Raw genomic sequence first — 112,191 nt, 5'->3', positions numbered from 1 at the left:
GCGAGATATCGAGGATCGCGGCGATATCGCCCGCCGACTTGCCCCGCCCCATCCATTCGACGACCTCGCGTTCGCGGTCCGACAAGGCGACCGATGCCCGGCCCTCGTCCATGACCTTGCAGAGCTGCAGATGCGCAGCGAGGATCAGCGAGTGGATTTTCTGCAGGCGCTTTTTGGAGAAGCCGTCGGGGTCCTCGGCAAACCGCATCGTCGCATAACCGTCGCGATTGCGCGGACCGAACAACGCGAAGACCACCCAGTTGTCGGCGCCAAGCTCCTCCAGCTCGTCGAGAAAGCTTGTGACATCCGGTATCGACTTTCCACGTGCGCGCACCTCGGTCCAGGTCAGTACGGGACCGTGCTCAAAAGCGAGTTGGGGGAGCGGGTCGCGTCCACGGAAATCGTCGCTAATGTAACGTTTCTGGTATTCGACGGGAAAATCGCGCGTCCAGATAAATGTGTTTCGCGAGGTGGGCGATTCGAACACCGGCGTGAAGTGATAGGTTAACCAGGTAGCGCCTTGTTCTAGGCACCCCGCGTAAAGGTATTCGAGAATTGCCTCGCAATCCTCCATCTTGACGATATGTTTCGTGGGGTCGGGCATCGCTACTCTAGCTAGTTTTACTGTCCCCCCGTTGAGGGACTGCTTTTACCACCGATAGACACTACTGAACAGTATGACGATTGTTGGCGGACCGAGGGGTTAGTCGCTGGCGCAGTTGGGACGCTGTTGACGATGACCTCTATGGACCGCCGACTTCCGATCGGTAACCGAACTAAGTATGATCCGGGCCAGCGGGTGCAGCGGAGCGATCTCGAGACTTGCGACAAAGTACTGCTCGAAGTTGCTCGCGCCAACCGGCGCGGCAGCAAGATTACGATCTGGGATCTTCCGCAAGTTACCGGCATGCCACTGCACCAGGCATTCGCCGCTGTTCGGTCGTTGGAATTCGGCCGCCTGATCACCGTAGGTGACGATCTGGCCGACCCATTTGGCGCTACACTAGAGCTTCGCGAGGCAGGATCGCATCGCCTGCGCCAGCGCCGTGACGCCTAATTTGCCAATGGGGGCTTTTCATCGCGAGAAAGCCCGCTATATGGGCGCCTCCCGAGTCGGGAACGCCTCTTTCACGAGGCCGCGGTACGCCGCAGTGTGGACGCATAGCTCAGTTGGTAGAGCAGCTGACTCTTAATCAGCGGGTCCTAGGTTCGAGCCCTAGTGCGTCCACCATTTTCCTTCCATCCTTAACTCCTAGCCTGGCGCAGGCGCGCTCGTTTATGCGTGCATCACATCGAATGTGATTAGCGGGATTGGCAATCACATTACACTGTGATACCCGTCCACTATGAACACGATCGAAAAAGTTCGCACGCTCGTTTCGCAGGGTCTCATGACCCGCGCCGGCCTTGCCCGCGCCGCCGGGCTCCATGCCAATACCTTGCGCGAGTGCGGCGAGGATAGCTGGAACCCTACCGCCGATACGCTCGCCAAACTCGAAGCCTTCCTCGAGGCCAATGACGAGACCCCGGTCATCGTCGGCGCCGAGGAAATCATCGACGAAGCGCGCAATGGCCGCATGTACATCCTCGTCGATGACGAGGACCGCGAGAACGAAGGCGACCTGATCATTCCCGCGCAGATGGCGACACCCAGCGCGATCAATTTCATGGCGACGCATGGCCGCGGCCTCATCTGCCTGTCGCTCGACCGCAAGCGCGTCGAAGCGCTCGGCCTCGAACCGATGAGCCGCGACAATCGTGAAAGCATGCAGACCGCCTTCACCACCTCGATCGAGGCCAAGGACGGCGTCACGACGGGAATCAGCGCAGCCGACCGCGCGCGCACCGTTTCGGTCGCGATCGATTCGACCCGCGGGCCCGACGATATCGTGACCCCGGGCCATGTATTCCCGCTGGCGGCGCGCGATGGCGGCGTGCTGGTCCGCGCCGGACATACCGAAGCGGCGGTCGATATCTCGCGCCTTGCAGGCCTCAACCCCTCGGGCGTGATCTGCGAGATCATGAACGAGGACGGCACCATGGCGCGGCTCGACGATTTGATCGGCTTTGCCCGCCGCCACGACATGAAGATCGGCACGATCCGCGACCTGATCGAATACCGGATGCGTCACGACCATCTGGTCGAGCGCGTCGCCGAAGACAGTTTCGATTCCGACTATGGCGGCGACTGGCGTCTGCTGACCTACCGCAACACTGTCGACGGCAGCGAAAGCTACGTCCTGCAGAAGGGCCATGTGGTCGAGGACCAGCCTACCCTTGCCCGTGTCCATCCGATCTCGATCTTCGACGATGTGCTCGGCAAGCCCGGTCCGCGCAAGCGGACGCTGCAACGCGCGATGCAGGCGGTGGGCGAACATGGCGCAGGCGTGATCGTGCTCATCACCGGGCGTCCGGCGTCGAACCGCGGCTACAGCGAGAGCGACGCGCAGCGCAATGTCGGCATAGGGTCGCAAATCCTCGCCGATCTCGGCATCGAGGACATGATCCTGCTCAGCAATTCGCAGCCCAATGTCGTGGCGATCGAGGGCTACGGCCTCAATATCGTCGACCACAAACCCATTCCGGAGTGACCCGCATGGCCCGTTTCCTGATCGTCGAAGCCCGTTTCTACGACCACCTCAATGACATGCTGGTAGCCGGCGCGCGCGCCGCGCTCGAAGCTGCCGGGCATGAAGTGGAAGTGCTCACCGTCCCCGGCGCGCTCGAAGTGCCCGGCGCGATCGCGCTCGCTTCCGAAAGCGGGCGCTATGACGGCTATGTCGGGATCGGCGTGGTGATCCGCGGCGAAACCTATCACTTCGAAATCGTCGCCGGCGAAAGCGCGCGCGGGATCATGGCGCTGACGATGGACGGCATGGCCATCGGCAACGGCATACTGACGGTCGAGAACGAGGCGCAGGCGCTGGTCCGCGCCGACCCGGCCCAGAACGACAAGGGCGGTGAAGCGGCCAAGGCGGCGATGGCGCTGCTCGATCTGCAGGGCCGGTTCGCCGGCTAATCGGCAGCGTCGAGGAACTCCTTGAGCCCGAGCGGCGCGAACGGCCCGATTATCAGCTGCTCGAACACCCCGATGCCTTCGGACCCGTCATTGCCCGACACACGTACGGGTACCTGAACGTGGAGGTTCTCGGGCGCCAGCGGATCGATATCGTCGAGCTCGATATCCTCGCGCACGACCTCGAGCGGGCCATGGTGGAGACCGTGGCCCCAATTCGGATCGGTATAGCCCAGCCCGCGCATCTGGAAGCGTCCGAGCGGCTCGAAGGTCACCTGTTCGGGCGCGCCGCGTAGCGCGAGCGAGAGCGTGCCGCCCGACGGCCAGCGGGTGCCCTGTTCGAGCCGGGTGCGCATGCTGCCATGCCCCTCGGTGATCTCATCGGCAGAGGCCCCCTCGCCCGCCCATGCGGCGCGCGTGTTCCAGGCATTGCCCTGCGCATCGTTATTGACGTGGAAGAACAGGCTGCCGCCGGGGAAGTTGATCGGGGTCCATTGCCAGAAGAAGCCCGGCAGCGGCGCCCCCGGCATCGGCTGCGTGTCGCGTGCGCCAATCGGGCGCACGCCCCAGCTGCGGTCGCGCGTCCCCATGGTCCCGGCGGCCAGGTCCTGCTTGTCGCCATCGACCTCGATCCAGCCCTCGTACCCGCCGTTCTGCGTCAGCCGGGTATAGTCCATGAAGGCGCGCGGTCCGATACGGTGCGTGAAACGCGGCTCCTCGATCGGGAAGGCGCGGCCGGTGAAAGTGATGTCGGCGGCCATGCCTTCGAACGGTTCGAGGCGGATACGCAGGATGTTGAGCGCCTCGATGATCTCGACCGAGATCGGCCCGGCAGCCATCGCCATGCGCTCCATCCCCAGTTCGGCGCTGGCGTGGACGCAGTGTTGCACCCCGTCGCGCACGACGTTGAAATGCGCATCGATGATGTCGAGATGCGGATAGATGCCCAGCGCGACCGCGAAAAAGCCGCTGCCATCGGGCGCGTAGCCGTTGAAGAAATAGCGGTCGTAGAAATTGCGGTCGGTGCCCGCGAAGGCCACCGGTTCCGGCGTCTGGTGGATCGGATAGTCGTCTCCGCGGCTCAGAACCACTAGGTCGCCTCCTTCAATATCTGGATACTATCGCGCTCGAGCGCCAGCGAACAGGCCCCGCGCGCCATCGACAGGAAATTCGCATCGCCGCGCTCGGTGCGTTCGACAAAGGCCGCGCTGAACACGGCGGTGGAGACGCCGTGGAGGATGCCGAGCCGGTAATCGCGCTCGATTTCCTCATGGGTCAGGTCGATCCCGCGGACGCGCATTTCCGCGCGCCACAGATCGAGCAATTCGCGTTCGTGATCCCGCCACAATGCCGCACCGATGCCGCAGCCGATGAAATAGCCGACATCGGTCATCGGCCTGCCCACGGCCACTGTCTGCCAGTCGAGAACGGCGATCGGCTCGCGTCCGTCGCGGACATCGAACAGCATGTTGTCGAGACGAAAATCGCCGTGGACGAGGCATTGCGGGGGATCGTCGCGCTCGAACCACACCGCGCTCGCTTCGCGCAATTGCTCGCAGATCGCCATGAATTCGGGCTCAAGCATTTCGCCGTAGCGCTCACGGAAAACCGCCTGCGCCTGCGGGTACATCACTCCGAGCTGCTGGCGCAGGTCGGCGAGCGGGGCGATCCATTCGGCATCGAGCAGTTCGCGGCGCCCCCAGCTGGGCGCATGGATCGCGGCTGCCTGCCGGATGGCGGCGCGCGCATCCTCGATCCCGCACCCCGCGATCTGATCGCCCTGGCGCGCAGGGCCCATGTCTTCACACAGCAGGATAAAGGCGCTGCCCGTCTCGTCGACATCGGTGAAATAGACCTTCGGCACCCGCACATCGAGCAGCGGCGCGGCGTGGCGGTAGAACTCGACTTCCTTGCGGTAGAGCCCGAACAGCGCGGCGGTGCCGCGGCTGCTGGCATCCTCTGCCGGGAACTTCCCCGCGAGCGTTGGGGGTACGTCCTCACCCGTCAGGAAGAAACGCACACTGTCGCCCACCTGCCCGGTGCCGATCGGCTCCCAGCAGACGGTATCCACACGCGCGTTCAGCTGCGCGCCAAGCCACGCAGCGCTGACCTCGTCCGGATGCGCCGGAAATTTTCCCATAGCCCCCCTCCCACAAAGAGCAATTTTGCGGAACGCTAGCTGCCCTTATGCGTCCTGACAATCATGCAGGACAGACAATCATGAACGGTGCCCTCGAATGGATCACTTCGATCGGCACCGTCCTCGCCGCATCGATGATTGCCTTCGACATGGGACGCCGCGCCACCGCCTGGGGGTTCGTACTGTTTTGCGTGGTTTCCGCGCTGTGGATTTACATCGGACTGACCGAGGACGCGATCCCGCTCGCCGCGATGAACGGCATCCTCCTGCTGATCAACGCCTGGGGCGTGTGGCAGTATTGGTTCCACCCGAAGAACCGGACCTAGATCACTCGCCCGCCCCGGCACCGGTCCCGGCCAACCGAGACCGCCTAGGCCGGGATTACTACGCTACGATACGGCCGAAGCATTCGCGCCCGCCATAGATCGCGCTGTCACCCAGCTCTTCCTCGATCCGGATCAGCTGGTTGTATTTGGCCAACCGGTCCGAACGCGCGAGGCTGCCGGTCTTGATCTGCCCGCAATTGGTGGCGACCGCGAGATCGGCAATCGTCGCATCCTCGGTTTCACCCGACCGATGCGACATGACCGCAGTGTAGCCCGCGCGGTTGGCAATGCTCACCGCATCGAGCGTTTCGGACAATGTTCCGATCTGGTTGACCTTCACCAGCAGCGAATTGGCCAGGCCTTGCTCGATCCCGTCGCGCAGCCGTTCGGGATTGGTGACGAACAGGTCGTCGCCCACCAGCTGGACACTGTTGCCGATACGGTCGGTGAGCGCTTTCCAACCGGCGAAATCGTCTTCGGCCATGCCGTCTTCGATCGAACGGATCGGATAGTCGCGGCACAGCTTGTCGAGATATTCGGCCATCTCGTCACCCGAGAGCGAGAGCTTTTCGCCCGAGATCTCGTATTTCCCGTCCTTGAAGAATTCGGTCGAGGCGCAATCGAGTGCGAGTGCGATGTCCTCGCCCGGCTTGAACCCGGCCTGCTCGACCGAGGCCATGATGAAATCGAGCGCGTCGCGCGTGCTGGCGAGATCGGGGGCGAAGCCGCCTTCGTCGCCGACCGCGGTGGCGAGGCCTTTCTCATGCAGCTTTTTCTTGAGCGTATGGAACACCTCCGCGCCCCACCGGACCGCTTCGGCCAGGCTGTCGGCACCGATCGGCATGACCATGAATTCCTGGATGTCGATCGGGTTGTCGGCATGTTCGCCGCCGTTGATGATGTTCATCATCGGCACCGGCAGGACATGCGCCGAAACGCCGCCGATATAACTATAGAGCGGCAGGCCGCGCGCATTCGCCGCGGCCTTGGCCACCGCCATGCTGGTGCCGAGGATCGCATTCGCGCCGATCCGGCCCTTGTTGGGCGTGCCGTCGAGCGCGATCATCGAGAGGTCGATATCGCGCTGGTCCTCGGCATCGAACGCGCCGACCAGCATGTCGCGGATTTCGGTATTTACCGCGTTCACTGCGTTGATCACGCCCTTGCCGAGATAGCGGGCTTTGTCGCCATCGCGGAGTTCGACGGCTTCATGCGCACCGGTCGAGGCGCCGCTGGGCACCGCGGCGCGGCCAAAGCTGCCATCGTCGAGCAGAACATCGACCTCGACCGTGGGATTACCCCGCGAATCGAGAATTTCGCGGGCGTGGATATCGATGATCGCGGTCATGGTGCTGGCGCTCCGGGAAAAGGTGTTGTAATCGGCTAAAACACCCCCAGATGGGGAGTCAGCAGCGCTCTATTCGCCGGAACATTGGTGTGCAAGTTGCGTTGCAACATTGAAGGCTAAAACGCCGGACGACAACCAAGTGAGGGCAAGGACCAGCATCATGGCAGAAACCACCGCAGGCGGCGCACCCAAGAAGCGCAAAAGTCCTGCCACCCAGAAACCCGCAGCCAAGAAATCCGCCACCGCCGCCAAGCCGCGCAAACCCGCGGCGAAGCAAGGCGCCGCGAAGGAGACAGTTATGACCAATACCGCAACGCCGGGAAATGCCACCGATAATCGCACCGAAGCCAAGTCGCGCTTCAATGCCGCGCTCGAGGAAGCCAAGGCCGGCGCTGCCGCGCTCAAGGCCGAAGGCAAGGACCGCGCCACCGCCTATCGCGAACAGGCCAAGGGCAAGGGTGACGACTGGGTCGCTGAAGCGCGCACCTATGGCGAAGACGCCAAGGTCAAGGGCCGCGAACTGGCGACCGAAGGCAAGGTGAAGGCTGGCGAAGGCCTGCGTTCGCTCAGCAAGCTGGTCGATGAAAACGCCTATCAGGTCGACGAGAAGCTCGGCGCGAAATATGGCGATTATGCCCGCACCGCCTCGAAGTCGCTCGATGGCTATGCCAGCAAGCTCGACGAGAAGAGCGTCGACGACCTCGTCGAAGACGGTCGCGAATTCGTCCGCAAGAGCCCGGGCAAGGCAATCGGCATAGCCGCCATTGTCGGCTTCATGCTTTCGCGCCTATTCCGCGGTTCGCGCTAAGCGACCGATTACGGGGGACTGCATGCGCGACGATGACACCGAACGGGCCGACGAATATCCCGGCCCGTTCGATTTGCCCGACGAACACGAGGCTTCCGAACCGGAGGGCGAGGACGCTCAGCCATTTTCGCTGACCGATGACGTCCTCGCGCTTATCGAGGATGGCAAGAGCTATGCCGAGGCCGAGCTGCGGTTTCAGAAAAGCCGCGCTGGTTATATCGGCAACCGGACCAAGGGTGCCATTGCGTTCGCCCTGGGCGCATTCGGCGTGTTCCACCTTGCCCTGATTGCGGCAACGGTCGGAATAGTGATCGCACTGGCGCCCGTCATCGGCCCATGGGCCGCAACCGCGGTTGTCACGCTGGCGCTGATCATCGCCGGAGTTGTCATGTTGCGCCTTCTCAAGGGACGGCTCGACGATATCCGCGATGCCTTCGATGATGGGGATGGCGAATGAGTGATCGTCGTACACGCATGCTCGAGGATAAATATCTGCGCGAATCCGCCCGTGCCCTCGTCGAGGCGGATATCGAGCATCTCAAATCCGATTTTTCGCACAAGAGCCTGGGCGAGCGAGCGTTCGACCGGGTCCGCGAAGGCGCTGCCGACCTCTATGAAGAGGCTATCGATGTCGCCGATGACAACCGCGGGGCGCTCGCCGCGCTGGTCGCGGCGATCGTCGTCTGGTTCGCACGCAATCCGATCCTCGATGTGCTCGGCTTCGATCGCGAAGCCAATGACGGGCGCGATGAATATCACGGAGATTTGGAACGTTAGGCCCGCTCGATCCGTTGGCTTTACGAACACAAATTCCGGAGATTTACCATGGCCGATGCAGCCGAGAACAACGTCACCCCGATCAGCGCCGACAGCAAGTTGAACGACGAGCAGAAGCGCGAGCAATTGCGCGACCGGATCGAAGCGGGTGAGAAGCGCAACGAAGCGCGTAGCCTGGCCGACCAGGCCAAGGACGCTGCCGACAGCGCAGTCGAATTCACCAAGAAGCACCCCTTCGCCGTTATCGGCGGTGTACTCGTTGCCGGTCTGGCGATCGGCGCGATGACGCGTCCGGGCCGCCGGCTCGGTCGTCGCGGCGGTACCATCGCGGCAATCGCCGCCGATGCCGCGCTCGCCTATGGCGCGCGGATGATCGACAGCATGGCCGACGGCGCGCAGTTCGCCGGCGACCGGCTCGAGGATCTGGGCGACAGCGCTGCCACTACCGCACGCGGGCTTCGCCGCGATGCGGCCTACAAGCTCGACGTGGCCGGTGATGCGCTGCGTAGCTCAAGCCGCAAGGCCGGACGCAAGAGCAGCCGCGCCTATCGCGCGCTGCGGACCGGCATCAAGCACTAGGCACAAGCATCGCAAGGATGCCGTAGCGGCGCGACGGGCTTGCCTGTCGCGCCGCTTTCGCTATGTGCCGCAGCCATTCCTCTCCCCTCCCCTTCGAGAAAGACGATTCCATGGAAGAAACCGAGAGCAAGCAGACGCTCTACCTCGTGATGGGCGGCCGGGTGACCGATCCGCGCAGCGTGACCTTTGCCGATCCCGAAAGCATCCACGTCGCCGGCGTGTTCAGCAGCAACGAAGCTGCGGTAGATGCCTGGCGCTCCAACGCGCAGCGTACTGTCGACGATGCCGAGATGAAGTATGTGATCGTCCACCTTCACAAGTTGCTCGATCCGAGCGCCTAATTTCGCGATGGCCTATGTAATCAGGCCGTATCGCGACGATGATGCCGAGGTGCTGGCCGAAATACTCGCCTTGGCGATCACCGATATCGGGCCGCATGCCTATTCGCCCGCGCAGGTTGCTGCGTGGGCCGCACGCCACCCCGGTGCCCGGCGGTACCGGGAGCGGGTTGCCGCTGGCGATGTGATCTTTGTCGCAGCCGATGTCGATGACCGGCCGGTCGCCTACGTCCTGCTCGAGCAGGACGGGCATATCGACCATCTCTACAACCATCCCGAGCATACGCGGCGCGGCCTGGCCACGCAGCTGCTGGCAACTGCGGCGACCTATGCGCGCAAACACGGGATGGAGCGCCTCTACGCCGAGGCCAGCGATCTTGCCCGCCCCGCTTTCCAGCGGGCCGGCTTCACCGCGACGCACAAGCGCGAATTCACCATTCCGCATGGGGACCGGGACGTCCCGATCCACAATTGGGGAGTGGAGAAACCCCTGTCGTGAGGCCCCGCATACCCGGGGCCCCGCCGATCAGATGAATTCGATCTTGTTGATCAGGTAGAACTTGTCGCCCGAGGGAACGGTCACTTCGACCTCTTCATCCAGCTGCTTGCCAATTAGCGCGCGCCCGATCGGCGAATTGTAGCTGATCCGGCCCTTCGCAGCATCGGCTTCAGTCTGGCCCACGATCTGGTAACGCACAGGCTTGTCGTTCTCGTCGAGCAACGTGACCGTTGCCCCGAAGATCACCTTGTCGCCCGACAGCGTGGTGGGATCGATGATCTGCGCGCGGGTAATCTTGTCCTCAAGGTCGGCGATCTGCGTTTCAACATGGCCCTGGCGTTCCTTGGCCGCGTGATATTCGGCATTCTCCGACAGGTCGCCATGCGCACGTGCTTCCTCGATCGCATCGACGATCAGGGGACGCTCGGCGCGCAGGACCTTGAGTTCCGCCGTGAGCTGTTCGTAGCCCTCGGCCAGCATCGGCACTTTTTCCATAGGGCTCTTGTCCTTCCTGTTCCGGCTGACCCCCCGGGGACAATTCGGACCCGGTCCGCCGGATTGCGGAACACAAGCGGTTCGAATGTCGGGAGGGGGAGCGTGTTTTTCGTCAGCTATAATAGTCTTGCAACGAACGTACTTCAAGCTGGTCCGGCGAAACCTCTGCGATTGCTTGCGCAACGGCCAGCGAAGCGGCGGCCGTGGTGTAGTAGGGCAGCTTCTTTTCCAGCGCCGCTTCGCGGATCGATTTGCTGTCGAGCAGCGACTGCCAGCCCTCGGTGGTGTTGAAGATCAGCTGCACCGCGCCGTCGATAATCGCATCGACGATATGCGGGCGCCCTTCGGCCACCTTGTTGACCGGTTCGACCGCGAGACCCTGCTGGACCAGATACTGCTGCGTGCCGCCGGTGGCGATGACGCGGAAACCCTTGTCGAGCAGCGTCTTTACGGCCGGCAGGATCAGCGGCTTGTCGGTATCCTTGACCGACACGAACAGCGTGCCCGACTGCGGCGGGGTCATGCCCGCGCCCAGCTGTGACTTGAGGAAAGCCGCGGCAAACCCGCGATCGATCCCCATCACCTCGCCGGTCGATTTCATCTCGGGCGATAGCGCCGGGTCGGCACCGGGGAAGCGCGCGAAGGGGAACACCGCTTCCTTCACCGCCATGTGGTTGGGGTTAAGGTCGAAGGGTTCGAATGCGCTCAGCGGCTCGCCCGCCATGACGCGTGCGGCGACCTTGGCGATGGGCCGGCCGATCGCCTTGGCGACGAAGGGCACCGTGCGGCTGGCGCGCGGATTGACCTCGATCAGATAGACCTCGCCCTCCTTGACCGCGAACTGGACATTCATCAGCCCGCGCACTTCCAGCGCCACGGCCAGTTCGGTCGCCTGGCGCTCCATCTCGGCGATGATGGCCTGTGGCAGGCTGTAGGGCGGCAGCGTGCAGGCACTGTCGCCCGAATGGACGCCGGCTTCCTCGATATGCTGCATTACGCCAGCGATCCGCACTTCGGTGCCGTCGGAAACGACATCGACATCGCATTCCACCGCATCGCGCAGATATTGGTCGACCAGCACCGGGCTGTCGCCGCTGACATTAACCGCGGTGGCGATGTAGTCGTCGAGTTGCGCTTCGCTGTCGACGATTTCCATCGCGCGGCCGCCCAGCACGTAGCTCGGGCGCAGCAGCACCGGATAGCCGATCCGCGCCGCCACCGCGGCGGCCTCGTCGCGGCTCTTGGCGATGCCGTTCAGCGGCTGCTTCAGCTTCAGCTTGTTGATCAGCTTGGCAAAACGTTCGCGGTCTTCGGCTAGGTCGATCGCATCGGGACTGGTGCCGAGGATCGGAATGCCTTCGCGTTCGAGCGCGGCGGCCAGCTTGAGCGGAGTCTGCCCGCCGAACTGGACGATGACGCCGACCACTTCGCCCTTCGACATCTCGACGCGCATGATCTCGAGCACGTCTTCCTCGGTCAGCGGCTCGAAATAGAGCCGGTCCGAAGTGTCGTAATCGGTCGAGACGGTTTCCGGATTGCAATTGACCATGATGGTTTCGAACCCGGCCTCGGCCAGTGCGAAACAGGCGTGGACGCAGCAATAATCGAACTCGATGCCCTGCCCGATGCGGTTGGGCCCGCCGCCCAGGATGACGATCTTCCTGCGGTCGGACGGGTCCGCCTCGTCCTCGGGCTCGCCAAAGCTGGGGGCCTCGTAGGTCGAATACATATAGGGCGTGATCGCCTCGAATTCGGCGGCGCAGCTGTCGATCCGCTTGTACACCGGATAGACGCCGAGCTTGCGGCGCAGATTGCGCACTTCCTGCTCGCTCGTCGCACCGGCCATCGCGCGCAGTGCATCGTGCAGCAGGCCCGACCGCTTGGCCTGCGTTTCGCCCAACCCGCCCGCGACGCCGACCGACCGCACCGCCAGCGTGGCAAGCCGCTTGTCCGAAAAGCCCATCGCCTTGAGGCGGCGCATCTCGGTCTCGGTATTGGGCAGGCCGTTATGCGCGATCATGTTCTCTTCGTAGATGATCGCTTCGATCTGGCGCAGGAACCAGGGATCGAATCCGGTGATCGGCTGGATATCCTCGACGCTCAGCCCCTCGCGGAAGGCCTGCGCGATCTTGAGGATGCGTTCGGGGGTTCGCTGGCTGAGCGAGGCGACGATCTTGTCACGCGAAACGCCTTCCAGCTCGGTCACCCGGTTGAACCCGTCGAGATCGGTTTCGAGACCGCGCAGCGCCTTCTGCATCGATTCGGCAAAGCAGCGACCGATCGCCATGACCTCGCCGACCGATTTCATCGCGGTCGACAGTTCGTTCTTGGCGCCCTTGAACTTCTCGAACGCGAAGCGCGGGATCTTGGTCACGACATAGTCGATCGTCGGTTCGAAACTGGCCGGGGTCGCGCCGGTGATCTCGTTCTGGATCTCGTCGAGCGTGTAGCCCACCGCCAGCTTGGCGGCGACGCGCGCGATCGGGAAGCCGGTCGCCTTCGATGCCAGCGCGGAGGACCGCGACACGCGCGGGTTCATCTCGATCACGATCAAGCGGCCGTCTTCGGGATTGACCGCGAACTGGACGTTCGAGCCGCCGGTTTCGACCCCGATCTCGCGCAGCACGTTGATGCTGGCGGTGCGCATGATCTGGTATTCCTTGTCGGTCAGCGTCAGCGCAGGCGCCACGGTGATGCTGTCGCCGGTATGCACGCCCATCGGATCGACATTCTCGATCGAGCAGATGATGATGCAATTGTCCTTGCGGTCGCGCACCACCTCCATCTCGAATTCCTTCCACCCGAGGAGCGATTCCTCGATCAGGACTTCGGTGGTGGGCGAAGCTTCGAGGCCTTCGCGGACGATCCGTTCGAACTCGGGCTTGTTATAGGCGATCCCCCCGCCCGTACCGCCGAGCGTGAAGCTGGGGCGGATGATCGAGGGCAGACCGGTGCGTTCGAGCACCGCAAGCGCCTCGTCCACCGTATTGGCGACGCCGCTGCGCGCGCTTTCGAGCCCGATCTTGTCCATCGCCTCGCGGAAACGCTGGCGGTTCTCGGCCTTGTCGATCGCGTCGGCATCGGCGCCAATCATCTGCACGCCGTATTTCTCGAAGGTGCCGTCGTTGAACAGCGCCAGCGCGCAATTGAGCGCGGTCTGCCCGCCCATCGTGGGGAGCACCGCGTCGGGGCGCTCCTTGGCGATGATCTTGGCAACGATCTCGGGCGTGATCGGCTCGACATAGGTCGCGTCGGCCATTTCCGGATCGGTCATGATCGTGGCGGGGTTGGAGTTGACCAAGATGACCCGGTAGCCCTCCTCCTTCAGCGCCTTGATCGCCTGCGTGCCGGAATAGTCGAACTCGCACGCCTGGCCGATGATGATGGGACCTGCGCCGATGACGAGGATCGAGGAGATGTCAGTGCGTTTGGGCATTAGCTTAGAAATTTCCCCATATCGACCAGCTCTTGGTAGGCCTTCTTAGAAAGCCTCAAGGTTTGAGAAAGCTTTCCGGGATACTCGCGGTCGACGGATCCAAATGTATCGATCTGGATGAACGTCTCGCCGTTGGACTCGACGATGCCAATAGTTGCATCGACTTCCGTATGGCTTCTTGCTCCGGTTTTCGTTTGCGTGTGTTCGAATTTCCGAACTGTAGCCATCTTAGTTCTCCAGCATCCCTACGAATTTCTCGAACAGGTAGAAGCTGTCCTGCGGGCCGGGGCTCGCCTCGGGGTGGTATTGCACCCCGAACGCCCGCTTACCCGTGATCGCGATCCCGCAATTGGTGCCGTCGAACAGCGAGACGTGGGTTTGCTCCACGCCTTCGGGCAGGGTCTCGCCGTCGACCGCGAAGCCGTGGTTCATGCTGGTGATCTCGACCAGGCCGGTGCTCTCGCCCCACCCTTCCCCGACACGCTGGACGGGGTGGTTGGCGCCGCGGTGGCCCTGGAACATCTTGGCGGTCTTCGCGCCTGCTGCGAGGCCGAGCATCTGGTGGCCGAGGCAGATGCCGAACAGCGGGACGTCGCGCTCGAGCAGCCCCTCGATCACCGGCACCGCATATTCGCCCGTCGCCGCCGGATCGCCCGGGCCGTTCGAGAGGAACACACCATCGGGCTGCAGCGCGAGCACTTCGTCGAGCGTGACGCGCGCGGGCACGACCGTGACCTTGGCGCCCGCCTGCACGAGGTTGCGGAAGATGTTGTCCTTCGCGCCGTAGTCGATCGCCACGACATGCGGCTTGGTGGCCTTGGCTTCGCCATAGCCGAAGCCGAGCTGCCAGTGGCCGCCGGTCCAATCTTCATTGGCGTCGCGGGTCACACCGGGGACGAGATCGAGCCCTTCGAGCCCGCTCCATTCGGCGGCCTGCGCCTTCAGTGCCGGAAGGTCGAATTCGCCGCGCGGACTGTGCGCGATCACCGCATTGGGCGCGCCCGCCATGCGGATCCGGCGGGTCAGCGCGCGGGTATCGACGCCCGACAGGCCGATCTTGCCATGATCCTTCATCCATTCGACAAATTCATTCTGCGCGCGGAAGTTCGAATGCGGGGTCACTTCCTGCCGCACCACGCAGCCCACCGCGCCGAGGCCGCGGCTTTCGTGGTCTTCCTCGTTCGCGCCGACATTGCCGATATGCGGGAAAGTGAAGGTGACGATCTGGCTGTCGTAGGACGGATCGGTCATCACTTCCTGATAGCCCGTCATCGCGGTGTTGAAGCACACCTCGCCCACGGCAGTGCCGGTGGCGCCAAAGCCCTTGCCCCAGATGACGGTGCCGTCGCCCAGCACGAGGACTCCCGTCGCGCCTGAGGGTTGCGCGTGCGAAGATGCGGACAGGGCCATGGGCGCTCCGGGTAAAAGTTTTCCAGCGATGTTGCTAAGCCTCAGCGGCTAGAGACGCGCTGGCGTTCCGTCAAGCGCAACGCTTGGCTTTGCGGCAGCTTGTTCTACAGGACGTATGAACCATCCACAGCTTAGTGCAAGGAGGCGTCATGCTCCGCGAGAAAATCCAGTCCGAAACCGTTACCTCGATGAAGGCCAAGGACAAGGACCGCACCGCCGCGCTCCGCCTGATCGGCGCGAAGATCAAGGACCGCGACATTGAAGAGCGTGGTCTTAAGGCGAAGGCCGAAGGTCGCGCCGTCGACTACGATCAGGACCATAATCCCATTCCTGCCAGCGCCTACACACCGCCTGAGTCCGACGATAGCATGATCACAGAAGTTCTGCTCAAGATGGCCAAGCAGCGCCGCGAATCGATCGAGATGTACGAGGATGGCGGCCGCCAGGAGCTTGCCGACAAGGAAAAGGCCGAGCTGGCGGTGATCGAGGAATTCCTGCCGCAGCAGATGAGCGAGGACGAAACCCGCGCCGCGATCGCGCAGATCAAGACCGACCTTGGTGCCGATGGCATGAAAGACATGGGCCGCGTGATGGGGGAACTCAAAGGCCGCCACGGCGCTACTCTGGATATGAGCAAGGCCAGCGGACTGGTGAAGGAAGCCCTATCATGAACAAGATCGTATTCGCCCTCCCCCTTTCGCTGGCGCTCGCCGCCTGCGGGTCCGCCGATGAACCGCCGACCGATCTGGAAAACGCGGAGAGCGATGGCGCGGCCGCGGCGCTCGCGCGCAATATCGAGGCAGGCGAATTCCTCGATCTCGATCTTGGTGCAAAGATCGTCGGACCGCAGGGTCCCGAAGTGACCAGCGCGCTGTCGAACGCCGAAGGCAATTTCGCCGACCTACGCAGCTTCGTCGCATGTCCTGCGGACATGACCGAATGCGATCCCGCGGCCGCGCCCGAAGGCACGATCTATACCTATGTCCATGTCGTCTATCCGGGCGAGGATAATGAGGCAGGGACCGGCAGCGGCGAAGGCAATGATTCGTCCGATGTCGAACGCGCGACCGCGTTTCGCATGACCCGCCCGGCGACCGGGTTCACCGGCGCGGCCGGTTATTCGAAAGACGAGGCGATGGCCGCCATCGGCGCCAAGGCCGATGTCGTCATCACCTGCGACGATGGCGCGCTGGTGTGGACCGTCAGCGCCGGTGATGGCGGCGACCAGTGGGAGCAGGCCGAACCCCTGACCTTCTGGTGGCAATCGACCGTCGCACCTGCGGGTCCGGCTGCCGCCTATGCGATCGACGCCAATTACGCGCAGGCGACGGGCAGCGGCCCCTACCCCGCCGATGCGCCCGGCGCGCCCAACGCCTGCAACGCACCCGCCGTAGCGGGCGCGGAAGGGTAATCGCATGATCCGCGCCACCGCGATCGCGGCCACTATCGGGTGTTTGGCCTTGGCTGGCTGCGGGAATAGCGAGCCGGCGCCCGCGCCTTCCCCCACGCCGACCATCGCCGCCCCGCGCACGCTGGTCGGGGCGGATCTCGATCTGGGAACGCTCGGCGCGAAGATCGTCGGGCCGCAGGGACCCGAGGTCGAAACCGTGCTCAGCGCGGGCAATCGCCAGATCGGCACGCTGGTCAGCTATGTCGCCTGCCCCGCCGGGACGCTAGTGTGCGAACCCGGTGAGATGCCTGCGGGCACTGTCTACACCTACGTCCATTCAATCACGCTGGTGGACGCCGAAGACGTCGCCGAAGGTCCTGTCGCCGATGCTCCCGACCTGCGCGAAACCCCGCCCACGCTGTTCCGCACGCTTCGCGCGGCGACCGGGTTCAACCAGGCGGTCGGCTATTCGACAGCGGAGGCCGAAGCCGCGCTGGGCGATCCCGATGCAATTTCGATCACCAATGACAATGGCAGCCTGATCTGGCGCGTGGTGCGCGGTTCGGGCTGGCAACCGGGCGGCACGGTCACGCTGTGGTGGCAGTCCACCGCTGCGCCTCAGGGTCCGGCGGAAGCCTATCTGTTCGAACTCGACGGCCAGCAGGTTGCTACCACCGGCCCGTTCCCGCCGGAGGATAAGCCTGTGGAGGGTTCCGCCGCGCGCTAGCGGTGGCCGCATACCGGCGATAAGGTCTGCGACCTTATGGCCCTGTCACCCCAATGGTTAGACGAATTGCGCATGCGGACCACGCTGTCCGCGGTGATCGGTCGTACCCTGCGGCTGACCAAGGCGGGCCGCGAGTTCAAGGCCTGTTGCCCGTTCCATAACGAGAAGACGCCGAGTTTCTACGTCAATGACGAGAAGGGCTTCTACCATTGCTTCGGCTGCGAGGCGCATGGCGATGCGATCCGCTGGCTGACCGACCAGCGCGGCCTGCCGTTCATGGATGCGGTGAAGGAACTGGCCGCAGAAGCCGGGATGGAAGTCCCCGCCCCCGATCCGCAGGCCGCCCGCCGCGCCGAGCAACGCGCCAGCCTCCACGATGTGACCGCCGCGGCGCAGGAATGGTTCGAGGGTAATTTGCGCGGCGCAGACGGGGTGCAGGCGCGCAGCTATCTCGGGCGGCGCGGGTTTTCCGATGCGACGGTGCGCGAATTCGGTTTCGGCTATGCGCCTGAGGACCGGCAGGCGCTCAAGCGCGCGCTGGGCCGGTTCGAGGAGCCCATGCTGATCGAGGCGGGCATGCGGATCACGGTCGAGGACAAGGAACCCTACGACCGCTTCCGCAGCCGGTTGATGCTGCCGATCCACGATACGCGTGGGCGGGTGATCGCCTTTGGCGGCCGGATCCTCGACAGCGAAGCCAATCCCAACGCGCCCAAATATCTCAACAGCCCCGATACACCGCTGTTCGACAAGGGCCGCACGCTTTACAATCTCCACCGCGCTGCGCCCACCGCGCGGCAGAGCGGACGGATGATCGTGGTCGAAGGCTATATGGACGCCATCGCGCTGGCCAATGCGGGCATTCGCGAGGCGGTCGCCCCGCTGGGGACCGCGCTGACCGAAAACCAGATCGAGCTGCTCTGGCGCCAGGTCGAACGGCCGATCCTGTGCTTCGATGGCGACAAGGCCGGGCAACGCGCGGCGATGCGCGCCATTTCCCGCGCCCTGCCGATGCTGCGCCCTGCGCATTCGCTGGCAATCGTGCGCCTCCCCACGGGGATGGACCCCGACGATGTCGTCCGCGACCAGGGCGTCGGCGCAATCGAGCAATTGCTTGCCGAACCGGCCAGCCTGCTCGACACACTGTGGGACTTCGAGAAAGCGGCTGCCCCGCTCAATTCGCCCGAGGACAAGGCCGGGCTCAAGGCGCGCCTGCTCGACCATGTCGATAGCATCCAGCACCCCGATATTCGCGCGCTGTACAAGCGCGAGCTGCTGGAGCGGTTCTCCGCCTATGCCTTCCCCCCGCGCCCGCCGCGCGAATTCCGCCCGCGCGGCGAGTGGCAGAAGGGCGGCTTCAAGCCCCCCGCACCCCGCTTGTCGCCCGAGGCCCGCGACAGCCTGACGCGGGCGATGGCGGGCGGTGCGCGCGATTCGCTGACCCGCGCGGTGATCGCGGGACTGGTCAAGTTTCCCGATCAGATCCTGCGCCACGAAGACGCGCTTTCGGACCTCGCGCGGCGTGACCAAAATGTCGGTCCGGCACTCGATTCGCTGCTTGAAGCTGCCGAGACGCTTGATTTGTCCGCGCAATCGACCATATCGCTCGAGCGAGGCCTTCCCGCCCCACCGGCAAAAACCTTATTCGCCTTCCTCGATGAAGGCATCGACCCGGGTGATGCGCGCGAGGATCTGGCCGAGGCCGTGTCGCTCCTGGTCGAAAGACCAGCGCTGGAATCCGCTTTGGCGGAGGCTACAGCGCGCTTTGAACGCGATCCGGAAGGTTCCATCGCCGAACAGGGCCGATTGCGCGAGCGATTGCTGGCCCTGAACGAGCGTTTGAAGCGTTTTGGGCGTAGGAAAGCTGCAGCAGACGGCGAATCGGACACATGATCTTGGCGGGAACGCGGCCCGCTGGAAGTTTTAGACTGGATTAGAAATCTTTATGGCCACCAAGTCGAAGACCACGGACGATGGCGACGCTCCCCTGATCGACCTCAACGAAGCCTCGATCAAGAAGCTGATCGCCAAGGCGAAGCGCAAGGGTTACGTCACCTACGACGAGCTCAACGACGCGCTGCCGCAGGGCGAGATGAGTTCGGACCAGATCGAAGATATCCAGTCCGCCCTGTCCGACATGGGTGTGCAGATCGTCGAAAGCGACGAGGAAGCCGAAGCCGCGGCCGAGGAAGATTCCGAAGTCGAGGAAATCGCAGCGGGTGCCAAGAAAGACACCAAGGCCGCAGCCAACAAGCCCACCGCCACGCGCAAGCTCGCCACCGGCGAACGCACCGATGACCCGGTCCGCATGTACCTGCGCGAAATGGGCGCGGTCGAACTGCTCAGCCGCGAAGGCGAAATCGCGATCGCCAAGCGCATCGAAGCCGGCCGCGACATGATGATCATGGGCCTGTGCCAGAGCCCGATCACCTTCCACGCCATCATCCAGTGGTCCGAAGCGCTCAACGCCGAGGAAATGCAGCTGCGCGAGATCCTCGATCTCGATGCCATGCTGTCGAAGGAACCCCCGCCCGAGAAGATGGAAGCGGGCGAGGATGAAGACGACGACGGCGAGATTTCCGAGGAAACCGCCGGTCCGACGATTCGCGACGACGATGAAGACGAGGATTCGGAAGAAGAAGGCGAAGAGGGCGAGGAAGGTTCGTCCAAGAGCGACGACGAAGAGGAAGAGGACAACACCATGTCCCTTGCTCAGATGGAAGCCGCGCTCAAGCCGGATGCCATCGAACGGTTCGCGCGCATCGCCGACCTCTTCGGCAAATTCGAGAAGCTCCAGAAGGAGCGCGTCGACCTGATGGCCAAGGGCGAGGTTTTCACCCGCGCCAAGGAAAAGAAATACGAAGCGCTTTCGGAACAGCTCACCGCCGAAGTCGAAAGCGTCCAGTTCCACGCGACCAAGATCGAATTCCTGGTCGACAATCTCTACGCCTTCAACCGCCGCCTGACCGCGCTGGGCGGCCAGATGCTGCGCCTTGCCGAACGCCACAAGGTCAAGCGGATCGATTTCCTCGATGCCTATATCGGCAACGAGCTCGACGATAGCTGGCTCAAGGAACGCGCCAAGAAGGACAAGAAGTGGGCGGCCTTCGCCGAGAAGGAAGGCGATGCGGTCGAACGCATCCGTGCCGAGATCTCGGACATCGCCAGCCAGACCGGCATGGCGCTGGAAGAGTTCCGCCGTATCGTGAACATGGTCCAGAAGGGCGAGCGCGAGGCGCGTATCGCCAAGAAGGAAATGGTCGAGGCGAATTTGCGCCTCGTGATCTCGATCGCCAAGAAATACACCAACCGCGGCCTGCAGTTCCTGGATCTCATCCAGGAAGGCAACATCGGCCTGATGAAGGCGGTCGACAAATTCGAATACCGCCGCGGTTACAAGTTCAGCACCTATGCCACCTGGTGGATCCGTCAGGCAATTACCCGCTCGATCGCCGATCAGGCACGCACGATCCGCATCCCGGTCCACATGATCGAGACGATCAATAAGCTGGTGCGCTGCAGCCGCCAGTTCCTGCACGACCAGGGCCGCGAACCGACACCCGAAGAGATGGCCGAGAAGCTCTCGATGCCGCTCGAGAAGGTGCGCAAGGTGATGAAGATCGCCAAGGAACCGATCAGCCTCGAAACGCCGATCGGCGACGAGGAAGATTCTGCATCTGGGCGATTTCATCGAGGACAAGAACGCGATCATCCCCGTCGATGCCGCGATCCAGGCCAACCTCAAGGAAACCGTGACCCGGGTTCTGGCCAGCCTCACCCCGCGCGAAGAACGCGTACTGCGCATGCGCTTCGGTATCGGCATGAACACCGATCACACGCTTGAGGAAGTCGGCCAGCAGTTCTCGGTCACCCGTGAACGTATCCGCCAGATCGAGGCCAAGGCTTTGCGCAAGCTCAAGCACCCGAGCCGTAGCCGCAAGATGCGTTCGTTCCTCGATCAGTAGACGCATGCGCAACCTGCGGGAGCGCATGCCCATCACCCCAACCGGCAAATTCTTTAAGATTGCCGGGAACCGTTGGGCGTCCAATGCTTTAAGGCGCCATGCGGGGAGAAATACGAGGGGGCCCGGTCGCGAAATTGGCCGGTGTTCGGGGATCATCGACGTTGGATAGGGCTATCGACTTCAAGCTCGTGCTCGCGCACTCGCCGAACGCCTATCTGCTGCTCGATCACGAGCTGAATATACGATGGGCAAACGATACCTATCTCGAGCTCATGGATCGCGAGCGCGACGACATCGTCGGCCGTCATGTATTCGATGCATTCCCGAACGAAGGTGAGAGCCGCCAACAACTCCAGACCTCTTTCGACCGGGTGCTCGAGACGGGTGAGCCCGACGAAATCGCGCATATAAAATACGATATTCCCAATGCCTCGGGCGGCATGGATGCGCATATCTGGAGCACGACCCAGGTTCCGATCCTCGACGATAGCGGGGCCGTCGAATACATTCTCCAGCATCCCATCCAGATCACGAAGATCGAACAGCGCGATACTGCGGGCGTTGTCCGCCGGGCCGAAGCGGTCGAAGAGCGGTGGCGCGGCGCGTCGAAGGAATTGGACCGGCTGCGCGCCTTGCTGGAACAGGCGCCCGGTTTCGTGGCCGTACTTGCAGGTCCGGAACACCGCTTCGTCATGTCGAATGCCGCCTATCGCCGCCTGATCGGGGAGCGCGAACTGGAAGGCAAGAGTGTGGCGGAGGCGCTGCCCGAAATCGCCGAACAGGGCTTCGTCCAGGTGCTCGACAGGGTCATGAGGACCGGCGAACCCTATTTCGGACGCCGGGAAAAGGTCCTGCTGAAAAGCAGCGATGACGACGAACTGCGCGAACGGCATCTCGAATTCATATTCCAGCCCATTCGCGGTCCCGATCGCTTCGAGGGTGTGCTGGTCCAGGGGTATGATGTCACCGAGGAAGTGGTGGCCGAGGAAAGCCAGCGCATCCTGATCAACGAACTCAACCACCGCGTGAAAAACACGCTGGCTGTCGTTCAGGGCCTGGCGCAGCAATCGTTCAGGGGTGACAAGCAAAATCCCCAGCTCGATATCTTCGTCGAACGGCTGGCGGCTTTGGCCAGTGCGCACAGCCTGCTGACCGAACGGCGGTGGGAATCGGCGGATCTGGCAACCATTGTCCGGGGGGCGCTCGAAGCAACCGCCGGGACCCGCCAGTCCCGCTATACGCTCGATGGGCCGGATATCCGTCTCGAGCCGCAGCCCGCCGTCGCCTTGGCGATGGTGATCCATGAATTGTGCACCAATGCGGTGAAGTACGGCGCGTTTTCGACCGAGGGTGGCTCGGTTGATATTCACTGGTCGCTCGAACAGGGCGCCGACGGCAGCCGGCTCGTTCTCGATTGGCGCGAAACCGGCGGCCCGACGGTCGCGAAGCCGGACAGGACCGGATTTGGATCGCGGCTCATCAAGCGCGGGCTCGGCACACCGGGGAGCCGCACCGAGATCGACTATGCACCCGCCGGCCTCCACTGCCGCCTCGAGGGCATTCTATGCCCCTGACCGGCAAGCGGATCCTGGTGGTCGAGGACGAGCCCATCATTGCCTTCTCGCTCGAGGACATGCTCCTCGAGGACGGCGCCGATGTGGTCGCCGTGGGCTCGCTTGAAGAAGGGCTCGATCAGGTCGAAGCCGGGACGTTCGATTTTGCCATTCTCGACATCAATCTGCATGGCGAGAAAAGCTACCCCATCGCCTTCGAGCTCGTGCGCAAGGGCGTCCGCTTCGTCTTCGCCAGCGGCTACGGCGACGCCGAACACCCGGCAGAATTGGCAGATGTCACCACGCTGACCAAGCCCTATGTGCTAGACGATATCCGCGATATCGCGATCGACAACTGACCCTATCAATCCGGCGTGGGCAACCGCCACAAGGAGGTGGCGAGCCGCGGCGGAAACGACTATGGGGCGCGCATGCGTATCGCCATAGCATCCGACCACGCCGCGCTCGATCTCAAGACCGAGCTGCGCGACTGGTTGATCGAACAGGGCCACGAGGTCGCCGACCTTGGTCCCGAGACCGCCGACAGCGTCGATTATCCCGACTTCGGCTACAAGCTGGCCAGCGTCGTCGCCGATGGCACCGCCGAGCGCGGTGTTGCCCTGTGCGGGAGCGGGATCGGCATTTCGATGAGCGTCAACCGCAATCCCGCCATGCGCTGCGCGCTGGTGGGGGAACCCCTCTCGGCCACCCTCGCCCGCGAACACAATGATGCGAACTGCATCGCCATGGGCGCCCGCCTGACGGGCAGCGACATGGCCAAGGCGTGCCTTTCCGCCTTCCTCGAAACCCCCTTCGCCGGCGGCCGCCACCAGCGCCGCGTCGACAAGCTTTCCAACCCGGACATCTGATCTATGGCTACCCAGGCAAAAGACACCGCGCGCGATCCGAGGGACCGTTTCTGGCACGATACGCTGGCCGAAGCCGATCCCGAGATCCATGCTGCGATCCGCAACGAATTGGCCCGCCAGCAGGACAAGATCGAGCTGATCGCCAGCGAAAACATCGCCTCCACCGCGGTTCTCGAAGCCACGGGTAGCGTGTTCACCAACAAATATGCCGAAGGCTATCCCGGCAAGCGCTATTACGGCGGCTGCGACTATGCCGACGTCATCGAAACGCTGGCGATCGACCGCGCCAAGAAGTTGTTCGGGTGCGAATTCGCCAACGTCCAGCCCAATTCGGGCAGCCAGATGAACCAGGCCGTGTTCCTTGCGCTGCTGCAGCCGGGCGACACTTTCATGGGGCTCGACCTCAATTCGGGTGGTCACCTCACGCATGGCTCGCCGGTCAATATGAGCGGCAAGTGGTTCAATCCGGTCAGCTACGGTGTGCGCCAGGATAACGAGCTGATCGACATGGACGAAGTCATGGCGATCGCCAAAGCCAACAAGCCCAAGCTCATCATTGCGGGCGGCACTGCCTATTCGCGCGTGTGGGACTGGGCCGCTTTCCGCATGGTGGCGGATGAAGTCGGTGCCTATCTGATGGTCGACATGAGCCACATTTCGGGCCTCGTCGCGGGCGGCGCCCACCCCAATCCTTTCCCCCATGCGCATGTCGTGACCACCACTACGCACAAATCGCTGCGCGGCCCGCGTTCGGGCGTGATCCTGTGGAATGACGAGGCGCTGACCAAGCCGTTCAACATGGCGGTTTTCCCCGGCATGCAGGGCGGCCCGCTGATGCATGTCGTCGCCGCCAAGGCTGTGGCCTTTGGCGAGGCGCTGCGCCCCGACTTCAAGGACTATGCGCGGCGCGTCGTCGACAACGCCCGCGCGCTGGCCGAAGGGATCGAGGCCAATGGCTTGCGCGTCGTGTCGGGCGGGACGGACAACCACTCCATGCTGGTCGATCTCACCGCCAAGGACGTGACCGGCAAGGCCGCCGAAGCCGGGCTCGACCGCGCCTGGCTGACCTGCAACAAGAACGGCATCCCTTACGACACGCGCAGCCCCTTCGTGACCAGTGGCATCCGCCTCGGCACGCCGGCAGGGACCACGCGCGGTTTCGGGCCTGACGAGTTCAGAACCATTGGCGCGCTGATCTGCGAAGTGGTAGATGGGATGTCGCGCAACGGCCCCGAGGGCGACGGCCAGGTCGAAGAGCAGGTGCGCGGCAAGGTTGCCGAACTGTGCGCTGCCTTCCCCGTCTATCCGGGGCGCTGAGGAGACGAGTGATGGACGAGCAGGACCCCAAGCACCAGGATCACGAGCTTCTTTCCGACGCCAAGGACGAGGTGAAGGACATGGCGACCAAGGGCCTCGACCATCCTTCGACCAAACCGGTGCTGACCGGCGCGGCCGTCGGCGCGATTGCGGGCGGCCTGCTGCCCGTCGTGACCTGGCCGATCGGTCTCGTCGCAGGCGCAGGTTTCATGCTCTACAAACGTCTCCGACCGTAAATGCGCTGCCCTTTCTGCGCGCATGACGACAGCCAGGTAAAGGACAGTCGTCCGACCGAGGATTCCACTTCGATCCGGCGGCGGCGGCAATGTTCCAGCTGCGGCGCGCGCTTCACCACCTTCGAACGCGTCCAGCTGCGCGAGGTTACCGTGCTCAAATCGGGCGACCGCCGCCAGCCCTTCGACCGTACCAAGCTCGAACAGTCGATTGCGCTCGCCTGCCGCAAGCGCGATGTCCCGCAGGAACGCATCGATCAGCTGGTCAGCGGGATCCAGCGCCAGGTCGAAACCGCGGGCGAGGCGGAGATTGCTTCGCAGCGTATCGGCGAAATGGTGATGGACGGACTGCGCGGCTTGGACAGCGTCGCCTATATCCGCTTTGCCTCGGTCTATCGCGACTTCAGCGAAGCGCGCGATTTCGAGGAATTTGCCAGCACTGTGCAGGAAGCGGCCGCCAATGAGCGAAGCTGATACGCGCAAACCCGTAATCGTCCTCGTCCGCCCGCAGCTGGGTGAGAATATCGGCAAGGCGGCGCGCGCGATGCTCAATTTCGGACTGGTCGAAATGCGGTTGGTCGAGCCGCGCGACGGCTGGCCCAACCCCGCGGCCGGCCCTGCCGCGGCGGGCGCGGACATCGTGCTCAATCAGGCCCAAGTGTTTGCCACCACTGCCGAAGCCGTCGCCGATTGCGCGCATGTTTATGCCACGACAGTGCGCAAGCGCGGTGTGACCAAGCCGGTCGTCACGCCCGAGCAAGCCAGCCAGGAAATCGCCGCAGCGCAGGGTCGCAGCGCGATCCTGTTCGGGCCCGAGCGTTCGGGTCTGGAGACCGAGGACGTAGCGCTGGCCCGCGCGATCCTGACCGTACCGATCAATCCAGAATTCGGATCGCTCAACCTCGCGCAGGCGGTGATCCTGTGCGCCTATGAATGGTCGAAGCACGAACAATTGGTCCAGCCCACGCAGGAAGACCTCCTGCCACCCGCCCCGCAGGAAGATCTCGATGGGCTGGTGGCGCATCTCGAGGGCATGCTTGCACCCAAGGGCTATTTCCTCCCCGAGTCGCGCGCCGAAGCATCGCGCCGGACCCTGCGCGGTGTGCTCACCAAGCCGGGCTGGAACCATCTCGAAGTCCGCACCCTGCGCGGGGTTTTGTCTTCCCTGGCACGCCCACCCAGAGACTAGGTCCTTCTAATTTCTTGATTTCGCGATCTTGTGGTAGTCTTTTTCTGCCCTCCTTTTGCAAGGGTCGGATGGTGAGAGGACAAGACATGACAAATACAGCTACAATAGCGCTTTTTGCTGGCGCCCTATTCTTCACAGTTCCTGCGATTGCTCAGGACGATTCCGAAAATCCCGACGCGGCCGCAAAGGTTGCTTTGAGCGATGAGGCCGAAGACGCTGCGGTGGAGCGCCAGGACGAAACCATCGTTTGTCGTGAACTGGCCCCCAAGGCGGGCACGCGCATCCCTGGTCGCGAGGTCTGCCTGCCGGTTTATAAGTGGGAAGAATGGGAACGGACGACACGCGAAACGGCGAATGATGTCGAACGGCGCGGGCGGATCAGAAATAATCCCTGACAATCCCGGCTGGGCTCGATAGGCTGCTTTCGCATCTTGCAATCCGCGCCTCACGCTTGGGGTGGACTAGCGCGGATTGCCTATCGATGGCCCATGCCATGGGCTGGCTCACAGGAGGAAAATGTGAAGACCAAGTATCTGACTATCGCTGCGAGCGCTGCCGCACTCTTTCTGCTTCCCTCATCCGCATTGGCGGATGGCGAAAAGGGCGTAGTCGGGGACGAGGACAGTGCAGCCGCCAAGGATGAGGCGACGATCGTTTGCAAGCGTCAGCCCCCGCCCGTAGGCTCGCGCCTGGGCGGCAAGAGGGTTTGCAAGACTAACGCCGCATGGAAGATCGAGCGCGAAGCCGCTAGCGCTGCCGCGCGTGAAAACCAGGATCGCAGCGGCACGGGCAACACCCGTAGCACCGCTGGCTAGTTTCCTTCGCGGAGCCGGTCCCACTCGACCAGCTCGTAAGCGATTGAGGTTTCCACCAAATCTTCCCAAATCTGCATAAGCGGGTCTGCCGGAAGATTGCGGCGAACCGCATCGGAGCGCGCATTGCCGACCACTTCGGCTTTGCGCGCTTCGTCGCGTACGGCGTGGCGGTCGGATTTGATCCGTGCCGCCGCGCGCATGTAGCCGAACCGCCGCTCGAGCAAATCCATCAATTCGCGGTCGGTCGCATCGACGCCGCGCCGCACGTCGCGCATATCGGTGCAGTCGTCGGGCAGTTTGTAATCCTGGGTCATGGCGCAGCGCCCTGCCCCGCTTGCTCCGCCTTGTCGAGCGCCTATGTTACCGCTTGACGCGCAGCCCGATATTGATAAGAGCGCGCCTTCGCAAATTGGCTCCGCACCCCGGTGAAGCGGAAGCCGCGTCGAACCCCCGGTTCGGCGGTGTGATGCCGGGTTTGATGGCCGTCGACGGGATGGCCCAGCAAATTGGAGAATATCTATGACGAAGCGCACCAGCGCCAAGTACAAGCTCGACCGCCGGATGGGTGAAAACATCTGGGGTCGCCCGAACAGCCCGGTCAACAAGCGTTCCTACGGCCCCGGCCAGCACGGTCAGCGCCGCAAGAGCAAGATGAGCGACTTCGGCCTGCAGCTGCGCGCCAAGCAGAAGCTCAAGGGCTATTACGGCGACGTCACCGAGAAGCAGTTCAAGCGCACCTACAAGGAAGCGTCGGCCATGAAGGGCGACACGGGCCAGAACCTCGTCGGCCTGCTCGAACAGCGTCTCGACATGGTCGTCTATCGCGCCAAGTTCGCGCCGACCATCTTCGCCGCCCGCCAGATCGTGAGCCACGGCCACATCCTCCTCAACGGCGTGAAGACCAACATCGCCTCGGCGCGCGTCAAGGTCGGCGACGTTGTCGCACTCGGCAAGAAGGCGCAGGAAATGGCGTTGGTCATCGAAGCGCAGAGCCTGCCCGAGCGTGACATTCCCGACTACGTCGCTCCCGACGGCAACGACAAGGTGACCTTCACCCGCGTGCCCAAGCTCGACGAAGTGCCTTATCCGGTGACGATGGAACCGAACCTCGTGGTCGAATTCTACTCGCGCTAAGCCTCACCGGCAGCGACACAGAAAAAGGGCGGTCCCGCGCGGGGCCGCCCTTTTCTTTGTGGTGGGTATGCCTTGGTTCAGGAGCCGAGGTTGGTGGAGAGGAACGCGTCGATCCGCATCAGCATGTCCTTGCGCGCTGCACTATCGCGGAGCGAGTGTTCCAAGCCCTCGAATTCGAGATACTCGACGGATTTGCCCGCTCGCCTTAGTGCCGCTTCCATATCGCGCGACTGCTCGACGTCGACGTTGTTGTCGGCCGTGCCATGGACGAGGAAGACAGGTGCGGCGAAGGACTGAGCGTTGCGCATCGGGCTGCCCTGTTCGAGATGCGGTCCATCGCCGACGAATTTCTGAACGAGGCGGAAATTGGAGGACATTCTCTCCTCCTCGATCAGCTGCCGCCAATCGGTGACCGGCGCGACCGCGACCACAGCCTTGTATAGCTCGGGATCCACGACCTGCGATTGCAGCGCTGCGTAGCCGCCATAGGACCACCCGACGATCGCAAGTTTTTCCGAATTCGCAATCCCCTGCGAGACCAGCCAGCGACCGGCATCGTGTACATCGCCAATGGCGGTACGCCATGCCTTGACGCCGTTCTTGCCGAACCAAGCCTTGCCGTAGCCTGTCGAGCCGCGGAAGTTGGGCTGCAGCACCGCATAGCCCCGTGCGGCAAAGAACTGGACCAGCCAGTCGAAGCCCCATTCGTCCCGGGCGGAAGGGCCGCCGTGCGGCATGACGATGGCGGGTATGTTCTTTCCGTCCGACCCGGTCGGCAGTGTGAGGTAGCCGGGGATCAGGGTTCCGTCGGCGGCAGGAAAGGTTACCGGCTTCATCTCGGCCAGTTGGCGCCCCTCGGTCATCTCACGCACGGGCAGCAACGGGCTCAGCTCGTTGGTATCGCGGTTGAAGCGATACAGCATGCCCGGATCGACATCCGACCCCGTAACAATCAGCAGCTTGCGCTCGTCCTCGCTCGCACCGACGAAATTCACCATGGGCTGGCCGGGAAGTGCATTGCCCAGCGCAATAGCCAGATCGCGCAGTCCGGGGTCGAAATATTTGACCAAGCGTTTCTCGGTCGCGAAACTGGCACCGATCACGCGCTGGCGACGGCCTATCGTTACCAGATCGTCGACATCGGCACCCTCGGCGGAAAGCACCAGCGACTTCGCCAGGCTGCCATCAAGCGCAATCGAATAGAGGTTGGTAAAACCCCGGTCGCCGTAATCGAAACCATACACCACATTACCGGCTGCATCGACAGCATGCGGTTCAAATCCATCAACGGTCTGGCTGTCGATCTCCGCCCGAGAAAGCGGCTGCCAGCGCTGTGACCCTTGCTCGCGGTAAAAGTAGGCCAGCTCATCCTTCGAGTAACCGCGCGCTGTTGCGTTACCGGTGCCTTTTATCCGAACGACGCCGTTACTGTCCGCGATATATCCGAAAGTGTCCTTGTCCGGCGCTTCGACACGCTTTTCTCTCCCCGTATCGACATCGTGCGAAACGACGCCAAGACCGTCCTTCTGATTGGCAAGGCGTGTGTTGAGCGAGCTTTCCTTGCCATATAACCGGCTAACTAGGATCGAACTGTCGTCGCTCTCGGCATTGAGCGAGACGATCCCGCCGCCGTAATAGGTATGGCTCAGAGCCCGCAGCGAGCGGGCGCCCTCGATAACGTTTGGTTCGCTGCCATCGGAATTCACCGCAATCATGCGGGTTGCCGAGATGAAGCGCCCGATCGACTCGTCCTCGCGCGATACAATCGTCTGGCAAACAAGGCGCTGTTCGGTGATCCAGTTGCAATAGGCCAGATCGCTCATGACATCGAGTGCGGCAAGCGCGCGTTGCGGCGGCGTGCCCGCAGCAAGGTCGACCGTGTAAAGCGCTTCGCCGCCCGCGCCGACGCTGGCGACATAGGCAAGCTTGTCACCCGAAGGCGACAGGCTGGCATGGATCACCGATTGCCGCGCGCCAAAGGCGGTAGCGTCTTCTTCAACGGTCTCTGCGGAGAGCGGCGTGGCAGCCGCGCAAAAAGAAATGGCGGCGACACCCGCGAGTAGCTTGTTCATGAATACGACCCCTCAAGTAATAATGCGTCGAAGCCTAACAACCAGTGGCATCAATGCAACCTCAGAGAGGCCTGATTGCGGCCCGATGGCCGCCTACCCAAATGGACAACCGCCTTGGGCTCAACCCATGCTTGAAGGGGGTTCACTTGTCCTTTCGCCGGACAAGGATGGGTGCAACACTCGTCCGCGGCATCAAGACGAAGGCCCAACATGAACATATTGCTGCTCGACGCACATCCGGACCGTGAGCGCTTTGCATCAGTAGCGGCTGGCCACCTGCAGCGATTTCCACACCATCGCGGCGATCGCGAGCGTGATCGCCCCGCCCCAGAACCAGTAGGGCAGGAACAGAGCATCGGCGATGCGGCCGGTGTCGGACAAGACCGCTTGCCCGCCAAGCTGGCCGCCAGGACTGAAGAGATAGCCGAGGTCCTGATATACGCTCACGGCGCCCTGCACGCCGAGGAACTCGACCGCGATGCGTTCCCATTTCGCATTGCCGCGCAGCGCGATGTAACCCGCCGCCACGGCGAATAGCGGCAGCACGATCCAGCCCGCTATTGATCGCACCCAGATGAGCGTCGTTACCACCAGCGCCGCTGCCAAGCCCAGAAGGACCCAGCGGGTGGCCCGCCGCGACCGCGAGGCGATAATCATCAGGCACCCCGCAATACTCGGACCCAGCAACCCTGCCGCCGCGACGATCGCCTGGCCGATGCCCCACATACTCCCGGAATATTCGGCAAAGCCCGAGCCATTGGCGAAAATCACCAGACGCTCGAACTCGGCGCCGAGCAACATCGCGGTCAGCCCGTGCGCCATCTCGTGGAACCAGGTCGCCAATAGCGTAAACGGCATCAGCGCCAGCGTCCCGATCTCGGTCTGCCAGGCGATAATCGTCAGTACTGCGAAGGCGAGGATATAGCTCTGCTCGCGTTGAATGGCCGGCTGCATGTGGTCCTCCGCATAGGGCAGGCCCCATTTTGCGGGCGCGACGAGCGGCTGGGGATTATCCGTCATCCGGGGAGCCTATCGCCCGCGCGCCTCAACGCAAGTAGTCGCGGCGGAAATCGCTGGCGAATTGCGCGAATTGTCCGGCCGCGATTGCATCGCGCATCGCCTGCATAAGCTGCTGGTAGAACGCGATATTGTGCTCGGTCATCAACATCGCGCCGAGGATTTCCTGCGACTTGACCAGATGGTGCAGATAGGCGCGCGTATAGGTGCCGCAGGTATCGCAGGTGCAGCGGCTGTCGAGCGGTTCTTCATCTTCGGCGAAGCGGGCATTGCGCAGGTTGATCGGGCCGTTCCAGGTGAAGGCCTGGCCGTTGCGACCCGAGCGGCTGGGCAGGACGCAATCGAACATATCGACCCCGCGCTCGACCGCGCCGACCAGATCGTCGGGTTTGCCTACGCCCATCAGGTAGCGCGGGCGGTCGGTCGGCAATTGACCGGGGGCGAAATCGAGCGTGGCGAACATCGCCTCCTGCCCCTCGCCCACGGCGAGCCCGCCGATGGCGTATCCGTCGAAGCCGATATCGGCGAGCTTGTCCGCGCTGATGCGGCGCAGGTCCTCGTCGAGCGCGCCCTGCTGGATCCCGAACAGCGCCGACCGCGCGGCATGCTCGCCGCCCGCGTCGAAGCCATCACGGCTGCGCTGCGCCCAGCGCATCGACATTTCCATGCTCGCGGCGATCTCGTCGCGCGGGCGGTCGGCACGCGGGCATTCGTCGAACGCCATCACGATGTCGCTGCCCAGCAGGCGCTGGATTTCCATGCTGCGCTCGGGCGTCAACATGTGTTTGGACCCGTCGATATGGCTGCGGAACTCCACTCCCTTCTCGGTCAGCTTGCGCAGGTCGGACAGGCTCATCACCTGGTACCCGCCGCTGTCGGTCAGGATCGGGCGCTGCCAGTTCATGAACTTATGCAGACCGCCCAGCCTCGCCACCCGCTCGGCCCCCGGGCGGAGCATCAGGTGGTAGGTATTGCCGAGGATAATGTCCGCGCCCGTCTTGCGGACGGTCTCGGGCTTCATCGCCTTGACCGTTGCCGCAGTGCCGACCGGCATGAATGCAGGCGTGCGGATTTCCCCGCGCTGCATCGCAATGCTGCCAGTGCGCGCGGCACCATCGGTAGCGTGGATGGTGAATGCGAAACGTTCGCTCATGGTCAGAAGCCGTAGATGAGGGTGGCGCGGGTCAGCGTGTCGGTGCCTTCCGACCCCGCTGGCGGGTTGCTGTCGTACTCCACCTTGTACGACAGGCGCGAACGCAGCCGGTTGCTGACGTCGAAATCGAGACCGGTCACCAGATTGATCGTTGTGTTGGCCCCATCGAAGATCAGCGTTGCCTCGGCGCCGGTTTCGGCCAGCGCCTCGACATCCTGCGTCAGCTTGAGGCGGTCGAGCACCTGCCAGTCGAAATCGAGCCCGACCAGTCCCGCGATCCGATCCGCGCTGGTTCCGTCGGTGAAATCCGTCACGCGGTAGGCGGGGCCCGCCTTGAGCGAGAGCTTGAGCTCCGGATTGTCGACCACGCGATAACCGAGTCCTCCCGACACCGAATAGCGCGAGGAGAAGCCCTGGATCCGGTCGCGTTCATATTGCGCGAGACCATAGGCGAAGATGTTCTCGTCGAACTGCCAGCGCGGTTCGTAGGAAGCCGCGAACTGTTCGCGGCTGGTGGAGCCGTTCTGCCGCTGGTAATCGGCGCGCAACCTGATCGAATGGGTCCAGTCGATGCCTTCGCGATCGAGCCGCAACGCGGCCACCACCCCGACAGACTCGGTATTGCCGCTCGACTGGAAAGCACCCAGCTCGCCTTCGCCGCTCCAGCGCTCGAACATGCCTGCGTTGATCAACGCGGTCTGCTCCGCCTCGGCCTCGGCCGCACGGCGCGCCGCCAGCGTGATCTTCCACTGGTCGTTGATCGCATCGATCATGCTGCGTTCTTCGGGCCATGTGCTGCGCGCAAGGCCGACAACCGTAGCGACCTTCTTCTCGTCGCCGCTGGCTATGGCTGCATCGATCATCGCGCGTGCGCCCTCGGGAAGCTCGGCGTGAACGGCCGTCCCGGCACAGCCCAGCAGGGTGGAAAAGATCAACGAGATAAAGCGCATGGGCTGCGCGTAGCGCCTAGTTTCGCGCCTCGCCACCCTCCAATCGATGGAACCTGTCAGGCGCGCAGGCGCCAACCGGTCTTGAAGATATAAGCGATCACCGCGACGCAGGTTGCGAGGAAGCCAAGCGTGATGCCGAAGCTGATCCCAATATCGACATCGCTCGATCCGTAAAAGGTCCAGCGCAAGCCGCTGACCAGATAGACGATCGGATTGGCGAGCGCGATCGTGTCCCACGGTTCGGGCAGCATATCGATCGAATAGAAGGTCCCGCCGAGAAAGGTCAGCGGGGTCAGGAACAGCATCGGGATGATGCCGAGCTTCTCGAAATTGTCCGCCCAGATGCCGAGGATGAAGCCGAACAGGCTGAAGGCCGCGGCGACCAGCATGATGTAGCATACCGCCAGCAAAGGATGCGCGATCGAATAATCGACGAACAATCGCGCGGTGAGCAGGATGATCGCGGCGAGCAGCAGGCTCTTGGTCATTGCGGCCCCGACGAAACCGATCAGCGTTTCGGCAACGCCCACCGGCGCGCTGAGCAGTTCGTAGATCGTCCCGGTAAAGCGCGGCATGTAGATGCCGAAACTGGAATTGCTGGTGGTCTCGCCCAGCAGTGTGAGCATCAGCAGGCCGGGAATGATGAAGGCGCCATACTCGACCCCCCCGAGATCGGGCATGCGCCCGCCGATCGCCGCGCCGAAGACGATGAAATAGAGCGAAGTGGTCAGCACCGGCGCAAGCACCGACTGGAACGCGGTGCGCAGGAACCGCATCAGTTCACGGGTGTAGATCGACCAGGTCGAACGCCAGGAGATCATGCCGCCTCCCCCTCGCCCAGCAGCGAGACGAAGATGTCCTCGAGGCTGCTCTCGCGCGTTTCGATGCCGGTGTAGTCGATCTCTGCGGCGATCAGTGCCTTGGTGAGGTCGGCAACCTCGGCCTTGCCCTTGCCGGTCCCGTCGCCGCCGCGATAGCAAAGCGAGGTTCCGCCCTGTTCCAGCTCGACCGGGAAACGGGCGATTGCAGGCGGCAGTACGGTCAGCGGCTGGGCCAGCGCGATATGCGCCTCGGTGCGGCCGAGCCGCGCCATCATGGCATCCTTCTCGTCCACCATCAGCAATTTGCCGCGATTGATGATCCCCACGCGGTCGGCCATCATCTCGGCTTCCTCGATATAATGCGTGGTGAGAATAATGGTCACGCCGCGGCTGCGCATGTCGTCGATGATCGCCCACATGCTCTTACGGAGTTCGACATCGACGCCCGCGGTGGGCTCGTCGAGGAACAGCAAATCGGGCTCATGCGCCAGCGCCTTGGCAATCAGCACCCGGCGCTTCATCCCGCCCGACAACGCCATGATGCGCTCGTCGCGCTTGTCCCACAGGCTCAGGCTGCGCAGGATTTCCTCGATCCGCTCGCGGTTGGGTGCAAGACCGAATAGCCCGCGCGAATAGCTGACCGCACGCTCGACGGGTTCGAACATGTCGGTGCTGAGCTCCTGCGGCACCAGACCGATACGGCTGCGCGCCCGGCGCCAGTCGTTGGCGAGGTCGTAGCCGAAAGCGTGGATCGTGCCCGAACTGGGCCGGACCAACCCGCAGACCGCACCGATCAGCGTGGTCTTGCCCGCCCCATTGGGACCGAGCAGTGCGAAGATCTCGCCCCTGCTGACAGTCAGATCGACATGGTCGAGCGCTTTCAGCCCGCCGGGATAGACCTTCGACAGGCCGCTGAGTTCGAGAATCGGATCCACAGGCTCCTAGCTAGCGGCGATCCAGTTGCCGTGGAAGCCCGGTGGGATGAGATGCGGGATATGGACCGCTGCGACCGGGGAAAGGCTCATCGCGTCGAGTATTTCGAGTGCGCTGGTGCCGTGGTTGCGGTCGATCACATATCCCATCACCCAGCCATCGCCTTCGGGCGCGTCGGCGGATCGCGGAACAAAGACGAATTCACCGGGAATGCGCCCTTCGCCGAAAACGTGCTGCACGCGTTCGCCAGTGGCGAGATCGTGGCGATAGAGCGGCATCGGCGCGACAAAATCCAGATCCCCGTCTTCGGGCATGCCCATCGACCAGAGATAGCGATGAGGCTTGGTGAAATAGCGCTCGTCCGGCCGGGGAAATTCCTGGCCCGCTGCGTCCATGGTGCGGCGGGTGACCTTCCCGCCCTGCCCGTCGACCGTCCAGCGTTCGAGCCCGAGCGCCTTGCCATAGGGCCCCGGCATCTCGCCGTCGAAAATGGTCTCATAGGGGCAGACGTCGATGATCACCTGGCCGGTTTCATCTTCGAAACTGTTGCCGACATGAAAGACATAGCAGGGGTCGACCTCGTGCCACACGACCTCGTCGCCCGTGGCGCCGCGCGGCAGCAATCCGACCCGCGCCTTGTGGTCGCGGTTCCAGCGATAGGGGAATTTGTGGCCTGACATCAGCGCCTGCATCGAGAAGGTGACCGGCAGGTCGAGGATCACCACGAAGTTCTCGGTTAGCGCGCAATCGTGGATCGAGGGTCCATGCTTTACCGCGATTTCGGTTTCGCGCAGCACCTTGCCGTGCCGGTCCATGGCGACGTGGCGAATGGTGTCCTGCGACGGACCATCGTAGCAGATCGCGTGATATTCGCCCGTATCTGGGCATTGATGCGGATGCGCGGTGAAGGAGCCGGTCAGCCCGCCGCCGAAATCGGAATAGGCGACGCTGTCGAGATTGCCGTCGAGCTGGACCGGGAAGCTGTTGGCCTCGACCAGCGCCATGATCGTCCCACCGATATCGAGGACATTGGTGTTGACGGTGTCGCCAAAGCCGCGGCGCGGGCCGCCCACGGCCGGCGGGCCGCCCTTGCCTTCAAGCTCGGCGGAGCGGATGAAGCGGTTGCGATACCATTCGGCCTTGCCATCCTTCAGCCGGACGCCGTGCACCATCCCATCGCCCAGAAACCAGTGGTGGCCCTTGCCGGTTTCGCCGAAAGGATTGGGACCGATCCGGACATAGCGGCCATCGAGTTCGGCGGGAATGGTGCCGGTCACCGCCAGGTTATCGAGCGTGAATTCCTCGGCCAGCGGTGTATGGATGCCGTGCAGGAACGGATTGTCCTCCGCACCCGGCAGACGGGTGCGATTGATGCTGGCAACCGCCTGAAGTGCGGGTGTAACTGCCTTGCGGATGGTTTTCTCGATGACGCTTGCCATGACCGACTCGCTCCGGTTAAAGTGAACGCTGTAAACATAGAGGTCATGCTAACAGTGTCAACATCGCCTGCCAGCTACCATCACGGCAATTTGCGCGACGCCCTGCTCGCCGCCGGGCTGGAAGCGCTCGAAGGGGCCGAGGGCAAGGCCCCCTCGCTGCGCGAACTGGCGCGCCAAGTCGGGGTTTCGGCGACTGCAGTGTATCGCCATTTTCCCGACAAGCAGGCGCTCGACAAGGCGCTTGCGCAAGAGGGCCTCGCGCTACTCGGAAGCGAGCAGGCGAAAGCAGCGAAGAAAGCGGGCGGCGGTGCCGCGGGCTTTGCCGAGACGGGGCGGACCTATGTCCGCTTCGCGCTCGCGCATCCCGCGCTTTTCCGGCTGATGTTCACGCAGGGCCACCCGGTCGACGACCGCGATGCACCCGATCAGGCGCGCGAGTTACTCACCGCGCATACCCAGGCGCTCACCAGCGATCCCGAACGCGCCGAAACGCTCGCACTGCAGGCCTGGTCGATTGCGCACGGGATTGCGATGCTGATGCTCGACGGGCGCATCAGCGCCGATGATGCGCTGATCGACCGCTTGCTCGATACAGACAACGTGTTCCCCTAGATCAGGGAAGCAGCAGCGAGGAATCGCCATAGCTATAGAAGCGGTATTCCTGCGCAATAGCGTGCTCGTAAGCAGCCATCATCCGATCGCGCCCCATCAACGCGCTCACCAGCATCATCAGTGTCGATTTGGGCAGGTGGAAATTGGTCATCAGCCCGTCGATCGCGCGAAACCGGTAACCCGGCGTGATGAAGATGGCCGTATCGCCCGCAAACGGCTGGATCACGCCGTCTTCGCCCGTCGCGCTTTCAAGCAGGCGCAGGCTGGTGGTGCCGACCGCGATGACCCTGCCGCCGGTCTTGCGCACTGCATTGAGCCGGGCGGCGACTGCAGGTTCGATCCGGCCCCATTCGGCATGCATCGCATGGTCGTCGGTGTCGTCCGCCTTGACCGGCAGGAAGGTCCCTGCCCCGACATGCAGCGTGAGTGTTTCGGTCCCAACCCCGGCCTCAGCCAGCGACGCCATTAGCTCGGGCGTGAAATGTAGCGCGGCGGTGGGTGCGGCGACCGCGCCATCCTCCTGCGCGAACATGGTCTGGTAGTCTTCGCGGTCGCGCGCGTCGGTGGCGCGCTTGCCGGCGATATAGGGCGGCAGCGGCATCCGCCCTGCCCGCTCGAGCAGGACCTCGACCGGTTCGTCGCCTGCGAACGCGAGCACGAAGCTGCCATCGGGAAGCCGCTCTTCGGCGAGCGCGGTTACCCCTCCGCCGAATTCGGCGATATCACCGACCCGCAATCTCTTGGCATTGCGCACGAAGGCCTGCCAGCGGCGCAAGTCGATCCGCTTGTGCAGCGTGGCACCGATCTTGGCCTCGCCCCGGCGGCCTTCAAGCTGCGCGGGGATCACGCGCGTATCGTTGAACACCAGCACATCGCCCGCGCGCAGCATATGCGGCAGGTCGCGCACGCCGCGGTCCTTGAAGGGGCCTTCCCCGTGGACGACGAGCATGCGCGCAGCATCGCGCGGACGCGCCGGGCGCAGCGCAATCCGTTCGGGCGGGAGTTCGAAATCGAAGAGGTCGACTTTCATCGCGCCGCCCCTAGTCCGGGTGCGGCGCGATGGAAAGTCAGTTGCCGATCGGCGCGTTCAGATCGCTGGCCGAAATTGCCGCATCGGGCACGCTTAGCGCGGGCATGGCGGGGACCGGCTTGTTGTCCGCAGCGATCGACGCCTGGAGGATCCGGGTGGGGTTCGCGGGCGGCTCGCCGCGCTCGATCGCGTCGACGGCGGCCATATTGGCAATGACGCGCCCGAAATTGGTGTAATTCTCGTCGAGATTGAAGCGCGGATAGAAGACCAGGAAGAACTGGCTGTTCGCGCTGTCGGGGCTGGACGAGCGCGCCATCGACACGCTTCCGCGGACATGCGGCATGCGGTGGAATTCCGCCGCAATGTCGGGCAATTCCGAACCGCCGGTGCCGGTGCCGGTCGGATCGCCGGTCTGCGCCATGAACCCGTCGATCACGCGGTGGAAAATGATCCCGTCATAAAACCCCTGCCGGGTCAGCGTCTTGACCCGCTCGACATGGTTGGGTGCCCAGTCGGGCTTCAGCCGGATCGATACGCGTTCACCATTCGACAGGTCGAGCAGCAGGATGTTTTCGCGGTCCTCGGTCACGTCGAAATTGACCGGCGTGAATACGCGCGTATCGGCTTCCGCTTCGGCGGCAACCGTCGGGTCAGCTTCCTGCGCCTGGGCGGCAAAGGGGGCCGCGGCAAGCGAAAGCGTGGCAGCAATGGCAAGCGAAGTCTTGAGCATCGTCATTCCGTAGCAATGTCCTGGATGGCGGATCGTCTAGCGACCGGCGTCTGTCGGTTCAATGAATAGCTTGGGTAGCCGGGTCAGCCGCCGCGGGGGCCGAGCTTCTGCACCCGTGCCTCGACATCGGCGCGAACGGCAGGGGTCACGAACTTCCCGATCGGGCCGCCATAGAAAGCGATTTCCTTGACCAGACGGCTGGCGATCGGCTGCAGTTCGACATCGGCCATCAGGAAGACGGTTTCGATCTGGTCGTTGAGTTGCCGGTTCATGCCCGTGAGCTGGTATTCATATTCGAAATCGGTCACGCCGCGGATTCCGCGGATGACGATGCCCGCACCCATCTGCTGGGCAAAGTCCATCAGCAGCGAATTGAAGCCGACCACGCGGATGCTCTGGCTCTTGATGCCCGCCACTTCGCGTTCGACCATCGCGATACGCTCGTCATCGTCGAACATGGGCGACTTGGCGATATTGGTCGTGACACCGATGATCAGCTCGTCAACCAGCTTCGCGCCGCGCTCGATGATATCCATATGCCCGAGCGTGATCGGATCGAAGGTCCCGGGGTAAATGCCGATACGCTTGGCCATTAATGATCCCTCTTCACGATGAAACGCGCCAGCTCAACCAGCAGCCGCGCATCCTCGCCATGGCTGGCGAGGTGCCGTCCGGCCTGTTCGACCAGCATGGTCGCCTGCGCGCGCGCCTGTTCGACGCCCATCAGCGTGACGAATGTCTGCTTGCCCTGCACCTCGTCCTTGCGCAGGGCCTTGCCGGCGCGTTCCTCGTCGCCTTCGACGTCGAGTAGGTCGTCGGCGATCTGGAAGGCGAGGCCGATATCACGGGCATAGGCGCGCAAATGCGCCCGTCCTTCGGGTGGCACGCGGCCGAGTACGGCCCCCATCTCGACGCTGGCAGCGAGCAGTGCGCCCGTCTTGAGCTGCTGGAGGCGGGTGATCTGGCGCAGGTCGTAGGCCTGTTCTTCGGACATGATGTCCATCATCTGCCCGCCCGCCATACCGTCATGACCGCTGGCGCGGGCGAGCGTGGCGACCAGCTCGGCACGGACGAAGGGATCGGTGCTGGTATCGGGCTGGCTCAGGATATCGAAAGCCAAGGCATGCAGGCAATCGCCCGCAAGCACGGCGGTCGCTTCGTCGAAGGCGGTGTGCACGGTGGGTTTGCCGTGCCGCAATTCATCGTCGTCCATGCAGGGCAGATCATCGTGGATCAGCGAATAGGCATGGATTGCCTCGACTGCGCAGCCGGCATTGATCGCCGCGCTGCGGTTGACCCCGAACAGGTCGGCGGTCGCGACGAGCAGCAGCGGGCGCACCCGCTTGCCGCCGCCGATCGCGGCATAGCGCATCGCCTCGACCAGCCGCGCGCGGGTATCGTCGGGGACGGGAAGAAACGCGTCGAACGCGCTGTCGATATCGGCCTGGACCCGCTCGAACGCCTCGCCAAGCAGGTCCGGCAGCGCGGTAACCACCGTCACGCGGCGCCGCCTGCATCGAAGGGCTCGGTGCCCGCCGGTTTGCCGTCGGCGCCTGCCACGATCTTCTCGATCCGCGCCTGCGCCGCATCGAGCCGCGCCTGGCACGCCTTGCGCAGTTTTTCACCGCGCTCGTAGAGATCGATGCTCTCGTCCAGCGGCACATCGCCGCTCTCAAGCCGGCGAACCACACCCTCGAGTTCGCGCAGTGCCTGCTCGAAGCTCAAATCCGAAATCTGTGACTGTTCCTCTGCCATCGCAGGCAAGCATTGACGGTCCGCCTGCGCGCGGTCAAGTAAACCCAAACGGGGGAGCCAATATGACGTGGATTGTCGCTGTCATCGCTGTGGCGTTGGTGTTCGGGGCCTTGGATGCGGTGTGGCTGAGCTGGGCCGGACCCAATTTCTATCGCCCCAAACTCGGCGATCTTCTGGCTGACAGTTTCCGCATGGCGCCCGCGCTGGTATTCTACGCTGCCTATGTCGCCGCGGTCGTCTGGTTCGCGGTGCGCCCGGGCCTCGCCCACGGGATCGCGTCCGCCGCGCTCAATGGCGCCCTGCTGGGCGCGATCTGTTATGCGACCTATGATTTGACCAACCAGGCCACGCTGCGGAGCTGGTCGACCACGGTTACCATCGCCGACATCGTTTGGGGCGCGTTCGCTACGGCAGTCGCGGCAAGCGCCGCCACCTTCGCCGCCGACAAGTTCGGCTAGACCATGTTCATCGGCCATTTCGCCCCCGCTTTGCTGGCCCGCGGAATCACCGAGGATGCGCCCAAGCTCGGCGTGCTGTTCATCGCCGCGCAGCTGGTCGACTGGGCATTCTTCACATTCGCGATATTCGGCATCGAGCAGCTTCGCATCGTGCCCGGCATCACTGCGATGAATCCCTACGATCTCGTCTTCATGCCCTATTCGCACAGCCTTCTGGCGACGGCTGGCTGGGCGCTGGTCTTTGGCGTGGTCGTCGGGGTCGTCCTGCGCAACATGGTCGCTGCCGCATGGGGTGTGATCGTGGTGCTTAGCCATTGGCTGCTCGACCTGCTGGTCCATCGCCCCGACCTGACGATCGCGGGCGGCGAGGACAAACACGGGCTTGGTCTGTGGAACACGCCCCATATCGAAATGCCGCTGGAGATCGGCCTCGTCCTGCTTGCCTACTGGTTCTATATCAGCCGGACCAAGGGACCCGTTATCCCGCCGCTGATTCTGCTTGGGGCCATGTTGCTGTTCCAGGCGATCAACTGGTTTGGGCCGCAGCCTGAAACCGCAGGCGTCGGCATGTATCTCTCGGTCTTCCTGTCCTACGGGATCCTGACCGCCATGGCTTTCTGGGTGCAATCGACACGGTGGCATAAAAACCAGCGGGGTCTGGCGGTCGCGGGCTAGCGGGGCTAAGCGCGCGCGCATGGCAACAGTCGAATCCGCGATCACCCCCGAAGTCGTCGAACAGCACGGCCTCAGCCCCGCAGAATACGAACGCGTCCTGCACGCGCTGGGCCGCGAGCCCAATCTGGTGGAGCTGGGCATCTTCTCGGTCATGTGGTCCGAGCATTGCAGCTACAAGAGCTCGCGGCTGCATCTCAAGAAACTGCCGACCGAGGCGCCCTGGGTAATCTGCGGCCCCGGCGAGAATGCCGGCGTCATCGATATCGGCGACGGGCAGGCCGCCATCTTCAAGATGGAGAGCCACAACCACCCGAGCTATATCGAACCCTACCAGGGCGCGGCGACCGGCGTCGGCGGTATCCTGCGCGATGTCTTCACCATGGGCGCGCGCCCAGTGGCCAATGCCAATGCGCTGCGCTTCGGGCGGCCCGACCACCCCAAGATGCAGCACCTCGTCAAGGGCGTCGTCTCCGGCATCGGCGGCTATGGCAATTGCGTCGGCGTGCCCACTGTATGCGGCGAGACCAATTTCCATCCCGCCTATGACGGCAACATTCTCGTCAACGCGATGACCGTGGGCGTGGCCGACCAGGACAAGATCTTCTATTCCGCCGCCACCGGCGTGGGCAATCCGATCGTCTATGTCGGCTCAAAGACCGGCCGCGACGGGATTCACGGCGCGACCATGGCCAGCGCCGATTTCGAGGAAGACGCCGATGCCAAGCGCCCCACCGTGCAGGTGGGCGACCCCTTCACCGAAAAGCTGCTGATCGAGGCCTGCCTCGAACTCATGGCGACCGACGCGATTGTCGCGATCCAAGATATGGGCGCGGCGGGCCTGACCTCGTCCAGCGTAGAGATGGCGACCAATGGCAAGGCGGGCATCCGTCTCGACATGAACAAGGTGCCGTGCCGCGAAGACGGGATGACCCCCTACGAGATGATGCTGAGCGAAAGCCAGGAGCGGATGCTCATGGTCCTCAAGCCCGGCAAGGAAGCCATGGCGCAGGCCATTTTCGACAAGTGGGAGCTCGATTTCGCGATCATCGGCGAAGTCACCGATACGCAGCACATGGTGCTCGAATTCGATGGCGAGGTCGTCTGCGACATTCCGCTCGGCCCGCTGGCAGCCGACGCACCCGAATACGATCGGCCCTACCTGTCCAAGGAAGACTACACTGCCTGGGCGGGCATTGCGCCGATGCGCGAGCGTCCCGACACCGACGATGTGGGCGGTGACGTGATGAAGCTGCTCGCCTCGCCCAACCTGTCCTCGCGCCGCTGGATCGCCGAACAATACGACAGCCAGGTCGGCGCGGACACACTGCAGACCGGCGGCGATGCCGGTGTCGTCCGCGTGCATGGAACGAAGAAGGCGCTCGCGATCACCACCGATTGCACCCCGCGCTATGTTCATGCCGATCCCTATGAAGGCGGCAAGCAGGCGATTGCCGAGGCCTACCGCAATCTGTGCGCGGTTGGCGCGCGCCCGCTGGCGGTGACCAATTGCCTCAATTTCGCCAACCCGCAGCGCCCCGAGATCATGAGCCAGTTCGTCCATGCGCTCGAAGGCATGGGCGCGGCCTGCCGTCTGCTCGACTTCCCGATCGTGTCGGGCAATGTATCGCTCTACAATGAAAGCAAGGCGACCGGGGGTGGCAGCGCGATCCTGCCCACGCCCGCGATCGGCGGCGTCGGCTTGATCGACGATTACGACCGCATGATGACCATGCCGTTCAAGGCAGCGGGCGAAGCGATCTACCTGATCCGCGCCGAACACTGGGCGACCCCCGATCCCGAACGCTCGCATCTGGGCAAATCGCTGTGGCTGTCCGAAATCCATGGCCGCGACGAAGGCCGCACCCCGCCGACCGACCTCACCGTTGAGAAGAACGCGGGCCGGATCGTGCGCCAGCTGATTGCCGACGGGCTGGTCAGCGCCGTGCATGACGTATCGGATGGCGGACTGGCGATTGCGCTGGCCGAAATGGCGATGGCGGGCGGGATCGGCGCCGCGGTCGAATGGCACACGGACTATACGCAGGCACAGTGGTGGTTCGGCGAGGATCAGGGCCGGTATGTGGTGACCGTGCCCGATACCGAGGCGCTCAACCGCGCGCTGGCCAAGGGGACCGAAAGCGACGAAACCGCCTCGATCGGTTTCCGCCGCATCGGCAAGACCGGCGGCAGCACGCTGTTCGGCAAGAGCGTCGATGAAATGCGTGCCGCGCACCAGAGCTTCTTCGCCGACTGGATGGAAGGCTGACGCGGTGGCGGCGGGCTATTCCAACACGCCGCTGGCGAAAAAACTCAGCCTGCGCGATGGGCAAAGGGTGTGGTTCGATGGCATGCCCGAGGCCATCCAGGACGATATCGGCGAATACGCGCTTGAGCTGACCTTCGTCGGCGGACCGGAGGAAGGCCCGGACGCTGCGCATATCTTCGTTACCGAACGGACGCAGCTGGAAGCGAAGCTGCAGACGTTGCGCGATCACATGGCGCGCGACGGGCATGTCTGGGTCAGCTGGCCCAAGCAGGCGGCGAAGCTGCCGACCGACATCACCGAGGACACCATCCGCGAAGTGGCGCTCCCGCTGGGCCTTGTCGATACCAAGGTCTGCGCGGTGGACGAGACCTGGTCGGGCCTCAAGCTGGTGATCCGCAAGGAATTGCGCTGACCCCTGCATGGGCTAGAACACTGCCCATGCGCGACCATGACACCGTCCCCTATTCGCTGCCCGACCTGCCCGACGAGGACCGCATCGCCCGCGCCCGGGCCCTGCGCGACCGGTTGAAACAACGCCGTAGTTGCCGCTATTTCTCGGACCGGGCGGTTCCGCGCGCAATTATCGAGGCGGCGATCGAGGCTGCTGGCAGCGCTCCCAATGGCGCGAACCACCAGCCCTGGCATTTCGCAGGGGTCTCGTCCCCCGACAAGAAACGCGCAATCCGCGAGGCGGCGGAAGCCGAAGAACGCAATTTCTATGCCGGCAAGGCAAGCGGTGAATGGCTCGACGCGCTGGCCCCGCTCGGAACCGATGCGGACAAGCCCTTTCTCGAAACCGCCCCCTGGCTGATCGTGGTCTTCGCCCAGCGCAAGGGCGGGATCGAGGAAGACGGCACCACCCAGAACTATTACGTCAACGAAAGCGTCGGGATCGCCTGCGGCATGCTCATTGCGACGCTGCATGAAGCGGGGCTCGCCACACTGACGCACACGCCCTCGCCCATGGGGTTCCTGCGCGATTTGTGCGGTCGGCCCGATCGCGAGAAACCGCTGATGGTGGTGGTCGTCGGACACCCGGCTCAAGGCGCCACCGTTCCCGCGCATGCGCTGAGGAAGAAACCGCTGGAACAGATTTCCAGCTGGCTGTGATCTCAGGCGGCTGCCGCCATTTCACGCTCGGACTGCTGCGCTAGAAAATCGTAGGGGTCGATCCCCTCTGCCCGCCAGACGCGGTGGCATTCCCGATACCAATTGGGCTCGGGAATGTTCAGTTCGGCGCGCGCTTCTTCGAGATCCTTGGTCAATAGCTCGCGGATCGACAGGCCGACCAGCGTGGGACAGGCCGCGCCGGTCCGGTGGGCCTGGCGTACCGCCTTCAGGATCGGCGCTGCGCTTTTCACCTGCTGTTTCAGATGGAATGAGCCCGCATAGCCGAGCAGCAAGTGCCCCTGGCTGGGCGCCTGGCCATGGGTGAACAGCAGCACGCACTGTTCGCCCAGCGCATCGCGTCCATAGCCGGTCAACACATGCATCAGATCGTGCGTGTCACGCTGCCGGTAACCGAACCACTGGACCAGATCGTCATAGCTGGGCCGACCGGTCTTGTTCGATTCCTCGACCAGTCCGGCAGCGGAGAGACCTTCGCGCTCCATGAAATCGCAATAGGCCTGCGCGACCGAACCTTGGGGGAGCCGTCGCAGGGCCTCGTGATCGTCGAGGATCGGCGGGAGAAAGGGTTCGCTTGCCCGCAACGCCTCGCCATGCGGGCTCAGCGTCAGCGCGCGCACGCGGGGCAGGAATTTGGCGGAGGGAAGCGCGTCGTAGATCCTGAAGACCTCGGCGGTATTTTCCTTGTCCTTGAGCAGCCGGCGAAAGTGTTTCACCGCCGTAAATGGCCGATAGCGAGCCTTGGGGCGGCGCGGGTGCCTCAGCGGGGTGCCGTCGCGCGCGGCATCGAGATCGGCGGAATTGAAGGCGCTGCTGGTCATGGGTCTATTCATATCAGATCGGTCTTTAACGGAAACCGACCTCCCACGATTGGAAATGCTCGCCACGTCTATGCCGGGCTGAATTCCTCGACCCACTCGCTTTCGGGGATGCCGAACAGCTTGAGGATGGGGGTCAGGCCCGCGCTGGCGATCCGGCCATTGGCGGCATCGCGCGCCTTGGGCTTGGCGCGGTAGGCAATTCCGTAATCGGCTGCCTGCAGCATGGGGATGTCGTTCGCACCGTCGCCCGTTGCCAGCACCCGCGCGCCGTCGCCCAGGCCGGTCCGCTCATCCTCCAGCGTCGCCAGCTTGGTCGAGGCATCGCTGACCGGGCCGGCAAGCAGGCCCGTCAACTTGCCCCCCGCCACGCCGAGGCGATTGCCGACCACGCGTTCGAAGCCGAGGTCCTGTGCCACCGGGTCGGCGAAATGATGGAAGCCCCCGGTTACCAGCACGGTCCGGCAGCCTTTGCTGCGCAGGGTCGCGGCCAGCGTGCGGGCACCTTCGACCGGGCGAATCCGCTCGCGCAGGCAGCGGTCGATCGCGCTTTCCTCAAGGCCTTCCAGCAGCCCCACCCGCTCTTTCAGCGCGCTGGTGAAGTCGAGTTCGCCTTGCATTGCGCGCTCGGTGATCGCGGCGACCTGGTCCTTGATCCCCGCATAGTCGGCAAGTTCGTCGATGCATTCCTGGCCGATCATCGTCGAATCCATGTCGGACACGAACAGCCGCGGGATCTCGATTTCGTGATCCGCCACGAGAAGGTCGCATTCGCCGAACTGCTCGACGAGGATCGCGGTAAGCTGCGCGCGGTCGCCATGCGGGAGCGAGAGCTGGAGCACATCGCCGCAGAAGTCGAGCAGCCCGGCCATCGCCACCGGCATATCCGCTGCAGCGCAAGCCTGCATTGCTGCATCGAGGCGTGTTTCCACACCCTCCATGTCTGCTATCAGCCGCGCAATGAGCACCTTGAACCCTCCCGAGAAAAAGCCGGTCGCGCTCATTGCAGGGCCAACCGCGAGCGGCAAGAGCCAACTCGCGGTTGAACTGGCGCAGCGGCTGGCGCGTGCCGGGAGGCGCGGGGTCATTGTCAACGCCGATAGCCAGCAGGTCTATCGCGACCTCACGATCCTCTCCGCGCGTCCGACCGTTGGCGAGATGGGCGGTATAGAGCACCGATTGTTCGGCACCTGGGACGGGGCAGAAGCGTGCTCGGCTACCGATTGGGCCGCTGCCGCGAAAGATGTCATCGCCGAAATCCATGGCGCGGGGGACGTGCCGATCCTGTGCGGGGGAACCGGCCTCTATTTGCGCACGCTGCTCGACGGGATCGCGCCGGTGCCGGAAATCGATCCCGAAATCCGCGAGGCCGTGCGCGCCTTGCAGCAAGCCGATGCGCGTACCGCGCTCGAAAGCGAAGATCCCGGCGCTGCTGCCCGCCTCGCCCCCGCCGATACCACGCGCACGACCCGCGCACTCGAAGTGGTGCGGTCGAGCGGTCGCACATTGGCCGAATGGCAGGCGCAGAAGACCGGCGGGATTGCCGGGGAAATCGCGCTGCATCCGCTCATCCTGCTCCCCGATCGCGACTGGCTGAACGCGCGCTGCGACCTGCGTTTCGAACGCATGCTGGACGCGGGCGCAATTGACGAGGTCGAGGCGCTACTTGCGCGCGACCTCGATCCCGACTTGCCGGTCATGCGCGCAATCGGCGTGCGCGAGATCGCATGGATGCTCCAAGGCGAACTATCGCGCGCTCAAGCTATCGCCGCTGGCCAGACCGCGACCCGGCAGTATGCCAAACGGCAATATACGTGGTTCCGCAACCAGCCCCCGGATGAATGGCCGCGCGCGGATAACAAAACTATTGTCGAGTGCGATTATTTTGTTTCATTGTTTCACGATAACGGTTGACCACGCAATTCAAGGCCCCTATTGGGTGCCTGTCGGCCCGGCGCTATAGACCCCAGCGCCGGGTCGATTTGTGTCTTGCAAGCACCGGAAACGGGCCGGAGGTTAGTGTGAATACCGAGCGCAGCGGCGCTGCAATCCTGATCGAATGCCTCAAGCGGCAGGATGTCGAATTCGTTTTCGGCTATCCCGGCGGCGCGGTCCTGCCGATCTATGACGAGCTGTTCGCCGATGATGGCATCCGCCACATCCTCGTGCGGCACGAAGCCGGCGCCGCGCATGCCGCCGAAGGCTATGCCCGCTCGACCGGCAAGCCCGGCGTGGTGCTCGTCACCAGCGGACCGGGTGCGACCAATGCGGTCACCGGTATTGCCGATGCCTATATGGATTCGATCCCGCTGGTGGTGATCACCGGACAGGTCCCGACGGCGCTGATCGGAACCGACGCGTTCCAGGAGGCCGACACCGTCGGCCTCACGCGTCACTGCACCAAGCACAATTACCTCGTGAAGGACCCCGAGCGCCTGCAAGCAACGATCGAGGAAGCCTTCCGTATCGCCACCACGGGCCGTCCCGGCCCGGTGGTGGTCGACATTCCCAAGGACGTCCAGATCGCGCTCGCCAATTGGGGCGAACAGGACGACACCCCGCTCCCCTCGCACCGCTATCAGCCGCGCATGGTCGGTGCGGCGGACGAGATCGCCGAAGCCATCGACATGCTCGCTGCGGCGGAACGTCCGGTGTTCTATACCGGTGGCGGCGTGATCAATGCCGGGCCGCATGCCAGCGCGATGCTGCGCCGCCTGCAGCATGCCATCGGCGCGCCCGTCACCAGTACGCTGATGGGCCTGGGTGCCTTTCCCGCCGATCACCCCGACTGGCTGGGCATGCTCGGCATGCATGGCACCTATGAAGCCAATATGGCGATGAACCGCGCAGACCTGATCGTCGCGATCGGGGCGCGGTTCGACGACCGGGTGACCGGGCGGCTCGATGCCTTCGCGCCCGAGGCGAAGAAGATCCACATCGACATCGACCGTGCGAGCATCAACAAGATCGTCCCCGTCGATCTCGGCATCGTCGGCGATTGCGCGCATGTGCTCGAGCAGATGCTCGAAGCCTGGGGCGGCCGCAAGCCGCGCGACCTGTCCGAATGGAACGCCCGCATCCTCGGCTGGAAGGCGCGCGACTGTCTTGCCTATCCCGAGCGGGGCAGCGAACAGATCATGCCGCAGAAGAGCATCGAACGGCTGTTCGCGCTCACCCGCGACCACAACCCGATCATCACCACCGAGGTCGGCCAGCACCAGATGTGGGCGGCGCAATATTTCCGGTTCTTCGGCCCGAACAAGTGGCTCACCAGCGGCGGTCTGGGGACGATGGGCTATGGCCTGCCCGCCGCAATCGGCGCGCAATTGGGCAATCCCGGCAGCCTCGTGATCGATATCGCGGGCGAGGCCAGCATCCAGATGAACATCCAGGAACTGGGCACGGCGAGCCAGTACCGCCTGCCGGTCAAGGTGTTCATCCTCAACAACGAATATATGGGCATGGTCCGCCAGTGGCAGGAACTGACCTATGAGAGCCGCTATTCGAACAGCTATTCGGACAGCCTGCCCGACTTCGTGAAGCTGGCCGAAGCTTATGGCTGGAAGGGCATCCGGATCGAGGATGAAAGCCAGCTCGACGCCGGGATCGAGGCGATGCTCGCGCATGATGGCCCGGTGATGGTCGATTGCCAGGTCGCCAAGGAAGCGAACTGCTTCCCGATGATCCCGAGCGGCGCCGCGCATACCGAAATGCTGCTCTATGGCGACCAGGTGGGCGGCACGATGGACGACGAAGCGAAGGCATTGGTGTGATGGGCATGATGGCGAAAATTCCGCAGGGCTTCGAAGCGCGCGCCGAGCGTCGCAGCTGGTATTCGCGTGCGGATGCGGAAAGCCTGCTCGACTGGCTCGAAGACAATGGGCACCGCTTCGTGGGCATGGACGTGGCGCAGAAACAGGACGACGGGAACTGGACGCTGTTGGCCGACCGGCTCGACCTGACGCGGCAGACCGAGAATTTCGAAGCGGTGCGCATGGGCCGCGTTTTCCTGACCGAATATGATGGCGACGGCCGGATGTTCGAACCCGTATGGCAGGATCGCGCGCGATGAAGATCACCCAGGAGGCGAACGAACGGCACGTCCTCAATGTCATCGTCGATAACGAACCGGGTATTCTCGCCAAGATCACCGGCATGTTCACCGCGCGCGGGTACAATATCGACAGCCTGACCGTGGCCGATATTTCCGAAGATCACGCGATCAGCCGCATCACCATCGTGACCCGCGGGCCCGAACCGGTGATCGACCAGATCCGCGCGCAGCTCGAACGGCTGGTGCCCGTCCACAAGGTCATCGATCTCACCGAAAGCGGCGAGCATGTCGAGCGCGAGCTGGCGTTGGTCAAGGTCGCCGGCAAGGGCGACGACCGGGTCGAGGCGCTGCGGATTGCCGAACTGTTCCGCGCCAATGTGGTCGATACCACTACCAGCAGTTTCGTGTTCGAACTGACCGGCTCGCCCGACAAGATCGACAGTTTCATCGTCCTGATGCGCGAGCTCGGCCTGGTCGAGGTCGGCCGCTCGGGCATCGTGGGAATGATGCGCGGGGCCCAGCCCGACTAAGCGAGACAATTTCATCGCTCCGGCATAAGCGGGAGCCTATCCAACCTATCGCCAGCGGGCGACCTTATCTGGGCCCCTGCTTCCGCAGGGGCGACGCGAGGGAAAAACAATGCAAGTTTATTACGACGCCGATTGCGACCAGCAGCTGATCAAGGACAAGAAGGTCGCGATCGTCGGCTATGGTAGCCAGGGTCATGCCCATGCCCAGAACCTGCGCGACAGCGGGGTCGGCGAGATCGCCGTGGCGCTGCGCGAAGGCTCGGCCAGTGCCAAGAAAGCCGCCGATGCGGGCTTTACCGTCAAGACCGTTGCCGACGCCGCCGCATGGGCCGACGTCATGATGATCCTCGCACCCGACGAGCACCAGGCGGCGATTTATGCCGATGAAGTCGCCGGTCAGATGAAGCCGGGCAGCGCGCTGGCCTTCGCGCATGGCCTCAACATCCATTTCGGCCTGATCGACCCGCCCGCCGATGTCGACGTAATCATGATCGCCCCCAAGGGCCCGGGTCACACCGTGCGCGGCGAATATATCAAGGGTGGCGGCGTGCCCTGCCTCATCGCCATCCACCAGGAATCGAGCCAGTCGGGCGGCAATGGCTTCGCCAAGCAGCTCGCGCTGTCCTATGCCAGCGCGGTCGGCGGTGGCCGGTCGGGCATCATCGAAACCGATTTCAAGGAAGAATGCGAAACCGATCTGTTCGGCGAGCAGGCGGTGCTGTGCGGCGGGATCACCCATCTGATCCAGGCTGGGTTCGAAACGCTGGTCGAGGCGGGATACGCGCCCGAAATGGCCTATTTCGAATGCCTCCACGAAACCAAGCTGATCGTCGACCTGCTGTATGAAGGCGGGATCGCCAACATGCGCTATTCGATCTCGAACACGGCCGAATATGGCGACATCAAGACCGGCCCGCGCATCATCACCGACGAGACCAAGGCCGAGATGAAACGCGTGCTGAAGGACATTCAGTCGGGTCGGTTCGTCAAGGACTTCGTGCTCGACAACCAGGCGGGCCAGCCCGAACTCAAGGCCAGCCGCAAGGCCGCCGCGGCGCACCCGATCGAACAGACCGGTGCTCAGCTGCGCGCGATGATGCCCTGGATCGGCGCCAACAAGCTGGTCGACAAGGACCGGAACTGACCCTTAGTGTCGGCATCCGTCGAGAGGGGACTCGCCGATGGATGCCGACAACCGACTGAACTTTGCCTGCGCCTGCGGGACGATCGCGGGGACGATCCACCGGGCGACCCCCGACCACGGCGACCATGTCGTCTGCCATTGCACGGATTGCCAGGCCCTCCCGGCTTTTCTCGGGGCCGCCGAGCGTATTCTCGATGATGCGGGAGGCACGGCGCTCTACCAATCACGCTGCGCCCGGCTCGAATTCGCGCGCGGCAGCGAGCGGCTCGCCTGCCTGCACCTGACCGACAAGCCGACGCTGCGCTGGTATGCGATGTGTTGCGACACGCCGATGTTCAACACCTATGCCACCGGCCGGATCCCCTACGTCACCACCATTCTTGCCAATTGCGAAGCGGCGGGGCGCAACCGCCTCGGCCCGCCGCTCGGCCATCTGTTTCTCGAGGATGCCCCGGGACCGACGGCAGGCCTCAAGCCGCTGTCGATGAACCGGCTGATGCGGGGTTTTCTGGTGCGGATGGTGAAGGATTACGTTTCGGGAGATCATCGCCGCAATCCGCTGTTCGATCCCAAGACCCTGCAACCAATCGCCACGCCGCGGCGGCTCACACCCGAACAGCGCCTCGCACTCTCGTAACGTGGGCGCGCGTGCCGTGCGCGGGAACGGGTACTTGCCGACGATCATTCAGAACTAAGCATCAACAGGAGGCCGACCATGAAGAAATCGATCCTTGCCCTCGCGCTCGCCGCAAGCGGCAGCCTTGCCGTGACCGCAATCTCTGCGCAGGAACAGCCGCAGGTGCCCGGCGCCCCCGATGTCAGCCGGGTCCAGGCAGGCGACTATACGCTCGATGCTTCGCATACGCTGGTCAGCTGGCAGGTCGGTCATTTCGGCTTCAACGACTATTTCGGTCTGTTTGGCCAGATCGAAGGGACGATGACGCTCGACCCAGCCAATATCGGGGCAACCGAGTTCGACATTACCGTGCCGATCACCAGCGTCTCGGTGCCCAGCGAAGGGCTGCGAGACCATCTGCTGCGACCGGGCAAGGATGGAGCGGCCCCCGACTTCTTCGGCCCCGAACCTGAAGCGGCGCGCTTCGTTTCCACCTCGGTCCGGCGCACGAGTGAGACGACCGCGGTCGCGACCGGGCAGCTGACGATGAATGGCAAGACCCGTCCGGTCACGATGCTGGTTGAATTCTCCGGAGCCGGCGAAAATCCTATGAGCAAGGCGCAGACCGTCGGCTTCCACGCCCGCGCGCGGATCGACCGTACGGCGTGGGGCATCAGCTATGCCGCACCGCTGGTCGACCCCATGGTCGACCTTGAAATCAGCGCTGCCTTCGAACGCGACTAAAGCCCTCTCGACAAGCGCATGACGAGCGGCCACGGTCCGCCGCATGCGCTTGTCAGACTGCCACAATATCGACGATTTCCGCCGCCTTGCGCGGCGACGGCTGCCGTGGCCGGTGTTCGACTACATCGACGGCGCCGCCGATGACGAGATCACCAAGACGCGCAATACCAGCGCCTTCGACGAGGTCGACCTCGTCCCCGATGTGCTGGCGGGGGTCGGCGAGATCGACGCCGGCTGCACGATCATGGGTCGCCGCAGCGCGCTACCGCTGATGCTCAGCCCGACCGCGCTGCAGCGGGCCTTCCACAAGGACGGCGAGCGGGCGGTCGCCAGGGCGGCGGCAAAGTTCGGCATCTGGTTCGGCATCTCCAGCCTCGCCACCCATTCGATCGAGGAAATCGCCGCGCTCACCAGCGGCCCGAAGCTGTTCCAGCTCTACGTTCACAAGGACAGGGGGCTCAACGCCTCGATGATCGAACGCTGCCGCGACGCGCAATTCGACGCGCTGGCGCTGACGGTCGACACGATCGTTTCGGGCAAGCGCGAACGGTGCCTGCGATCGGGCTTTACCACCCCGCCCCGCTTCAGCGCTTCCTCGCTGTGGAGCTACGCCACGCGCCCGCGCTGGACGCTCGACTATGTGTTCGGGCCCAAATTCCGCCTGCCCAATCTCGATGGGCATGTGCAGGAAGGCAGCGGGAAATCGGTCAGCATCCAGGACTATTTCAACACCATGCTCGATACGAACATGGATTGGGACACTGCCGCGCGCATCCGGCAGGACTGGGGCGGCACTTTCGCGCTGAAGGGCGTGATGAGCGCCGCCGACGCGCGCCGCGCGGTCGAGATCGGCGCCGACGCGATCTGGATCTCCAACCATGGCGGCCGCCAGCTCGATGGCAGCCGCGCACCCTTCGACCAATTGCGCGAGATCGTCGACGCAGTCGGTGGCGAGATCGAGATCGTCCTCGATGGCGGGGTCCGGCGGGGCACGCATGCACTCAAGGGCCTCGCGGCAGGCGCCACCGCCGCCTCGGGCGGCCGCCTCTACCTCTATGCGCTTGCCGCCGCAGGTCAGGAAGGTGTCGAACGCGCGATCGAAATCCTCAAGGAAGAGATCGAGCGCGGCATGCGGTTGATGGGTGTGACCTCGATCGACCAGCTCACCGCCGATCGGCTGCGCTGGCGGTAAGCGCTCACCCAGTCACTGCGAGCGCAGCGAAGCACTCCAGTCCTTCGCTTGGCTGCCAGTCCCGCACCTTCCGGATTGCCGCGTCGCCTGCGGCGCCTCGCAATGACTGGGCTCGGAATTCAAACCATCTTGGCGAAACAGGCGCGCAATTCCTGCACGAACAGCTCGGGCTGCTCCCAGGCGGCGAAATGCCCGCCGCGCTCGACTTCGTTCCAATAGACCAGTTTGGTCAGCGTCCGCTCCGCCCATTCGCGCGGTGCGGGGAGGATTTCTCCGGGAAACGCGCTCGCGCCTGCGGAGATCGCGACGATGCCTTCGCCGAAACTGCCGAAGCTTTCCCAATACAGCCGCGCCGCCGACGCTCCGGTCGCGGGCAGCCAGTAGAGCATGATGTCGTCGATCACCTGGTCCATCGACAGGACATCCCATGGCGAACCGTCGTTATCGGTCCAGAAATAGACCTTCTCGAGCATCCAAGCAGCGAGGCCCACCGGCGAATCAACCAGTGCGTAGCCGATCGTTTGCGGGCGCGTGCTCTGCTGCTTCGAATAGCCCGAATCCCACTGCTGATAGAACCCCAGCCGCTGCAGCGCCTTGAGCACTTTGGGATCCTTGCTTTCCATATCGCCGGGTCCGGGACGGCCGATCGGCATGTTGAGATGGATGCCGCGGCACCCGTCGGGCGCAAGCTGGCCGATGGCGGTGGTCACTGCGGCGCCCCAATCGCCCCCTTGCGCAACCCAGTGGCCGTAGCCGAGCCGCTGCATCAGTTCGGCCCAGGCGCGTGCAATGCGCTCGACCCCCCAGCCCGTCTGCCCGGGCTTGCCCGAAAAACCGTAACCGGGCAGCGACGGCGCGACGACATGGAAGGCAGGCGCCGCCGGATCCGAAGGCTCGACCAATTCGTCGATCACACCGAGGAATTCGACCACCGAACCCGGCCAGCCATGCGTGATGATCAGCGGCAGCGCATCCTCGCGCGACGAGCGCTTGTGGAGGAAATGAATATCGAGCCCGTCGATCTCGGTGGTAAACTGGCCGATGGAATTGAGACGCGCTTCGCAGCGCCGCCAGTCATATTCGATCCGCCAATAGGCGACCAGTTCCCTGAGCGCCGCCAGCCGCGTGCCCTGCGACCAGTCGTCGACCGGTTCTTCCTCGGGCCAGCGGGTCTGGTCGAGCCGGTCGGCCAGCGCCACCAGCTGGTCTTCGGGAATGGCGAGTTCGAACGGGCGGATCGCGGTCATGCCGGCTCGCCCGTCGCTTTCTTCGAGGCTGCCACCACCCGGCTCATATCCGCGAGCAGGATCGTGCTTGTCGCTTTGGCGAGCACGTTACCTTCCGCATCCTTGAGATGGCCTTCGTAGAAGCTCGTCCGCTTGCCATGCCGTTCGACCCACGCCTCGGCCACGACCAGCCCGGGCCGGGTCGGCGCGAAATAGCTGACCTTGAGTTCCAGCGTCATCGGGACGATGCCCGGCCCGTTCTTCGCCATCGCCGCATGCGCCATCGCCGCATCGATCCATCCGCTGATGAAGCCGCCCTGCACCACGCCGCCCGAATGGCATTGCTCGCGCTTGGCCTCGTATTCGAGGCTCGCATGGCCCTTCGCGTCGGTCGATACGACCCGTATCAGTCCCAAAGTCTCGTTTAGCGAATGCCCCTCGGCCATGCTCTCTCCTGCGCAGCGTGAAATATAATTTCTCGCGATGCCCAAGACTGTTTTGCTTTACAACCCTACCTGGCTTTCGCATAGTAATTGCCATGCACATTGCACTCGGCCTGACCCTGCGACTTACCCGCCCTTGGGCGTGATAGCTGGCGTACCTCTCCGGGTGCGCTAAGCGCCCAAGGGACCGACTTTCACCCAGCCAGTTACGCTACAGCCGAGTACATCCCATGCCCATGCTCCGCGATCCGAGCAGCAAATATTCGCCCTTTCCGCAGGTTCCCCTCGCCGACCGCCAGTGGCCGACGCGTACCGTCACTGCGCCGCCGCGCTGGCTCAGCACCGATCTGCGCGACGGCAACCAGGCGATCGTCGATCCGATGGACGCGCATAAGAAGAACCGGTTCTTCGACCTGCTGGTCGAAATCGGGGTGCGCGAGATCGAGGTCGGTTTCCCCAGCGCGGGCGCGACCGAATTCGATTTCATCTCCGGCCTCGTGCAATCGGACCGCATTCCCGACGATGTATTCGTCCAGGTACTCACCCAAAGCCGCGAGGATCTGATCCGCACCAGTTTCGCCAGCCTGACCGGCGCGAAGCAGGCGATCGTCCACCTCTACAACGCAGTCAGCCCGGCGTGGCGAGAAGTGGTCTTCGGGATGACCAAGGACCAGGTCCGCGACATCGCGGTTCACGGCGCCAAGGTCATGCGCGACGAAGCGGGCAAGCAGCCCGGTACCGACTGGCATTTCCAGTACAGCCCGGAGACCTTCTCCACCGCCGAGCTCGATTTCAGCCTCGAGGTCTGCGAGGCGGTGATGGAGGTGCTGGCCCCGACACCCGACCACCCGATCATCCTCAACCTGCCCGCCACGGTCGAGGCGGCGACGCCCAATATCTACGCCGACCAGGTCGAATATTTCATCCGCAATTTGCCCAATCGCGACAGCGCGGTGATCAGCCTGCACACGCATAACGACCGCGGCACGGGCGTCGCGGCGGCCGAACTGGCCCTGATGGCCGGGGCCGACCGTGTCGAAGGCTGCCTGTTCGGCAATGGCGAGCGTACTGGCAATTGCTGCCTCGTGACGATGGCGCTCAACATGTACACGCAGGGCGTCGACCCGGGGCTCGACTTTTCCGATATCGACCGCGTGATCGAGACAGTTGAATATTGTAACGAACTGCCCGTTCACCAGCGCCATCCATACGGCGGCGAACTGGTCTACACGGCTTTTTCGGGTAGCCACCAGGACGCGATCCGGAAGGGTTTCGGCGCGCTCGAAACGCAGAACGACCCGCACTGGCGCGTCCCCTATCTGCCGATCGACCCCGCCGACCTCGGACGCAGTTACGAAGCAGTAATCCGGGTCAATTCGCAATCCGGCAAGGGCGGCTTCGCCTGGGTGCTCGAACAGGATCAGGGCCTCAAGCTGCCCAAGAAGATGCAGGCCGATTTCGGCCCCCACGTCCAGCGCATGGCCGATGCGCTGGGCCGCGAACTCAACGCTGCCGATATCTGGGACGCGTTCAAGGCCGCCTATCACGTCCAGACGAGCGACAAGCATTTCCAGCTGGTCGATTACGAGGAACGCCGCGGGACCGACGGGACGCGGCTGTTCACGGGGACGATCGCGGTCGCGGGTCAGGAACAGACCGTATCCGGTCGCGGCAACGGCCTGATTTCCTCGGTGCTGACGACGATCGAGGATGCCTTTGGCCTGCATCTGGAAGTGGTCGACTATACCGAACACGCGCTGACTGCCGGACGCGACAGCCGCGCGGCCGCTTATCTCGAATGCCGCGATGCCGCAGGGCGGACGATTTGGGGCTGCGGGATCGACGAAGACGTGGCGACCGCCAGCGTCAGGGCGGTGCTGAGTGCCGCGAATTCGGCGGTTGAAGACGCCTAGCTGACCACGGTCAGCGGTAGTTTCCTGACCGGCCCTTCGCGCGGCCCGAAACGGTCGATGTCCTGTGCGTGGCGGAGGCAATTGCGTCCCGAGGCCTTGGCCGAATAGAGCGGCCCGTCCGCTGCCTGGAGGGCCATGGTCGAACTGCACCGCTCCGCAATCCGGGCGACGCCGACGCTGGCAGTAATCGAGAAGGCGCCGCCATCGCTATCGGTCATGACATGGCGCTGGATGGCGAGCCGCAGGCGCTCGCAAACCTTCGATACTGTCTCCAATGCCGGACCGACCGCAACCATCCCGAACTCTTCCCCGCCGACCCGGGCGAAGAAGCAGTCTTCCGTGGCGGCCTCGCGCATGATCTCCGCGACCTGCTTGAGCGCCATATCGCCCACGGTATGGCCATAGGTATCATTGACGCGCTTGAAGTGGTCGAGATCGATCAGCGCCAGCGCGAAGGGATGGTCGTGGGCGCCCGCGAGATGGCCTTCGAGGACATCGAGGAAGGCCCTGCGATTGGGCAATCCGGTCAGCGCATCGGTCCGCGCTTCCAGCGTGGCCTGAAGCTCCTCCAGCTTGCGTTCGGTCACGTCGCGAATGGTGACGACGAAGGCCGAGGGGTGTTGCTTGGACGATTCGACCGCACGCAGCTTGGCTTCGAGCCAGATGGTCTGGCCGCCGCGCACGACGGACCGTTCGAAAATCTCCGTCCGACCCGGATGCTGCACGGCAGCGGCAAGCGCAGTAGAGACGATCGCTTTATCGGTATCGCTGAAAAATACCGCCAGTTGTAGATTCATAACCTCCTCGATACCGCTCAGGCGCTGCGATGAAGGCGATGCAAAGCGGATCGTCCCGTGCCGGTCGAGATGCAGCAGCGCATCGTCCGAATGGTCCGCGATGAGCCGCAGCATGGCTTCGCGATCGACCAGCTCCTGCATGACCCGTTCACGCTGGTTGAGTGCGACAGCAAGCGGGAAGGAGATCAGCAACAATCCTGCGAGGTAGAATTGGAGGAACAGTGCCTTCTGCCACAATGGGATGGCCAGTTCGGCAAGGATGCCAGCGTCCATCCCGAGCGATCCGGCAGCGGCTATCGAGATGGTCAGCACCGCAATGGAGGCACCGAACCGCCCGAAACGGAAGCTGGCGAGCACCAGCGGGACGATCGGCAGGAATAGCAAAGGCAAGGTCGACTGGAGGAAGGCGACCAGCGAAATGACGATCGTCAGCACCACCATTCCGGCAAAGGACGCGACCCTCTCCCGCCGCTTCAACAACGCCTGCGGTCCAGAGCGTCTCGCGGAACCCAGCAACAAGACCAGCGGCATGACCAGCAGGGTGCCGAGGCCATGCGCGACCGCCCACGAGAAGGCATGGTCGTGCCATTCGCCGCCGACGATCTGCGTGACCACGATTCCCCCCGCCACCGACGATGGCAGCGGGCCAACCAGTCCGGCGAGAAAGCCCAGCCAGACGATCCCGCTCTCACGATCGAGATAATCGCGCTGAGGCCGGAAATGCAGCAGCAGCCGCGCGATGAACCAGGCCTCGAAAATATTGATCAGCCCCAGCGGGAAGGCCCATTCGTGGCCGAAACCGAACAGGCTTGTCGCCAGCGTGCTCAGCACGACCAGCACCGCGGCTGCCATGAGGTGGCGTGATCGCGGAAGAGAAAGGAACAGGGCCGCGGCAATCGCGGTTCCGGGCCAGACCAGCGCCAACCCGCCGGCGAACCGCGTCCAAAAGATCGTGAACGAGGTCACGACAAAGAAAATCGCGCCGTAAAGAGCGATCTGCCACACCGGGTGCGTTCGAGGTAATGCCCGTCCCATAAGGCAGCGATAGAGCGGTAAGGTTAACGGCTGGAAAGGATTGCGTCAGGAAACGCCCCTACCATTTTACCGCGCGATTGCGGCAACTGCCAATGGAGCGAAGCCCGCCAATTTTCCTTGTCAGGACTGCGGTCCATGTGTTCCATCGTCGCAGGCCCCGGAACGGGGGCCGAACGATACCTATAGGGCAGCGAAGGGGAGAGAGCCGCCGATGACCGAAGAGATCCTCGAACCCGGACTGCCGATCATCGATCCGCACCACCATCTGTGGGACCTGCGCGCGCTGGTGCCCGCCTTTCCCGAACCGCGACACGATTTCATCGAAGCGATCGCGGGCGCGGCCTATTACACCTTCGACGCGCTGCATGCCGACACGCATTCGGGCCACAATATCGTGGGCACCGTCTTCATGGAATGCGGCGCCTTCTACGACGCCGCGCGCGATGAGGCGATGAAGCCGGTCGGCGAGGTCGAGTTCGTCAATGGCGTGGCAGCGCAGGGGGCAAGCGGCCTCTATGGCGATTACCGCCCCTGCGCGGCGATCGTCGGACATGCCGATCTGACATTGGGCGATGCGGTCAAGCCCGTGGTCGAGGCGCTGGTCGCGGCGGGCAATGGCCGCTTCAAGGGGATTCGCCACAGCGCCGCATGGGATGCCGATCCCGCAGTGCTCGGCCCGCCCTTCCATGCCCCGGAGGGCCTGTATGGCTCGGACGCCTTTCGCGCCGGGATGGCCGCCTATTCCGAATATGGCCTGACCTTCGATGCCTGGCTGCTGGAACCGCAGCTTGACGATGTGCTCGCGCTCGCCAAGGCTTTCCCCGACCAGCAGATCGTGCTCGACCACTGCGGCACGCCGCTCAACATCGCCTGCTATCACGGCAAGTTGCACGAGCGTTTCGACGGCTGGCGCCGGTCGATCCGGGCGATTGCCGAATGCCCCAATGTCGCGGTCAAGCTGGGCGGGCTGGCGATGGCCTTCTGCGGCCTGCCCGACACCGGCCCCGACAAGGGCCACAATTCGGAGCATCTCGCAGGACTGTGGCGGCCCTATATCGAGACCTGCATCGAAGCCTTCGGCGCCGACCGGGCGATGTTCGAATCGAATTATCCCGTCGACCGCTGGGGCGCGAGCTATCCGGTGCTGTGGAACGCCTTCAAGCGGCTGGCCGCTGGGCATAGCGCGGCGGAGAAACACGCGCTGTTCGCCGGCACCGCAGCACGCATCTACGATATCGAGCACGTCCTCCCCGCCACTTGACGTTGACGTAACGTCACCCTCGACAAGCGCGGGAACGCGCCATACGCCCACGTCTCACGAAACCAGCGAGGAGCCCGCCTACCATGACCCTGCCCGCCCCCTTCGACAAACTGCGCATCCCCGTCATCGGATCGCCGCTGTTCATCGTATCCGGGCCGGAGCTGGTTATCGCGCAGTGCAAGGCGGGCATTGTCGGCAGCTTCCCCGCGCTGAATGCGCGGCCGCAAAGCCAGGTCGACGAATGGCTCCACCAGATCACCGAGGAACTGGCGGCGCATAACCGCGACAATCCCAAGCGCCCGGCCGCGCCCTATGCGGTCAACCAAATCGTCCACAAATCGAACGACCGGCTCGATGCCGACATGCAGACCTGCGCCAAATGGCAGGTGCCGATGGTCATCACCTCGCTGGGTGCGCGCGAGGAAGTGTTCAACGCGGTCAGCGGCTGGGGCGGGATCACCATGCATGACGTGATCAACAACCGCTTTGCGCACAAGGCGATCGAAAAGGGCGCAACGGGGTTGATTCCCGTGGCTGCAGGGGCCGGCGGGCATGCCGGCGTGCTCAGCCCCTTCGCGCTTATGCAGGAAATCCGCGAATGGTTCGACGGACTGGTCGCGCTTTCGGGTTCGATCGCGCATGGCCGCTCGATCCTTGCCGCGCAGGCACTCGGCGCCGACTTTGCCTATATCGGCTCGCCATGGATTGCGACCACCGAAGCCAATGCCGACGAACGCTACAAGCAAGCTATCGTCGAAGGCGGCGCCGATGGCATCGTCTACACCAATCTGTTCACCGGGGTGCACGGCAATTACCTGCGTTCGAGCATCGAGAGCGCCGGGCTCGACCCCGACGATCTGCCCGTGAGCGACCCGACCAAGATGAACTTCGGCAGCGGCGGCAATACCAAGGCCAAGGCGTGGAAGGATGTGTGGGGTTCGGGCCAGGGCATCGGCACGGTCACCGCCAGCGCACCGGTCGAGGACACCGTGGCGCGGCTCGAACGCGAATACACTGCGGCGAAAGAAGCGCTGGCGCGCGCGACTGCCTAGGGCGCGGTCGCGCCCCACAGGATTTCGGCCATCGCGTCGAGGTCGGTGAAATCCATCCCCTTGCCTACCGGGTCCTTGCGGTTGAGCCGCAAGGGCTGGCGTTCGTCGAGCAGCCGCCGACGTAGCGCCCGCTGGAGCAGCGAGAATCGCATCAGCGCGGTATCCGCCGCACCGCGTGGATCGGCCAGCGTCTGGCGTGACCAGCGCCGCTCGATCCGGCCGACGCGTTCGATGACCATCGCATTGTAATCGCGGTGCGGCCCGCGGTGCAGCGGCAGCGCAAGCCGCCGCACCGCCTCCTCGCGCGCAGGCAGCAGCAGCCCGTTGCGCCGGAAGTCGTCGAACCCGATCCGGTCCTTGCCCAGCGTCTCGATCAGCGGGGCGAAACACGTTTTGCCGAGCAGCTCGCAGGGCAGCAGGTGATGCCTCTGAAGCGCCGGATCGTACTGCGGCGACCCCCGCCGGTTGACCGCGCGAAACGGCAAGCGACGGCGCATGTGCGAGGGAGTGTATTGCGTGCCCTCCCCCATATCGCACCTAGGCTGGGCGGAGCTTGAGGAGCCCCATCGGAAGATCGGTTTCGAGCGTAAAGACCTCGCCGCCCTCGGTCGTAAACTTCTGCGGCCCGTCTGGTCGCGGGTAGCCGACCAATTCCTGAACGATGCGGACCGCCAGACGCGTGGCGGCCAGGCGATCGCGGCATGCCGCAGGATCGATAGCGAGTTCGCAGCCGATGAAGAACCGCAGGCCCTCGCTCCGCAGTCCACCCTGTTCGTCGAAGTCGAACCCGAGCATTCCGAGCGCGGGAAACGGCCCCCCGCCGAGCCAGGCATCGACCGTCCGGGCAAAGAACCGGGGCGCAATCGCGGTGCGCGCCAACGGCCAGCAAACCGTCTGCACGCCCTCGAGCGCGTCGGTCAGCGCAGCCCCAAGGCCCAGCAGCGTGCGGATGATCGGCAAGGCATGCGCGCCTTGCGCGATATGCGGGCCGGGAACGAGCGCAATCGCCTCGCTATCGAGCAGGGAGTCGATATCGCAATTGTACCGGTAGGCGACCTCGGGCGCGGACAAGCCCGGGCCGGGCGAGAGTCCCAACAGGTCGAATGTCAGCCCGTCGGCGAGAAGCTCGAGCCAGTCCTCCCCCGCCGCGGCCCGCTGCGGCGGATCGGCGACATGATGAGCAGGATCGGCCTGCGCGGGATCATGGCTGACCACGGCGCGCGGAATAGTTGCCAGCGCTGCGGCCACGGCCGCGCGGTCGGGCCGCTGGCCACGGTCGAAGATCAGCATCAGGCCGGGTCGGGTGCCCCCGTCCTGGTCGCCGCCTTGCGCATCCACTGTCACCGAAATCGCCGTCCTTCTGCCCGCGGGGTGGTCTTGGCGGCTATCGGATAATCCGTCGAGTCTTCGCAGCCCAACCGCTCGGATGTGGAGCGAGTTCTAGAAAATGCCCTGCGCGATGCCCTCTGCCAGCGCCGCGCCGAGTTCGGCCGCGCGCGCACGCTCGCTGTCACTCACGGTTTTCGGAGCGAGGATCTCCTCGGGCTCCTGCGCATCGGTCTTGACGATCCACAGATCGGTCACGCGCTTCAGCCGCCAGCCGGTTGCGATCCGGTCGATTTGCCGCTGCGCGCCCTCGCCATCCGATCCCGCCGCAATCACCGTCGCGTAAGGGCGCCCCTCGATGCGTCCAAGGACGGGGTAATAGCAGCGGTCGAACATCTCCTTCATCTCGCCGCTCATGCTGGCGAGGTTTTCGGGACAGCAAAACAGATAGCCGCCTGCAGCGAGCAGATCGTCCGGCGCGGTATCGCAGGCACGCAACAACCGCGCGCCCTCGCCCGCGCCCTCGCAGGCTGCTGCGGCCAGCTGCTCGCTGGTGCCGGTGCGGCTGTGCCAGATGATGAGGAGCGGGCCCGTGGACATGCCCGAAGCATCGCCCGCGCCTGTCGATTGTCAATCACCGGAACTTCCGCTGCCCACAAGCAGGGGCTATTGCCCGGTTATGGCATCGCAGGCCCTTTCACACGTATTCGGCGTATCCTCGTCGCTCACCGGCCGCGCATGGCGCTGGCGCGGCGGCAATATGGAACTGGGTGCCAAGCCGACGCTGGGCGACGATATCGTCCGCCAGCTGCTGCTGTCGCGCGGCGTCGAGGCCGCCGATATCGAACGGCATCGCCAACCGACCCTGCGCAATTTCCTGCCCGATCCGTCGCTGTTCCGCGATATGGACGTTGCGGCCGACCGGATTGCCCAGGCGGTCATCGCGGGCGAAACGATCACCATCTATGGCGATTACGACGTCGATGGGGCGACGAGTTCCGCGCTGCTGATCCGCCTTTTACGCGAACTGGGCGTTGAGGCGGGCTATTACATCCCGGACCGCCTGCTCGAAGGCTATGGCCCTTCGGGCGAAGCGCTGGTCAAGCTGGGCCAGGCGGGCTCCAGCCTGATCGTCACGGTCGATTGCGGCGCCATGGCGCATGAGGCGCTGGGGATGGCGCATGCGGCAGGGATCGACGTGATCGTGGTCGATCACCACAAATGCAGCCCCGATCTTCCGCAGACGGTCGCGCTGGTCAATCCCAACCGGCTCGACGAAGAAGACGAGGCCGCCGCGCATGGGCATCTCGCCGCAGTCGGCGTCGCATTCCTGCTGGCGATCGCACTGGTCCGTACGCTGCGCCAGCGCGGTTTCTTCGCGGAGCGCAAGGAACCCGACCTTCTCGCGCTGCTCGATGTCGTCGCGCTGGGCACCGTCGCCGATGTCGCCGCGCTGCACGGTCTCAACCGCGCGTTCGTCGCGCAGGGGCTCAAGGTCATGGCGCGGCGCGACAATATCGGCATGGCTGCGCTGATCGACGCCAGCCGGCTGAAGCGCAGTCCCGCCTGTTCGGATCTCGGCTTCGCGCTGGGGCCACGAATCAACGCGGGTGGGCGCGTCGGCGAATCGACGCTCGGCGTCCGCCTGCTGACCACGCGAGACCCCGAAGAGGCGCGGACCATCGCCGCGCAATTATCCGCGCTCAATGAAGAACGCCGCCTGATCGAGGCCGAGGTTCAGGAAGCGGCCGAACAGCAGCTGGCCGCCCAACACAATCGCGCGGTCCATCTGGTGGCGGGCGAAGGCTGGCATCCGGGTGTGATCGGGATCGTTGCCGGGCGGATCAAGGAAAAGACCGGCAAGCCCGCGCTGGTCATCGCGCTCGATGGCGAAACCGGCAAGGGATCGGGTCGCTCGATTTCCGGCGTCGATCTCGGCGCGGCGATCATCCGCGCGCGTGACGAAGGCCTGCTGGTCGCCGGCGGTGGTCATGCGATGGCTGCCGGTCTGACGGTGAGCGCCGACAAGGTCGATGCGCTTGCCGAATGGCTCGATCGCACGCTGGAGGGCCAGGTGGCCCGCGCCTCTGCCAGTCGCGAGATGGCGCTCGACCTCGCGGTGTCGCCCGGCGGGCTGACCTCCGAACTGGTCAATTCGCTCGAGGAGGCCGGTCCCTATGGTGTCGGCTGGCCAGGACCGCGCGTGGCGGTGGGGCCGGTGCGTCTCGTCAAATGCGACATCGTGGGCACCGATCACGTCCGCCTGATCGCCGCCGGTGACGACGGCAAGAGCTTCAAGGGCATCGCATTCCGCGCAGCCGACAGCGATATGGGCCAGGCGCTGCTGCATGGTTCGCGCGGGCGCCGGCTATGGCTGGCAGGCCGGGTGAAGATCGACGATTGGGGCAGCCGTCCGCAGGCCGAACTGCACCTCGAGGACGCCGCCTGGGCCGATTGACCGAAATGCGTGCATTGGAGGGTTGACGACCCGCACCCCCACGCCTAATTGGCCCGCCACGCCACCGACCCGCCATGCGGGCGTGGCCCGTTCGTCTAGCGGTTAGGACGCGGCCCTTTCACGGCTGAAACACGGGTTCGATTCCCGTACGGGTCACCACGGTGGGGTGTTGCATCTGCAATTTCTTGCCAGCGCCACATCTGTGGCCCGTTCGTCTAGCGGTTAGGACGCGGCCCTTTCACGGCTGAAACACGGGTTCGATTCCCGTACGGGTCACCATCTCACCACATCATCGGGAAAAGCAGGTGGCGCGGCGAACCGCGCCCCGCTAAGCCGCGCAGCAATGAGCGAGCGTAGTTTTCCCTGGTCCGGATTCGTGCTGGCGCTGCTCGCCTGCATCATTCTCGCGACGCTCGGTACCAGCCTCGTCTATGCCGCCCTGATCTTCATCGTGTGGATCGGCTCGCTCTATCTCGTTGCTGCGCGCCCGCCCGAGGTAAAGGAGGCCCCCGTCGGGCCATCCTTCACCCGCGACAACATGGCCGATTTGTTCGAACATTCGGAAACCCCGGTGGTCATCACCGAACGCGACCGGGTGATCATTGCCAATCTGTCGGCGCGCAAGCTGCTGGGCGGCCATATCGTCGGGCAGGATGTGCGCATGGCGCTGCGCCAGCCCGAGGCGATTCGGCTGCTGGCGCGCAATGCCGAAGGCGGCGCGGTGGTGCGCGGCCTCAACCGGCGGACCGATATCTGGCGGATAAACCGCAAGACTCTGCCGGGCGAGCTTGCGGTGATCGAATTCGTCAACAAGACCGCCGAAGCCGACATCGCCCGCGCGCATACCGATTTCGTTGCCAATGCCAGCCATGAACTGCGCACGCCGCTGGCCGCGATCATCGGTTATGTCGAAACGCTGCGCGAGGATGTCGAGAATCTCGATCCGAATACGGCCGACAAGTTTCTCGCGATCATCCAGCGCGAGGGGAAACGGCTTCAGGATCTCGTGAGCGATCTCATGTCGCTCTCGCGGATCGAGGCGGAAAAGCACGATCTGCCCGATCGCACGCTCGAATTTTCCAAGCTCGCCGAACGCGCCGCGCATGACGCGGCCAGCGGAGAACGCGGCGAATTGCTCGATTTCAAGTCGGCAGGCGAATTCGTCATCCGCGGCGACCGGCAGCAGCTCGAACAGCTGGTCCGCAATCTGGTCGACAATGCCTTCAAATACGGGAAGCCGGGCCAACCGGTTACCGTCCGGCTGCATCCCAAGGGCCAGAACCGGCTGCGGCTGACCGTGACCGATCGCGGCGACGGGATCGCTCCCGAACACATCCCGCATCTCACCCGGCGTTTCTATCGGACGGATCCCGGGCGCAGCCGCGCTTCGGGCGGCACCGGACTGGGCCTGGCGATCGTCAAGCATATCGTCGAACGCCATCGCGGGCGGCTCGATATCGACAGCACGCTGGGCGAAGGCACCCGCGTGACAGTCATCCTGCCGCTGGAAAAAGACGACAAGGAAAGCTGAGCCGGGGCCCTGGCGGCCTGCGCGGTAGCCGTACGGTGGATGGGCCGCGCACGTTCGATGTCATATATCTGCAACATCATGGTCATAGTGGCGTCGTCGATCCGTAACCCTCCTTACAAGAGAATCGATTGATGCGCACCCGCTCACGCCTTTGTCTGGTGACCCTTGCACTTGGCTGCGCCTTGCCCACCCCGTTGCTTGCGCAGGACGCTGCCGAAGATCTGGCCGCGCTACGCTTGCAGCTTGCAGCGATGAATGCCCGCATCGACCAACTTGAATCCGAGCTGGAGGCGACGCGCGCTGCGCCCGCAGTCGCAGCGCCCGCTCAACCGGCAGCAGACACACCGGTTGCTGCTCTCGGCAAGTCGGACGGCTGGAGCTTCAAGCCCCGCGGTCGGCTGATGTTCGACGCGGGCTTTACCTCGGCCCCCGCGTCGACCGGCGCTGCGGACGGCTTTGGCAACGAAGTGCGCCGCGCGCGGCTCGGCGCTTCGGGCGACATGCCGGGCGGTTTCGGATACAAGTTCGAAGTCGATTTCGCGGGCAACGAAATTTCCGTGGCCGACGCCATTCTGTCCTACGAGGACGGCCCGCTTGAGGTGAGCATCGGCCAGCACAACACCTTCCAGTCGCTCGAAGAACTGACCAGCAGCCTCCACACGACCTTTATCGAGCGCGCTGCCTTTACCGATGCCTTCGGTTTCGAGCGCCGCCTCGGTGCCTCGATCACCTACGCCCGCGGCGATTTCCTCGCCCAAGCCGGCGTCTTCACCGACAATATCGAGGATACGGACAGCAAGAACCGCGGCGTCGATGCGCGGCTCGTCTACATGCCGAAAGCCGGTGATGCGCAGCTGCATTTCGCGGGCTCGGTCCATTACAACGACCTCGATGATGCCGCTACGCAGCTGCGGTATCGCCAGCGCCCGCTGGTGCACTTCACCTCGCAGCGCTTCATCGACACCGGCAGCATGGAGGCCACCAGCGAAACCGGTTTCGGGCTCGAGGCGGCCGCGATCGCCGGGCGCTTCCACGTGGCAGCCGAAGGATACTGGCAGACCGTCGCCATGCCCGCGCTGGCAAGCGATCCGACCTTCTTTGGCGGCTATGCCGAAGCTGGCGTTTTCCTGACCGACGATTCGCGCGGGTACAAAGGTGGCAAGTTCGATCGCACCAAACCGCAGCGCCCGGTTGGCGAAGGCGGCTTCGGATCGCTCCAGTTCACGCTTCGCTACGACCATCTCGATCTCAACGACGCGGGGATCCTGGGCGGACGCCAGGCGGGCTATCTCGCCTCGCTGATCTGGAAACCGACCGACTATACCGCGCTATTGGTCAATTACGGCCGTGTGCAGTACGAAGATGCCATCCTGCCCGCCGCCAATGGCGATACCTCCTATGGCGTCGATGCCTTCGGCGTCCGTGCGCAAATCGATTTCTGACAGGCCGGGAAACGCGTTTATTTCCGCGCTGCGGACCACTGGTCAAAATATTGTCGCAACCATGTAACATTGGGGCGCTTTTGCGCCGCTAGCTAGACTTACAAGGGGTTATCCATGAGCAAGACCAAATCTTTCATCTTCGCCGCGGCATCGGCTGTCGCCCTCACCGCCTGCGGCGCCAATGGCGGCGACGGCGGATCGCGCGATCTCGATCCGCGCGGTCGGCTCCTCGACGGTATTCCCCTTCGCCAAGGCCGTATCCGAAGCCTTCGTGCGTGCGCAGCCCGACTACCGCTCGCCGATCATCGAATCGACCGGCACCGGCGGCGGGATGAAACTGTTCTGCGCCGGCCTCGGGGCGGACACCCCCGACATGACGCATGCCTCGCGCCGCATGAAGGCGAGCGAATTCGCCGACTGCCAGGCCAATGGCGTGACCGACGTCATCGAAATCCAGGTCGGGCTCGACGGGATTGCCTTCGCCTCGGCCAAGGGCGGGATCACCATGAGCCTGACCCCCAAGCAGGTTTACGAGGCGATTGCCGCTTCGCCCTATGGCGGCGAACAGACCAACCAGACCTGGTCGGATGTCGATCCCTCGCTCCCCGACCAGCCCATCCTCGTCTACGGTCCGCCCAGCACCTCGGGCACGCGCGACGCGCTCAAGGAACTGGTGCTCGAAGTCGGCTGTGACACCAATGCCGAAATGGAAGCCTTGAAGGACAGCGACAAGGATCGCCACGCGCAGCTGTGCACCGAAGTGCGCTCCGACGGCGCCTATGTCGACCAGGGCGAGCAGGACAATCTCATCGTCCAGAAGATCGAGGGCAATCCCAACGCCGTCGGCATCTTCGGCTACAGCTATCTCGAGGAAAATGCCGACAAGGTGCAGGGTCTCGACATGAACGGCGTCGCGCCGACTTACGAGAACATCGCCAATTTCGACTACCCCGGTGCGCGGCCGCTCTATGTCTACGCGAAGAAGGCGCATCTCGATGCGATCCCCGGCCTGCGCGAATACCTGCTCCAGTGGACCAAGATGTGGGCCAAGGACGGGGAACTGGCCAAGATCGGCCTTGTCGCATCGCCCGAGGACGTTATGGCGACCAACCTGAAGGCAGCCACCGAGTACACCACGCTCGACGGCGCGCAGCTCAAGTAAGGTCTGAAAGCAACCCATGTCGCCAGCTATCCTGCTTCTCCTGGCCCTGGGGCTCGGGCTCGCCGGATGGCTGGCGGCCCGTGCCCGGGCATGGGCATTCCGGCGTGACAGCGCCGATGGTCGCTTGCCCAGCCTGCCGGTCTACCACGCGTGGTATGTCGCGCTGTGGGTCATCCTGCCCATGGTCGCTTTCATCGCGCTGTGGAGCGCAATTGCCCCGGGTCTCGTGACGCAGCAAGTGCTCGCCAGCCCGGCGGCGGCCGAACTGCCCGCCTTCGGGTTCCAGCGCCAGACCATCCTCAACGAAGCGCGCGCGGTCGCGACTGGGGCCGCGTCGTCAGTGTTCAATCCGCAAGCCTCGGGCCTTGTCGAACCCTATCGCGAGGCGTTGTTCTACTACAACACGATCGGCATCGTCGTGGCGCTGCTGATCGCCTTCCTTGCCGGTACGTACGCCTTCCTCAAGCTGCGGCCCGATTTCGCCGCGCGCAGCAAGGTGGAGCGGATCGTCATGGCGATCCTGCTGGGCGCCTCGCTGGTCGCGATCCTGACGACCATCGGCATCCTCGCCAGCCTGGTATTCGAAACCGTGCGGTTCTTCGGCATGGTCTCGCCCATCGACTTCCTGTTCGGCACGCATTGGGGCCCCGACCCGATGGCCAATCCCGACAATCCGGACGGCAGCCGCTACGGCGCTGTCCCGCTGTTCTGGGGGACGCTGTTCATCGGGGCGATCATCGCCATGATCGTGGCCATTCCGCTGGGCCTGATGAGCGCTATCTACCTCACGCAATATGCCGACCCGGCCCTGCGACGCTGGGTCAAGCCCGCGCTGGAGATCCTCGCAGGCGTGCCGACGGTGGTCTATGGCTATTTCGCCGCGCTGACGATCGCCCCGGCGATCCGCGACCTTGCGATGAGCCTGGGGGTATCGAACCCGTCGAGCGAAAGTGCGCTGGCCGCAGGCCTCGTGATGGGCGTGATGATCATTCCCTTCGTGTCCTCGATGGCCGACGATTCGATTGCCGCAGTGCCCGGCGCGATGCGCGACGGCAGCCTGGCGATGGGCGCCACGCGCTCGGAAACGATCAAGCGCGTGATGATCCCCGCTGCGCTGCCCGGTATCGTTGCCGGGATCATGCTGGCGATCAGCCGCGCCATCGGCGAGACGATGATCGTGGTGATGGCGGCATCGACCGCCGCCAATCTCTCCGCCAATCCACTCGAATCGATGACCACGGTGACCGTGCAGATCGTCGCCATGCTGACCGGGGAAGGCAGTTTCGACCACCCCGCCACGCTCAGCGCCTTTGCCCTGGGTTTCGTCCTGTTCATGGTGACACTGGGTCTGAACTTCGTCGCCCTGCGCGTCGTCAAAAGGTATCGCGAAGCATATGAGTGAGCGCATCGCCCCCACGCGCACGCCCGAATTCGAAGCGCGGCTGAAAAAACGCTACGCCTCCGAGAAGCGCTTCCGCGCGCTCGGCCTCGGCGCGATCGTGTTCTCGATCGCGGTGCTGGTCTTCCTGCTCGGAACAATGACCTTCAACGGCATCGGCGGCTTCCAGCGCGTCGAGATGGAAGTCCCGATCGACTTCACGCAGGCCGGCATCGCCGCCAGTCCCGATACGATGGCGCAGCCGGGGGCGCTCGCTTCGCTCGAGGCGCAGGGCCTGCGCGATGTCGTGCAATATTTCGCAGCGGAAGAACTGGGCGAGGATGCCGCCGACGAACTCGGCGCGCAGGCCTGGCGCGATGTCGCCGCTGCGGTGATCGCCGATCCTGCACTGCTCCAGCGCAGCGAAAGCTTCTGGCTGCCCGCCTCGGCCGACCTCGCGTCGGGCTATGAAGGCGAAGGCTCGTCAGATATGCAGGCACTCGCCATCGGCCTTTATGAGGACGGACGGCTGTCGAAGAACTTCGATCCGGGATTCCTTGGGCGATCGGATGCCACCAATCCGCAGCAGGCAGGTATCTGGGGAGCGCTGAAGGGCTCGCTGCTGACGATGGTCGTCACCCTCCTGCTGGCCTTCCCGATCGGTGTGCTCGCGGCGCTATATCTCGAGGAATACGCTCCCAAGAACCGCTGGACCGACCTGATCGAACTGTCGATCAACAATCTGGCGGCGGTCCCGTCGATCATTTTCGGCCTGCTGGGGCTCGCGGTGTTCCTGACGCTGTTCCCCAATCTGCGATCGGCCCCGCTGATTGGCGGTATGACGCTGGCGCTGATGACCATGCCGGTCATCGTCATCGCCGGGCGCAATGCGATCAAGGCGGTCCCGCCGAGCATTCGCGATGGCGCGCTGGCCATCGGCGCATCGCCCGTGCAGGTGGTGTTCCACCACGTCCTGCCGCTCGCGCTGCCGGGGATCCTGACCGGCACGATCATCGGCATGGCACGCGCGCTGGGCGAAACCGCCCCGCTGCTGATGATCGGCATGCGCGCCTTCGTCGCCACCCCGCCCGATGGCTTCACCTCGCCCGCGACCGTGCTGCCGATGCAGATTTTCCTGTGGTCGGACGAAATCGACCGCGGCTTCGTGGAACGCACCAGCGCGGCGATTATCGTGCTATTGCTGTTCCTGCTCGTGATGAACGGGCTCGCCATTTACCTGCGTAACAAATTCGAGAAAACCTGGTGACCGTAGTCCACGACAACCTCGAGAAGACCGAAGCCAAGATGAGCGCCAATGCCGTCTCCGTGTTCTACGGCGACAAGAAGGCGATCGACGAGGTTTCGATCGACATCCCGACCGAATATGTGACCGCCTTCATCGGTCCCTCGGGCTGCGGCAAGTCGACTTTCCTGCGCACGCTCAACCGCATGAACGACACCATTCCTTCGGCGCGCGTCGAAGGGTGCATCGAACTCGACGGGGAAGACATCTATTCCTCGGGCATGGATGTCGTCCAGTTGCGCGCCCGCGTCGGGATGGTGTTCCAGAAACCCAACCCCTTCCCCAAGTCGATCTACGACAACATCGCCTATGGCCCCAAGATCCACGGTCTTGCCGAGGGCAAGGACGAGCTCGACGCGATCGTCGAGAAGTCGCTCAAGCGCGCGGGGCTGTGGGAAGAGGTGAAGGACCGGCTGCTGGACAGCGGCACGGCGCTTTCGGGCGGCCAACAGCAACGCCTGTGCATTGCCCGCGCCATCGCGGTCGACCCCGAGGTTATCCTGATGGACGAGCCCTGCTCCGCACTCGATCCGATCGCCACCGCGAAGATCGAGGAACTGATTGCCGAACTCAACGGTCGTTACGCCATCGTGATCGTTACCCATTCCATGCAGCAGGCTGCCCGCGTCAGCCAACGTACCGCCTTTTTCCATCTCGGGAAAATGGTAGAGTATGGCCGCACCTCAGACATTTTCACCAACCCGCACGAGCAGCGGACCCAGGATTACATCACGGGGCGTTACGGATAAGGCCATGAATCCGATGCAAGAACATACCGTTAAGGCCTTCGATGAGGACATCACCCGTCTGCGCGGGCTGATCGCCGAGATGGGCGGGCTGGCGGAAGCCGCCATCGCCCAGTCGCTCGAGGCGCTCGTCAAGGGCGACGACGAACTGGCCGACAAGGTCGTCAAGGGCGACAAGAAAATCGACGCGCTCGAAAGCGAGATCGACAAGCTCTCCGTGCGCATCATCGCACTGCGCGCCCCGATGGCCGACGACCTGCGCGAAGTGATCGCCGCGCTCAAGATCGCCGGCGTGGTCGAGCGGATCGGCGACTATTCGAAGAACATCGCCAAGGCGAGCAAGGAAATCGGCGGCAATCGCAAGCAGTTCGAACCGCTGACCCTGCTGCCCGCCATGGCCGAAGTGGCCGCGGAAATGGTCCATGACGTGCTGACCGCCTATGCCGCGCGCGACGCCGAACTGGCGCGCGAAGTGATCGCTGCCGACGAAAAGGTCGATGCCTTCTACAATTCGATCTTCCGCAACCTCGTCAGCCACATGGTCGAGAACCCCTCGACCATCTCGAGCGCGGCACAGATGCTGTTCGTGGCGCGCAATCTCGAGCGCATCGGCGACCATGCCACCAATGTGGCCGAAATGGTGCACTTTGCGGCTACCGGAAACTATCCTCTCGACGAGGACGGTTGACACAAAACCGTAGTGCGAAGGTCATAAAGCGGTGTCGACCGAGACTGAGTTTTCCCGGAAAGGCAAGAATTTGCACGCCGCCAAATTGCTCCTGGTAGAGGACGATCCCGCCCTCTCCGAACTGCTCGAATACCGCTTTACCAATGAAGGCTATCAGGTCCGCACGACCTCCGATGGCGATGAAGCGCTGTTGCTCGCCACCGAAGATGTCCCCGATCTCGTCATTCTCGACTGGATGATCGAAGGGACCAGCGGGATCGAGGTCTGTCGCCGCCTGCGCCGCGACAAGGAAACCGCGCACGTCCCGATCATCATGCTGACCGCGCGCGAGGCCGAGGATGACCGCGTGCGCGGCCTCGATACGGGCGCCGACGATTACCTCACCAAGCCCTTCTCACCGCGCGAGTTGCTCGCCCGCGTGGCCGCAGTCATGCGCCGTATTCGCCCCGCGCTGGCCGGCGAAAGCATCGAGGTCGGCGATATCACGCTCGACCCGGTGGCGCACAAGGTGACCCGCCGCGGGCGTACCTTGCAACTCGGTCCGACCGAATACCGGCTGCTCAAGTTCTTCATGGAAAGCCCGGGCCGCGTGTTCAGCCGCGGGCAGCTGCTCGACGGGGTCTGGGGCACCGAGAGCGAGATCGAGCTGCGCACGGTCGATGTCCACATCCGGCGCCTGCGCAAGGCGATCGAGATCGACGGCGCCAAGGATCCGGTGCGCACGGTGCGCAGTGCGGGCTATTCGCTCGAGGCCTGACCTACCGGCAGACGCCGCGCCAGCGCGGGCTCATGTCGAGATGGAAATGGTCCGCATGCGCGGCATTGTAATCGGGTGAGAGCACGGTCGCGAAGCTGCCGCAGGCACCATCGCGCACGGTACGCAGGAATTGCGCTTTGTCCCCCTCCCCGTCCCAGTCGCGCAGCACGCTGATCCGCGTTCCATCGGTAAGGACGAAGCCTGCGATATCGATCGCATTGGCAGTCGCATGTTCGCTCCACGCTCCCGAATCGCGGCCATAGAGACGGCGGCAGGAATAGGCGCCAAGATGTTCTATCCGCGCGATTTCCGATCCGAAGATCGCCTGCGCAGCGGGCTCGAGCACGTCACGCTCCCATAGCAGCAGCGCGATCGACGCAGGACAGGTGACCGGCGGCGTATCGGGACTGAGCGGATAGTCGGCGAGCCGTGTGCGGTCCTCTCGCCGACACGCGCCCTCGCCCGCGGGTTCGAGCACATCATGCGCGATATCGCTGCGCTCGAGCACCGCGCGGCATGCCGGAGCATCCTCACGCAGCGCGAGCAGCTTGCGATCGGTCGCCCAACCCACCGGATCGCGCAGGTCGAGCGGTGCCCAGGGATTGTGCTCGGGATGCTCGGCGAGCCAGACCCGGCCGCTCAGCAAAAGTCCCGCCGCGATCAGCAGCAGTGCCACCCGCCGGTCGCCGGCAAAGTCTCCGATCCGTCGCGAAATCATCCGTGTCACAGCTTAGTCCCCAGTAATTCGGCCAAGACGAGGGCCGCTATCAGGAGGAAAACCGTTCCAATACCGCGATCGATCCAGCGGCGCGTCGCAGCGCGCGCCATCAGGCGGGCGAGCCGTTGTCCGGCACCGATGTACAGCGCCCCGACCGGCACGTCGATCACGAGGGCGAGAACGGCGAGAAGGATGATCTGCGGCCCGATCGGCGATGCGGCATCGACGAAGGGCGGGATGATCGCGAGCATGTAGATCAGCGACTTGGGATTGCCGATGGCGATGAGGATGCCGTCGCGAAAGGCATGGCGCGAAGGCGCGCGGGCAGTTGGCGGCGTTTCCTCCCCCGCGTGGAAGGAGTGCCGGATCGCCGTAATGCCGAGCCATGCGAGATAGCCGATCCCCGCAAAGGCCAGCACCCGGAAGGCGAGCGGATAGGCCGCGGCGAGCGTGCCGAGCCCGAACGCGACCAGCACCCACCACACCAGGTACCCGATCTGCATGCCCAGCAGCGCCGCCCAGCCCGACCGCGCGCCGCGCCAGACCGCCTGCCCCATGACGAACAGCATCGATTGCCCCGGCACCAGGCTGGTGGTCGCGGTCACCAGCGCGAAGGCAGCGAGCTTTTCGGCATCGATCATGCAGCGCGCCTAGTGGAAGTCGCGGCTCGGGGGAATGATCCGCGCATCACGCGGATGCCCGCCCGAATTGGGGCCGAACCACCCGCACTCGCGATTGCCCGGCGGGGGCTCCTCCCATGGCTCGACCGGCCGGTAGGGGTCGTCCCCGCCTTCCCTGAGATTGTCGCGCGGGTTGAACTTGGCGGGCAGCGGCGTCGTGACATGGTCCGCGCGCGCGACCGGCGCATTGAGCATGTCGTCGGAGAGCCGATAGAGCTGGTGCGTCGCATCCTCCATGTGATGCGCGATCACATGGATCACCTCGTCGTCATATTCGACCCGGCCGCGCACCTCCATCAGCCGTGAACCCATGACCACACGGCGTTGTTTTTCCTTCAGATCGGGCCAGACCACGAGGTTGATAACGCCGGTTTCGTCTTCCAGCGTGATGAAGCAGACCCCCTTGGCGCTGCCCGGTCGCTGGCGGATCAGCACCACGCCCGCGACATGCACCATGCTGCGGAACTTGCGGCTGCGCAGATCGCTGGCGCGCACGAAGCCGCGTTCGGCCAGGCTGGCGCGCAGGAAGGACATCGGGTGCGCTTTCAGGCTCAGCCGCGTGGTCTGGTAATCGGCCACCACTTCCTCGCTCAGCGGCATGGCGGGCAATTGCGTCCGCGCGGTCTCGGCGCCCTCGTCGCGCGCTGCGGCGGCGGCGAACAGCGGCAGGTCCGCCCCGCCCACGATGCTGCGCGCATCCCACAGCGCCTGCCTGCGCGACAGCTGCATCGAACCGAAGCAGTCCCCACTGGCCAGGCGTTCGATATGCGCCGGCCCGATCCGCGCGCGGTCCTTGAGCGCGGCGACATCGGCATAGGCCCCGCCCGCCTCGCGCTCGGCAATCAGCCGCGCCGCCACCGCCTCGGGCAGGCCGTCGACCTGCCGCAGGCCGAGACGTAGCGCGATATTCCTGTCCTGCCGGCCCCGCCCCCGTTCTCGGCCGCTCGCGGGTGTCCCGCCGCCAATATCCTCCAGCGTGCAATCCCATTGCGACAGATTGACGTCGGCGGCCAGCACGCTGACGCCATGCTCGCGCGCGTCGCGCACGATCTGCGCGGGGGCATAGAACCCCATCGGCTGCGAATTGAGCAGCGCGCAGCCGAAGGCGGCGGGAAAATGGCATTTGAGCCAGCTAGAGACATAGACCAGATGCGCGAAGCTGGCGGCGTGGCTTTCGGGGAAACCGTATTCGCCGAAACCGCGGATCTGGTTGAAGCAGCGCTGCGCGAATTCGCGGTCGTAGCCGCGTTCGACCATGCGTTCGACCATCATGTCCTGCAATTCGTCGACCATGCCGCGGCTGCGGAAGGTCGCCATCGCCTTGCGCAGCCGGTTGGCTTCCTTGGAGGAAAACTGCGCCGCATCGAGCGCGATCTTCATCGCCTGTTCCTGGAAGATCGGCACCCCCAGCGTGCGTTCGAGAATGCTCGACAGCTCGTCGGGCGGGCCATGCTCGGGGGCAGGCGCGGGAATGACGACCTGTTCGGCCCCGCGCCGGCGCTTGAGATAGGGATGCACCATGTCGCCCTGGATCGGCCCCGGGCGCACGATGGCGACCTGGATCACGAGATCGTAGAATTCGCGCGGGCGCAGCCGCGGCAGCATGTTCATCTGCGCGCGGCTTTCGACCTGGAACACACCCAGCGAATCCCCCTTGCGCAGCATGGCATAGGTTTCCGGGTCCTCGCGCGGGACGCTGGCAAGGCTGAGCGGGCGATTGTAGTGATCGTCGAGCAGGTCGAGGCACTTGCGGATGCAGGTCAGCATGCCCAGCGCGAGGACATCGACCTTGAGGATGCCGAGCGCCTCGATATCGTCCTTGTCCCATTCGATGAAACTGCGTTCGGGCATCGCCCCATTGCCGATCGGCACGGTTTCGGTCAGCGCGCTTTCGGTGAGGATGAACCCGCCGACATGCTGCGACAAATGCCTTGGCATGCCAATCATTTGCTCGGTCAGTTTAAGAACCCGGCGCAAGTGCGGGTCGCGCACATCCATGCCCGTCTCGGCAGCGTGTTTCTCGCTGATCTCGCGGCCCCACCCGCCCCATACGGTCTTGGCCAGCGCGGCGGTGACATCCTCGGTCAGCCCCATCGCCTTGCCCACTTCGCGAATCGCCATGCGCGGCCGGTAATGGATCACCGTGGCGCACAGACCGGCGCGGTGGCGGCCGTATTTGCGATAGATGTACTGGATCACCTCTTCGCGCCGCTCATGCTCGAAATCGACGTCGATGTCGGGCGGCTCCTTGCGTTCTTCCGAAATGAAACGGTCGAACAGCAGCGCGTGCTTGGCCGGATCGACGCTGGTGATGCCGAGACAATAGCAGACCGCCGAATTGGCCGCGCTGCCGCGCCCCTGGCACAGGATCGGCGGATCGACCCCGCGCGCATAATCGACGATATCCTTGATGGTGAGGAAATATCGCGCCAGGTCGAGCTTGCCGATCAGCGCCAGTTCGCGTTCGATCGTTTCGCGCACAGTCTCGGGCACCCCGCCGGGATAGCGCCAGGCGGCCCCTTTCCAGGTTTGGCTGGTGAGATATTGCTGCGGCGCCTGCCCGTCGGGGTATATTTCCTCGGGATATTCATACGCCAGTTCGTCGAGACTGAAATCGCAGGCATCGGCCACTTCGCGCGTGGCGGCGATCGCATGCGGCCAGCGTTCGAACAGCCTGATCATGGTCGCGGGCGGCTTGAGATAGCGTTCGCCATTGCTTTCCAGAAGGTGCCCCGCCGCCGCCACGGTGGTCTTGTGGCGGATCGCGGTCATCACGTCCTGCAACGGGCGCCTGTCGGGCGTGGCGTAATGCACGTCATTGGTAGCGAGGATGCCAAGGTCATGCGCCCTGGCGAGCGCATCGAGCCGTTCGATCCGCGCAATATCGCTGTCGGTATAGAGGAAGCTTGCGGCAAGGTGGCGAAGAGTGGGAAGCTGGGCCGCGATATGCGGCAGGATATCGGACAGCGTTCCTTCCACCCGCACCCGATCCGCTTGCCCGCCTTCGGATGCCTCTGTCCGGGAGCCGGGCGGAAAGGGGACGACATTGTTCGGCACCGTCACGGCAAAGCGCTGGTCGAGATCGCGCGGGGGCAGCAGGATCAGCTGCACATCCCCGGCATGCCCGGCCAGCATCGCGAGGCTGATGTCGCAGGCGCCCTTGGCCTGCCATTCCCCGTCGAGCGTGCGCATCCGCCCGGCCGAAATCAGGCGGCACAATTGGCCATAGCCGGCGCGATTCCGCGGATAAGCTAGGAAGGCAAGACCTTGGACCGTTTCTATCCTGCAGCCGATAAGCGGCTTCAGTTTAAGCGTTTTTGCCTCGGTATGAATGCGCACCACGCCCGCCATCGTATTGGCATCGGCAATTCCGATCGCATCGTAACCCAGCGCCCGCGCCTGCAGCACCAGGTCGACCGCATCCGACGCCCCGCGCAGGAAGCTGAAGCAGGACACGAGCCCGAGCTCGACGAAGGGCGAACGCGGCGGTGCCTCGATGCTCGCGGGATCGAGCTCGATCGTTCGCTTCGGGATCTGGAGGTCGTTTTCGGGCATGATGGATAGGCCGCAGGACCGCCGTCATCGCTGCGAAGGCAGGGATCCATCCACCTGCGCCGCTGGGCGAAAGCTTGGCTGGCTCCCCGCCTTCGCGGGGCTTACGAGAGAAGTTGAGGGCATCATGGCGCGGCTAGTTCCGCGAGCCGTGCGCGCACCGCGGCAAGGTCGGCATCGAACAGGCGCGCCTGTTCCTCCCGCGCGGGCCCATCGAGCCGCAACAGGTAGGACGGATGCGCGGTGACCCACAGTTCGCTGCCATCCCCGAGCGGGATCGGACGGCCCCGCGCCTTCGTGATGCTGACCGTCTTGCCCAGCATCCCGCGCGCCGCACTGGCACCCATGGCAAGCACCAGTTTCGGCTTCACGATCGCGCGTTCGCTTTCGATCCACCACCGGCAGGTGTCGATTTCCTTCGCGCCCGGATTCTGGTGCAGCCGCCGCTTGCCGCGCTGGACATATTTGAAATGCTTCACCGTATTGGTGACATAGGCGCCGCGCCGGTCGATCCCGGCCTTTTCCAGATGCACATCGAGCAATTGCCCGGCGGGCCCGACGAAGGGGCGTCCCGACAAATCCTCCTGGTCGCCCGGCTGTTCGCCCACGATCATGAGCGCGGCATCGTCCGGCCCCTCGCCCATCACCGCATGGTTGTCGAGCTGGCCGATCGGGCATTTGCGGCAGGCATGGATCGCCTTGTCGATCGCCGCCAGCGTATCGGGCCGGTCCTCCAGCCCGTCCGCAAACAGAGACTTGCCCTTGTCGACCATCTGCGCCTCGCGGTTCTGCGCGCCCGCCACCAGTTCGGGGATGAGCGCGGCCTCGGGCATGTTCTTCCAGTATTTCTTGGGCATTTCCTTGAGCATCGCGCCGATCTTCAGCCGCGCGGGATTGAAGATCGAGGCGTAATAGCTGCGCCACAGATCCTCCGTCGGATCCCCTTCGGGCGCATCGGACCGCTCGGCCGGCGGGCCTTCGGACATGGTCGTCCCGTCCCAGTGCAGCGAACCGCGCGGGGTCAGGATCGACCAGCGCATGTTCGCAAAGCGCCGCATGAAGAAGCCCGCATTGGCGCGCAGGATATGGTGATCGGGTTCGAACCAGGCGACGTAATGCTCGCCGCCTTCCCCCTTTTCGTTCTCCACCAGCCGGAAGCGGACGAAGGCATGCATCTTGTGGCTGTCGCGGCGGACATTCTTGGCCAGCTCCTCCACCCGGCGCACATCGGGATCGGCCTTGTCCTCCATGATCCGCCCGTTCGCCTGCAACCGCCACAGCAGGCGATAGAGCAGCGCGAACCGCTCGGGATCGGAATGGAGGATCGCATTGCGCGCCAGCGTCACGAAGCGCTTGCTCGCGCGCACCAGCCGCGCATCGGCGGGCGGGACGGGCATGCCCCGTTCGCTTTCCGCAGCCGGTGCAGCCGCGAACAGGTCGCCATTGCCGCCCGGCTCGACCCAGGCGATGCGATCGGGCGGGACCTCGCATTGCACCAGCGTGCGGGCCTGCTCGCGCCAGAACTCGAAATCGTCCGGCTCGGGCAGGTGGACCATATAATGGCTCGCGAGCCGGGCCTGCGGGAGCGCGCTCACACCAGCACCCCCAAGCCGTCGCCCCTGCGCAGGCAGGGGGCCAGACAAGGTCCGCAGCACAAGCCACGGCCGTTATCTGGATCCCCGCCTGCGCGGGGATGACGGGGAAAGAGAAACAGGAAATTCATGCGGTGAACAGCTCCAGCTGCTCGGTCTTGGGCGCGAGCAGGCTGCGCAGGTCGGCACGGTCGGTCAGCATGACGGGCCGCCAGTCGACGGTGCAGATAAAGGGCCGCACCTTGGTCACCGACAGCGTCAGCCGCGCCACATCGTCGAGCCGCAGATTGCGATGGCGCCGGCTGGCGAGGATCTTGCCCACTGCCTTCACCCCCAGCCCGGGGACGCGCAGCAATTGTTCCCTGGTGGCGCGATTGACATCGACCGGGAACTGTTCGCGGAATTTGAGCGCCCAGGCGAGCTTGGGATCGATGTCGAGCGGCAGGTTGCCGTCGGCCTCGGTCGCCTGCATCACTTCGACCGGCTTGTAGCCGTAGAACCGCATCAGCCAGTCGGACTGGTAAAGCCGGTGTTCGCGGATCAGCGGCGGGCGTTTCAGCGGAAGCACCGCGCTGGCATCGGGGATCGGCGAGAAGGCGCTGTAATAGACGCGGCGCAGGCGGAAATTGTCATACAGTCGGCTCGCCTTGCCGACGATATCCGCATCGGTGGCGGCATCGGCGCCGACGATCATCTGCGTCGACTGGCCCGCGGGGGCGAAGCGCGGTGCGTGCTTGAAGCGCTTTCTGGCGTCTTTCAGTTCGCTTATGTCGCTCTTGACCCGGCCCATCGCGCCTTCGATCTGCCGCGCATCCTTGTCGGGCGCGAGCCGGGTGAGGCCGCTGTCGGTCGGCAGTTCGACATTGATCGATACACGGTCGGCATAGAGCCCCGCCTGGTGGACGATCTCGGCATCGGCCTCGGGAATGGTCTTGAGATGGATATACCCGCGAAAATCGTGTTCTTCCCGCAGGATACGGGCGACTTCCACCAGCTGTTCCATCGTGTGGTTCGAGTTTTTCACGATGCCCGAGGACAGGAACAGCCCCTCGATATAATTGCGCCGGTAGAAGGACAGCGTGAGGTCGACCACCTCCTGCGGCGTGAACCGCGCCCGCGCGACGTTCGAACTCTTGCGGTTGACGCAGTAATGGCAGTCGAACACGCAGTGATTGGTCAGCAGGATCTTGAGCAGCGAGATACAGCGCCCGTCGGGTGCATAAGCGTGACAGATGCCCATCCCCTCGGTCGAACCGATTCCCTTACCGCCCATGCTGGTGCGTTTGGCCGTGCCCGAGGACGCGCAGGAAGCGTCGTATTTTGCCGCGTCGGCGAGAATCTCAAGCTTCTGAAGGACGGTTTGCGTGGCCATGCGTTCTATATATGTTCCACGCAACATCTTGCCAATGTCGAATGATGTATTGGTGCGGTTTCAGGCACACAAACCGTGCAGGTACCAGTCGGGAGGGCCGCCCCGGCCATCGCCGATAATGCCCAGGCGATAGATCCAGTACCGCCGGCCGGCTTCGTCCTCGATCCGGTAATAGTCGCGCAGTCGCGCGCCGCCGCGTTCGCGCCACCATTCGGGCGCGATGCGTTCGGGCCCTTCAACCCGCGCCACCTCGTGCACTTGCCCGCGCCAGCGAAACCGCTGCGGATAGCCATCGGGCGTCGCATAGAGCACGGCAATGCTTTCGGGACTGTCGAGCAGCTTGAGCGGGCGCGCATGAAAAGCGAGCTGCCCTTGCGAGGATGCCTCCGGTTCGAGCGGCGGCTGCCAGCGCTGTGCACGCTCGGGAATATGGCTGGCAAAGGGCACGGGGCGGGTAACCGCCTGCGCCCCGAGACGGACGGTCAGCCGGTCGATACAGGCCGCCAGCGACGTGCCGTGGGTTTCCGCTGCGGTCTCGATATCGTCCTGGGCAAGTGCCAGCGGTTCCGCCCAGCTGGCCCGCAGGCGCAGCATCTCGATCCCGAACCCGGCATCCACATCGTCGAGCCGCGCCGCGAACAGCCGGACGATATGCGCCGGATCGCGTGTCGCGGCCGCCAGTTCGAGCCGGCGAACCACCACTTCGCCATCGACGCGCCACAGCCCCAGTTCGAGACGCCGAGCACCCTGCCCCTGCCCCTCGAGCTCGCGCGCCATGTCCCCGGCAAGATCGGTGACCACCGTATCGAGCAACTGGCGATGCCGGATCGGTTCGAGCAAGCGCCGCTGGACCAGCGGCACCTGCTGCGGAACCACGGGCAGCAGCGGTTCGGGCACGCGGCCGAGCAGCTGGTCGAGCCGGACCAGCGGGTTGGCGGCAGGCGACTTGCGGTTGCGGAAACGGCGCTGGATCGCATCGCGCCCCAGGGTCGCGATCTCGCCCAGCCGCTTGAGCCCCAGCCGGCGCAATACGGTCACCACATCCTGGTCGAGCCGCAGCGCGGCCACGGGCAGATCGGCTAGGGCGCGTTCGATCGCTTCGGCCCCCTCGACGATAGCCCCGTCGCGGCCATGATGCGCCAGCGCCCAGGCGGCCCCGGCGGTTGGCGCAATCGCCGTGCGAACCGCCAGCTGCCGCTGGGCAAAGGCCTGCTGCACATCGGCAAGCAACCGGTTTTCCCCGCCGAAGAGATGCGCCACCGCGGTCACATCGACCAGCAGCCCGTCGGGCGGGTCGAGCGCGGACCACGGCCCCCAGCGCTGCGCCCAGATCGCCAGGGTCTCGAGAAAGCCGAGATCGCCCGCCGGATCGCTCGGCGCGGTGGCGATTTCGGGGCAGAGCGTACGCGCATCGGCGAGCATCATGCCCTTGTGCGCGCCGGCTGCCGCGCCCGCACGGTTGACCGCCTCGATCTGCGGGCCGTGCGCGGTATCGGCGATCAGCACCAGCGGCTGGGCATCAAGCGCCCCGGCCTGCTTGCCCGTCACCATCCGCCAGCGATCCATTGCCAGCGCAGGAAGCCAGATCGACAGGATGCGGCGGGCGCGGGAGCCACCCTCCTGCGGGGGGTTCACGCCCGGCGCAGCGGGCGCCGCTGGCGCAATCCCGCCGTCCAATTGCCAAGTATCTCATCGCCTGCACTGCGAGCCTTGCTGGCGGTAAGATCGCCTTGCTCTTCGGCCAACAGCCATTCGCCCGGTGCATGCGCACGGGCGCGGAACAGTTCAGCCTGCCAGCGCGGCAGGCCGGGAGCCTGCGCATTCCAGTGCGGCGCGGCGGAGGGGGCCGAGGCGATCTCCCACCGCATCCGTGCCGAGGACAGGTCGCGCGCCGCATCGATCCGGACGAGGAACAGCGGCACGCCATGTTTTTCCCCCGCCAGCGTCAGGCGGCGCGAGGCGGTGAAGTCGAGCGCCTTGGGGTTGCCGGCAATCTCGCCCACCACGAAGGCAAGATCGCGGCAGCGCAGCCCTTCCTCCAGCGCAAAAAGCGCGTCCTCGCATTTTTCGGCGAGCACATGGATCACCCGCCCCTGCAACAGCTCCGGCAGTCCGGCACGATAGGGCCGCCCCGTACGCCGCGCCGCCTCGCGCGTCTGGACCCACAGCACGCTACGCCGGTCCTGCGCCTCGCAGCCATCCCCCCGCGACATATTGCTCCAATCGTCGAGCGCCAGCGCCAGCGCGGCACCCGTCCCTGCCCCCTCGCGCGAGGAAGCGAACACTTCATTGTGCAGGGCCAGCCCCCGGCTAGCCGCCAGCCCCGGACGCCAGCGCGCACTGCGCCGTGCAGATAGCGCGGCGACGTCTTCGAAGGCCGTGAGCGGCAAGGAGGCAAAATCGGGCTGGGACATAGGGGAACGACTCGTTCGTTCCGGTTATGTTCCATATCGGATCGATTCGCAATTCGGCGCAGCGGGTTCTCCCGTCGTCGCACAGCGGGACCGAACCGCCGCCTCATCCATTGGTCAGACAACACCCTTTGAAGGAGAGACCCATGAAACACACCGCTGGAAACCCCGACGAACTGAAAACCAAATTCTGGAAGGCGCTGGCCGATCTCGCCCTTCCTGTTCCTCCAGCTCGACGGGCACAGCGCGACCGCGGTGCCGATGAGCCCGCAGCTCGACAAGGATGCCAACAGTTCGATCTGGTTCTTCACCCATACCAAAAGCGATTTCGCCAAACTCGGCCGCGCCACCGCGACCTTCGAAAGTAAGGGCCACGAACTCTTCGCCCGCTTCGACGGTACGCTGACGCGCGAAACCAGCCAGGAACGCTTCGACCAGTTCTGGAATAACTTCGTCGAGGCCTGGTACGATGGCGGCAAGGACGATCCCGACATCGTCTTCCTGCGCATGGACCTCGGCGATGCCGAAATCTGGGACGGCGACCTTGGCCTGCTCAACACCGCCAAGATGGCGCTGGGCCGCAATGTGCGCGACGAGGCCGAGGAACGGCACGCCGAAGCAGTCGACCTGTGATGGACGGCTGACCTCAAACGACAAGGGCCGCGTTCCATCCGGAGCGCGGCCCTCTTTTTTGCCAGCAACCAATCAGTCGTGCGCGCGGGGCGGATGGATCGGGATAGCCGTTTCCTCACCCGCAACGGCATCGACCACTTCGACGATCCCCTGCCCCAGATGGCTGCGCCTGCGGCTGTAGAGGAAGTAGACGAGGAAGCCGATCGCGCTCCACGCCGGCAGGACGATCATCGCTTCGCTCGGCAAGTTGAGGAACAGGAACAGGCAGCCCAAGATCGTTGCGGGGCCGACAAACCACAGCCCCTTCACGCGGAAATGGCGATGCACGTCGGGGCGCTGCCGGCGCAGCACCATCACCGCCACCGCGACCATGGCGAAGGCGTAGAGCGTTCCCGCATTGGCGATATCGGCCAGCTGGCCCACTGGGAAAAACGCCGCCCCTACCGCCACCACGATCCCCGTCAGCGCGGTCACCACATGCGGCGTCTGCCAGCGTGGGTGCACGCGGCTGAGGAAATCGGGCAGCAGCCCGTCGCGGCTCATCACGAAGAAAATGCGCGTCTGCGCAAACAGCAGCACCAGGATCACCGAGGGCAGCGCGAGAAACGCGGCCACGCCGAGCACGTTGCCCACGCCCGACCAACCGATCTGGCGCAGCACATGCGCCAGCGCCTCGTTCGAACAGACCAGCGCATCGGCGTGAACCGACAGGGCACACTGACGTGCGAGCTCTTCCGACCCCGCGGGAAACGGGATCCCGTCCGGTCCCATGATCGGCTGGCCGCCGATGGTCCCGATCGCCCCCGCAGCGACGAGGATGTAGAACAGCGTGCAGAACAACAGCGAGCCGACCAGGCCGAGCGGCACGTTGCGCTGCGGGTCCTTGGTTTCCTCCGCCGCGGTCGAGACCGCGTCGAACCCGACATAGGCGAAGAAGATCGTCGCTGCCGCACCGACCGCGCCCAGTCCCGAACCAAAGCCGCCGAACACGCCAGCGGGCAGGAACGGGTTGAACCGCTCGGCCTCGAAGGCGGGGCTGGTCAGCGTCAGCGCGATGAACGCGATCAGCGCGGTCACCTTGATCGTCACCAGCACCGCATTGAATTTGGCGCTTTCGCTGGTTCCGATGATGAGCAGCCCGGTGATCAGCAGCGCGATGACCATTGCAGGCAGGTTGATCAGCCCGCCCTCCACGCCGCCCAGCGCGAGCGGCCCAGCCGATAGCCAGCTTGGCAAGGCCACGCCCAGCGTCTCGTCGAGGATACTGCCCACGAAATACCCCGACCAGCCGACCGAGACCGCGCTGGCCGCGATGGCGTATTCCAGCACCAGCGCCCAGCCCACCGTCCAGGCGAGGAGTTCGCCCATCGTCGCATAGGTATAGGTATAGGCCGACCCCGACACCGGTATGGTTGCGGCGATTTCGGCATAGCACAGCGCGGCCACGACACAGACCGCCCCCGCAATCGCGAAGGCGAGCATCAGCCCCGGCCCCGCCTTCTGCGCGCCCGCGGCCGTCAGCACGAAAATTCCTGTCCCGATGATGCAGCCGATGCCGAACAGCATCAGTTGTATGCCGCCCAGCGAACGCTTGAGCGACTTCTTCTCAGCAGCCGCGAGGATTGCATCCAGCGGCTTCACCCTGTCGAAAATCATGCGGCCTGCGGCCTCCCCAGGCCCGCCGCAGGACTGCCCTGCTCCGCCAGCCGGAAGCGCGCTAGATACGCGCCATCGCGGCTAACGGGAAGCAGGATTCCGCATTAGTTGCCGAGGACCGAGGGAAACAGCCCGGTTACCAGGATCACCGCAACCGCGATCGGGCACAGCCAGGCGATCAGGAAGCGCCACAGCCCGAAGGCCCAGGGCGACAGCCCGGTGGTGGTACGCAGCAGCGTCTCGTCGGCTTTCCAGCCGATAAAGATCGAGGTCAGTAGCGCGCCTACGGGCAGCATGACCTTGCCGGTGAAGCCATCTACCGTGTCGAGGATATCGGTTTCCGCGAACAGGCTCCAGAACCCCAGCGGACGGACATCGGACCAGACATTGTAGCCCAGCAGGCAGGCGATCCCGATCAGGAACGACCCCGTGCCGAAGATCAGCGCCGATTTGTGCCGGCTCCAGCCGCGCTCGCCGATGCCGTAGGCGGTCGGCACTTCGAGCAGCGAGATCGAGCTGGTGACCGCCGCGACCAGGATCAGCACGAAGAACAGGAAGCCGATAAGCGCGCCGCCCGGCATGGTCTGGAAAGCGAAGGGCAGCGTCTGGAACACCAGCGTCGGACCCGCCGCCGGATCGAGCCCGACCGCGAAGACGATCGGGAAGATCATCAGGCCTGCGAGCAGGGCGACACAGGTATCCGCCACCGCAATAATCGCGGCCGTCGGGCCCAGGGCGCTGCCTTCCTTGATATAGGAGCCGTAAGTGATCAGCCCGGCCACGCCGAGCGAGAGCGAAAACAGCGCCTGGCCCAGTGCCGAGTTGATCACCTGCGGGGTGAGTTTCGACCAGTCGGGAGTGAACAGGAACGCCACCGCGTCACCGATATCACCCTCGATCGCGCCATAGACCACGAGGCCGAACAGCAGCACGAAGAACACCGGCATGAGATAGGTCGCGGCCTTCTCGATCCCCGAGCTGACCCCGCGCGCGACGATAAAGAGCGTCATCCCCATGAAGAGCAAATGCATGCCGAGCAGCAGGCCCGGGCTGGCGAACATGTCGCCCAGCCGCTGCTGGATCTGCTCGCGGCTTTCGCCCGCCAGCGCGCCGCGGAACGGATCGCCGGCCATGATCGCCTGCCCCAAATCGGCGCCCATCACGCCGGCGTAATAGAGCACCCAGCCAGCGACGACCGAATAGAACGCCACGATGAGGAAAGCCGCCAGCGCCCCGATCGCACCGAAGATCGACCAGCCCGGCGCAGCCTGCGATTGCGTTGCCACGCGGCGGATCGAACCGACCGCGTCGGTCTGTCCCACGCGGCCGATGAAGATTTCCGAAAGCACCAGCGGAAGGCCGAGCAGGAAGACGCAGGCGATATAGACGATGACGAAGGCGCCGCCCCCGCTTTCGCCCGCCAGCGTCGGGAAACGCCAGATATTGCCAAGCCCCACTGCGGCACCGACCGCTGCGAGAATAAACGCCTTGCGCGAGGACCATCCCTCGCCCGTCGAAGTCGTGGTAGCGACCATGTTCAGACTGTTCCTCTCCAACCGCGGCGATCCCTGCTCGCGCGTCACAAGCGCGTCTTAGACACGCAATACCCCGCGATGCCAAGCTTCGCTTTGCCATCTTCCACGCGCTTGCTAGTGGGTGCCGCATGTCGACGACTTTCCAGCTCGATACGAGCACCAGCCGGGCCAACCCCACGCCGCAGCCGATGAAACGGCTGACGGTGCCCAAGATCCGCGCGCACAAGACCGCGGGCGAGACGCGCGAGCCGCTGGTGATGCTGACTGCCTATACTGCGCGGCAGGCGCAATTGCTCGACGCGCATTGCGACATCCTGCTGGTCGGGGACTCGCTGGCGCAGGTGATCTATGGCCTGGCCACGACGATCCCCGTCACGCTCGACATGATGGCCAACCATGCCGCCGCCGTCGTGCGTGGCAGCTATCATTCGGTGGTCGTGGTCGACATGCCCTTCGGCTCCTACGAACAATCGCCCCAGCAGGCGTTCGAGAGCGCGACCTTCCTGCTCAAGCAATCGGGCGCTGCAGCGGTGAAACTCGAAGGCGGCGAGCAGATGGCCGAGACCGTGTCCTTCCTCAACCAGCGCGGCATCCCCGTAATGGGCCATGTCGGGCTGACCCCGCAGGCGGTCAATGTGCTGGGCGGCTATGCCGCGCGCGGACGCAGCGATACCGAAGCGGAGAAGATCGTCGGCGATGCCAAGGCACTGGACGAAGCCGGGGCCTTCGCCATCGTGCTCGAAGGCGTGCTCGAACCGATCGCGATCGAAGCGACGCAGGCGGTGGCCTGCCCGACCATCGGGATCGGCGCCTCGGCGCAATGCGACGGGCAGGTGCTCGTGACCGAGGACATGCTCGGCATGTTCGACCGCGTCCCGCGCTTCGTGAAGAAATATGCCGATATCGCCGGGGTCATCGAACAGACCGTGGTGCAATATGCCGAGGAAGTGCGCGCGCGCAGCTTCCCCACCGAAGACCAGACCTACCAGCCCAAGCGCTGAACGCAGGACCTTTCTACACATGGCAACGCTTTGGCGCTTCTACGGATTTTCGTTCGTTTTCACGCTTTTCTGTCTTGGCCTCGCCGTCTGGTATGGCTGGGTCAGCACCGCTTCGGTTACCGGTACGCTATCGCTGTTGTGGATCGTCGCGGTCCTGTCGGTGCTGGAAATATCGCTCAGCTTCGACAATGCGGTGGTCAACGCCTCGGTCCTCAAGGAAATGGACGAGGTCTGGCAGCGCCGCTTCCTGACCTGGGGCATCGCTTTCGCCGTGTTCGGCATGCGCATCGTCTTCCCGCTGGCGATCGTTGCCATCGCAGCCGGGCTCGGCCCGGTCGAGACGGTCAACCTCTCGCTCAACGATCCGCGCGAATATGAGCGGATTGTATCCTCCGCCCATGTCGGGATTGCCGGCTTCGGCGGCGCCTTCCTCGCGATGGTCGGGCTCAAGTTCTTTTTCGATCTCGACAAGGAGGTCCACTGGATCGCGGTGATCGAGCGCAAGCTTGCCAAGTTCGCCGCGCTCCCGGCAGCCGAGATTGCGCTCCTGTTGCTGGTGCTGTGGGGCATCTCGACCATGCTCGCGCCGGACGAGGCGCTAACGTTCCTGGTGGCCGGCATCCTCGGGCTCGTCACCTTCATCGCAGTCGAGGGCATCAATGCGATCCTCGAACTGAAGGAAGAAGCAGCCAAGCTCCAGGGCGCGGTCGTGCGCAGTGGCCTGGGCGGTTTTCTCTACCTCAACGTGCTCGATGCCAGCTTCAGCTTCGACGGGGTGATCGGCGCTTTCGCGCTATCCAACAACATGATCGTGATCGCACTGGGCCTGTCGATCGGTGCGATGTTCGTCCGGTCGATGACAATCCACCTCGTCCGCAAGGGCACGCTGGCGGCCTACCGCTTCCTCGAACACGGGGCCTTCTGGGCGATCATCGTGCTCGGCGGGATCATGCTCGTGTCGGCCAAGGTGCATATCCCGGAGACCGTAACCGGCCTGATCGGCGCGATCCTGATCGGCCTCAGCCTGTGGTGGTCGGTGCGCTACAACCGGCGTCATCCGCAGGAGGATGCTGCGCCAGCCGATTAGCAATCGGCGCTGCCACGACCAGTTGGAAGAAGTGGTAGAGCAGCAGCGCGATCACGATGAACCCGGCCTCCTCGGGCGGAAACAGGATGGTGGCCAAGGGAGCGCCGACCGCCGCGCTTTTCTGTGCGCCGGCGAAAAGGAAGGCGGTGCGATCGGGCCGTTCGAGACGCAACGCGCTCCCCGCCAGCCATGCGCCCAAATTACCCGCGACAAGGAACGCCGCCACCAGCGCGGCGATCACCAACCAGTCCAGGCCATCGACGCGGGTCCATATGCCCTGCTCGACCGCGCCCGAGAACGCGACATAGATCGCCGCTGCGATAGCTATGCGGTCGATCCAGGCGATCTTGGGTTTGTGCGCCGCGATGAAAGCGCCCGTGAATCCCTGCAGCGCCTGGCCGATCGCGAAGGGCAGGATCAACAGCAGCATGATCTTGCCGATCACATCCATGCCCACAGCACCGCTGCCGCTGCCACCCAGTGCGAGAAAGATTGGCACGGTGACGAAGACGCCGAGGATATTGAGCAGCGCTGCCCCGACCACCGATAGTGCCACATTCCCTCTTGCCAGCGAGGTGTAGGACGTCGCCGATTGCACGGTCGAAGGCAGCGTACCCAGATAGAGGAACCCCAGCGAGACCGATGGGGCAAGCCAGATTTGACCCAGTGCCGCCAGTGCGGCGCCGATCAGCGCCATCGCGCCGAACACCCACAGCACCAGCGGCAGCAGGAAACGCCAATTGGCAATGCCCGCAGCGATATCGCGCCGTGCGATGCGCATGCCGTTGAGCAGGAACAGGATGAAAATCGCCGCATTGGCCACCGCCTGCGCCACGCTTCGCGCGCTACCGGTGGCGGGCACGATGGCGGCAAACAGGATGGCGGCGACCAGCATCCGCACCATGGGATCGGCAAAAACGGTTCGGAGCGTCATGCGCGGCCCTTGCCTCTACCGTACAAGCTTGTCGAGTTTCTCAGCGCGGGCTCGCCGACACGGAACGCAGTTTCGTCTCAAGCTCGCTTCTTGTCGCGCCCTCGCTTTCAGGCAGCGCATCGATCAAGGCGGCAATCGCCAGCGGGTTCATCGGCTGCAGTTCATGCGCCGCGAGTGCGTAATCGAGCGCCCCGTCGTTATCCTTGAGCTTCCCAGCAGCGATGCTGCGCGCAGCGAGAACCCAGGGGACGCGCGCCATTCCGAGAGCCATGGCATGATCGAGCAATTGTGCAGCGCGCTCCCAATCCCCTGCGGCCGCGAAAGCATCGGCGAGAAGCGCCGCGGCCTCTGCATTCATGGGATTGTCGCGCACATAGCTCTCGAGCAGACGGCGGGTCTCTGCGGCGTCCTCCTGCGCCGCTGCGAGCCGCAAAGTCAGCGGCCATGACCGCCGAACCAGCGCCGATCGTGCATAGGCCGCGCGCGCAGCAGCTTTGTCGCCGCGAGCAAATTCGGCATCGCCGAGAATGGCCTGCGCATCGCCCGAACCGGGAAAGCGCTGCGCGAAACTGCGGGCCCTGCCGACGGCGGCCACGGCGTCTTCGCTGGCAATCGCATGGCGAACGTAATCGCGTATCTCCAACCCGCCCATGTCAGGGGAGACGGCAAGCGATGCGCGCGGCGTGAGGCCGGGCAGGACCGCAAGCTCGGACGGACCAAATGCCGCCAGATCGAGGAATTTTGCGGCACGTTCCCGCTCGCCAAGCGCCTCGTAGGCCCGGCCTACCAGCATGCGCAGATAGGTTGACCCCGCGCCACTCGACGCGGGCGCAGCGAAGCGATGCACCAACTCGCGTTCACCGCTGCTGCGGGACAGCGCATAGGCGAGCAAATCCCCGACCCGGCGATTGTCGGGCTGGCGCCTGTGCAGGCGATCGAATGTGAGGGCCGCGCTCGCGTAATTCCCATCGTTGAGCGCGATAAGCCCCGACAGCATAAGAGCAGAGGCGACATTTTCGCTCGCCAGACCGGATCGCGCGAGCAAGTCGCGAGCCGATCGAAAGTCTCCCCCCGCGCAGCGATCACGGCCTGAACGAACATGCCGTGCGGAGTTGAGGCCGCGCGCCCACCTTCGGCACGCAGGACCCGTAGCGCGTCGCGCGCACGGCCGGCATCGCCAAGTGTGGCGGCGTATTCGACCCTCAGTTCGATATTCTGCGGCTGGCGTTCGAGGGCCCTGCCCAGCAATTCGGCCCCCGCTTCAAGCCCCTGCGCATCGCGCGCGAGCTGCCCGCGAAAACGCAGCGCTTCGGCATCATTCGGATCAATCGACAATGCGCGTTCGGCGGCGGCGATGGCTTCGAATTGCTCGCCTCCACGATACCGCAGGCGGCCGATGTCGACCCACAGCCCGGCATTGTCCGGTTCGACCCGATAGGATCGGTCGAAGGCGCCCCCCGCTGCGGGTAGATTGCCTTCCGCCATTTCGAGACGGCCCAGCAATTGGAAGCCAGCCGCGGCGCTGTCCTCCGAAAACTCGCCTGGGCCGAGCCACTCACGCGCAACCCCCAGATCACCCTTCAAGAGCGCGCTTTCGCCGAACAGCGTTGCAAGCTCTTCGCGCGGAGTGCCTGTCGCGAGCGCCTGTTCGAGCTGGACCTGCGCCGCGAGGGCATCACCCCGCTCCAACTGGAGCCGCGCCTCCTCCAACAACGGCCGGTCCGACCCTGCCTGCTCGCATCCCCCCAGCGTCGCAAGGGCAAATGCGAGTGCTACGATCAGTCCGAGATCACGCCTGGAGGTCATATTGCTTGAGCAGATCGTACAAGGTCGGCCGGCTGATCCCGAGAAGCTTGGCGGTGTTCGAGATATTGCCTTCGCTGCGGGCGAGCGCCTGCCGGATCATCCGCCGGTCCGCCTGTTCGCGCGCCGCCTTGAGGTTGAGGGCGATATCGCCGCCATCCGCGGCATCCTGCGTCAGGTCCAAATCTTCGGCAGACACCAGTTTGCCATCGGCCATGATGACCGCGCGTTTGATCCGGTTTTCGAGCTCGCGCACATTGCCCGGCCAGCTCCAGCCATCGATCGCCGCCAGCGCATCGGGCGCAAAGCCCTTCACCTGCGGGTTCATCTCCTTGGCGAAGCGCGTGACGAAATGCTTCGCAAGCAGCACTGCATCGCCCGGGCGTTCGGCCAGGGTCGGCACCTTCACGACGATTTCCGCAAGCCGGTAGAACAGGTCTTCGCGGAACGTCCCCGCACCGATCATCGATTCGAGATCCTGATGCGTCGCGCAGACGATGCGCGTGTCGACCGGGATCTGCTTGCGTCCGCCGATCCGCTCGATCGTTCGCTCCTGCAGGAACCGCAGCAGCTTCACCTGCAAGGGCAGCGGGATGTCGCCGACCTCGTCGAGGAACAGCGTGCCCCCGTCGGCCAGTTCGATCTTGCCTTCAGTCATCTTGACCGCGCCAGTGAATGCGCCGCGTTCATGCCCGAACAATTCGCTCTCGAGCAGGTTTTCGGGGATCGCCGCACAATTGATCGCGACGAAGGCACCGTCGCGGCGGTTGCTCGAATCGTGGACGCCGCGGGCCAGCAATTCCTTGCCCGTCCCGCTTGCCCCGAGCAGCATGACCGACACATTGGTCGGTGCCACCCGTTCTATCGTCCGCGCAACCTTGGCCATTTCCGGAGCCGCGGTGACCATCGAGCCGAGCACCGTCCGGTCTTCGCCGACCTTTTCCGCGAGACGGCGGTTCTCATTCTCGATCTGATGCAGCCGGTATGCGCGCTGGACGATCAGCCCGAGCGTGTCGATATCGAGCGGCTTCTGGTAGAAATCGTAAGCGCCCTGCTCCACCGCGCGCAGCGCACTCGCTCGGGCACCATGGCCCGAAGCGACGATAACCTTCGTGTCGGGCTTCATCGCCATGATCGCTTCGAGCACAGCAAAGCCCTCGCTGGTCCCGTCGGGGTCGGGCGGCAGGCCGAGGTCGAGCGTGACCACTGCCGGCTCCTCCGAACGCAGGGCAGTCAGCGCTTCGGCGCGGGTCCCGGCAATCACGACATCGAAGTCGTCGTAGGCCCATTTGAGCTGGGCCTGCAGGCCCTCGTCATCCTCGACGATGAGCAGTTTGGGTTTGGTTTCCCCCATTACGCGACCTCATTCCCCTCTGCCGACTGGCTTCGTCCAATAATGGTTGTCGCCGATTTAAGCGGCAGGCTGATGGTAAACCGCGTCCCCAACCCCTCGCGCGATTCGACATCCAGTCGTCCCCCCATCGAGCGGATCAATTCACGTGCCTCGAACGCACCGATGCCGAAGCCTCCGGGCTTCGAGGAGACGAACGGCTTGAACAGGCCGTTGCGCAGGAATTGCGGCGACATCCCGCGCCCATTGTCGATCACCGTCGCCTTGCCCGAAACGCCATCGCTATAGACCTCGAGCATGACCGAACTGTTGGCATCGCTCGCATCGATCGCGTTCTGGATGAGATGCACCAGCGCCTGATCGAGCGCGTCGGGATTGCCCTCGACCGCGACCGGCTCGGTGCGGAGCACCGCCACCGGATGGACCTTGCCCAGCCGTTCGACGGCCTGCCGCGCCGTTTCGGCAAGATCGAACTGGCGTGCTTTCTCGGTTCCCGGCGGGCCATAGCGTCCGAGGCGCGCGAGCAGCGTGTTGAGCTTGTCCGCACTGCTGCGTAGCGTCACCAGCATGTCCTTGCGAAACTCGGGCTTGTCGGCATGCTTTTCCGCATTGCGCAGCAGCAGCGACATCTGGCTCGACAGGTTCTTGATGTCGTGCATCACGAAAGCCATGCGGCGATTGAATTCGTCGAAGCGCCCCGCCTCGAGCAGCGCAGCCTGTCCGGCCTGTTCCGCGAGGTAGCTGGCCAGCTGGCGGCCGACGACCGACAGCAGATCGAAATCTTCCCAGTCGAGCCGGCGCTCGATCAGCGGGCGCGACAGAATGACGAGGCCGACCAGGCGGTCAAAGTGGAGCAGCGGTACAGCCGCCCAGGCGCGCGGGTCGTTGCGCATCCAGTCGGGCACCGCAGCCTGCTCTCCGCGATGATCCACCCCGTCGCGCACTTCGTCGAACGCAATGATCAACTCGCTGCTTTCGAGAATGACGCCGAGCGAGGCGGGCGCGGCGCGAGCCGGAATCTCGGCATTCGACCAACGCCAGTTCGCCGCCAGCTCGAACGAGCCGTCTTCGTCGGGCACGAGTAGGATTCCCGAAGGACTGTCGGTGATATCAGCCAGCGCTTTCACCGTACGTTCCTGCAGGCTGATGTTGTCGAAGCCGGTGGTGCCGATCGTATCGGTAAAGCGAATCCACTCGTTGCGATATTCGTAGCGGTGCTTGAAGAGGTGCTTGATCGCCGTGACCCGCAACCAGCCGCGTAGACGATCAGACGGAAGCCAGATCAGCGCCAATGCGCTGGCAGTGATGATCAGGCCGACCTGCGTCATCCGCGCGAGATCGCCCGTGAGCATGTCGAGCCAGCGGGCGAGCCCCAGCATCAGGCCAAGATAGCCACCGATCACCAGCAAGGAGAGAAAGCGGAAGGTCACCGCTCGCGACGGACGGAATTCGAGATCGGGCGACCGGCTGTTGAAGCCCAGCGCGAACGGCACCGCCACCAAGGCCGCAGCCACCCCGCGTAGCGCGGCGAGTTCACCCGGCAAGGCGCCGGTGATGTAGCCGATCGTAAAGTAATTGAGATCGAAGGCCCACATCCCGGCCAGCGCAGCTGCGTTCCAGCGCAGGATCTGCCGCGACGATGCCGCGGCGCCGGCATAGAGATTATGCAGCAGCACCAGCGCGCCCACCGAAACCATCACGCGGAACAGCGCTGCGGTTTCGAAAGTCAGCGCGGTCAGTTCGGGCGTCACCGCATAGCGCCGCGCGATCAGCAGCAGGACGAATTGCAGTACCTCGACAAAGCCCAGGGCGAAGACCGCCGGACGGACCAGTCGCAGCGTCTCATCGCGCCCGTCATTGGCGAACAGGCGAAAGAGCATGAACAGCCACGCGAGATTGCGGGCGATCTCGGTTAGTTCGACGATCGGCCGGCCCGGCTCGAAACTGGCCGCGGCGAAGCACCAGTTCGCAGTCAGCGCCAGCGCGACGACTGCGGGCGTACGGTCGGCGCGCAGCGAATCGCCTTTGCGCCCGATCCAGATCGCCGCCAGCGCGCAGATGACCGCGCCAATCGAATAGGCGATATAGGAAAAGCTTGCGATCCAGCCCATCAGCGCGCTCCTTCAGGCCAGATGATCACCCGCGCGGTCTGCAGCAGGATAATGATGTCGAGGAAGGGCGTGTAGTTCTTGGCATAATACAGGTCGTATTCGAGCTTCTGGCGCGAATCCTCGACGCTGGCGCCATAGGGATAATTGATCTGCGCCCACCCGGTGATGCCGGGTTTGACCATGTGGCGCTCGGCATAGAAAGGCAGTTCCTTCTCGAGATCGACCACGAAAGCGGGTACTTCGGGCCGCGGGCCGACGAAACTCATCTCTCCCTTCAGCACGCTCCACACCTGCGGCAATTCGTCGATGCGCACCATGCGGATCAGGCGGCCCACCCGGGTGATGCGCGGGTCGTCCTTATCCGCCCATCTCGCCCCATCCGCTTCGGCATCGGTGCGCATCGAGCGCAGTTTGACCAGCGTGAACTCCTGGCCATAGAGCCCGACCCGGGTCTGGCGAAAGAAGGCGGGCCCCTTGCTTTCCAGCTTCACCAATATGGCGAAGATCGCGACCAGCGGCAGACCGACGATCAGGATCACCAGACTGACGAGAATGTCGAACAGGCGTTTGCCAATGCTCGACAATCGCCGCCCGGATGAAAACCCATCGGAAAAGATCAGCCAGCTGGGATTGAGAGTATCCAGGTCGACACGGCCCAATTCGCGCTCGAGGAAGCTCGAGAAATCGCTGACCATGACGCCCTTGGTCTTGACTCTCAGCAGGTCCTTGAGCGGCAGCGAATTGCGCCGTTCCTGCAGCGCCAGGACCACTTCGGTCGCCCCTACCCGCTCGACGAACCGACCGAGGTCCGAAATCGATTCGCGCGGGACCGCGGTACCGATGGTCGGTTCCGATTCCCCCATTGCGACAAAGGCGCCGACCGCAAAGCCGCTGTCGGGGCGGCGCGAAAGCCGTTCAAGCCGCTCCGCCCGCGGGCCCGCGCCGAGCACGAGGATGGTCCGGCGGAATGCTTCCACGCCCAGCATTCTGCTGCCGAGAATCCGGTTGGCTATGAGGAAGGCAATCGCAATGCCCATCGCGTAGAGCAGGACCGAGCGCCACAGCGCCGATCCGGGCAAGAAGAAGTTCATCAGTGAGATCGCCAACACGCCGAGGCTGACTGCGACGAGCAGCCGCGCGGTAGCGAAGCGCATCGATCGCAATGCCTCGGGGCCATAGGTCCCGACCGCGATCATCGCCAGCCAGATCACCCCGGCAAAGCCGCCGATTTCGAGCACACGATCCGAGAACTGGCCAGCACTGATCCCGATCTGCGCAACGCGCAGCCGCCACGCCGCCTCGCCCGCGAGCGAAAGCAGCATGAGATCGATCAGGGAAAGCAGCACGACATTGTAGGAGATGTAGTGCTTGAACAGGCGGATCATTCAGTCCGGCTCGCGAATTGCTGGTGTCGGAAACCTTGACTAGCAGACAGGGATGAACCGTCGGTAAATTTTACACTTGCACGAAAAAGGGCGAGGAACCCTCAAGCTCCCCGCCCTTCCGCTATCGTTACTATCATTTAGTTTGTGACGGCTTCTTCCACCGCCTCGCCCGTATTCTGAGCGGCTTCGCCCACCTGGTTGGCGGCCTGGCCGACTTCATTGGCAGCGCCCGCAATGGCATTGTCCTTGGTCACTTCGGCACTGCTCATCTGGTTGATGAAGAGGAAGCCGACGATGGCGACGCCGAGCACCAGCAGGATCAGCACCCAATTGGTACCGCCCCGGCGGCCTTCACCGTCCGAGACGACCGTATGCGTCGTATGGGTGTTGCCTGCGGCATCGGTGGTTTCGGTAATCCGTTCTTCTGTCATAATTGTGTGCCCCTGCGACTCTAATGAGCTGAAAACGCGGCAAATCCGTCAGCGGTTCCCCGCAAATGGGCGAATGACGCTCAATCGGACGCAAATTCGAACGGCGTAACGCCGCGGCGCGCCGTGTCGAAGGCAAGCTTGCGGCCCGCCGGGGGCAGGGATCGCTGGCTACACCCGACGCGGTGACACCGGGCACACCCGGGACCGATCGGCTGGGCATCGTCGGGCCGCAGTGAAATGCCCCGTGCCTGCGCAAGATCGGCGGCAAGAACCGCTTCGATACCCACCGCCACGACGAATTGCGCTTCTCCGGGTGCGCCGCTGCCCTCGACCGTGCGCGCCATGGTCAGCCATCCGCCGTCGCGATCGCCCGAATTGTCGAGCGCAACGAACTGCACCTGCAAATCGCCTGCGCGATCGAAGGCGCGATGGGCGTGCCACAGCGGGCAACTGGCATCGGATTCGACGAACAGCGCGGTGCTGGCCCCGGTAAAGGTCTTGGAGAACTGCCCTGCGCGGTCGAGCCGGACCATGAAGAACGGCAGGCCGCGCTGGCCGACGCGCTGCAGCGTGGTGAGCCGGTGCGCGAGTTGCTCGAAACTGACCCCGAACCGGCGTTCGAGCACGGGAAGGTCGTAACCGGTGGCCTCGCAGGCGCGCAGGAAGCGGCCGTAAGGCATGAGGAGCGCCGCGGCGACATAGCTGTTGAGATGCCGGGCGAACAACGCCCGCGCCACCTCGTCATCGAAGCGTGCGCCCTTCGCGACCGCGTCGATTGCCCCGGCGAACTCAAGCTGCGCGAGCTGAAGCGCGAGTTGGAAGTTGCGCGAGGGAATGCTGAGCATCTCGGAAAGCTGGACCTGCCGTGCATGGAGGTCGAGCCGGCGCAGGCTGTCGGGCAGCACATCGCGGGGCAGGATCCGCACCGACAGCTGGTGCCGCTCGCGCAACCGTTCGGTCAGAGCGAGGCCGATATCGCCGCGCGAAAGGCGCATGTCGTCTGCCAGTTCTTCCGCGGCCATGTCGAGATCGGCAAAATGGTTGCGCCATCGCTCGATTTCGCGCCGCGAGGCGGAGAGCGGGTCATCGGCGCTACCACCCGCCGTGCCCGCCCGGTCGTATAGCCGGGCGAAGGCCGCAGCGGCTTGCGGGGTCAGCGCGAGGAATTCCTGCAGCTCCTCGCGGTCGATCCCCAGATCGGCAAAGCGTTCGTCGGCAAACCGCCTCGCCAATCCGTCGATCCCGCCGATCGCCTCGTCTTCGCGCAGCGATCGCGGATCGAAGTCGAACTGCTCGACCAGCTGCATCATCACCCGCGCGCTGACGGGTCGCTGGTTGCGCTCGATCAAATTGAGGTAGCTCGGGGAAATGTCGAGCCGTGCGGCAGTGGCAGCCTGTGTCAGCCCCTCCCGCTTGCGCAAGCGGCGGAGAGCCGGTCCGGCGAAGAGCGCCTCTTCGGTCATTTGTAACTTTCTTTACATCTTTACAGCCGTGATAGCCTCAAGGCGCCGCTCTAGACAAGTTTCTTTGTAAATTATCCTATCATCCCGCACCCGGGTCCGACAGAACAGGGTCAACGATTACGCCCCCAATACGACAAGGAGTGTCCCCCGTGACCTATTCGGACCGGATCAGTGAACTGAACGAAACCATCGCCGCCAACGGTGCGCCCTGGGGTGCCATCGATGCCGAAAGTGCCGCGCGCATGGTCGTCCAGAACCGCTTCCGCACGGGGCTCGACATTGCCCGCTACACCGCAAAGATCATGCGCGAGGACATGGAAGCCTATGACCGCGACCCGGCGAACTACACCCAGTCGCTGGGTACTTGGCACGGCTTTATCGCACAGCAGAAGATGATCTCGATCAAGAAGCATTTCGGCAATACCAAGCGCCGTTACCTCTACCTGTCGGGTTGGATGGTCGCCGCGCTGCGCAGCGAATTCGGTCCGCTGCCCGACCAGTCGATGCACGAAAAGACCAGCGTCCCCAATCTTATCGAGGAACTCTACACCTTCCTCAACCAGGCGGATGCCCGCGAACTGGGCGGCCTGTTCCGCGAACTCGATGCGGCGAAGGAAGCCAATGACGCGGTCAATACGCAGCGCTTGATCAAGGAAATCGACGAGCACGAAACGCATGTCGTCCCGATCATCGCCGATATCGATGCCGGTTTCGGCAATGCCGAAGCGACCTACCTGCTCGCCAAGAAGATGATCGAAGCCGGCGCCTGCGCGCTGCAGATCGAAAACCAGGTATCGGACGAAAAGCAGTGCGGCCACCAGGACGGCAAGGTCACCGTGCCGCATGAGGAATTCCACCAGAAGATCCGCGCGATCCGTTATGCCTTCCTCGAACTCGGCGTTCCCGAAGGCATCATCGTGGCGCGCACCGACAGCCTCGGCGCCGGCCTGACCAAGTCGATCGCCTATTCGAAGGAACCCGGCGACCTGGGCGACCAGTACAACAGCTTCCTCGATTGCGACGAAGTGGATGCCGCCGACATCAAGAACGGCCAGGTCTTCATCAGCCGCGACGGCAAGCTGCTGGCGCCCAAGCGCCTGCCCAGCAACCTGTACCAGTTCCGTCCCGGAACCGGTGAAGACCGCTGCGTGCTCGACTGCATCACCGCGCTGGAAGCAGGCGCCGACCTGCTGTGGATCGAAACCGAGAAGCCGCATGTCGAGCAGATTGCCGGCATGGTCGACCGGGTTCGCGAAGTGATCCCCAATGCCAAGCTGGTCTATAACAACTCGCCCAGCTTCAACTGGACGCTCAACTTCCGCCAGCAGGTCTATGACGCCTGGGCCGAAGCCGGCAAGGACGTGTCGGCCTTCGATCGCGACAGGCTGATGAGCATCGATTACGACGGCACCGAACTCGCCGCCGAAGCAGACGAGAAGATCCGCACCTTCCAGGCCGATGCCGCGAAGCGTGCCGGTATCTTCCATCACCTGATCACGCTGCCGACCTATCACACGGCCGCGCTGAGTACCGACAATCTCGCCAGGGAATATTTCGGCGAACAGGCGATGCTCGGTTACGTCAAGAACGTGCAGCGCGAGGAAATCCGTCAGGGTATCGCTTGCGTGAAGCACCAGAACATGGCTGGCTCGGACATGGGCGACGACCACAAGGATTACTTTGCCGGCGAAGCGGCCCTGAAGGCCGGCGGCAAGGACAATACCATGAACCAGTTCGCTGCCGCCTAAGGAGAGGAAGGATGACGACCATGACAGACGACACTCCGAAGACCGAACCGGGCCGCGCCCGGGCGCTGTTCTCAACCGCCGATTTCCGCCTGCTGCGCACCGCGCTGACGCATTATGCGCGGACCACCGAGGATCGTGAGGAGCTGGCGAAGATCAACGCGCTGCACCACCGCCTCGGCACCTACGTCCCCGCGGACGGCTGACCTTACACCAAGTTCTCCTGGGGAGGAGAATAGGCCGTCGGAGTGTCCCCAACGCTCCGGCGGCCACATTTTTGCCTGCTGTCCTAGCTGCCGGTGCGCGGCATCAGGTCGATCGCACTGCTGGCCAGCGCCTCGGCCCCGGTCGCGATGACCTTTTCCGCATCGGGAGCCCAGAAGGGCGAATGAAGCGAAGGCAGCGACGTGCCATCGTTCTTCAGCGCGTCGAGCATCGGCTGCGGGGTGCCGCTGATCCAGAAGATCATCGACTTGATATCTTCGGGCGCGGCGCGGCGGAACTGGCTGAAGTCCTCGCCCCCCATCACCGCGGGCCATTCCATCACCCGGTTCTCGCCGAAGCGCTGCTTGAACGCGGCTGCGATGTTTTCGCTGAAGTCGGGATCGTTGAAGGTGGACGGCGTATAGGGATCCTCGACCGTCACAGTCGGCATCAAATCGTCAGGCAAGCCCGCTGTAATCGCCTCGCCGCGCGCCACGCGCCGGATCCCGTCGAGCAGCAGCTGGCGGCTTTCGTCCGAATAGCTGCGCACGGTGAGTTGCAGCTTGGCTTCATCGCTGATGATGTTGTGCTTGGCGCCCGCATGGAAGCTGCCCACCGTGATCACCGCCGGATCGAGCGGCGAGGAATTGCGGCTGACCACGGTCTGCAGCTTCATCACGATCGCGCTGGCCAGCACGATGGGATCACGCGTGGTGTGCGGATAGGCGCCATGCCCGCCGACACCCTTCACCGTGATGTCGACGCTGTCGACATTGGCCAGGGCATAGCCCGGCGTATAGCCGATGGTGCCTGCCGGCGCGGGCGCTGCGGCATCGTGGAACGCCAGCGCATAATCGGGCTTGGGGAAGCGGGTATAGAGCCCGTCCTCGATCATCGCGAGCGCGCCCAGGCCGATTTCTTCGGCCGGCTGCAGGATCATGACCAGCGTGCCCTGCCACTTGTCCTTGTGGTCGACCAGCAGCTGCGCCGCACCGATGAAGCCCGCCATATGCGTGTCGTGCCCGCAGGCATGCATGACCCCGGGGGTGACCCCGCTGGCGGGGGTGGCGGTTACAGTAGATGCGAAAGGCAGGCCCGTCTGTTCGACCACCGGTAGCCCGTCCATGTCGGCGCGCAGCAGGACGGTCGGCCCTTCGCCATTGGCCATCACCGAAACTACCCCGGTCCGGCCGACCCCTTCGGTTACTTCGAAGCCGAGATCGCGCATCCGCTTGGCCAGCTTGGCCGCGGTTTCTTGCTCTTCGAAACTCAGTTCGGGGTTCGCATGGAGATCGCGGTAAAGCTCCATCAGGCCGGGCATGTCCTCGGTCAGATCGCTGCGTAGATCATTGGCCTGCGCGGGTGCGGCCAGCACCATTGCGAGCGCGGCAAGGCTTGTTGGAACGGTTTTGGACATGGGTTCTGGTCTCCCTACACGATGGACCACATGGAACAGGGTCCATGGGCAAACTTGGCCGCCGCTGTAGCGCGGTGGTTTTCCGGAACGCCTGTCTTGCAGACCCGCCTGCCGTAGGAAAGCCTACAGCCCGTAGGTTACCACCAGCGCGAGCGAGAGCATGGTGACCATGATCAGCACCAGCGGGACCCCGGTCCGGACGTAATCTTTGAACTCGTACGAACCCTCCGCCATGATCAGCATATTGGTCTGATAGGCGATGGGGGTCGCGTAACACAGGTTGCAGCCGAACAGCACGGCGAGCACCAGCGGTTCGGGCGGCAGGTCCAGCTTACTGGCGATCGCGAAAGCAATCGGCGTGCCGACGGTGGCTGCGGTCGCATTGGACGCGAAATTGGTGAGGAAGGTCATCGCCAGCATGATCGCCGCCAGCGCGGCAGCGGGCGAGAGATAGTCCAGCCCCACTGCCATGACCGTCCCGATCCAGTCGGCCGCGCCGCTGTCGAGGATGATCCGGCCAAGCGCGATGCTGGCCGCGACCAATACGATGACGCTGCCCGAGAGCCCGCGCCCGACACGGTCGAACTTCACGCAGCCGGTCACGAACATCAGGATGGCGCCCGCGAGCGAAGCAATCGCGATCGGGATCAGCCCGACCGAAGCGAGCGCGATCGAACCACCCATGATCACCGCGGACAGCGTGGCCTTCGACCGGCGCGGCAGTTCGCGCATGCCTTCGAGCTGGAGCAGGCTGTCGGCGCGGGCGAAATGCTGCATGTCGTCGGGCAGGCCCATCACCAGCAGCACATCGCCCTCGGCGAAGCGCAGATCGCCGCCTTCGGAAAACTGTTCCTTCTCGCCCACCAGTCGTTCGGGGCGATGCGTCCCGATCACCGCGACGCCATAGAGATCGGCAATGCCCGAACTGGGCAGCGTCCGCCCGATCAGGCGCGAATCCGCCGTCACGATCATCTCGCCGACCGCGATATCGGTGCCGGTCTCGCCCGAGCGGCGGCGGATTCGGTCAATCACCCAGCTCGGCGCCGCATCGCCGCGCAAGGTCGCCATGGCTTCCTCGATCGCTTCATGCGTGCCGGTCATGCGCAGGCGGTGCTGCGGGCGCAGCAGGCCGACGGGCACTTCGTGGAACTCGATCCCCGATGGCAGGCGCGATCCCAGATCCGACAATTCGCGTCCGTTGAGGATCGAGTTCTCGGTAACGCGCAGCCGCGTCTCGAACAGCCGCTGGGCGTGGACCGCCTCGATGCGGTTGTCGCCGAGCAGGCGCGGCATCACGATCCATACGAAGGGCAGCGCGACCAGCGATGCGACCAGCACGATCGGCGTGAAGTGGAACACGCCCATTTCGGGCATGCCCAGATCCACCGCGATCGAAACCACGAGGATATTGGTCGAGGTGCCGATGGTCGTCGCCATGCCCCCCATCAGCGAGGCGGCGTTGAGCGGGATCAGCGTTTTCGAGGCAGCCATCGCGCCGCGCATGGCGAGATGCACGAAGATCGGCATCAGCAGCACCAGCACCGGCGTGTTGTTGACCCCCATCGACAGCAGGAAGGTGATGACCAGCGAAAACAGCAGCCCGAGCTGGAGGTTGATCTTGAACAATCGCTCGAGGAATCGCGCCGCCGGGTCGAGCGCGCCGGTAACCACCAGCCCCCGCCCCATGATCATCAGCGCGCAGATGGTGATCAGCGCGTAATGACCGAAACCGGAGAAGGCGAGGCTCAGGCCATCGGTCGGCTGGGTGTCCGGCAGCGGGAAGAAATAGAGCCCGACCGCGATTACGGCGATCGTCATCAGCGAGATGATCTCCACCGACATGCGCCCGCGCGCGAAGGCAATGAACATCGCGATGGTAATGCCCATCGCGGCGATTGCATGGTAGGAAGGAACCCCGATCATCCGACCGCCGAAATCCCAGTTTATCCTGCGATACGCAAGGATTTAGTTTGGTAACCCCGGCCGAAGTGCCTGAATTCTATCTCAGCAGCGCTTTGCTGATGTCCAACCTACCGTAGCACCCCACGGAAACCGCCCCATCCCGCATGGCGATGTCCAACCATTGCGTTTGCGATTTGATGGATTGCCCCGCCCGGATTGAAATGTCGGCTTTCCTGCAGATCCCAATGTTGGTCTTTGACTGAAATCAGGGTGGAAAGCGGACCCAGACTGGTAAACAACCATCGTCATTGACAGAACCTTGTTACCAAGTTCATGAAAGTGAACATGAATTTGGTCGTTTCTTCCGCCATTCTCTCTGCCATGCTCGTTTCAATTCCCGAGCCTTCGTCGGTTTCGGCCGAAGAGCTGGGAGAGTTGATACTCGAAGAGCGCTCTTCCCAACCAATCGCGAGCCAAGCCCTTCGGCCTCCCCACATTCTCCGCCGCAATCCCGTCCTCCTCCTCAACGAACAGGCGATACGCCAAGGGCTGCCATGCCTGCGCACGCAATGGCGCATCAGGCTGACACCGACCGGGGAGGCTAGCGATACGAAAGTCTGGTGGGTTGACAGGGCAAGAGGGATTCGTAGCCAACGCCAGATTGCTCCGGTAGATTCTTCGGGAGCTTGTCCTGACGAGGGCTATGTCGGTATATCCGATCACCAGTCCGAGGAAATTGATCGAGCCGGCTGGGGGCTCGCTCGCTATCGTGCCTTTTTGAAAGGTGACGAGGAGATTGACTATCGTTGCGTGGCCGAGGACCCGCCGTTTCTTGAAGTCTGCTCTGAGGTTGAGGGGTTACGCGAATGGCTTAGCCAGAAAACGCCAACCTATGTCGGGATCAGCGCTCAACGCGTTTGGATCAAAATCGACAGTACGAGCGATGCCGAGATCACCTTCGCCTCTCCCCACCGATTGACCATCAAATTCCATTATCCCGTGCCCTTCTAGCTGCACGCCTCAAGCTGCCTTAACATACACGTCCGCAATCGGGTCGTTTGCCGACGGTCAGATTTTGGCGAGAAGCATCCGGTAGCTGCCGGTCTGCTTTCGCGCATCGGGCCGGTCAGGCGAAATGACCGAATTTGGGGTGGAGAGCTGACGAAAGTCAGTCGGACTCTTCAACGCGAATGCAGGCTCTAAAACCTCCGCCCTCTGTATCCTGGCGATGCCAGACTTCGACGACATTGTAGTATTTGAAATAGCCTGGCGGCGTGTCGATTGAGAGATATTCTCCGATGCGGGGTAAAGATTCGAACTCCGCCGTAAATAGCGGTTTCAAAGCACCTTCGTGATCAAAGGCTTCTACGAGTGGCATAGCAGCACGTTACGCAGGCGCGAGAATGTCCGCAATCGGGTCGTTAGCTGCCCGTCTGTTTTGGCGAGAAGTATCCGGTAGCTGCCGGTCGGCTTTCGGGCATCGGGCCGGTCAGGGGGATCGACCGATACGGGATGGAAAGCAGACGTCATAGATCAAAGTAGATCAAAGTCGATTGACGTGCGGTGTATTTTGGACGGTGCGGACGACCCCAATCGTAGGTGCCTCCTCGACTGTCGGTGGCTGCAGTTCTGTTTCAACGAGCTAAGAGATGAGCGACGAAGATATGTCTGCACGATCTTCGAGGCATTCGACCAAGCGGCATTCTTTTTCTCGGCTGCGGATTTGATCTCCTCCCAACCTACCTCTTCGTCGAAGATAGCGAGCCAAAGTTCGCAATATTTTGCAACATAGTCGTCATCAGCGCACTCGCCCTGCTTGGCGAGCTCAAGACATTCCGCGAACCGAGCACGTGCATCCTGGGGTCGATCTTCTCCGATCAAGAGAAGCCCGTCATACGCTAGAAGAAATGTTGCGGGCTGAGGCGTCGAGGCCAAGGCCATGTTCATGCGTTTCCGTGCCCTAGGCATCCTCCCCTTGCGCTTGTGCTCGGAAGCCAAATAGAGGTGAAGGAGCTGCTTCAACTCACCAGATGGATAGCTCCCAAGCATCGCAGAAGTATCAATCTTCGGAGTTAAAAGGACAAGCTTCAAGCCGTTGAAGCTGAGGAAACCGGAATGTCAGCAATCGGGTCGTTAGCGGCCATTCCGCTTTTGGTCGGGGCTCACGCGTATCTGCTAGCAGGAAGCCTGATTGCCCTACCTGCGACCCCAGTTGATTGTCCAACCTTCACGAAATCACCAAAAATCAGGCGATTAGATAATTGTTTTGGTACCCCTGGCCGGACTCGAACCGGCACTTCAAAGAAACTCGATTTTGAGTCGAGCGCGTCTACCAATTCCGCCACAGGGGCACTGGGTCGGGAGCGCGGGGATTAGCGGCGCCCCGTGCAGGCATCAAGCCTTCAGCGCATTCGCCAGCAATTTGTGCAGCTTCGAATGCAGCGCGTCATTGGCCGCGAGGACCTGCTTGGCATGGATCGGCTGCGAACGGCCACGGAAATCTGATACGAACCCGCCCGCTTCGCGCACAATCAGGCAGCCGGCGGCCGTATCCCAATCGTTGAGGTCGCTTTCCCAGAAGCCGTCGAACCGGCCTGCGGCGAGCCACGCCAGATCGAGCGAGGCGGCGCCGTAGCGGCGAATCCCCGCGACCTGCGGACCGATGGCCGCAAAGATCTTCGACCATTCGCTGAAGTTGCCATGTCCCTGGAAGGGAATGCCGGTGGCGACCAATGCTTCGGACAGGCCACGGCGTGCGGACACGCGCAGGCGTCCGTCATGCAGCCAGGCCCCGCGGCTCTTTTCGGCCCAGAACGTCTCGTCGGTGACCGGGTTGTAGATCACCGCGGCGCTGACGTCGTCCCAGCCCCCGCCGCCAAGCTTGGGTTCCTGCACCGCGATGCTGATCGCGAAATGCGGGATGCCGTGGAGGAAGTTGCTGGTGCCGTCGAGCGGATCGACGATCCAGCGCGGCTTGTTTGCGTCACCTTCGATGATGCCCGCCTCTTCCATCACGAAACCCCAGTCGGGGCGTGCGGCGAGCAGTTCGTCATAGATCGTGCGTTCGGCGATGCGGTCGGCCTTGGAAACGAAATCGGCCGGTCCCTTGCGGCTGACCTGGAGGTGCTCGACCTCGCCAAAATCGCGCCGCAAGCGGCCACCCGCCTTGCGCGCGGCCTTCTCCATTACGCGGATGACACCCGATAGAACGGCCATGGAAACTCTCTTATTCGGTCAGGACGCGGATCGAACGCGCCTGCAGGTGGATATCGCCCCACTCGCAGGCCATGTCGAACTTCGTGCCCTCGATATTGAAGGACTGGATGGCAAAACGGCGCTTGGTTTCGCCTGCATTTTCAGCGCGATCGAGGCCCAGCTTCGAAATCCCGGCGAACTTGAGTAGGCCGGGGTGGAAGCAGCAGTCTTCGTCGGCGCCCGGCGCTTCGTAGTCGGGATGCGCTTCCTCGAGGCAGAAATCCATTTCCAGCGTCAGCTCGTCATCGTTGATGATGACCGCGCGCAGAACGCTGCGGGTGATGTCGATGTTCTCGAACCGGCTGGCGATGGATTTGCCCATGAGCTTACGCCTTGCCGACGTAGGACTGTTCGTAGACGTCGACGATGATCCGCGTGCCGCTTTCGATATGCGGCGGGACCATGATCCGCACGCCATTGTCGAGCACGGCGGGCTTGTAGCTGGACGAGGCGGTCTGCCCCTTCACCACGGCATCGGCCTCGACGATTTCTGCTTCGATCTGGGCGGGCAGTTCGACCGAGATGGGTTTTTCTTCCCACAGCTCGAGCTTCACCTGCATGCCGTCCTGAAGGAAGGCGCGCGCGTCGCCTAGCAGGTCGCTCGGCAGGGTGATCTGTTCGTAGGTGCTCTGGTCCATGAACACGAGCATGTCGCCATCCTCGTAAAGGAATTGATACTCGGCCGTATCGAGACGCACCTTTTCGACCGTGTCCGCACTGCGGAAGCGGACATTGGTCTTGCGGCCGTCCTGCAGGTTCTTCATTTCGACCTGCATGTAGGCGCCGCCCTTCCCCGGCTGCGTGTGCTGGATCTTGGCGACTTTCCAGATGCCGGTTTCGTATTCGATGATGTTGCCCGGACGGATGTCCACGCCGCTGATCTTCATGGGGAAGCTACCTTCGACTTGTAAAAGAGCAGGCCGCCCGTCGGGCGGTTGTGTGCGGCGCGCCTTAGCCGAGCGAGGCCGCGCGGGCAAGCGAGTGGAAAACCGCGGGCGGCGTTGCTATATGCATCGTCGGACGGATGATATGAAACAGCTTACCAAATTCACCCTGCTCGCCGCGCTCGCGGGCCTCGCTCACGGACCTGCCATGGCGCAGGGACGGCTGCTGCTGCTCGACCAGGGCGAATATGTCTGTGCGCTCCCCGGCGATGCGAGCGGCGCTGCATGGGTCGAACAGGAGGGCCGGGATTTCGCCATTACCGGCGGGTCGAGCTATCGCACCGTGCGCGGTGCCGGCACCTATCTGATGGAAGGCAAGCAGGTCACTTTCACCCGCGGCCCGATGCGCGGCACCAAGATGATGCGGCTCGGGTCCGGCCTGCTGCAGGAAGTCGGGCGTGACGGCAAGCTGGGCCGCCTGCGCTGCCACCGCGTCGGCCCGACCAGCGGCTGACTAGTCGGCGGTTAGCAGCGGGTAGGGATTGACCGCATTGGCGGGCTCCCACCATTCGGCATCCGCGGTCGTCTGCAGGATTGCGAAATGCAGGTGCGGAGCCTCGGCAGAGGCATTGCCCGAACTGCCCACCATGCCCAGCCGCTGGCCGCGGCGTACGCGCTGCCCTTCGCGCAGCCCCTCGGCATAGGAATCGAGATGCGCGTAGTAATAGATCGTCTCGCCATCGGTCGAGCGAACGTAGATCGTATTCCCCCCGGCTTTCGAGCGGAACAGCTTCTCGATCGTGCCGGGCGCGGAGGACAGCACGCTGGTGCCCTTCGGCGCCATGATGTCGAGCGCTTCGTGCAGGCGCGTACCGCCGCCGCGCGAATCGCTGTATGTATCGGTAAGATCGGCGGGGCGGATATTCTGCACCGGGATCAGCAATTGGCGCGACTGCGCCGCGCTGGGCGCCGCCGCCAATTGCGCATCGAGCGCACCGACTGCCAGCACATCGCTATCCGTACCCGTTCCATCGGCTGACGTGTCGCTCGCACTCGGGCTCGGCGCGGCTTCGGCGGGCCGGGTCGCTTCACGCTGGCCGGTGCTGGTCGCGTTCTCGATCAGGCTGCCACCCGCAACGATCCAGATCGCGCTGGTGATGGTGGCGGTTACGACGATGGTCAGGATGCGGTCGACGAGGTTCATGGGGTCACCCTAACCGCTCAGGCTTCGAAAAGCACCTTTGTCGATTGCGACACCATCCCGGCAAGCCGCGCCGCGTCCCAATTGGTCAGCCGGACGCAGCCGCTGCTTTGCGCGCGCCCGATGGTTTCGGGATCGGGAGTGCCATGGATGCCGTAATGTTCCTTGCTGAGATCGATCCAGACGATACCGACCGGCGAATTCGGGCCCGGTGCCAGCGTATAGGTTTCGCCGTCTCCATTGCCGAGCACTTCGGGATCGTAGCTGTAGGGCGGGTTGTAGGCTTCGCCGACGATGTCCCATTCGCCCAGCGGGAGCGGAAATTCGCTCGACCCCGAGCTGACAGTGAACAGCGCGATCAGCTTGTCGCCCTGATAGGCTTTCAGCGTCTTGCCCGCCTTGCTGACCACGATGCGGTCGACCGAAGGCTGCTCGGACCCGACGCCAAGCGAAGCGAGCGTGCGCTGCCAGCCGCTATCCTCGACCGAACGCGGCGCGATCCGGTCGGCACCGATATTGGGCACGCGGATCTGCTGGCCCGCGGCGAAAAGGCTGGTCGTTGCGGCGCTCGGTGAGCCGGTACCGCTGGCCTGCGAAGTGGGCGATGCGGTGGGGGTGGCGCTGGCCGAAGTTGTGGATTCGGTCCCGCCCATCCCCGCAGGCTTGCCGCCGGGATTAAGCTGTTCGAGCACTTCCACAGTCGTATGGAAACGCTCCGCCAGCCGTTCGTCGAGCGAAGTGTAGCCGAGCCGCTCCAGCTTGGCCTTCTCCGCCACATCCTCGGGCATGTCGGTATAGCTCGTCTCGCCCCAGGCTGCCGGGATCGTCACCACCCGCGTGGCGGGGATG

111 protein-coding genes, 4 tRNA genes and 2 pseudogenes (2 of these 117 only partly in view) are annotated in these 112,191 nt (G+C 64.0%); 62 read left to right on the top strand and 55 right to left on the bottom strand.

The features are described from left to right. Window positions 1-604 carry the 5' portion of a helix-turn-helix transcriptional regulator gene (locus tag VWN43_RS05880; protein WP_320180287.1) on the bottom strand. 107 nt of this gene lie to the left of the window's left edge, so 604 of the gene's 711 nt are visible here — the first part of the coding sequence; the start codon lies at window positions 602-604; the stop codon falls past the left edge of the window. A gap of 132 nt (window positions 605-736) precedes the next feature. Here VWN43_RS05880 and VWN43_RS05875 point away from each other — a divergent pair, with 132 nt between their 5' ends. From VWN43_RS05875 to ribH, 4 genes are all read left to right on the top strand, one after another. Next, window positions 737-1,057, top strand: coding sequence for a hypothetical protein (locus tag VWN43_RS05875; RefSeq protein WP_320180288.1), 321 nt, complete (start codon window positions 737-739; stop codon window positions 1,055-1,057). Between the two features lie 98 nt (window positions 1,058-1,155). Beyond that, a tRNA-Lys gene (locus tag VWN43_RS05870) sits at window positions 1,156-1,231 on the top strand. Window positions 1,232-1,346: 115 nt separating this feature from the next. Continuing rightward, complete coding sequence (ribB, locus tag VWN43_RS05865; RefSeq protein WP_253515824.1) at window positions 1,347-2,591, top strand: 3,4-dihydroxy-2-butanone-4-phosphate synthase; 1,245 nt, start codon at window positions 1,347-1,349, stop codon at window positions 2,589-2,591. Between the two features lie 5 nt (window positions 2,592-2,596). Further along, a complete protein-coding gene (gene ribH / locus VWN43_RS05860) occupies window positions 2,597-3,019 on the top strand; it encodes a 6,7-dimethyl-8-ribityllumazine synthase (protein WP_320180289.1) in 423 nt (140 codons plus the stop codon). On the opposite strand, the gene VWN43_RS05855 is transcribed toward ribH, so the two are convergent. Beyond that, window positions 3,016-4,107 carry an Rv3169 family protein gene (locus VWN43_RS05855; protein WP_320180290.1) on the bottom strand — a complete coding sequence of 364 codons (1,092 nt, stop codon included), beginning with the start codon at window positions 4,105-4,107 and terminating at the stop codon, window positions 3,016-3,018. The genes ribH and VWN43_RS05855 overlap by 4 nt on opposite strands. Beyond that, window positions 4,107-5,156 (bottom strand): phosphotransferase family protein, encoded by a 1,050-nt coding sequence (locus VWN43_RS05850; RefSeq protein WP_320180291.1) that lies wholly within the window; start codon window positions 5,154-5,156, stop codon window positions 4,107-4,109. The genes VWN43_RS05855 and VWN43_RS05850 overlap by 1 nt, the downstream gene beginning before the upstream one ends. An 80-nt stretch (window positions 5,157-5,236) precedes the next feature. Here VWN43_RS05850 and VWN43_RS05845 point away from each other — a divergent pair, with 80 nt between their 5' ends. Beyond that, the gene (locus tag VWN43_RS05845) at window positions 5,237-5,482 is read left to right on the top strand and encodes a hypothetical protein (RefSeq protein ID WP_253515836.1); all 246 of its coding nucleotides are present in this window, start codon (window positions 5,237-5,239) and stop codon (window positions 5,480-5,482) included. Between the two features lie 58 nt (window positions 5,483-5,540). Here VWN43_RS05845 and eno read toward each other — a convergent pair whose 3' ends face one another. After that, window positions 5,541-6,830: a phosphopyruvate hydratase gene (eno, locus tag VWN43_RS05840; protein ID WP_320180292.1), complete on the bottom strand. Its 1,290-nt coding sequence runs from the start codon at window positions 6,828-6,830 to the stop codon at window positions 5,541-5,543. Window positions 6,831-6,990: 160 nt separating this feature from the next. Between eno and VWN43_RS05835 the strand changes: the two genes are divergently transcribed. The 6 genes from VWN43_RS05835 to VWN43_RS05810 all read left to right on the top strand — a co-directional run bounded on the left by VWN43_RS05835 (window position 6,991) and on the right by VWN43_RS05810 (window position 9,831). Further along, window positions 6,991-7,638 carry a hypothetical protein gene (locus VWN43_RS05835; protein WP_320180293.1) on the top strand — a complete coding sequence of 216 codons (648 nt, stop codon included), beginning with the start codon at window positions 6,991-6,993 and terminating at the stop codon, window positions 7,636-7,638. A 22-nt stretch (window positions 7,639-7,660) separates the two neighbouring features. Beyond that, window positions 7,661-8,095: a phage holin family protein gene (locus VWN43_RS05830; protein ID WP_320180294.1), complete on the top strand. Its 435-nt coding sequence runs from the start codon at window positions 7,661-7,663 to the stop codon at window positions 8,093-8,095. Continuing rightward, entirely contained in the window at window positions 8,092-8,415 is a 324-nt protein-coding gene (locus VWN43_RS05825) for a hypothetical protein (protein WP_320180295.1), read from the top strand. Before VWN43_RS05830 ends, VWN43_RS05825 begins: the two co-directional genes overlap by 4 nt. 48 nt (window positions 8,416-8,463) lie before the next feature. Further along, window positions 8,464-8,994, top strand: coding sequence for a hypothetical protein (locus VWN43_RS05820; RefSeq protein ID WP_320180296.1), 531 nt, complete (start codon window positions 8,464-8,466; stop codon window positions 8,992-8,994). Between the two features lie 110 nt (window positions 8,995-9,104). Continuing rightward, window positions 9,105-9,335 carry a DUF4170 domain-containing protein gene (locus VWN43_RS05815; RefSeq protein ID WP_253515866.1) on the top strand — a complete coding sequence of 77 codons (231 nt, stop codon included), beginning with the start codon at window positions 9,105-9,107 and terminating at the stop codon, window positions 9,333-9,335. 7 nt (window positions 9,336-9,342) lie between these two features. Further along, window positions 9,343-9,831, top strand: coding sequence for a GNAT family N-acetyltransferase (locus VWN43_RS05810; protein ID WP_320180297.1), 489 nt, complete (start codon window positions 9,343-9,345; stop codon window positions 9,829-9,831). 27 nt (window positions 9,832-9,858) lie between these two features. Here VWN43_RS05810 and greA read toward each other — a convergent pair whose 3' ends face one another. The 4 genes from greA to carA all read right to left on the bottom strand — a co-directional run bounded on the left by greA (window position 9,859) and on the right by carA (window position 15,172). Beyond that, window positions 9,859-10,326, bottom strand: a complete 468-nt coding sequence (gene greA, locus VWN43_RS05805; RefSeq protein ID WP_253515871.1) for a transcription elongation factor GreA — start codon at window positions 10,324-10,326, stop codon at window positions 9,859-9,861. A 112-nt stretch (window positions 10,327-10,438) separates the two neighbouring features. Then, entirely contained in the window at window positions 10,439-13,762 is a 3,324-nt protein-coding gene (gene carB, locus VWN43_RS05800) for a carbamoyl-phosphate synthase large subunit (RefSeq protein ID WP_320180298.1), read from the bottom strand. After that, entirely contained in the window at window positions 13,762-13,989 is a 228-nt protein-coding gene (locus tag VWN43_RS05795) for a hypothetical protein (RefSeq protein WP_320180299.1), read from the bottom strand. Before VWN43_RS05795 ends, carB begins: the two co-directional genes overlap by 1 nt. A 1-nt stretch (window position 13,990) precedes the next feature. After that, a complete protein-coding gene (gene carA / locus VWN43_RS05790) occupies window positions 13,991-15,172 on the bottom strand; it encodes a glutamine-hydrolyzing carbamoyl-phosphate synthase small subunit (RefSeq protein ID WP_320180300.1) in 1,182 nt (393 codons plus the stop codon). Between the two features lie 149 nt (window positions 15,173-15,321). Between carA and VWN43_RS05785 the strand changes: the two genes are divergently transcribed. The 15 genes from VWN43_RS05785 (at window position 15,322) to VWN43_RS05720 (ending at window position 27,230) form a co-directional block, all read left to right on the top strand. Next, the gene (locus VWN43_RS05785; RefSeq protein WP_320180301.1) at window positions 15,322-15,843 is read left to right on the top strand and encodes a GatB/YqeY domain-containing protein; all 522 of its coding nucleotides are present in this window, start codon (window positions 15,322-15,324) and stop codon (window positions 15,841-15,843) included. Beyond that, on the top strand, window positions 15,840-16,583 hold the full coding sequence (locus VWN43_RS05780) for a hypothetical protein (RefSeq protein ID WP_330768352.1): 744 nt from the start codon (window positions 15,840-15,842) through the stop codon (window positions 16,581-16,583). Before VWN43_RS05785 ends, VWN43_RS05780 begins: the two co-directional genes overlap by 4 nt. 4 nt (window positions 16,584-16,587) lie before the next feature. Then, window positions 16,588-17,289 (top strand): hypothetical protein, encoded by a 702-nt coding sequence (locus VWN43_RS05775; protein WP_320180304.1) that lies wholly within the window; start codon window positions 16,588-16,590, stop codon window positions 17,287-17,289. A 36-nt stretch (window positions 17,290-17,325) separates the two neighbouring features. After that, window positions 17,326-19,182: a DNA primase gene (dnaG, locus tag VWN43_RS05770; protein WP_320180305.1), complete on the top strand. Its 1,857-nt coding sequence runs from the start codon at window positions 17,326-17,328 to the stop codon at window positions 19,180-19,182. A 52-nt stretch (window positions 19,183-19,234) separates the two neighbouring features. After that, a complete protein-coding gene (rpoD, locus tag VWN43_RS05765; protein ID WP_420493560.1) occupies window positions 19,235-21,133 on the top strand; it encodes an RNA polymerase sigma factor RpoD in 1,899 nt (632 codons plus the stop codon). Further along, window positions 21,042-21,254, top strand: a complete 213-nt coding sequence (locus VWN43_RS16335; RefSeq protein WP_420493559.1) for a sigma-70 family RNA polymerase sigma factor — start codon at window positions 21,042-21,044, stop codon at window positions 21,252-21,254. Before rpoD ends, VWN43_RS16335 begins: the two co-directional genes overlap by 92 nt. Window positions 21,255-21,415: 161 nt before the next feature. After that, on the top strand, window positions 21,416-22,828 hold the full coding sequence (locus VWN43_RS05760; protein WP_320180307.1) for a sensor histidine kinase: 1,413 nt from the start codon (window positions 21,416-21,418) through the stop codon (window positions 22,826-22,828). Further along, the gene (locus tag VWN43_RS05755; RefSeq protein ID WP_320180308.1) at window positions 22,819-23,166 is read left to right on the top strand and encodes a response regulator; all 348 of its coding nucleotides are present in this window, start codon (window positions 22,819-22,821) and stop codon (window positions 23,164-23,166) included. Before VWN43_RS05760 ends, VWN43_RS05755 begins: the two co-directional genes overlap by 10 nt. Before the next feature lie 72 nt (window positions 23,167-23,238). Next, a complete protein-coding gene (gene rpiB, locus VWN43_RS05750; RefSeq protein WP_320180309.1) occupies window positions 23,239-23,676 on the top strand; it encodes a ribose 5-phosphate isomerase B in 438 nt (145 codons plus the stop codon). Window positions 23,677-23,679: 3 nt separating this feature from the next. Continuing rightward, window positions 23,680-24,993 carry a serine hydroxymethyltransferase gene (gene glyA, locus VWN43_RS05745; protein WP_320180310.1) on the top strand — a complete coding sequence of 438 codons (1,314 nt, stop codon included), beginning with the start codon at window positions 23,680-23,682 and terminating at the stop codon, window positions 24,991-24,993. An 11-nt stretch (window positions 24,994-25,004) separates the two neighbouring features. Further along, window positions 25,005-25,229 carry a hypothetical protein gene (locus VWN43_RS05740; protein ID WP_320180311.1) on the top strand — a complete coding sequence of 75 codons (225 nt, stop codon included), beginning with the start codon at window positions 25,005-25,007 and terminating at the stop codon, window positions 25,227-25,229. After that, a complete protein-coding gene (gene nrdR, locus VWN43_RS05735; RefSeq protein ID WP_253515924.1) occupies window positions 25,230-25,700 on the top strand; it encodes a transcriptional regulator NrdR in 471 nt (156 codons plus the stop codon). Further along, window positions 25,687-26,415, top strand: a complete 729-nt coding sequence (locus tag VWN43_RS05730) for an RNA methyltransferase (protein WP_320180312.1) — start codon at window positions 25,687-25,689, stop codon at window positions 26,413-26,415. The genes nrdR and VWN43_RS05730 overlap by 14 nt, the downstream gene beginning before the upstream one ends. A gap of 86 nt (window positions 26,416-26,501) precedes the next feature. Further along, window positions 26,502-26,810 carry a hypothetical protein gene (locus VWN43_RS05725; protein WP_320180313.1) on the top strand — a complete coding sequence of 103 codons (309 nt, stop codon included), beginning with the start codon at window positions 26,502-26,504 and terminating at the stop codon, window positions 26,808-26,810. A gap of 123 nt (window positions 26,811-26,933) precedes the next feature. Continuing rightward, window positions 26,934-27,230, top strand: a complete 297-nt coding sequence (locus VWN43_RS05720) for a hypothetical protein (RefSeq protein ID WP_320180314.1) — start codon at window positions 26,934-26,936, stop codon at window positions 27,228-27,230. Here VWN43_RS05720 and VWN43_RS05715 read toward each other — a convergent pair. Then, window positions 27,227-27,544 carry a chorismate mutase gene (locus VWN43_RS05715; RefSeq protein WP_320180315.1) on the bottom strand — a complete coding sequence of 106 codons (318 nt, stop codon included), beginning with the start codon at window positions 27,542-27,544 and terminating at the stop codon, window positions 27,227-27,229. The two genes, VWN43_RS05720 and VWN43_RS05715, sit on opposite strands and share 4 nt — an antisense overlap. Window positions 27,545-27,749: 205 nt before the next feature. On the opposite strand from VWN43_RS05715, the gene rpsD reads away from it, so the two are divergent. After that, window positions 27,750-28,364, top strand: coding sequence for a 30S ribosomal protein S4 (rpsD, locus tag VWN43_RS05710; RefSeq protein WP_253515954.1), 615 nt, complete (start codon window positions 27,750-27,752; stop codon window positions 28,362-28,364). Between the two features lie 77 nt (window positions 28,365-28,441). On the opposite strand, the gene VWN43_RS05705 is transcribed toward rpsD, so the two are convergent. The 7 genes from VWN43_RS05705 to VWN43_RS05675 form a co-directional block, all read right to left on the bottom strand. Continuing rightward, window positions 28,442-30,436 (bottom strand): alpha/beta hydrolase family protein, encoded by a 1,995-nt coding sequence (locus tag VWN43_RS05705; protein ID WP_320180316.1) that lies wholly within the window; start codon window positions 30,434-30,436, stop codon window positions 28,442-28,444. Between the two features lie 258 nt (window positions 30,437-30,694). After that, window positions 30,695-31,456, bottom strand: coding sequence for a M50 family metallopeptidase (locus VWN43_RS05700; protein WP_320180317.1), 762 nt, complete (start codon window positions 31,454-31,456; stop codon window positions 30,695-30,697). 25 nt (window positions 31,457-31,481) lie between these two features. Then, window positions 31,482-32,606: a tRNA guanosine(34) transglycosylase Tgt gene (tgt, locus tag VWN43_RS05695; RefSeq protein ID WP_320180318.1), complete on the bottom strand. Its 1,125-nt coding sequence runs from the start codon at window positions 32,604-32,606 to the stop codon at window positions 31,482-31,484. 2 nt (window positions 32,607-32,608) lie between these two features. Then, window positions 32,609-33,556: a DUF481 domain-containing protein gene (locus VWN43_RS05690; RefSeq protein WP_330768343.1), complete on the bottom strand. Its 948-nt coding sequence runs from the start codon at window positions 33,554-33,556 to the stop codon at window positions 32,609-32,611. Window positions 33,557-33,612: 56 nt separating this feature from the next. After that, the gene (locus VWN43_RS05685) at window positions 33,613-34,377 is read right to left on the bottom strand and encodes an ABC transporter permease (protein ID WP_253515970.1); all 765 of its coding nucleotides are present in this window, start codon (window positions 34,375-34,377) and stop codon (window positions 33,613-33,615) included. After that, on the bottom strand, window positions 34,374-35,312 hold the full coding sequence (locus VWN43_RS05680; protein WP_320180321.1) for an ABC transporter ATP-binding protein: 939 nt from the start codon (window positions 35,310-35,312) through the stop codon (window positions 34,374-34,376). Before VWN43_RS05680 ends, VWN43_RS05685 begins: the two co-directional genes overlap by 4 nt. Window positions 35,313-35,318: 6 nt before the next feature. After that, entirely contained in the window at window positions 35,319-36,749 is a 1,431-nt protein-coding gene (locus tag VWN43_RS05675) for an 8'-apo-carotenoid 13,14-cleaving dioxygenase (protein WP_320180322.1), read from the bottom strand. A gap of 45 nt (window positions 36,750-36,794) precedes the next feature. Between VWN43_RS05675 and VWN43_RS05670 the strand changes: the two genes are divergently transcribed. Then, on the top strand, window positions 36,795-37,361 hold the full coding sequence (locus VWN43_RS05670) for a TetR/AcrR family transcriptional regulator (RefSeq protein ID WP_320180323.1): 567 nt from the start codon (window positions 36,795-36,797) through the stop codon (window positions 37,359-37,361). Between the two features lies 1 nt (window position 37,362). On the opposite strand, the gene queA is transcribed toward VWN43_RS05670, so the two are convergent. From queA to VWN43_RS05645, 5 genes are all read right to left on the bottom strand, one after another. Beyond that, window positions 37,363-38,391 carry a tRNA preQ1(34) S-adenosylmethionine ribosyltransferase-isomerase QueA gene (gene queA / locus VWN43_RS05665; RefSeq protein ID WP_320180324.1) on the bottom strand — a complete coding sequence of 343 codons (1,029 nt, stop codon included), beginning with the start codon at window positions 38,389-38,391 and terminating at the stop codon, window positions 37,363-37,365. A gap of 37 nt (window positions 38,392-38,428) precedes the next feature. Continuing rightward, entirely contained in the window at window positions 38,429-39,121 is a 693-nt protein-coding gene (locus tag VWN43_RS05660; RefSeq protein ID WP_320182115.1) for a peptidylprolyl isomerase, read from the bottom strand. An 83-nt stretch (window positions 39,122-39,204) separates the two neighbouring features. Further along, on the bottom strand, window positions 39,205-39,714 hold the full coding sequence (gene coaD, locus VWN43_RS05655; protein ID WP_253516010.1) for a pantetheine-phosphate adenylyltransferase: 510 nt from the start codon (window positions 39,712-39,714) through the stop codon (window positions 39,205-39,207). Beyond that, window positions 39,714-40,622 carry a polyprenyl synthetase family protein gene (locus tag VWN43_RS05650; protein WP_320180325.1) on the bottom strand — a complete coding sequence of 303 codons (909 nt, stop codon included), beginning with the start codon at window positions 40,620-40,622 and terminating at the stop codon, window positions 39,714-39,716. The genes coaD and VWN43_RS05650 overlap by 1 nt, the downstream gene beginning before the upstream one ends. After that, the gene (locus tag VWN43_RS05645) at window positions 40,619-40,876 is read right to left on the bottom strand and encodes an exodeoxyribonuclease VII small subunit (protein WP_253516016.1); all 258 of its coding nucleotides are present in this window, start codon (window positions 40,874-40,876) and stop codon (window positions 40,619-40,621) included. The genes VWN43_RS05650 and VWN43_RS05645 overlap by 4 nt, the downstream gene beginning before the upstream one ends. Window positions 40,877-40,938: 62 nt before the next feature. Between VWN43_RS05645 and VWN43_RS05640 the strand changes: the two genes are divergently transcribed. Genes VWN43_RS05640 through VWN43_RS05620 form a run of 5 tightly spaced genes read left to right on the top strand, consistent with a single transcriptional unit; the run spans window position 40,939 to window position 45,385 of the window. Next, window positions 40,939-41,334 carry a DUF2177 family protein gene (locus VWN43_RS05640; RefSeq protein ID WP_320180326.1) on the top strand — a complete coding sequence of 132 codons (396 nt, stop codon included), beginning with the start codon at window positions 40,939-40,941 and terminating at the stop codon, window positions 41,332-41,334. 3 nt (window positions 41,335-41,337) lie between these two features. Then, complete coding sequence (locus VWN43_RS05635) at window positions 41,338-42,009, top strand: hypothetical protein (RefSeq protein WP_320180327.1); 672 nt, start codon at window positions 41,338-41,340, stop codon at window positions 42,007-42,009. A 19-nt stretch (window positions 42,010-42,028) separates the two neighbouring features. After that, complete coding sequence (purL, locus tag VWN43_RS05630) at window positions 42,029-44,275, top strand: phosphoribosylformylglycinamidine synthase subunit PurL (protein WP_320180328.1); 2,247 nt, start codon at window positions 42,029-42,031, stop codon at window positions 44,273-44,275. Window positions 44,276-44,279: 4 nt separating this feature from the next. After that, window positions 44,280-44,687 carry a DUF3052 family protein gene (locus VWN43_RS05625; protein ID WP_320180329.1) on the top strand — a complete coding sequence of 136 codons (408 nt, stop codon included), beginning with the start codon at window positions 44,280-44,282 and terminating at the stop codon, window positions 44,685-44,687. A gap of 26 nt (window positions 44,688-44,713) precedes the next feature. Next, window positions 44,714-45,385 carry a nitroreductase family protein gene (locus VWN43_RS05620; protein WP_320180330.1) on the top strand — a complete coding sequence of 224 codons (672 nt, stop codon included), beginning with the start codon at window positions 44,714-44,716 and terminating at the stop codon, window positions 45,383-45,385. Window positions 45,386-45,387: 2 nt separating this feature from the next. Here the strand turns inward: VWN43_RS05620 and VWN43_RS05615 are convergent, their stop codons facing one another. Beyond that, window positions 45,388-46,224 (bottom strand): Coq4 family protein, encoded by an 837-nt coding sequence (locus VWN43_RS05615; RefSeq protein WP_320180331.1) that lies wholly within the window; start codon window positions 46,222-46,224, stop codon window positions 45,388-45,390. Window positions 46,225-46,292: 68 nt separating this feature from the next. Beyond that, the gene (gene serB / locus VWN43_RS05610; RefSeq protein ID WP_320180332.1) at window positions 46,293-47,225 is read right to left on the bottom strand and encodes a phosphoserine phosphatase SerB; all 933 of its coding nucleotides are present in this window, start codon (window positions 47,223-47,225) and stop codon (window positions 46,293-46,295) included. Here serB and miaA point away from each other — a divergent pair. The 8 genes from miaA (at window position 47,182) to VWN43_RS05570 (ending at window position 54,501) form a co-directional block, all read left to right on the top strand. After that, window positions 47,182-48,135 carry a tRNA (adenosine(37)-N6)-dimethylallyltransferase MiaA gene (gene miaA, locus VWN43_RS05605; protein WP_320180333.1) on the top strand — a complete coding sequence of 318 codons (954 nt, stop codon included), beginning with the start codon at window positions 47,182-47,184 and terminating at the stop codon, window positions 48,133-48,135. The genes serB and miaA overlap by 44 nt on opposite strands. Window positions 48,136-48,242: 107 nt before the next feature. Next, a complete protein-coding gene (gene ilvB, locus VWN43_RS05600; RefSeq protein ID WP_320180334.1) occupies window positions 48,243-49,994 on the top strand; it encodes a biosynthetic-type acetolactate synthase large subunit in 1,752 nt (583 codons plus the stop codon). A gap of 5 nt (window positions 49,995-49,999) precedes the next feature. After that, a complete protein-coding gene (locus tag VWN43_RS05595) occupies window positions 50,000-50,293 on the top strand; it encodes a hypothetical protein (protein WP_320180335.1) in 294 nt (97 codons plus the stop codon). After that, complete coding sequence (gene ilvN / locus VWN43_RS05590; protein WP_253516048.1) at window positions 50,290-50,805, top strand: acetolactate synthase small subunit; 516 nt, start codon at window positions 50,290-50,292, stop codon at window positions 50,803-50,805. Before VWN43_RS05595 ends, ilvN begins: the two co-directional genes overlap by 4 nt. Before the next feature lie 109 nt (window positions 50,806-50,914). Next, window positions 50,915-51,949, top strand: a complete 1,035-nt coding sequence (gene ilvC, locus VWN43_RS05585; RefSeq protein WP_320180336.1) for a ketol-acid reductoisomerase — start codon at window positions 50,915-50,917, stop codon at window positions 51,947-51,949. Between the two features lie 37 nt (window positions 51,950-51,986). Further along, the gene (locus VWN43_RS05580; protein ID WP_320180337.1) at window positions 51,987-52,586 is read left to right on the top strand and encodes a DUF6151 family protein; all 600 of its coding nucleotides are present in this window, start codon (window positions 51,987-51,989) and stop codon (window positions 52,584-52,586) included. Window positions 52,587-52,664: 78 nt separating this feature from the next. Next, a complete protein-coding gene (locus VWN43_RS05575) occupies window positions 52,665-53,309 on the top strand; it encodes a YceI family protein (RefSeq protein WP_320180338.1) in 645 nt (214 codons plus the stop codon). 43 nt (window positions 53,310-53,352) lie between these two features. After that, window positions 53,353-54,501, top strand: coding sequence for an alpha-hydroxy acid oxidase (locus tag VWN43_RS05570; protein WP_320180339.1), 1,149 nt, complete (start codon window positions 53,353-53,355; stop codon window positions 54,499-54,501). Between the two features lie 119 nt (window positions 54,502-54,620). Here the strand turns inward: VWN43_RS05570 and VWN43_RS05565 are convergent, their stop codons facing one another. Next, entirely contained in the window at window positions 54,621-55,748 is a 1,128-nt protein-coding gene (locus tag VWN43_RS05565; RefSeq protein WP_320180340.1) for an epoxide hydrolase family protein, read from the bottom strand. Continuing rightward, window positions 55,745-56,173: a PaaI family thioesterase gene (locus VWN43_RS05560; RefSeq protein WP_320180341.1), complete on the bottom strand. Its 429-nt coding sequence runs from the start codon at window positions 56,171-56,173 to the stop codon at window positions 55,745-55,747. Before VWN43_RS05560 ends, VWN43_RS05565 begins: the two co-directional genes overlap by 4 nt. A gap of 227 nt (window positions 56,174-56,400) precedes the next feature. On the opposite strand from VWN43_RS05560, the gene leuA reads away from it, so the two are divergent. Further along, window positions 56,401-58,083: a 2-isopropylmalate synthase gene (gene leuA, locus VWN43_RS05555; RefSeq protein ID WP_320180342.1), complete on the top strand. Its 1,683-nt coding sequence runs from the start codon at window positions 56,401-56,403 to the stop codon at window positions 58,081-58,083. On the opposite strand, the gene VWN43_RS05550 is transcribed toward leuA, so the two are convergent. Continuing rightward, complete coding sequence (locus tag VWN43_RS05550) at window positions 58,080-59,885, bottom strand: sensor domain-containing diguanylate cyclase (protein WP_330768332.1); 1,806 nt, start codon at window positions 59,883-59,885, stop codon at window positions 58,080-58,082. The genes leuA and VWN43_RS05550 overlap by 4 nt on opposite strands. A gap of 241 nt (window positions 59,886-60,126) precedes the next feature. On the opposite strand from VWN43_RS05550, the gene VWN43_RS05545 reads away from it, so the two are divergent. Both VWN43_RS05545 and VWN43_RS05540 read left to right on the top strand, forming a co-directional pair. Continuing rightward, entirely contained in the window at window positions 60,127-61,176 is a 1,050-nt protein-coding gene (locus tag VWN43_RS05545) for an amidohydrolase family protein (protein ID WP_320180344.1), read from the top strand. 83 nt (window positions 61,177-61,259) lie between these two features. Continuing rightward, on the top strand, window positions 61,260-62,228 hold the full coding sequence (locus VWN43_RS05540) for an NAD(P)H-dependent flavin oxidoreductase (protein WP_320180345.1): 969 nt from the start codon (window positions 61,260-61,262) through the stop codon (window positions 62,226-62,228). Here VWN43_RS05540 and VWN43_RS05535 read toward each other — a convergent pair. From VWN43_RS05535 to VWN43_RS05525, 3 genes are all read right to left on the bottom strand, one after another. After that, on the bottom strand, window positions 62,225-62,725 hold the full coding sequence (locus VWN43_RS05535; RefSeq protein ID WP_320180346.1) for an AHH domain-containing protein: 501 nt from the start codon (window positions 62,723-62,725) through the stop codon (window positions 62,225-62,227). The two genes, VWN43_RS05540 and VWN43_RS05535, sit on opposite strands and share 4 nt — an antisense overlap. A gap of 40 nt (window positions 62,726-62,765) precedes the next feature. Then, entirely contained in the window at window positions 62,766-63,572 is an 807-nt protein-coding gene (locus tag VWN43_RS05530) for a hypothetical protein (protein WP_320180347.1), read from the bottom strand. A gap of 96 nt (window positions 63,573-63,668) precedes the next feature. Continuing rightward, the gene (locus VWN43_RS05525; protein WP_320180348.1) at window positions 63,669-64,154 is read right to left on the bottom strand and encodes a flavodoxin family protein; all 486 of its coding nucleotides are present in this window, start codon (window positions 64,152-64,154) and stop codon (window positions 63,669-63,671) included. Window positions 64,155-64,233: 79 nt separating this feature from the next. Here VWN43_RS05525 and recJ point away from each other — a divergent pair, with 79 nt between their 5' ends. The 11 genes and pseudogenes from recJ (at window position 64,234) to phoB (ending at window position 75,019) form a co-directional block, all read left to right on the top strand. After that, window positions 64,234-66,012, top strand: a complete 1,779-nt coding sequence (recJ, locus tag VWN43_RS05520) for a single-stranded-DNA-specific exonuclease RecJ (RefSeq protein WP_330768328.1) — start codon at window positions 64,234-64,236, stop codon at window positions 66,010-66,012. Window positions 66,013-66,096: 84 nt separating this feature from the next. After that, a tRNA-Glu gene (locus tag VWN43_RS05515) sits at window positions 66,097-66,171 on the top strand. Window positions 66,172-66,216: 45 nt separating this feature from the next. Further along, window positions 66,217-66,291: transfer RNA gene (locus VWN43_RS05510), tRNA-Glu, on the top strand. Window positions 66,292-66,355: 64 nt separating this feature from the next. Then, window positions 66,356-67,543: a sensor histidine kinase gene (locus VWN43_RS05505; protein ID WP_320180349.1), complete on the top strand. Its 1,188-nt coding sequence runs from the start codon at window positions 66,356-66,358 to the stop codon at window positions 67,541-67,543. Window positions 67,544-67,701: 158 nt separating this feature from the next. Further along, window positions 67,702-68,985, top strand: coding sequence for an OprO/OprP family phosphate-selective porin (locus tag VWN43_RS05500; protein ID WP_320180350.1), 1,284 nt, complete (start codon window positions 67,702-67,704; stop codon window positions 68,983-68,985). Window positions 68,986-69,099: 114 nt separating this feature from the next. Further along, window positions 69,100-70,147, top strand: a pseudogene (locus VWN43_RS05495) (substrate-binding domain-containing protein). Between the two features lie 16 nt (window positions 70,148-70,163). Further along, entirely contained in the window at window positions 70,164-71,549 is a 1,386-nt protein-coding gene (pstC, locus tag VWN43_RS05490) for a phosphate ABC transporter permease subunit PstC (RefSeq protein ID WP_320180351.1), read from the top strand. After that, window positions 71,542-72,792 (top strand): phosphate ABC transporter permease PstA, encoded by a 1,251-nt coding sequence (gene pstA, locus VWN43_RS05485; RefSeq protein ID WP_320180352.1) that lies wholly within the window; start codon window positions 71,542-71,544, stop codon window positions 72,790-72,792. Before pstC ends, pstA begins: the two co-directional genes overlap by 8 nt. A 38-nt stretch (window positions 72,793-72,830) precedes the next feature. Then, window positions 72,831-73,577, top strand: a complete 747-nt coding sequence (pstB, locus tag VWN43_RS05480) for a phosphate ABC transporter ATP-binding protein PstB (RefSeq protein WP_253522903.1) — start codon at window positions 72,831-72,833, stop codon at window positions 73,575-73,577. A 13-nt stretch (window positions 73,578-73,590) separates the two neighbouring features. Continuing rightward, entirely contained in the window at window positions 73,591-74,262 is a 672-nt protein-coding gene (gene phoU / locus VWN43_RS05475) for a phosphate signaling complex protein PhoU (protein ID WP_253516140.1), read from the top strand. Between the two features lie 70 nt (window positions 74,263-74,332). Further along, window positions 74,333-75,019, top strand: a complete 687-nt coding sequence (gene phoB / locus VWN43_RS05470) for a phosphate regulon transcriptional regulator PhoB (protein ID WP_320182116.1) — start codon at window positions 74,333-74,335, stop codon at window positions 75,017-75,019. Window position 75,020: 1 nt separating this feature from the next. Here the strand turns inward: phoB and VWN43_RS05465 are convergent, their stop codons facing one another. From VWN43_RS05465 to VWN43_RS05435, 7 genes are all read right to left on the bottom strand, one after another. Continuing rightward, window positions 75,021-75,737 (bottom strand): extensin-like domain-containing protein, encoded by a 717-nt coding sequence (locus VWN43_RS05465; protein ID WP_320182117.1) that lies wholly within the window; start codon window positions 75,735-75,737, stop codon window positions 75,021-75,023. Window positions 75,738-75,742: 5 nt separating this feature from the next. Beyond that, window positions 75,743-76,378 (bottom strand): LysE family translocator, encoded by a 636-nt coding sequence (locus VWN43_RS05460; RefSeq protein ID WP_320180353.1) that lies wholly within the window; start codon window positions 76,376-76,378, stop codon window positions 75,743-75,745. Between the two features lie 9 nt (window positions 76,379-76,387). Further along, entirely contained in the window at window positions 76,388-79,972 is a 3,585-nt protein-coding gene (locus VWN43_RS05455) for an error-prone DNA polymerase (RefSeq protein ID WP_320180354.1), read from the bottom strand. Between the two features lie 122 nt (window positions 79,973-80,094). Then, complete coding sequence (locus VWN43_RS05450; protein ID WP_420493534.1) at window positions 80,095-81,525, bottom strand: UdgX family uracil-DNA binding protein; 1,431 nt, start codon at window positions 81,523-81,525, stop codon at window positions 80,095-80,097. Window positions 81,526-81,688: 163 nt separating this feature from the next. Continuing rightward, a complete protein-coding gene (locus tag VWN43_RS05445; protein ID WP_320180356.1) occupies window positions 81,689-82,933 on the bottom strand; it encodes a putative DNA modification/repair radical SAM protein in 1,245 nt (414 codons plus the stop codon). 60 nt (window positions 82,934-82,993) lie between these two features. Then, window positions 82,994-84,499 (bottom strand): DUF6504 family protein, encoded by a 1,506-nt coding sequence (locus VWN43_RS05440; RefSeq protein ID WP_320182118.1) that lies wholly within the window; start codon window positions 84,497-84,499, stop codon window positions 82,994-82,996. Between the two features lie 65 nt (window positions 84,500-84,564). Beyond that, on the bottom strand, window positions 84,565-85,347 hold the full coding sequence (locus VWN43_RS05435; RefSeq protein WP_320180357.1) for a hypothetical protein: 783 nt from the start codon (window positions 85,345-85,347) through the stop codon (window positions 84,565-84,567). A gap of 258 nt (window positions 85,348-85,605) precedes the next feature. Here VWN43_RS05435 and VWN43_RS05430 point away from each other — a divergent pair, with 258 nt between their 5' ends. Next, window positions 85,606-85,977, top strand: a complete 372-nt coding sequence (locus VWN43_RS05430) for a pyridoxamine 5'-phosphate oxidase family protein (RefSeq protein WP_330768321.1) — start codon at window positions 85,606-85,608, stop codon at window positions 85,975-85,977. 72 nt (window positions 85,978-86,049) lie between these two features. Here the strand turns inward: VWN43_RS05430 and VWN43_RS05425 are convergent, their stop codons facing one another. Continuing rightward, window positions 86,050-87,633 (bottom strand): amino acid permease, encoded by a 1,584-nt coding sequence (locus tag VWN43_RS05425; protein WP_253516173.1) that lies wholly within the window; start codon window positions 87,631-87,633, stop codon window positions 86,050-86,052. Between the two features lie 104 nt (window positions 87,634-87,737). Further along, window positions 87,738-89,168, bottom strand: a complete 1,431-nt coding sequence (locus VWN43_RS05420) for a sodium-dependent transporter (RefSeq protein ID WP_320180358.1) — start codon at window positions 89,166-89,168, stop codon at window positions 87,738-87,740. Between the two features lie 128 nt (window positions 89,169-89,296). Between VWN43_RS05420 and panB the strand changes: the two genes are divergently transcribed. After that, window positions 89,297-90,169 (top strand): 3-methyl-2-oxobutanoate hydroxymethyltransferase, encoded by an 873-nt coding sequence (gene panB / locus VWN43_RS05415; protein ID WP_320180359.1) that lies wholly within the window; start codon window positions 89,297-89,299, stop codon window positions 90,167-90,169. A gap of 19 nt (window positions 90,170-90,188) precedes the next feature. Beyond that, a complete protein-coding gene (locus tag VWN43_RS05410; protein ID WP_320180360.1) occupies window positions 90,189-91,256 on the top strand; it encodes a DUF475 domain-containing protein in 1,068 nt (355 codons plus the stop codon). Here VWN43_RS05410 and VWN43_RS05405 read toward each other — a convergent pair. The 8 genes and pseudogenes from VWN43_RS05405 to VWN43_RS05370 all read right to left on the bottom strand — a co-directional run bounded on the left by VWN43_RS05405 (window position 91,189) and on the right by VWN43_RS05370 (window position 100,734). After that, on the bottom strand, window positions 91,189-92,190 hold the full coding sequence (locus tag VWN43_RS05405) for a bile acid:sodium symporter family protein (RefSeq protein ID WP_320180361.1): 1,002 nt from the start codon (window positions 92,188-92,190) through the stop codon (window positions 91,189-91,191). The two genes, VWN43_RS05410 and VWN43_RS05405, sit on opposite strands and share 68 nt — an antisense overlap. Window positions 92,191-92,230: 40 nt before the next feature. Next, the gene (locus VWN43_RS05400) at window positions 92,231-92,983 is read right to left on the bottom strand and encodes a hypothetical protein (RefSeq protein ID WP_330768316.1); all 753 of its coding nucleotides are present in this window, start codon (window positions 92,981-92,983) and stop codon (window positions 92,231-92,233) included. A gap of 174 nt (window positions 92,984-93,157) precedes the next feature. Beyond that, window positions 93,158-93,235: pseudogene (locus tag VWN43_RS16330) on the bottom strand (hypothetical protein); the annotation flags it as partial. Window positions 93,236-93,979: 744 nt separating this feature from the next. After that, window positions 93,980-95,347, bottom strand: a complete 1,368-nt coding sequence (gene prsR / locus VWN43_RS05390; protein ID WP_320180363.1) for a PEP-CTERM-box response regulator transcription factor — start codon at window positions 95,345-95,347, stop codon at window positions 93,980-93,982. Beyond that, window positions 95,347-97,455 (bottom strand): XrtA/PEP-CTERM system histidine kinase PrsK, encoded by a 2,109-nt coding sequence (prsK, locus tag VWN43_RS05385; protein ID WP_320180364.1) that lies wholly within the window; start codon window positions 97,453-97,455, stop codon window positions 95,347-95,349. Before prsK ends, prsR begins: the two co-directional genes overlap by 1 nt. Beyond that, entirely contained in the window at window positions 97,455-98,840 is a 1,386-nt protein-coding gene (locus tag VWN43_RS05380) for a TIGR03013 family XrtA/PEP-CTERM system glycosyltransferase (RefSeq protein WP_330768311.1), read from the bottom strand. Before VWN43_RS05380 ends, prsK begins: the two co-directional genes overlap by 1 nt. A 137-nt stretch (window positions 98,841-98,977) precedes the next feature. Beyond that, window positions 98,978-99,271: a hypothetical protein gene (locus tag VWN43_RS05375; RefSeq protein WP_320180365.1), complete on the bottom strand. Its 294-nt coding sequence runs from the start codon at window positions 99,269-99,271 to the stop codon at window positions 98,978-98,980. Between the two features lie 80 nt (window positions 99,272-99,351). After that, window positions 99,352-100,734: a helix-turn-helix domain-containing protein gene (locus VWN43_RS05370; protein WP_320180366.1), complete on the bottom strand. Its 1,383-nt coding sequence runs from the start codon at window positions 100,732-100,734 to the stop codon at window positions 99,352-99,354. A 149-nt stretch (window positions 100,735-100,883) separates the two neighbouring features. On the opposite strand from VWN43_RS05370, the gene VWN43_RS05365 reads away from it, so the two are divergent. Next, window positions 100,884-102,482, top strand: coding sequence for an isocitrate lyase (locus tag VWN43_RS05365; protein WP_320180367.1), 1,599 nt, complete (start codon window positions 100,884-100,886; stop codon window positions 102,480-102,482). A gap of 20 nt (window positions 102,483-102,502) precedes the next feature. Further along, window positions 102,503-102,685 (top strand): hypothetical protein, encoded by a 183-nt coding sequence (locus VWN43_RS05360; protein ID WP_320182119.1) that lies wholly within the window; start codon window positions 102,503-102,505, stop codon window positions 102,683-102,685. An 83-nt stretch (window positions 102,686-102,768) separates the two neighbouring features. Here VWN43_RS05360 and VWN43_RS05355 read toward each other — a convergent pair whose 3' ends face one another. Next, window positions 102,769-104,100 (bottom strand): amidohydrolase, encoded by a 1,332-nt coding sequence (locus tag VWN43_RS05355; RefSeq protein WP_320180368.1) that lies wholly within the window; start codon window positions 104,098-104,100, stop codon window positions 102,769-102,771. 123 nt (window positions 104,101-104,223) lie between these two features. Next, window positions 104,224-106,023, bottom strand: coding sequence for an SLC13 family permease (locus VWN43_RS05350; protein ID WP_253516269.1), 1,800 nt, complete (start codon window positions 106,021-106,023; stop codon window positions 104,224-104,226). 312 nt (window positions 106,024-106,335) lie between these two features. On the opposite strand from VWN43_RS05350, the gene VWN43_RS05345 reads away from it, so the two are divergent. Then, the gene (locus VWN43_RS05345; RefSeq protein ID WP_253516273.1) at window positions 106,336-107,013 is read left to right on the top strand and encodes a hypothetical protein; all 678 of its coding nucleotides are present in this window, start codon (window positions 106,336-106,338) and stop codon (window positions 107,011-107,013) included. 157 nt (window positions 107,014-107,170) lie between these two features. Here VWN43_RS05345 and VWN43_RS05340 read toward each other — a convergent pair whose 3' ends face one another. The 5 genes from VWN43_RS05340 to efp all read right to left on the bottom strand — a co-directional run bounded on the left by VWN43_RS05340 (window position 107,171) and on the right by efp (window position 110,144). Next, entirely contained in the window at window positions 107,171-107,380 is a 210-nt protein-coding gene (locus VWN43_RS05340) for a hypothetical protein (protein WP_320180369.1), read from the bottom strand. Between the two features lie 889 nt (window positions 107,381-108,269). After that, window positions 108,270-108,353, bottom strand: a tRNA-Leu gene (locus tag VWN43_RS05335). 43 nt (window positions 108,354-108,396) lie between these two features. Beyond that, window positions 108,397-109,218, bottom strand: a complete 822-nt coding sequence (locus VWN43_RS05330; RefSeq protein ID WP_320180370.1) for an inositol monophosphatase family protein — start codon at window positions 109,216-109,218, stop codon at window positions 108,397-108,399. A gap of 10 nt (window positions 109,219-109,228) precedes the next feature. Next, the gene (locus VWN43_RS05325; RefSeq protein WP_253516293.1) at window positions 109,229-109,579 is read right to left on the bottom strand and encodes a hypothetical protein; all 351 of its coding nucleotides are present in this window, start codon (window positions 109,577-109,579) and stop codon (window positions 109,229-109,231) included. A gap of 4 nt (window positions 109,580-109,583) precedes the next feature. Next, window positions 109,584-110,144, bottom strand: coding sequence for an elongation factor P (gene efp, locus VWN43_RS05320; protein WP_253516300.1), 561 nt, complete (start codon window positions 110,142-110,144; stop codon window positions 109,584-109,586). Window positions 110,145-110,286: 142 nt separating this feature from the next. On the opposite strand from efp, the gene VWN43_RS05315 reads away from it, so the two are divergent. After that, complete coding sequence (locus tag VWN43_RS05315) at window positions 110,287-110,655, top strand: elongation factor P (protein ID WP_320180371.1); 369 nt, start codon at window positions 110,287-110,289, stop codon at window positions 110,653-110,655. On the opposite strand, the gene VWN43_RS05310 is transcribed toward VWN43_RS05315, so the two are convergent. Both VWN43_RS05310 and VWN43_RS05305 read right to left on the bottom strand, forming a co-directional pair. Beyond that, window positions 110,656-111,345 carry a M23 family metallopeptidase gene (locus VWN43_RS05310; protein ID WP_320180372.1) on the bottom strand — a complete coding sequence of 230 codons (690 nt, stop codon included), beginning with the start codon at window positions 111,343-111,345 and terminating at the stop codon, window positions 110,656-110,658. Window positions 111,346-111,362: 17 nt separating this feature from the next. Beyond that, window positions 111,363-112,191 carry the 3' portion of a L,D-transpeptidase family protein gene (locus VWN43_RS05305; protein WP_320180373.1) on the bottom strand. Its footprint extends 404 nt past the window's final position, so the window shows 829 of its 1,233 coding nt (coding positions 405-1,233); the start codon falls outside the window, past its right edge; it ends in the stop codon at window positions 111,363-111,365.

The organism is Qipengyuania sp. HL-TH1 (assembly GCF_036365825.1).
In the GTDB taxonomy this organism is placed as follows: Bacteria; Pseudomonadota; Alphaproteobacteria; order Sphingomonadales; family Sphingomonadaceae; genus Qipengyuania; species Qipengyuania profunda.
This window is presented reverse-complemented; position numbering and strand designations above follow the sequence as displayed.

Bases quoted from the DNA above. Each gene is read 5' to 3' on its own strand.
- VWN43_RS05360 (WP_320182119.1), top strand. From the start codon at position 102,503: ATGACAGACGACACTCCGAAGACCGAACCGGGCCGCGCCCGGGCGCTG.
- VWN43_RS05450 (WP_420493534.1), bottom strand. From the start codon at position 81,525: ATGGTCCACCTGCCCGAGCCGGACGATTTCGAGTTCTGGCGCGAGCAG.
- VWN43_RS05705 (WP_320180316.1), bottom strand. From the start codon at position 30,436: ATGAACAAGCTACTCGCGGGTGTCGCCGCCATTTCTTTTTGCGCGGCT.
- VWN43_RS05675 (WP_320180322.1), bottom strand. From the start codon at position 36,749: ATGGCAAGCGTCATCGAGAAAACCATCCGCAAGGCAGTTACACCCGCA.
- nrdR (WP_253515924.1), top strand. From the start codon at position 25,230: ATGCGCTGCCCTTTCTGCGCGCATGACGACAGCCAGGTAAAGGACAGT.
- eno (WP_320180292.1), bottom strand. From the start codon at position 6,830: ATGACCGCGATCATCGATATCCACGCCCGCGAAATTCTCGATTCGCGG.
- VWN43_RS05615 (WP_320180331.1), bottom strand. From the start codon at position 46,224: ATGACCAGCAGCGCCTTCAATTCCGCCGATCTCGATGCCGCGCGCGAC.
- VWN43_RS05525 (WP_320180348.1), bottom strand. From the start codon at position 64,154: ATGTCCACGGGCCCGCTCCTCATCATCTGGCACAGCCGCACCGGCACC.
- VWN43_RS05820 (WP_320180296.1), top strand. From the start codon at position 8,464: ATGGCCGATGCAGCCGAGAACAACGTCACCCCGATCAGCGCCGACAGC.
- VWN43_RS05830 (WP_320180294.1), top strand. From the start codon at position 7,661: ATGCGCGACGATGACACCGAACGGGCCGACGAATATCCCGGCCCGTTC.
- VWN43_RS05725 (WP_320180313.1), top strand. From the start codon at position 26,502: ATGACAAATACAGCTACAATAGCGCTTTTTGCTGGCGCCCTATTCTTC.
- serB (WP_320180332.1), bottom strand. From the start codon at position 47,225: ATGAGCGCGACCGGCTTTTTCTCGGGAGGGTTCAAGGTGCTCATTGCG.
- rpsD (WP_253515954.1), top strand. From the start codon at position 27,750: ATGACGAAGCGCACCAGCGCCAAGTACAAGCTCGACCGCCGGATGGGT.
- VWN43_RS05580 (WP_320180337.1), top strand. From the start codon at position 51,987: ATGGATGCCGACAACCGACTGAACTTTGCCTGCGCCTGCGGGACGATC.
- VWN43_RS05545 (WP_320180344.1), top strand. From the start codon at position 60,127: ATGACCGAAGAGATCCTCGAACCCGGACTGCCGATCATCGATCCGCAC.
- VWN43_RS05685 (WP_253515970.1), bottom strand. From the start codon at position 34,377: ATGATCTCCTGGCGTTCGACCTGGTCGATCTACACCCGTGAACTGATG.
- greA (WP_253515871.1), bottom strand. From the start codon at position 10,326: ATGGAAAAAGTGCCGATGCTGGCCGAGGGCTACGAACAGCTCACGGCG.
- VWN43_RS05435 (WP_320180357.1), bottom strand. From the start codon at position 85,347: ATGTCCCAGCCCGATTTTGCCTCCTTGCCGCTCACGGCCTTCGAAGAC.
- VWN43_RS05815 (WP_253515866.1), top strand. From the start codon at position 9,105: ATGGAAGAAACCGAGAGCAAGCAGACGCTCTACCTCGTGATGGGCGGC.
- VWN43_RS05455 (WP_320180354.1), bottom strand. From the start codon at position 79,972: ATGCCCGAAAACGACCTCCAGATCCCGAAGCGAACGATCGAGCTCGAT.
- purL (WP_320180328.1), top strand. From the start codon at position 42,029: ATGGCAACAGTCGAATCCGCGATCACCCCCGAAGTCGTCGAACAGCAC.
- dnaG (WP_320180305.1), top strand. From the start codon at position 17,326: ATGGCCCTGTCACCCCAATGGTTAGACGAATTGCGCATGCGGACCACG.
- VWN43_RS05350 (WP_253516269.1), bottom strand. From the start codon at position 106,023: ATGATCGGGGTTCCTTCCTACCATGCAATCGCCGCGATGGGCATTACC.
- VWN43_RS05460 (WP_320180353.1), bottom strand. From the start codon at position 76,378: ATGATCGATGCCGAAAAGCTCGCTGCCTTCGCGCTGGTGACCGCGACC.
- VWN43_RS05315 (WP_320180371.1), top strand. From the start codon at position 110,287: ATGAAACAGCTTACCAAATTCACCCTGCTCGCCGCGCTCGCGGGCCTC.
- recJ (WP_330768328.1), top strand. From the start codon at position 64,234: ATGGCATCGCAGGCCCTTTCACACGTATTCGGCGTATCCTCGTCGCTC.
- VWN43_RS05730 (WP_320180312.1), top strand. From the start codon at position 25,687: ATGAGCGAAGCTGATACGCGCAAACCCGTAATCGTCCTCGTCCGCCCG.
- VWN43_RS05440 (WP_320182118.1), bottom strand. From the start codon at position 84,499: ATGGATCGCTGGCGGATGGTGACGGGCAAGCAGGCCGGGGCGCTTGAT.
- leuA (WP_320180342.1), top strand. From the start codon at position 56,401: ATGCCCATGCTCCGCGATCCGAGCAGCAAATATTCGCCCTTTCCGCAG.
- ribB (WP_253515824.1), top strand. From the start codon at position 1,347: ATGAACACGATCGAAAAAGTTCGCACGCTCGTTTCGCAGGGTCTCATG.
- carA (WP_320180300.1), bottom strand. From the start codon at position 15,172: ATGGCCCTGTCCGCATCTTCGCACGCGCAACCCTCAGGCGCGACGGGA.
- VWN43_RS05740 (WP_320180311.1), top strand. From the start codon at position 25,005: ATGGACGAGCAGGACCCCAAGCACCAGGATCACGAGCTTCTTTCCGAC.
- VWN43_RS05690 (WP_330768343.1), bottom strand. From the start codon at position 33,556: ATGCGCTTTATCTCGTTGATCTTTTCCACCCTGCTGGGCTGTGCCGGG.
- VWN43_RS05875 (WP_320180288.1), top strand. From the start codon at position 737: ATGACCTCTATGGACCGCCGACTTCCGATCGGTAACCGAACTAAGTAT.
- rpiB (WP_320180309.1), top strand. From the start codon at position 23,239: ATGCGTATCGCCATAGCATCCGACCACGCCGCGCTCGATCTCAAGACC.
- VWN43_RS05505 (WP_320180349.1), top strand. From the start codon at position 66,356: ATGAGCGAGCGTAGTTTTCCCTGGTCCGGATTCGTGCTGGCGCTGCTC.
- carB (WP_320180298.1), bottom strand. From the start codon at position 13,762: ATGCCCAAACGCACTGACATCTCCTCGATCCTCGTCATCGGCGCAGGT.
- VWN43_RS05330 (WP_320180370.1), bottom strand. From the start codon at position 109,218: ATGGCCGTTCTATCGGGTGTCATCCGCGTAATGGAGAAGGCCGCGCGC.
- VWN43_RS05325 (WP_253516293.1), bottom strand. From the start codon at position 109,579: ATGGGCAAATCCATCGCCAGCCGGTTCGAGAACATCGACATCACCCGC.
- pstA (WP_320180352.1), top strand. From the start codon at position 71,542: ATGAGTGAGCGCATCGCCCCCACGCGCACGCCCGAATTCGAAGCGCGG.
- VWN43_RS05835 (WP_320180293.1), top strand. From the start codon at position 6,991: ATGGCAGAAACCACCGCAGGCGGCGCACCCAAGAAGCGCAAAAGTCCT.
- VWN43_RS05355 (WP_320180368.1), bottom strand. From the start codon at position 104,100: ATGTCCAAAACCGTTCCAACAAGCCTTGCCGCGCTCGCAATGGTGCTG.
- VWN43_RS05640 (WP_320180326.1), top strand. From the start codon at position 40,939: ATGACGTGGATTGTCGCTGTCATCGCTGTGGCGTTGGTGTTCGGGGCC.
- VWN43_RS05345 (WP_253516273.1), top strand. From the start codon at position 106,336: ATGAAAGTGAACATGAATTTGGTCGTTTCTTCCGCCATTCTCTCTGCC.
- rpoD (WP_420493560.1), top strand. From the start codon at position 19,235: ATGGCCACCAAGTCGAAGACCACGGACGATGGCGACGCTCCCCTGATC.
- VWN43_RS05575 (WP_320180338.1), top strand. From the start codon at position 52,665: ATGAAGAAATCGATCCTTGCCCTCGCGCTCGCCGCAAGCGGCAGCCTT.
- prsK (WP_320180364.1), bottom strand. From the start codon at position 97,455: ATGGGCTGGATCGCAAGCTTTTCCTATATCGCCTATTCGATTGGCGCG.
- VWN43_RS05620 (WP_320180330.1), top strand. From the start codon at position 44,714: ATGCGCGACCATGACACCGTCCCCTATTCGCTGCCCGACCTGCCCGAC.
- VWN43_RS05795 (WP_320180299.1), bottom strand. From the start codon at position 13,989: ATGGCTACAGTTCGGAAATTCGAACACACGCAAACGAAAACCGGAGCA.
- VWN43_RS05400 (WP_330768316.1), bottom strand. From the start codon at position 92,983: ATGCTGGTAGGCCGGGCCTACGAGGCGCTTGGCGAGCGGGAACGTGCC.
- ilvN (WP_253516048.1), top strand. From the start codon at position 50,290: ATGAAGATCACCCAGGAGGCGAACGAACGGCACGTCCTCAATGTCATC.
- VWN43_RS05595 (WP_320180335.1), top strand. From the start codon at position 50,000: ATGATGGCGAAAATTCCGCAGGGCTTCGAAGCGCGCGCCGAGCGTCGC.
- miaA (WP_320180333.1), top strand. From the start codon at position 47,182: ATGAGCACCTTGAACCCTCCCGAGAAAAAGCCGGTCGCGCTCATTGCA.
- VWN43_RS05810 (WP_320180297.1), top strand. From the start codon at position 9,343: ATGGCCTATGTAATCAGGCCGTATCGCGACGATGATGCCGAGGTGCTG.
- phoU (WP_253516140.1), top strand. From the start codon at position 73,591: ATGCAAGAACATACCGTTAAGGCCTTCGATGAGGACATCACCCGTCTG.
- ilvC (WP_320180336.1), top strand. From the start codon at position 50,915: ATGCAAGTTTATTACGACGCCGATTGCGACCAGCAGCTGATCAAGGAC.
- VWN43_RS05340 (WP_320180369.1), bottom strand. From the start codon at position 107,380: ATGCCACTCGTAGAAGCCTTTGATCACGAAGGTGCTTTGAAACCGCTA.
- VWN43_RS05445 (WP_320180356.1), bottom strand. From the start codon at position 82,933: ATGGCCACGCAAACCGTCCTTCAGAAGCTTGAGATTCTCGCCGACGCG.
- VWN43_RS05310 (WP_320180372.1), bottom strand. From the start codon at position 111,345: ATGAACCTCGTCGACCGCATCCTGACCATCGTCGTAACCGCCACCATC.
- VWN43_RS05465 (WP_320182117.1), bottom strand. From the start codon at position 75,737: ATGATTTCGCGACGGATCGGAGACTTTGCCGGCGACCGGCGGGTGGCA.
- VWN43_RS05660 (WP_320182115.1), bottom strand. From the start codon at position 39,121: ATGCTCAAGACTTCGCTTGCCATTGCTGCCACGCTTTCGCTTGCCGCG.
- panB (WP_320180359.1), top strand. From the start codon at position 89,297: ATGTCGACGACTTTCCAGCTCGATACGAGCACCAGCCGGGCCAACCCC.
- VWN43_RS05670 (WP_320180323.1), top strand. From the start codon at position 36,795: ATGCTAACAGTGTCAACATCGCCTGCCAGCTACCATCACGGCAATTTG.
- pstC (WP_320180351.1), top strand. From the start codon at position 70,164: ATGTCGCCAGCTATCCTGCTTCTCCTGGCCCTGGGGCTCGGGCTCGCC.
- VWN43_RS05380 (WP_330768311.1), bottom strand. From the start codon at position 98,840: ATGATCCGCCTGTTCAAGCACTACATCTCCTACAATGTCGTGCTGCTT.
- VWN43_RS05540 (WP_320180345.1), top strand. From the start codon at position 61,260: ATGACCCTGCCCGCCCCCTTCGACAAACTGCGCATCCCCGTCATCGGA.
- efp (WP_253516300.1), bottom strand. From the start codon at position 110,144: ATGAAGATCAGCGGCGTGGACATCCGTCCGGGCAACATCATCGAATAC.
- VWN43_RS05410 (WP_320180360.1), top strand. From the start codon at position 90,189: ATGGCAACGCTTTGGCGCTTCTACGGATTTTCGTTCGTTTTCACGCTT.
- VWN43_RS05430 (WP_330768321.1), top strand. From the start codon at position 85,606: ATGAGCCCGCAGCTCGACAAGGATGCCAACAGTTCGATCTGGTTCTTC.
- queA (WP_320180324.1), bottom strand. From the start codon at position 38,391: ATGAAAGTCGACCTCTTCGATTTCGAACTCCCGCCCGAACGGATTGCG.
- VWN43_RS05535 (WP_320180346.1), bottom strand. From the start codon at position 62,725: ATGCGCCGTCGCTTGCCGTTTCGCGCGGTCAACCGGCGGGGGTCGCCG.
- VWN43_RS05645 (WP_253516016.1), bottom strand. From the start codon at position 40,876: ATGGCAGAGGAACAGTCACAGATTTCGGATTTGAGCTTCGAGCAGGCA.
- VWN43_RS05570 (WP_320180339.1), top strand. From the start codon at position 53,353: ATGCGCTTGTCAGACTGCCACAATATCGACGATTTCCGCCGCCTTGCG.
- tgt (WP_320180318.1), bottom strand. From the start codon at position 32,606: ATGAGCGAACGTTTCGCATTCACCATCCACGCTACCGATGGTGCCGCG.
- VWN43_RS05370 (WP_320180366.1), bottom strand. From the start codon at position 100,734: ATGACCGAAGAGGCGCTCTTCGCCGGACCGGCTCTCCGCCGCTTGCGC.
- VWN43_RS05715 (WP_320180315.1), bottom strand. From the start codon at position 27,544: ATGACCCAGGATTACAAACTGCCCGACGACTGCACCGATATGCGCGAC.
- VWN43_RS05560 (WP_320180341.1), bottom strand. From the start codon at position 56,173: ATGGCCGAGGGGCATTCGCTAAACGAGACTTTGGGACTGATACGGGTC.
- VWN43_RS05845 (WP_253515836.1), top strand. From the start codon at position 5,237: ATGAACGGTGCCCTCGAATGGATCACTTCGATCGGCACCGTCCTCGCC.
- VWN43_RS05420 (WP_320180358.1), bottom strand. From the start codon at position 89,168: ATGGTCGCTACCACGACTTCGACGGGCGAGGGATGGTCCTCGCGCAAG.
- VWN43_RS05405 (WP_320180361.1), bottom strand. From the start codon at position 92,190: ATGACGCTCCGAACCGTTTTTGCCGATCCCATGGTGCGGATGCTGGTC.
- VWN43_RS05755 (WP_320180308.1), top strand. From the start codon at position 22,819: ATGCCCCTGACCGGCAAGCGGATCCTGGTGGTCGAGGACGAGCCCATC.
- glyA (WP_320180310.1), top strand. From the start codon at position 23,680: ATGGCTACCCAGGCAAAAGACACCGCGCGCGATCCGAGGGACCGTTTC.
- VWN43_RS05425 (WP_253516173.1), bottom strand. From the start codon at position 87,633: ATGATTTTCGACAGGGTGAAGCCGCTGGATGCAATCCTCGCGGCTGCT.
- VWN43_RS05850 (WP_320180291.1), bottom strand. From the start codon at position 5,156: ATGGGAAAATTTCCGGCGCATCCGGACGAGGTCAGCGCTGCGTGGCTT.
- VWN43_RS05375 (WP_320180365.1), bottom strand. From the start codon at position 99,271: ATGACAGAAGAACGGATTACCGAAACCACCGATGCCGCAGGCAACACC.
- coaD (WP_253516010.1), bottom strand. From the start codon at position 39,714: ATGGCCAAGCGTATCGGCATTTACCCCGGGACCTTCGATCCGATCACG.
- VWN43_RS05635 (WP_320180327.1), top strand. From the start codon at position 41,338: ATGTTCATCGGCCATTTCGCCCCCGCTTTGCTGGCCCGCGGAATCACC.
- VWN43_RS05565 (WP_320180340.1), bottom strand. From the start codon at position 55,748: ATGACCGCGATCCGCCCGTTCGAACTCGCCATTCCCGAAGACCAGCTG.
- prsR (WP_320180363.1), bottom strand. From the start codon at position 95,347: ATGGGGGAAACCAAACCCAAACTGCTCATCGTCGAGGATGACGAGGGC.
- pstB (WP_253522903.1), top strand. From the start codon at position 72,831: ATGAGCGCCAATGCCGTCTCCGTGTTCTACGGCGACAAGAAGGCGATC.
- ribH (WP_320180289.1), top strand. From the start codon at position 2,597: ATGGCCCGTTTCCTGATCGTCGAAGCCCGTTTCTACGACCACCTCAAT.
- VWN43_RS05785 (WP_320180301.1), top strand. From the start codon at position 15,322: ATGCTCCGCGAGAAAATCCAGTCCGAAACCGTTACCTCGATGAAGGCC.
- VWN43_RS05780 (WP_330768352.1), top strand. From the start codon at position 15,840: ATGAACAAGATCGTATTCGCCCTCCCCCTTTCGCTGGCGCTCGCCGCC.
- VWN43_RS05700 (WP_320180317.1), bottom strand. From the start codon at position 31,456: ATGACGGATAATCCCCAGCCGCTCGTCGCGCCCGCAAAATGGGGCCTG.
- VWN43_RS05825 (WP_320180295.1), top strand. From the start codon at position 8,092: ATGAGTGATCGTCGTACACGCATGCTCGAGGATAAATATCTGCGCGAA.
- VWN43_RS05775 (WP_320180304.1), top strand. From the start codon at position 16,588: ATGATCCGCGCCACCGCGATCGCGGCCACTATCGGGTGTTTGGCCTTG.